The organism is Eubacterium sp. MSJ-33, assembly GCF_022174665.1.
GTDB lineage: Bacteria > Bacillota > Clostridia > Lachnospirales > Lachnospiraceae > Coprococcus_C.
In genome coordinates, this window is sequence record NZ_CP076562.1 from 1,355,343 (window position 1) to 1,467,500 (window position 112,158).

Here is a 112,158-nt window from a genome sequence, read left to right on the forward strand (position 1 = left end):
CTTGTCTATGTAACGTTTATCGGTGGTATCATCTTTAGTCTTTGCGGTATGGCTTTAGTCCGCCCGATTGCCTCTGTGCTCCATGCCGAAGGGGCGTTGTTAGATAACTGTGTATTATACGGAAGAATCTGTTTCATATCCATGCCAGCCTTTATGCTACAGAACGTATTCCAAAGTTTCTTCGTCACCGCAGAAAAACCAAAGCTCGGACTTTGCGTCATCATAGCTGCCGGCGTGACAAATATGATCTTAGATTATCTGTTTATTGCAGTATTCAAATGGGGATTGCCGGGTGCCGCGATTGCTACGGTAACCGGAGAATGCATCGGTGGATTCTTCCCGATCTTCTATTTTGCACGGAAGAATTCCAGCCTGCTGAAACTTGGAAAGACAAAATTCGACGGAGCGGTTTTATGGAAGACATGTACAAACGGTTCTTCAGAACTTATGACAAACCTCTCTTCGTCCCTTGTGAATTCGCTCTATAACATGCAGCTTATGAAATACGCAGGCGAAAATGGTGTCGCTGCCTATGGTGCAATCATGTATGTAAACTTCATATTCATATCAATCTTCCTTGGATATTCGGTCGGCAGTGCACCAATCATCAGCTACCACTACGGTGCCGGAAACCGGGATGAATTAAAGAACATGTTCAAAAAAAGCACAAGCCTGATTGCCTTCTGGGGCATCTTACTAGTCCTGCTGGCACACGTAATTGCCGGACCATTGACGAAGATCTTCGTGGGCTATGACGCGGAACTGTTTGCACTTACAAAGCATGGATTCCTGATCTATTCTTTTACCTATCTGATCAATGGATTCAATATTTACGGTTCGTCGTTCTTTACGGCACTAAACAACGGACTGGTTTCCGCACTGATCTCGTTCCTGCGGACACTCGTCTTCCAGTTAGCCTCTGTTATGCTGCTGCCTCTTTTCTTAGGTATAGACGGTATCTGGGGGGCAATCATTATAGCGGAAGCAATCACACTTTGTGTGACTCTCTTCTTCGTGTTCTCGCAGCAAAAGAAATATGGGTATCTATAATTAACATATAACTACAAGTAATCTGTATAGCTATAACATTCGATCATCGAATACCGATTCTTATTCACACCATAAAAGCCGGTAAGGAACTATCACAGCTAGCTCTCTTACCGGCTTCTTATCCACATACAATGTTATAATTTCAGTCTTATCTGCAAACATTCTACAAAGGAAGTTATGCAACCGCCGCGAATATATCATCAATCTTCGCATAGATTGCGTCTGCAAGCTTCTCATGTCCTTCCTCATTCAAATGTTCCTGATCCGTCTCACTCGGTGCAGCCACATCAGATGCATCCAGGAAATACAGATGTTCATTTCTGGCAATCTCTGCATAGACACCGGCAAGCCCTTTCGATATCTCAACCGATTCTCTGGAAAACTCCGGGTCATAGGATTTCTCCCAGACCTTTTCGCCCAGATGAATCGGCGAAACAAGAAGAATCCTACTGTCCGGTGCAAAGCTTCGGATCTTCGCGATTACTGTCTCCACGCCTTTTCCTATCAGTTCCGGTGTCGTCTTATATGCAGCCTTGCAATCATTGGTTCCAAGCATCAAAATGACAAGATCCGATGCACCATGCGTCTCCAACACGGCATTGACGAATTTTGCACCATTGCGATGATCCCGAAACGGATCATCAAAAACTGTCGTTCGTCCACAAAGTCCTTCTTCAATCACACGATACTGTTGAAGCCCAAGCTTCTCATTTAAACGGCTTGTCCACCGGATTCCCCACGGATACCGTGCATTTTTCTTTGGTATCAGGCCATATGTATTCGAATCTCCATAACATAAAATCTGTCTCATCATTCTCACCTCGATCAATTCTTTCATGCCTCCATTATATAGCTATAAGGCAATTTCGGAAAATACAAGGTTTTTATATCTACTTATAAGCAATGGTTATTACACACTAATTTTTCCGATTTCTCTGTGTTAATTGCTCACCTCTATTGTATTTCTACATTTCGCGCTCATTTTTCATCAGCGCAACACTCACAGTGATCATATGCACAGTCACGAAAATTCCAATGATTGACACAAGCAGACTTGGCAAAAAGCCGATTGCCTGATTAAAATTCGATAGAATCATCGCAAAGGACTGTCCATAAAAACATAACGCAAACACCTGGCCAAATCGCAGGTTCAAGTGGAACTGGCGGTTCATGCTATTCACAAGTATCGAGAAGATCAGCGAAATCACTGCATATTTCACAAAAAAACTGAGCATTGTTCCTAGCAGCGACAAAAACAGCACTGCATAGATAGAAGGAATCATAGCGACGAGCATGTCATTGTTAAAGCCTTCCGGAAGATAATCTGCCAGATAATACACGCCATAATCTGTAACCTTCGACCCAAGCACCATACTGATTCGTACAGTTTTACTTCCAACCGCCAGGAACATCCCCTGTTTATTCAAACTATCATTTTGCACAGTCTCCTGCGTAGTATCCACAAGAAAATTAGCTGCATTAATATGCATATTTAATTCATTGGATACGGACAACGTTCCATCCGTATAATTGACTTCACCAAGGCTCTGAGTAAAAAGTTTTTCGAATCCTCCAAATCCGGAAATAATCGATGCCGATGGCACCACAAAATCAACAATAGAAAGCACCAGCATCATCACAATCACATACGCCACAAACCGTCTGCGTGGTAACTCGATCATATCTTTATATCTGGCCGGACGAAACCATCCATATACGATTTGTTCAGAAAATGTCATCTTTTTACTCCTTTATGATATATCCCTTTTTCGGAACCTTTACTGTCAATATGGTTCCTTTATCCTGTTTGGTACGCACTTCGATCAGCGCACCGGTCATTGTTTTTAAAGTCTTCTGGATTATCCGATAATCCTGCTTTGCACGAAATTTCTTTGTTGGGGCAATGCCGCTTCCATTATCTACAATCTGAATTGCAAAACAGTCCAGACGCTCGTAGCTTCGCACGACTACCTTTCCCGGTCGATTCGTTTCCACCACCGCTTCCACTGCATTTTCCACGAGCGGCTCAATGGTGTTATATGGTACTTTAAAATCCGTGATTTTGTCTTCAATCACAATTTCCAAACCCGGATGAATCCGCTTCTGCATGCCTAGATATGAACGAATATAAGATAATTCCTCTTTAAACGCAACCACACCATTTTTATATACCGCATCCATATTATGCTGCATAAACATGGATGTATCATAGATTAACCGGCTATTTACCTGATCGTGTGTCTTTAAATCCGTGATTGCTGTATTTAATGCCCTGTAAATAAGAGCTGTATTAATCGTCCGTACTGCCCGTGACTTCTCATACCCGACACTGCTTAACGCTGCGTCACGCTCTGCATTCATCTCCTGAATGATTGTCTTCTCGATTGATACCATCAACAACACAGCAAATACAAACAATCCAATTTGCAGTACCAATCCCTGATAACTCTTATAAAACCAGAAAAATCCCAACACAAACTCAACCAGGCAAGACCCTGTTAAAATCACATTTGCCCAGAAATTGCTGTAAATACTTTTATCAGAATATGTATCCGCAGCCAGATACATAATAAAGCACAACATCAGCAGCCCCAGTAAAATCAATATCTTCGTAAAGAATATATAACTTGCAAAATCACAGACGCCTACCAGCTGGAATACTATACCTGTCAGGAAATTTACCGCATAAACATAAATCAATATTTCAAATATCTTCGCATACCGCCGTTTCATGGCAAAACTACGCAGATACATAAAATACAACACCGGCATCAACAGTAGAAAAATCTGGCTTGTCATATAAGTTGCAAACTGATTTCCAGTGAGGAGCTGCATCATTGCATTTCCAAAGAATATCCAGGCTGCAGCAAACAAAATAAATCCGAATCCATACGTAGCCCTCTGTTTGTTGATATTTTCATTTGTCATAAATAACAGGGAAATTCCCAATAACACAGTCAGAATCAACACCATCAATGATACAACAAACGGAATTCCGTTTCTACGTATCATCCACGATACAATATCTCCCCGGGAACCGTAGTACACATGAGGCAGTCTTCCGCTATATCTGCTATACGCAGATGACAACTGTATCGTTATCGTCTGTCCAACATTGGCATCTATATCCACTACATGATACCCCGGAACTGCATTTTTTATCCACGGATTCTCTGACAAAACACCATTTTCATATACACGCTGTCCATCAATAGATACGATGACATTCTGAAATTCTGTATAAAAATATACAGCACTGCCTTCCCCTGCATCTTCGGGAATACGGTGTGTGATCGTAACTATCTCTGATTTTCCGGTTTTCAGCTTTGTTGGCAGATCAACAATCTGTTCTTCGGAAGTGCCTTCCTGATAGACCACCCATGTATCATCCATCTTTTTAGGCGTACGAAAAGATATCTTTCCACTTCCGCCACCGGATGCAGCAAAACTGAAGAACAGCATCAACAAAACACCAACGGATACGGCAATTATCGTCAAAATATTCAGTTGTCTAAAACGACGTTCATTCATAACTTACTCGATTATTCCAAAATGCTGCATAGCCTTCTCGATTCCATCCTGTTCCACTGTATCTGTGCGATACATAGACACGGCAGCTACCTCTTCTGTGCAGACTCCCATCGCTATGCTATTTTGTACATATCGTAACATATCCAGGTCGTTATTACTATCCCCAAACGCATAAATCCGCTCGAGTGGGATATCGTATTTCTGCATCAGAAACTGAATTCCGGTCGCTTTTGAAAATCCGTGCGGCACAACTTCAAGAAAATTTCCTTCTCTCTGTATACATGTGAAATCCTGTGACATATAGTCGATAAATTCCTGTAATTTCGGATTTCCTTCTTCATACCAGCAGGCAAACTTGTCAAAACAGAAATCCGGATCTTCGATATCTGATATCACATTTCTTTCCATAGATTTAAAATAGCTTAATATCTCCCGGTATTCCTCATCTTCTGCTTCCAGCACAGGATCATATGCGGTATGTTCTGTATGCTCAAAAATTGCCATCATACGGCAGTCACGACACTTATATGCAATCTCCCTGCAACGCTCCTGTGATACCCGGTTATGCAGCAATTCCCTGCCTTCCGAAATAATATATGTTCCACATCCGCAAACATATCCATCAAAGCCAACATCTCTTATAAACTCATCCACGTTCGCCATAACACGTCCCGTATTAATATATACCAGATGTCCGCGTTCCCGTGCCGCACGCAATGCACGCTTCGCACTTTCCGGAAATGTCCGTTTACCATCAGTTGTGATCAGTGTCCCATCAATATCAAAAAACAACATACAACGTTCCTTTTTCATATCCGTCTATCCCTATTCTTAACTAAACTTCTATCCTCTATTGTAATGTGTACGGATTAAATCTGCTTCATCAGATTGATCATCTCAATTGCTGACAGAGCGCAATCATATCCCTTGTTTCCTGCCTTTGTTCCTGCACGCTCGATTGCCTGCTCAATATTCTCCGTTGTAACAACTCCGAACAATACCGGAATCTCTGTCTCTAATGATACGGAAGCTACCCCCTTCGATACTTCGTTACATACATAATCATAGTGGCTCGTTGCTCCGCGAATAACAGCACCAAGGCAGATTACCGCATCGTACTTTCCAGACTTCGCCATCTTCTTTGCAACAACCGGAATTTCAAATGCACCCGGTACCCATGCCACCGTGACATCTTCTTCCTTCACATCATGACGGATCAGACCATCCATCGCACCACCAACTAATTTAGATACGATAAATTCATTAAATCTTGCTGCCACGATTCCGATTTTTGCACCATCTGCGACTAATTTTCCTTCTAATTTGTTCATTTTCTTTCTCTCCTTATTCTTTTATTTATAGTTTAAGATATGACCCATTTTCTCCTGCTTGGTACGCAGATAGAATTCGTCATATTTACCCGGTTCCATAATGATTGGCACGCGCTCCACAATCTCCAGGTTGTAACCGGAAAGTCCATATACCTTCAGTGGATTGTTCGTGAGCAGGCGCATCTTGTGTACACCAAGGTCCACGAGAATCTGTGTACCGATTGTGTAGTCTCTGGCATCTTCCGGGAATCCAAGCTTCAGGTTAGCCTCCACCGTGTCAAGTCCCTGATCCTGCAGCTGGTATGCACGGATTTTGTTAATCAGTCCGATTCCTCGACCCTCCTGACGCAGGTAGAGAAGCACACCTCTGCCCTCTTTGGCAATCTGTTTCATAGCCGCATCATACTGCTGACCGCAATCGCAGCGTGCAGAGCCAAGCGCGTCTCCGGTCAGGCATTCCGAATGCACACGGCAGAGTACCGGCTCGCCATCTGTGATATCGCCCTTTACGAGTGCAACATGGTGCTCGCCGTTTAATTTATTTACATAGCCATAAATCATGAACTCACCGTACCGTGTCGGCATCTTCGCCTTTGCCACACACTCGACAAATACTTCATGTTCCTTACGGTACCGAATCAGCTTCTCCACCGTAGAAATCTTGAGATCATGCTGTTTTGCAAACTGTTCTAAGTCATCGCGTCTAGCCATCATGCCATCATCGCGCATGATCTCACAACAAAGGCCGACCGGTTTTAAGCCTGCAATCTTCATCAGATCAACCGTAGCTTCAGTATGTCCCTGCCGCTCAATCACGCCGCCCGGTCTTGCCTCAAGCGGAAACATATGTCCCGGTCTGCGGAAATCCTCCGGCTTCGCATCATCCTCTACAAACTTACGTGCTGTAATGCCTCTCTCATAGGCCGAGATTCCGGTTGTCGTACTTACATGATCGACCGATACTGAAAATGCAGTACAGTGATTATCTGTATTTGTAATACACATCTGTGGCAGATGCAGCTTGTCCGTATATTCCGGTGCCATCGGCATACAGATCAGTCCTTTGGCATAACTCGCCATAAAGTTCACATTCTCTGTTGTTGCAAATTCTGCAGCACAGATGACATCGCCCTCATTCTCACGGTTTTCATCATCCATGATTACGACGCATTTTCCTTTTTTGAGATCTTCCACAACCTCTTCAATGCTGTTTAATTCCATATTGTTCCTCCTGTATATGAATTGTTAATCATTGTATGTTCATAACTCTATTATGTGTAATTACCGCTATCTTTCCCTATAAGAATCCATGCTCTGCAAGAAATCCAATATCGACTTTCGAGCTTTGTTTCTTATTCTCCGGTTCTTTGAAGTTAAGTAAATGCTCCACATATTTCCCGACTACATCATTTTCCAGATTCACGATATCGCCCGGCTTCTTTGTGAGCAATGTCGTCTCCTGTCCGGTGTGCGGAATGATGGATACCTGAAACCGGTCGGTACTGACTGTCGCAACTGTCAGGCTGATACCGTCAATCGCAATTGAACCTTTCTCAATAATATATTTCATGATCTGCGGTGTTGTCTCGATCGTTACCCAGACTGCATTTTCTTCCCGCTCCATGTTCACGATTGTTCCGGTGCCATCGATATGCCCGGATACGATATGTCCGCCAAAGCGTCCGCCTGCCGCCATCGCTCGTTCCAGATTGACTTTACTTCCCGTATGCAGCGTGCCAAGCGATGTCCGCCGCATCGTCTCCGCCATGACATCCGCGGTAAATGTATTTCCCGAAATGGATGTTGCCGTCAGACAGATGCCATTGACCGCGATACTGTCTCCAACCTTCGCATCCTGCAGGACATATGGTGCCTCGATTGTAAGGCTTTCCGATTTCGATGCCTTTCTCGCAGCCAGAAGCGTTCCAACTTCTTCTATGATTCCTGTAAACATATTTCCCGCTTCTCCTTTCGATATTGAAGTAAGATGTCATCTCCTATCCGCTCCATCCGGTCAAATGCAAATCGGTACGCACCATTTGGATCCGGTACGCCCTTGCCTTCCACCGGTGTTTTTGCTTCCGCACCTCCTATGATTTTCGGTGCGATATACACCTGCACCTCCTGCACGATATCCTGTGCAAGCGCCTGCTCATTTAACGTACCACCGCCCTCTAACAAAATGCCGTCGATATCCTGTGCGCCAAGCTTCACCATCAGATCATACAGATCAATGCGTCCATCTTTTTCTTTACATTGTAGTATCTGCACATTTGCCTGCTTCAATTCTTTTGCCTTGTCAGATGCGCCATCGAGTGTTGCCACGATCGTTGGAACATTCTCTGCAGTCCGTACCAACTGACAATCAAGCGGGATTCGCAGATGACTGTCACACACAATCCGGATTGGATTTCTGCCTCCTTCGATCCGGCAGGTCAAAGCCGGGTCATCCTGCAAGACAGTGTTACATCCAACCATAATTCCTTTGAGCCAGTTCCGTGTCACCTGCACATGCTGTCTCGCCGCTTCCCCGGTGATCCATTGACTTTTTCCGGTATACGCCGCAATCTTGCCGTCCATCGACATCGCGTATTTCATAACCACATATGGCAGTTTCGTTGTTATATAATGGAAGAATACCGGATTGATTGCATCACACGCATCCTTCATCACGCCGGTCTCTACCGCAACACCATGCTCCCGCAGGAACGTAATGCCTTTTCCTGCCACCTTGTCGTTTGGATCATCACTACCGACATATACCTTCTTAATTCCGTGTTCCACAATTGCCTGGGTACAAGGCGGTTGTTTGCCATAGTGGCAGCATGGTTCCAATGTTACATACATTTCAGCCCCGACCGCATCCTCGGTAAGACTTGCAAACGCCGCACGTTCTGCATGCAGATCACCATATCTCGCATGATATCCCTGTCCGATAATCCGGTCATCCTTCACAATCACCGCACCGACAAGCGGATTCGGATTAACTGCACCGGTTCCTTTTTTTGCAAGCTCGATTGCAAGCTCCATATATTCCTGTTTGTATGCCACTTTATCACCTTCTTCGTTCTATTCACGGATTAATGCAGATCGCAACAATTGCAGGCAGGCCTTGCATCAACATATGTTTGGCCGGTTATCCCCTAAAAAATTAAAACCCCGGTCACATATCACTATGTACCGGGGCTTCAAAATTCTATCCGCATTCAAATCAAATGGCTTTCATAGTGTTATAAACACTCTGCCATTTTCTCCTGCATTTCTTATCCTTACTCTCTCATCCAGACTATACTGTCGGCTTTGGAATCTCACCAAATCATGCATCACTGCGCGCGGGCTATACCGCCGGTGGGGAATCGCACCCCGCCCCGAGTAAATATTTATTTACTTTTAACACAATTGTACTTTAGCACCAACAATTTATTATGTCAAGGCCTGCATCAAACATCAATCTGCGATAATACCTCGCCGATTTTACCATTGATAACAATATCTGCATAGGAGTCACGCGGCGTCGATGCCATATTGATGACAACAAGATATTTTCCATGGAAATAATCAATCAGCCCTGCTGCCGGATACACCGCCAGCGATGTACCTCCGATAATCAGCATATCTGCCTGCGCAATATGGTTGACGGAACGCGTCAATACGCTCTGATCGAGCCCTTCCTCATACAGGACAACATCCGGTTTGATGATTGCACCACATTCGTCACACGTCGGGATTCCATCAGCTTCCACAATATACGAAAGCGGGAAAAATTTCTTACATTTTGTACAGTAATTCCTGTGTACCGAACCATGCAGTTCCAACACTTCCTTACTGCCCGCCTCTTGATGCAATCCATCGATATTCTGTGTAATTACAGCCTTTAACTTTCCTGCCTGTTCTAATTCAGCTAATTTTTTATGCGCGGCATTTGGCTGCGCCTGTGGAAACAACATTTTATCCTTGTAAAACTCATAGAATTCCTCTGTGTGCTGCATATAAAAACTATGACTGACGATTGTCTCTGGCGGATATTTGTATTTCTGGTTATACAAACCATCCGTGCTTCTAAAGTCCGGAATTCCACTTTCTGTTGACACTCCGGCACCACCAAAGAATACGATTGAATTGCTATTTTCGACCGCCTGTTTCAATACCGCTATTTTATCGTCCATCTTCTCTCACTTCTTTCTATAATACCATGTACAGCCAAGTGATTCACGCTCTTATACTCTGTGTTATTCATCGGCATTTGATACATCGACATTCACAGTACCACTAATCTCATAATTTATACCATCAATCTCCTTGAGAGTTACCTTTACGTTGGAGTGATTTCCTACCGGAAGATTGGAGCAGTCGATTGTCGGCACAATATCCTCCAACTTCAATTTATCAATCACATCTGAAAATCCAGCGGCCGTAATCGAAAAATTGTTCAGCGTGATTTTATATGTGTAATCAGGTGACTGTTTATCTAACTTAAAATTCTCTTCCTTCACGTTCAGCTTTTTCTCTTCCAGCTTTGTAATTGAGATATTGACTGTAATCTCCGGCGGAATTCCAACCACGGAAACTCCATCCGGCAGATAATCACGAACGTCTACATCCGTTTGATAATCTGCTGTCATTCCACTTACAGAAATATCATCAATCTCAAGTGTCTCTACCTTCTCCAGATCATCCTTTGGTCCAACCACCTCAACCATCTGCGGCTGATATAACACATTCTCTACGCCATATGCATCATCCGGAGTGCCGCGCAGCGTAACAGTAACCGGTATCTCTTTTGTTGCATAAATCTCTACTGCCACCTTCGCTTCTGAAACATCAATATGTAGTTTATCATTCTTGATTTCCTCACCGTATGCATCGTAGATTTTAAGTTCTGCCTGCGCTTCAAAGCTTTCATTTCTGGAAGTCACATCCACATTGGCTCTAATCTCCGTTATCTTCTCTACGGCACTCTTTGGTCCTTCTACCTTGACGATATTCGGTGTTGAAGCAGTTGAGCTTACCGCATATCCCGCCTTCGTCGTTCCACTTGTAACAACCTTAACCGGGAATTGCTGGGTAACTTTATCTTCCAAATTAAGTTTCATCGTATTATCAACGCAAGTAATACTGATTTCATCCTTCACAGAATTGCTCTTTGCTTCCACAGAAATCGTCACGGAATTTGTAATTGACATGGTCGACAAATCTGCAATCGCAGTGAAATCTTCTCTTCCAAGCGCACCGACAATCGAACGTCTTCCTTTGACAATAATATCAACCGTATCTCCGCTTGCCACATCATACACCTGATCCAGTTCGTCCAATACATCACCATTGATCTGGGTCACAGGAATTCCCGATATCTCTCTTGTGGTTTGATAATCGGAGATATTCGCAACTGCAAGCCATGCAACAACCGCAAGCAAAACAGCCAGAATCTTGTATCCGATATGTCCGAGTTCCTCTTTATTTTTTTTCATTCTTTTTGCCCCCCTTCCGCAGTCTTGCACGTCTGTGCTCCGGAACTACCGGCTGTAAGGAGGTCAACTTCTTCCGAAGTTCTATCGCATCCAGATTCCGGTATAGGGTTCCACCATATGCAACGGATATCTCTCCTGTCTCCTCAGATACGACAATTGTCATACTGTCTGACACTTCACTGATACCCACCGCAGCACGATGTCTGGTTCCAAGTGCCTTATTTAAATCAATACGGTCTGTCAACGGCAGGTAACATGTCGCTGCCAGAACACGATTATCCCGTATAATCACCGCTCCATCATGCAACGGTGTATTATGCTCAAAAATATTGATCAGAAGCTGTCGTGTCAGCGCTGCGTCCACCAGAATACCGGTATTCTCATACTCGCCAAGTGCGACATCCTGCTCAATGACAATCAATGCCCCCGTCTTTACCTTTCCCATATCAATAGCTGCAGCAACCAGTTCATCAATCGTGTGGTTATTAACACGTTCTAAATGCAGATTCTTATCATCTCTTGTAAGCACATCCGAGAAAATCTTCTTTCGACCCAATTCTTCGAGTGCGCGTCGCAGCTCCGGCTGAAACAAAATTATCACTGCGATAATACCAACGCTGATTGTATTACGGAATATCCATAAAATCGTATTCAAACGAAAAAGAGATGCCAGTCCTACAAAGATAAACAACACAACAATTCCTTTGAATAAGGTCCATGCACGCGTCTTTTTAAACCAGAGCATAACATGGTAAATTACATACGACAAAATAATAATCTCGATAATATCCGTCACATGGATTCTCGGTATGTAAAACCAGTCAAAATATACACTTAATGCTGTGAGTAACTTCTTCAAACTAACACCCCTTAACCATCACTAGTCTATTCTATTATTGTCCATTATTTCGACTCTGCTGCGGGCGCTGCTGTCTTACCTGTCCATTTCCCTGCTGTGGACGTGGTCGTCTCGCCTGACCATCCCCCTGCTGCGGACGCGGCTGTCTCGCTTGACCGTTCCCCTGCTGCGGACGTGGCTGTCTCGCCTGGCCGTTCCCCTGCTGTGGACGCGGCTGTCTCGCCTGACCATCCCCCTGCTGCGGACGCGGTTTTCTTACCTGCTCAACAACTTCATCTTCTGTTATCGTCTTAACATTCTTTTTATTTGCTGTCTCAAATTTCGGAATTGCTTTTACATAGTAATAGTAATCGTCATCCTCAAATTGTACGGATTCTTTTTTGGAGTAATCCACAACACTCTTGCATACCTGCACGACAAAACTTATCACACAGCCAAGAATTGCTCCCAAAATCAAACTTCCTGCCGGCACATTCACATTTACCATCATGCCACATATCATGAACACAAGAATCGTGAAAATACTTCCGACACCGATTGCAACATACCATGCATAGTCATAATGCAGATTATGAAGCAGAGATGTCACCATAACCACAATTGCAAATGCAATAATTGCAAGCAGCATCTCCTTATCTTTCATAAGATTATTGACTACATACGAATACGCTTGAAAATCTGCGTCTTCACCAAGCTTTAATGTCGCATTTGCCTCCTTTACATACTGCGCAAAATAATATACCACAACACCAAAGGACGCCGGAACGGCACCGGAAAAGCCCGCCAAAATAGCTACCAGTACCGGTGCTGCAAACGGAATCTTCATCATATACAGAATCGGCACAAGTGCTAACACATATCCCGTATTCTGGAACATCCTCATGTAAGAACAGTACATAACAACAAACAACAGCAGGCATAACACACCCACATCAACCGACACCGAAAAGCAATGTACTGTAATAACCACACCTGCCAGAAAAACAGTGACCGGGCCGGTTACGAGCGCGCTGATCACAGACAGCAGAAATGTAATAACACCTCTATGTAAAAATTCACTATATCCAAACAAAGAGTTGATGCAGGAAAACATAATGAAGGAGAAAATGAACCGCACAATCGGAGTCGTTACCTCATCATATTTTCTCAAAAAATCACGTATGGCATTTTTTATTGTTATTATTCCAGTCATTCGTTCTCTCCCCTTCCTGCACCGTTTTTCGTATTATAGACATGATCTTCCCGATGCATACGTTGCTGCTGTTCCTGACGGATTTTCTGAAGCTGTTCCTGTTCTAACCGCTCCCTGTGCGCACGAATTCGGCGTCGCTCCTCTTCCATCTCCTGCTGTTTGCGCTGTTCTTCCTGTTGTCTGGCAGAGATGCGCTCATTCCTACGTTTTACGTTCTCAATAATCTCCTGATTCTTGCGCTCCTGCTGTTCCTGAAGCTGTCTTTTAACCATATCCGAACGACTGACACTGGCACGTCTTGCCTGTTCTGTATGACTGTTTCTGGCTGCAGAAACATTGTCCGTCGTACGCTTTCTTTCATCCACCATATGTTCCTTCATCTCCGGTGGATCATCCGCATGGATCAGTTCTTTCAGGTTCACATTATACTGTACCAATCCATCTTTCGCTTTCCGATACCGGTAATTATACAAAATAAATGCAAATACAAAATAGATTGCACAAACAGCCACATAACCGCCCAGCATCTTATATACGATTCCGAAATAATCTAAATCATTCAGCTTCTCCAATATGCTGTCAAATGCCATAAATATATAGCCGGCAATCAGACTCCAGTATAAAACGGTCACAGCGACCCATGTTTTTAACACGTTATAACGCACATAGTCACTTCTATAATATTTACTTACAACCAGGCTTTTGTTCTTTTCATGTTTCTCAAATATCGCAAGCTTCGTCATAAGGATGGTTTTCTTCTCGTCAACCATGTCCATACCTCTCACACTTTATTCGGCAAAGCCGTTCTTTCTTATCATATCGCATCTTGCTTTCAAAATCAATCTTTGATTCTGCGAACAATTTGAAAATACCGTGAATTTTTAACGTTTCGCATATTTTTTTAAACCCATAACCGTATAATGCGCAAACATTCTGCAGGATTTCCAGACAGAGTATCCGGCCAGCCGATATGTCCTATATGTCATCCGTGCGGATTTCAGTTTATTTCTCGATTTTCCATTTTCCGATAACCGATACTCAAGCAATGGTTCATCTATACCTACTGCATATGCATAATCCCGCAGCATCCGCAGCCATGTCAGATAATCCTCATGCACCTCACTGTGTTTCATCGGATACTTCTGCATGATATCTCTGCGCACAACTACAGAAGAACAGTTGATGTAATTCGTCTGCTCCAGATCGGCAAGTGTAATTTTTTCCGGTGTGTGCATAATATTCTGTGTCAACGTTCCATCCGCCTGCATCAGCACGCGTGCAGTGTTACACAGACATGCACCGGTCCGTTCCAGCAGTTCTACCTGTTTTTTCAGTTTTCCGGGTGCAAACCGATCATCGGCATCCAAAAATGCAACATATATTCCTTCCGCTTCCTTTACACCACGATTTCTCGACTCCGCGACTCCCATATTATGCGCATTATACAGCAGGCAAAATCTGATTTTCTCTGTCTGTGCCTCATGTGCATCCAGCCACGCCTGCACTACTTCCATGGAGCCATCGGTCGAACCGTCATCAATCACAATCACTTCCTGCACATATGACTGTTTCACCACAGACGCAAGGGCTTCACAAACATATTTTTTTGCATTGTATACCGGAATAATAACTGATACCATGCTTACTCTCCAAACATCATCTTCATAATCCGTTCCGTTGCATGTCCGTCACAGGCACTCATAAATTTTTGACGGAATTCCTGCACCTGTTTCTTATCAAACCGCTCATCCACATGCCGGATATAATCAATCATTTCCTCTGTCGTCGTATAAATCGGTCCCGGAACAAAATCCTTATAATCATAATAGAATCCACGCCAATCATAATAGTTATCCAAATCAAAGGCAAAGAAGATCATCGGCTTTTCAAAGAGCGAATATTCAAATACAAGCGATGAATAATCCGAGATACAAATATCTGCCACAAACAATAATTCCTCTATACTCATATCATCCGTCAGATCAAACGCAAAATTCTCGTAACCTTCCGGAATCGCAGTCCGCTTCTTTACAAACGGATGCAGCTTAAATAAAAGTATATAATCCTTACCAAGTGCATCTCCAAATGCAGCTATATCCAGCGCATTCGGTGTCTTTGCACGTGCCACTCTTCCACGGAATGTCGGTGCATATAAAATCACTTTCTTCCCCTTTGCCTGCGGTACTACGGAAAGCAGCTTTTCCTGTGCTGCCTTTTTTGCATCTTCATCATAGAAGATATCCGAACGTGAAATCCCTGTTGGCACAACCACGCCCTTTTTATTCTGTAGCGACATTGCCTCTTCATACGCCCAGACAACCTCCGGAGAACTGACGGTTACATAGGTATAATTTCCATGATACGGATACTTCTCCAATGTTTTTTTGTCATCACCAAAGATCAGTTCTGCGGTGCTCATTCCGAACTTCTTAAAAGCGCCGCAGCCATGCCACAGCTGTGTGACAATCGTCTCCTTACGCATCGGAAGTGCCGCAATTACGTCAGAAGATTCATTTAAAAAGATATATTTTGCATCCGCGATATCTGTGATCATTGCCTCACAGGCATGCCGGTAATCTTTACGCTTTGAAAATCCACTGCGCAGGAAATGTGTATGGATCTCATATTTATGTTCCTCCTGTACTTTTTTATACATCAATGAAAAGCTGTCACTGATTTTGCTCTCCCGCACCTCTATAAATACAACCTTTTTTTCATTGACCGGTCTTGCCGCATATTTATTATAAAGTTTCGGGTAATGCTTCCGTAACATCTCGTAACGGTACATCCTGCGAATCTGTTTTCTGCACACACGGTACACCTTCCTCAATGCCCGGTACGGAATCGTCTTCTGAATCGTCTTAAATACAATCGTCTTTTTGAATTTTTTAAATAGGCTTTTCAACATTAGCTCTCTTTGTCTCCTCATGTAAAATATATCGAATCAATCGTTTCGTTACATTTCCGTCACAACGGCTCATATACTGCTCCCGGAACGCGTATCGTTTCTCAGCATACGCATCCGCCTGCAAGGCTTGCGCAACCGCAGTTGTGAGTCTCTCTCCCTCTGTCACAATCACACCCGGCATATCCTCATAGGACAGATACCAGCCCCGGTCCGCCCCATATGTTTTTAAATCCGGTGCGAAAAACAACATCGGTCTGTCAAGCAATAAATATTCAAATAAAACAGATGAGTAATCCGTGATAAGTAAATCCGCCGAAAAAAGCAGTTCGCCTGTCGTAAGCGGCTGTTTCTCTCCCCGTTTCATCATATGCGGATGCAGGCTTTTTATCACCAGATAATCCGGTTTTTTCGCAAGTTCATCAATCCATGCCTCCCCGATTGCCCGCTCTTTTTGATTTTGTTGTCCTGCATTTCCGCGGAAAGTCGGTGCCCACACAATCACAGTTCGTCCGTTCTTTGCGCCATAGATCGTTTCGAACTTCTCCTGCATTGTTTTTCGATAAGCCTCATCAAAATAGCAATCGGTATAACTGCTTCCATATGCCCTCACCGTCTTCGGATACTTAATACGCATCGCTGATGTAAAAAAAGGACGGCAGTACGGGCTGCTCACCGTGACCAGATCATAGTTTTTATAGACATTGCCTTTATAAAACCGCGGGATATCATCTTTTGCATCATAGCCAAACCGTTTAAACGCACCACATCCATGCCAAAGCTGGATCACCTTTGTTTCTTTTCGTTTGCGGCACGAAGAAACCGGAAGAAAATTATCTTGCAGAATAACAAACTCCGCTTGTGCATAAAGCTTCATAAACGCAAGCATCCGCCGCATACCTTCCTGCGCAGACATTGCTTGCAGATCGAAGAAATCATCCTCTACCGTCAATCCTTCCTGAAAAAGCAGTGCATCATGCAACCGCTGCATCGACGGCGGGCATGCGGTCTTGTGTTCATCCGCAAACACAACAAGCCCCTTTCTCACAGGTTTTCTGCAGCAAATAAAATAATAGATTGGAAACAGCACATGCTGTGCCATCATTTTTATAATCTGTTTAATATAAAAACCCATATTACTCAATCATCTCTTCATAGATAGGAGCTATCTCGTCGATATCTCCAAATGCTTTCATCTCACCATGCTCTAAGATCATAGCCTTGTTGCAGATACGCTTCACCTGGTCCAAATTATGCGATACGAAAAGCACCGTCACACCGGTATCCATCATATCGACCAGTTTCTTCTCGCTCTTCTTACGAAATTTCGCATCTCCTACCGACAACACTTCATCAAGGATCAGAATGTCCGGACGAACCACGGTCGCAATCGAAAATCCGAGCCTTGCCTTCATTCCGGAAGAATAATTCTTTAATGGCACATCAATAAATTTCCCAAGTTCAGAAAACTCCACGATTTCATCGAATTTTTCCTCCATGAATTTACGGGAATGACCAAGCACCGCTCCATAGAGGAAAATATTCTCCGCACCGGTATACTGCATATCAAAACCGGCACCAAGCTCAATCATCGGTGCAAGCACACCCGTTTTCTCAATTGTTCCCTCTGTCGGTTTGAACACACCTGCAATCACCTTCATCAAAGTCGATTTGCCCGCACCATTTAAGCCTAAGATTCCAACCCGGTCGCCCTGTTTGACTGTAAATGTCACATCCTTTAACGCCCAGAACTCCGTGTACGCAATATCATGCTTGACAAGCTTGATAAAATATTCCTTCAGGCTGTCAACTTTTTCCTTGTTTAAATGAAATTCCATGCCAACATGGGATAATGTAATTACGTCTTTTCTTGTCTCTTCGCTCACGATATCTCCTCCCATGCCTTACAGATGCAGGATAAACTGGTCCTGTTTCTTATTGAATACTGCCATTCCGATCACGATACAGACGAATGCAAAAGTGAAGGAATAAATCAGCATATGTGTGCTCATCGCCCTGCCGAATACACAGTTACGGAAATTGTTGATAATGCAAAACAGCGGATTGAATTTCAAAATCCAGCTTACATTACTGTTCAAAATCTTCTTTGGATAATAGAAAATCGCGCAGGTATACATAATAAGCATCAACGCAACATTCCACAGATATTCCATATCCCGGAAATACACACCGATCGTTGCAAGTATCATGCCCGCGCCGATAGATAATAAAAACAGATTGATCAGCGGTACGATGGCAAGCAGTGTACGCCACGTTGGGAACACGCCCAACACCAATGCAACAACCGCAAGCACGACAAGCGAAATCAGGAACAAGATGTAATTGAAACAGATATTTGCAAGCGGATACAGATATTTTGGAACATACACCTTCTTGATCATCGCCTCATTTTGCCGGATTGACTTTAAGGCAGAAGTCGTTGACTGTGAAAACAATGTGTACATCAGCCGTCCGGTCAAAATATAGACCGGAAATGATTTTTCCTTGTGTCCCAGCAGCGTACCGAATACCAGTGTCAATACAATCATCGTAAGCAATGGTTCGATCATCGACCAGACAATTCCGAGATAAGATCGTCTGTATTTTAATTTGATTCCTTTTCTGACAAGCTCCGTAAACAAATTGTTATATTGACGAAACTCCTTTATTTTTGTTCCCATATTTTCCTATTTCCTATCTACATGATTTCCCGAAGCACCTGTACGGTGTGGGAAAGTCCGGTCTTCATATCGTACTGTGATTCAAATCCGAGTTCTTTCCGAAGCTTCGTTGTGTCAAGTGTTGCCTTCGTTGCCTTGGAATAGCCCGCCTGCTCCGTTGCATCCGGCAGATCAAACACGACCTGCTTATCTGCGAGATTCGCAAGCTGCTTTGCCACATCGCGCAGCTGCACATCTGAATCCTTCGAACAGATATTGTATGCCTCACCATCTCTGCCATCCATCATAACAGCAAGGATTCCAGCGACACAATCTGCCACATAAGCATATGAAAACTCCTGTGTTCCCTCGCTCTTTAATACGATATCTTCGCGCTTCACACTCTTTAAGATGAACTGGGATAGCGCCTTTGTGTCACTCAGCAGCATCGTTGGACCATACACACGGGACAGACGTGGAATCACAATATCCATCTCCTTCTGCTTGCGGTACGCCTGGCACAATGCCTCACCGGTACGCTTGCTCTCCGGATATCCTGCACGCATCGTGTTGCAGTCAATATAGCCAAGATAATCCTCCGCAAATTTATCGGTATCCCCGCGGTTTTCTCCGTAGATCTCAACCGAAGATAAAAACACGAAGCGCTTACAGCCTGCTGCCTTCGCATAGTCAAGCAGATACTGGGTTCCCAATACATTTGCTGTGATTGTTCCGATTGGATCACTTGCATAGGCAACCGGGTGGGTATTACTCGCAGCATGAATCACATAGTCTATCTTTGCCGGCATTGCCGGATTCCCAACAACTTTCTCATTGATATCCTGCTTGATAAAATGGAACTGTGGACAATCCGCATAATCTGCGAACCTGGCACGTGCTTTGTCCTCATTTCTGCCTAATATATAAATCTCTGTCTGCGCCCCATAATTCTCATTCGCATATAAAAGCGCATCAATCAGGAAGCTGCCGATCATTCCGGTCCCTCCGGAGATCAGCACCGATGCATCTGCAAGCTCCTGTACCTGAATCATACTCGCAACCGCACACACATCCTGCATATAAATTTCACTGTCATATAAATGCATCGTCGTCTCTCCTACTTCAACCATTTATCTTTCTCTGCGGTCAGATATCCCTTGAAAATCTCTAAATCATCCTTTGTTGTAAGCTTGATATTCTTGTCCGAGCCCTTTGCGAAATACAGACGCTCGCCAAGCTCTACCATCATTGTATTTGTATAAGAAGAACCATAGATGCCGATTTCCTCTGCAAATGCCTTCTCATACGCCCACACGAGTTTGTCAAACTTGTATGCCTGTGGCGTTGATACGCGGCGCAATGTCTCACGTGGAATGTATTTTGTTGTGGATACCTCATCATCAATCACAAAAATCTGCTCGTTATAAGGGAGAGAAGTCACACCATTTCCATGCTCATTGCACTTGGCAATGACATCTTCAAGCACCTCATCATCCACCAATGGACGGATACCGTCATGGATGATAATATTATCATCTGCCATGCAGACATCCTTCAGGTTATAAACACCGTTCCGGATAGACTCCTGTGCGCTGTTGCCACCGGAGATTACCCATTTCACCTTTGTGATATTAAACTGCTTGGCATATGCCCATAATACGTTGTGCCATCCATCGATGCAGACAACTTCAATGGCATCGATCAGATCATTTCTCTGAAAACTCTCCAACGTATAGATCAAAACCGGTTTATCGTATACATTGATAAACTGCTTTGGGATATCCTGTCCCATTCTCTGTCCGGATCCTCCGGCAATAATCACTGCTACATTCATGTGCGATACCTTTATCCTTTCTCGTTTTTATCCTTTAACGCGGTCTGCTGGTTTTTATCCACACCTTCCGAGCTTTCCTTGCGGAACACAATACGGAAGGTCAAAAGCAATAATTTCAGATCCAACCGATAAGAATATTCCTGAATATATGTCAGATCCAATTTCAATTTATCAATCGGTGTGGTGTTGTATTTTCCGTACACCTGTGCATACCCGGTCAGTCCCGCCTTTACCTTCAGACGAAAATCAAAATCCGGCACCGATTCCTCGTATTTTTCAAAAATCTCCGGCCGTTCCGGTCTCGGTCCAACCATCGACATATCTCCGACAAACACATTAAAAAGCTGAGGCAGCTCATCCAGATGCAGATTCCGCAGCACTTTTCCAACCGGAGTGATTCGATCATCGTTCTTCTTTGCAAGCTGTGCCCCATTTGCTTCCGCATCAATCCGCATACTTCGGAATTTGTAGATCATGAACGGCTTTCCGCCACGCGTCAGACGTACCTGCCGGTAAAATACCGGCCCGTGGTCATACGCTTTGATGGCAATTGCAATAATCAGCATGATTGGAGATGCAACCAAAATCCCAATACCGGATATAATCAGATCGGTTGCACGCTTAAAAAATCTCTGATCCGCCTGCAAACCGATGTTTCTGGACAAAAATACCGGCGTATCGACCAGGTGCATATCATCGGAGCCTTTCATAATAATATCTGTAATTTTCGGAATTACATACGTTCGAATCGAATGTTTGAAACAATATTTCAGAATTGTGTTTCGATCCTCGGATGGCAGATCATATAATACAACGCCTTCAAAATCCAACACGTCCTGCTGGATTTTCTCCATACCCTGCTGATAGTTTAACACCTCGCAGATCTGGTAACGATCCCGTCTGGCATTGATTTTAAGCAGGAAATTCTCGGGCGGATAGATACCATAGATAACGATTAGTTTCCGTGGCGGGAAAAACAACATATAGATATGCTGAACCAAGATTACCCACAATGTCTCAAACACAATCTGGATAATGACCATGATGATAACCGGAATCACATTCATATAATCACGGGATACCATGCAGATAAAAATATAAGCAACGGCACCGCCAATCACGATAGCAAGTCCATGTGACAGACACAAATCGAGTACACGCATATAACTCAGCTTGTAGCCGTTAAAACTTTTTGTAATCAAAAAGATAAACACCGCATACAAACCAATCACGACATAATTCCCCCGAAAAAATAACGGTTTGTGGTACTCTCCAAACCAGATTACACCAAAAGATACTGCCTCGAACACCCATATGATCAAATTAGCGAGCAGGCTCAATGCTCTTCTACGTTGTTCTTCTATATACATAATTCCTCTTTACGCAAATGAAACCGATTCATCTGCCGCTTTCCAAAAACACGACAGACGCACCGGAAGCATATTTATGTTCCGATGCGACATCGTATTTCATGTTTTTTTAATTAATTGACAATTATTATATATAATTTCTCTGTTCTTGTCACGAACTTTCTAAATTATGCGATTGTCACACGGATTTCCGCAATCTTTCCTTCACGGATTGCAGTCGCAGTATCTCCCGTTACACAGGCAGTTTCGCAGGTTTCTACGTTACCATCTGTACCAACCAGATCATACTTTGTGACTGTATACTGTCCCGGAATCAAATCTTTTCTGCTTCCGCAATCATATACAACCTTAATATTTCCAAATAATGTTGTCTCTACCTTGCCATCTTCCTTTACAAGATATGCAGGGATTGCCGGTGTGAGTTTGAATGTAAGTCTGCCATCTTCTAATGTAAACAATTCGGCACCATTCATCATAAGCTCCCACATCTGAAGGAACTCTGCTGTCGAACCACTCAATCTTGCTACGAAGCCTTTTCCATGAATCTTCTCATTAAAGTTCGCAGAGCTTGCAAGGAAAGATGAGTTTTCCAACGGACTTCTTCCATACATCTCATAAGAAAGGAATGGAATGCCCATCTTCTTTAAATCTGCATAATACTGCTCATAAAGTCCGGACTTCAAAAGCTCCAGGAGATACTTGTATTCCATATGCAGCCAGATAGATTCATTCTCCAGCCATCCTGGTGAGAATGCACGTGCACGTCCAATCTCATACGAGCATTTCGTAAGCGGTGCATTGACCTTGTACATATCGAGTTTCTTATCGTACATGTCAGATGCCTTTACCTTATCGTAAAGTGTAACCTTATCTGCATGTGCCTGTGGCAGCTTCAGATAACGAACCGGTCCCTCTAAGAACAACGGAACATCAACTACCTGAAGATCTTCCGGTGTGATCACGCCATCTTTTTCTGTGTAATCCTTCATGCTGTATGCCATATAAGCAGGAGCAATACCATCCTTCATCTCACAGCCAAGCTTGATTCCTTCATCTACATATGCGATCATACGATCCAGCAGAGAAACCAGCTTTGCTGCTTCCAATGTCTCAAGCGTTCCTTCAATACCAAACACAGTCTTCGCACGATAGCTTTCCTTTGCAATATTTACAGCATTCCATACTGCCAGACGGTCTTTGTTTTCTTCGTAAGATACAAGTGCCTCTTCTGTCTTCTCGATCAGCGCTGCAAGTTCTGTCCATACTTCCACCGGACGATTGAACTTCTTTAACTCACCGCGGAGGAACAAAAGCATTCTCTGCAATTCATATGTCTCACAGACAGAAGAACCAAAGATTCCCGGCAGACCATTCAACGCATCATACCAGCCCGGTTTTCCACCTTCCATCTCAACACCGATACCCTTCATATCCAAAGTGTCGAATTTCAGGACACTCATCATGACAAGCTTCGTTACAAGGTTCGATGTATAAACATCTCCCTTACCATACTGCGTGCGCGCCTGGTTAAATGTAACGCCTTCCTTCTGTTCTTTTTCAATGGAATTGTACTGTCTTACACCCTTTGCAGTCTTTACATAACGCTTTGTACGTGGAAGAATGGTTGCCTTTGATTCATAATATGTATAATCCTTTTCATCGTAAAGCATTGTCTCTTCCTTCTCCGGATATACAGAAAGATATGCATCCACAAGATCCAGATTATAGGTCCAGTGATCACTCCAATATCCCTCACCGAAATCAGCATTCTGATTTTCTACGCTGCGTTCCATCACAATTGCAAAGAATTGGTCTTCATCAACGCTGAGTCCAACCTTCTTGTTGTAAATCTGTGCGTACAGATTACCCGGTGTAAATGGCTTTGCAAAAAGCTTCTCCAATACATCACGGTTATCTGTGACGTAAGCAAATACTTCGTCCTTCTTATCTTCCTGCAATGTATAAGTTATCTGCTTAACCAGCAACGGATTATATCCATCTAACTGAAGAAGATCATAGAACAATTTGACATTATAATCACCAACAAAGTTTGCAAAATAAATATCGCTTCTACGGTTCTGATTTACATCACGGAAATTTCCATTTCCCTGTGAATAATACTCCGGAAGCATAGAGAAGAAATTGTAATCACGCTCTACATCGCCATGCTTTCTGGAATATACATAGAAGATATGTCCACCCGGAAGCTTTACCGGATAACCGCCACGGAGCACATTGTCAATGTATGTCTGCTTGCAGTACTCATCAAATACAGGATCTGCTGTCACTGTTTTGATATTATCTGCAAGTTCATTGATAATCGTATCATTTTCCTCATGTTTCTTTGCAAAATAATCTGCATTCATACCGCAATCTGCGAATGTATGGAACAGCTCCTTCGTTCCAGCCTGTCCAATTACAGAATATAACGTATAGCTGTCAGCAATCTCCTCATGCGCACATGCAAAACCTGCCGGAACCATATTCGCTAAGAGCTGATGTCTGCCGGGAAGTGCAAGCACTTCTGTATTGAAGAAATTAACAGGCTTTGCACAGCTTGTATCATAAGCAAAGATCAGTTCCGGATCCGCAATGATCGGAAGTCTCTCGCCCTTTGCATTCACAGATACCATAAAGTTTCCGGCTTCTACTTCGGAAACCTCTGCCGCATCCACAAGCGCGATACGAACACGATAATAAGGAAGCTTCTGCTCCACATCTTCCACCTGCATCCACGCTTTTGTCGTCTGTGCAGTATCTTTCATATCCTTTAAATGGATACCATATGGCAAAAGTGCCGGCATACCATCCAGGATCTCGACATCTTTCTTGTCAGAAGTCAGATTTGTAATTGTAACTGTACGAACCAGGCCTCCAAGACGCTCATTCGGCATTGTATAATACAGCACATTGACTCTGATTCCAAGTGCTTCGTTTGTCTCTTCAATTTCAAGCTCGTTCATGCCGATATACATCTTATGTGGCATGTCATCATCTACAAATGGCTCATAGAATGTTCCATCTACTTTTAGGAATGTACGGAACCCCATCGTCTTTGTAAACTGGTAAGACTGATGTGCCGGATAAAATTCCATGATGGAATGATCTTTGTTTTCTGAACCGAAGCTGCAGATTGCCTGTCCGCGGTTTACATAGAAGTTCCAGAGGGGCGTTCCGTGGATACCGCTGATGCCCGGCAGAAAGCTTGCAAAGCAGGATTGCTTGTTGTAGTTTTCAATGATAAATCTTTTCTTATTGTCAAACATATCTTTTTCCCTTTCTTATTCGTATAGATTACATTGATTTATTTTGCAACGTTTGCCAATTCCACTAATTGTTCTGAGTCAAGTGGCAGAATCGGGGAGTTATCATCACAGGTGTCACGGTTTTCCACGATCACAACTTCACCATCCGTATCCATGATATGGTTATGCCAGGTGCCTTTCTTGATGTTGTAGATTTTGTGTGGCTCCATGTGTACGGCTGTGATCTTGCCCGGCTTGTCCCCCTCACCTGCCAGGAACAATGTACAATGTCCCTGTACCAGCACGAATACCTCATCTGTATACAAATGCTTCTGCATCGTCTTAACATTCTCGATCAGCAGATCATCACAGAACTTTAAGACTGCAACTCTCCAGCTTTCGTAATCGACAAGTGGTTTGTAGCCTTCTGGCTGAAAATCTATAATTTCAATTCCTTCCATGTTCTTTTCCTTTCTATCTGTTCCGGTGATGAAACCTCTACACTATCTGATAGTTCCATAGAATACGCAATTCAACGCAGACTCGCTCTCGCTCACTTCCACACGCAACAGACACTAAACTCCCTGTGTCTTCATTCTTCAGACACAGCTCGTTAAGTGCTGGCGTGTTCCAATGGTCTGCGTATAAATTGGTATTCTATGAAACTATAATCCACTTATATGTGGTTTCATCACCGCATCTACAAAGTATCAATAACAAATAACACGTGCGTCATTTTTACCTTCTATGCAAGTGTCACCTCGATCGTATGCTGTGCATCCTTGGAGAGTGCCTCGATATCGACGCGCTTAATGACTGGTGTGGCATCGAATGCATATGCAGTGCCATCGATTGTGATTGCACTTACCTTGTAATCGGCAGGTGCCTTCTTCTTAGCATTCTTCATAACGATCTTGACATTTCTGTCTGCAAAGATCATCGAAAGTCCGGCTTCACCATTTGCATCAAACTGCTCCGGAAGAAGCTGTGGTACGAATGCCAGATCTCCCATCTGTCCACGCACACCAAACATCTGTGTGATAACAGTCACTAGCAGCCAGCTTGCAGCACCGGTCAGATAGTGGTACACGCCACGTCCCTTGGCATCCACATACTCCGGCACACCCGGATAGATGCGGCTCTTCTCAACATCGTTGCAGTGCTCAAATAATGTATGAAATACTTTATACGCTTCCTTCGCGAAGCCTCTCGTATAAAGTGCATTTCCAAACATCGTTGCCATGTGACAGAACACGGCACCATTTTCCTTGTGGCCATACGCGAATCCAAACATACGTCCAAGATCCATCTTTACCTCATGGAAATCGGTGTTCAGACGGTAACCTCCAACAGAAGCATCGTACAGATACTTATCTGCGGACTTCACGATCTGGGCCACCTGATCTTCCGTTGCTGTCTTCGACATGATTGTGAATACCTGAGATGTAAGCATCATACGGACACCACCACATACATCGCCCTCAACTGCCTTACCGGAATTATCATAATAGCCATTGAAGAAGCCGTCGCCTTCGGCTGTCTGTACCCACTCCGTCTTGCGGATATGCTCACGCATCCAGTCCGCCTTCTCTTTTAGGTTTGCAGCAAGCTCTGCTACAGGAATCTCTACCTTCTCACCGGAAAGTGTATGTCTGCATGTCTCGCAGTAATTCATCAGAACTTCTCGTTTCTTCGCCACATTCTCATACAAATCTGCACCGGATACGAGAAGCTGCCGCATCTCCTTTGCGATCTTGACAGTCTTTTTACCGGATGCCTCAAACGCTACAAGCAGTCCTGCAATGTGGTCCATATTGTCTGCATACATCGTTGTAAAAGCCACACTCTCGCCACGCTGTGCAGCCATATCAAGAGCGTCGTTCCAGTCCGCACCACGCAGGCGGATCTCGTTATGCTCTCCGACATCATAGAACGAAGACAGATTCTGGATGAGCAGATGCTCTAACAATGTTCCGGAGTATACATTTCCTGCTACATCCTTCTGCTTTTCGCCCTGTGAGATATCCCAGTCTGTATCGCGATCCTCACCACGACAGATCAGAAGATCCTTGAAGTATGTATTTTCTTCTAACAGGATATCCAAATCTCCTGTCTGATTGATATAAAGCTCCGTTGTAAGATATGGCCATACGCCGTGATCCATCCATACACGCGCGATACCATTACGGTCAGCGATAAATTCGCCCTGCTTGCTTCCGATGATGGTTGCATTTGTACCATCGAGACGCACACCACCAAAGTTGTCGATCAACATCTGACGCACGCCATCCGGATTCATAATAAGAAGTGCCAGACAATCCTGCCACAGGTCACGCCATCCACGGCCGCCCTTACCATAATCATGATGTGGAAGGAACGAACATCCATAGATACGACGCAGCATTGGCTGGAAGCTTACCCACTTCATCCACTGGTCGAAATCCTTGTTGCCTGTATGGTAAGAGACATTGACCTTCTCCTGCCAGTATGCGATTGTCTCGTCCCATGCCTTGTCAAATGCCTTGACGCTCAGGAACTTGTTCGCAGCCGTTGTAAGCTCCTCTGCGCTGTCGCCATAGCCCATTGCGATCACATAGGAGATCGTCTCACCGGCAGCAACCTTCTTCTCTGCGAATACAACACCGCCCAATGCTTCGTAGCCGTCGATGCCTTCGCCCTTTGCATATGGGACAAGTGGATTCTTGTAAAGTGCACGTGGGTTCTCCAGATTTCCGCCCTCACCGATGAAATCTTCCACGATTGGGTAGTAACCGATCGGTGTCTCATTCTCATTTCCGCCAAACACACCATAGTTGATCTCGTTGCGCTTATGTCCACGCTCATCAAATGTCATCGTCGGCTTTACAAGGATACCTGTCTCATTCGTTGTGATACGATGAAGCAGAGCCGTTACATGACGATGGTCACGGATATTGTCTGCGGATCTTGCGTAAAGCGGAATCGCAGTTACGACCTGCATTGTCATTTCCTTGTCTGAAATATTCGTAAGTTCTACCTTCAGAAGTTCGAGCTTCTCACCGCTGATCGGGGATACGCTGGAAAGAGATGCCTTCACACCGTTTCTCTCGGACGTGCGTGTGATCTTGTGATGCATAAAGCCTGCCTCCAAATAGGTCGGCTCCTTGTCCTCTGTAAAAAGCTCTGCCTGCTGGGTTGCGGAACGTCCGGTCAATGACCAGAGTGTCTTTCCGTTAATCTTGCACCATACATTTCTGGATGACTTGTCATTGTGCAGATTCTCACAGCTCACCGGTGGCATCAGAAAAGAATTCTGGCTCATCTTTGAGTCACCTGCAAGATCAGGTGCAACCGAACTCATAACCCCTGATTCATTTGCGATTGGAAAATAAAGATAACTAAGCATCTCTGGATTCTCCATAGTAAAGTCGCCCTGATTTCCTACATAATTAATCTTCATTTCAACACTCCTTTTTATAAAAATTCTTATATATTTCTGTTTTTTATAGTTGTCCGACAACCTTTGTCTACAACTGTCTGCGCGCAATCACGCACACTATAATTATATCGTATTTTCCCACATAAGAAAAGAGACATCTATCATTTACGTCTCTTTTTTAGTAAAATTTTACTCACGATTTTATTTTTCATTTGCCTGTGTCAGTTTCCAGATATTCCTACCAAAGAAATCCGCTTCTGCAGCATCATGTGTCACCAGAAATGTCGTCCTACCTGTGGTCTTTTCCTTCACATACTGCATCACGTTCTGCTTTGTCGCGGCGTCTAATCCTTTGAATGGTTCATCTAAGATCACACAGTCCGCATCGTACAATAACGCGCGAAGCAAAGCGATTCGCCGCCGCATGCCACCACTTAATTCCATGACATTCTGTTTTAAGTCTTCCACCGTAATACCAACCTGCGCAGCTTCCTGTTGTATGATATGTTTCTGTGCCTCCTTTTGCGCACGTGTCGTCTTACGTTCCAGCACAAGTGCAATGTTCTCATAAGCAGAAACATCCACGCACAGCCGGTCCTCCTGAAATAATACGGCAGCCTTTTCCGGCATTCCGATGACTTCACCATTATCCGGCATTTCTAATCCGAGCAGAATCCGAAGCAAAGTCGTCTTGCCACAGCCGGACGCTCCCATAATCACGGTTGTTTCTCCCATGGGAAACTCTTTTGAGACACAATTAAGCACATGCTTATCACCATAGTTTTTCGATATGTTTTTTATACTAACGTTCTGCATCCGTATCCTCCATAAAACGCGAGCTCAGCTCAAGCACCCTTGACAGCCCTGCCAAAAACACCTTCTCTGCCACCACACTGATCACGACAATGATCACCGTCCACGCAAGCAGATCGTCGGTATCAAGGTATATTTTTGCTGTATAGAGCATCTTTCCGATTGAGCCATTCGGCACGCCGATGATTTCCGCCGCGATGCCTGCCTTCCATGCCATACCGGTTGTCACACGGCAGGCGGAGAGAAGAAACGGGCGAAGTTTCGGAAGCTCGATATAACGGAAACGTTTGAGCCAAGGTAGATGAAAGACCGTTGCTACCTCCTGCATCTTGCGGTTTTCTGCGCGCAGTCCTTCTAAGACATTCTGGTATATGATCGGAATTACGATCAAAAATGATATAAACACCGACAGATTCCGCGCGGACAGCCAGATCAGGCAGATCACGACGAACGATGCCACCGGTACACTTTTGATTGTCGCCATCCACGGCCACAGCAAGGTCTCTGCAACCGGGTACTTTGCCGCCAGATAAGCAAGCAGACAACCAAGAATCAAGCCAAGCAAAAAACCGCCTGCAATATGGTAGAACGAAAACCATATCGCACGCGCAAAGCCCTCCACCTGCCAGATCGTGCAAAGCCTTTTTGCAACTGCAACCGGGGTTACAAGCAGGATTCGCTGGTGGATGAGAAGTGCTGCAATTTCCCAAAAAGTGAGTGCAAGCAACGCTGCACCCACTTTCTTTAATCCTTCTTTATAGTTCATATTTACAGTCCATAATAAAAATCATCGGTCGGAAGTGTACCGCCAACAGCCTGCGGGTTCTCATCAAACAGAATCTGCAGATATCCGCTGACACTGTCCTTCATTTCCTGCCCTTTCAAAAAGGTGATATGGCATTTCGGAATCGCCTTTTCTGCGAGCGGTGCCTTCGCCACGATGCCATATCCGGCGATCAGCTCTGCCGCATCAGCTACATTGTCATTCGTGTAAGCAACAGAAGCCTCATATTCAGAAAGGAATGTCTCAACCGCCTGTGGATGCTCCTTCACGAAATCCGTCCGGGCAACAACCACACCCGTTACGATATCACAATCCTCAATCTCATCCCATGCATCATTTAAGTCGATTGCGACACGCAATCCGTCAACCTGTCCCATTGCGGCTGTCGCAAATGGCTGTGGCAGCATAGCGATTGCTTCGGAATCCTTTGCAATATAAGACAGTGCTTCGGTTGTATCCGCACACCACTGGATTGTAAGTCCGCTGTCCGGATCAATGCCATTTTCCTTCAGGATATGGCGCAGTGTGTACTCCGGTGTTGCACCCTGTCCGGTTGCATACAGCTTCTTTCCTGCCAGATCCTTGATGCTCTGTACGCTGTCTCCACGCTCCACGATGTTTAAAACACCCAGTGTGTTGACTGCAAGGATCTGTACGCCACCGTTCGTATTGTTATAGATCACAGAAGCCAGATTCGATGGAACCGCAGCAATGTCGATATCTCCCTTTGTGAGCGGTGCCACAAACGTAGATGGATCCGTCGACAAATCTGCAAATTCATATGTGCCCTTCGCAGTTTTCTCTTCAGAGTCCTTCATCAGCTTAACCATACCCATCGCGGTCGGACCGGACATCGCACCGACACGAACTGTCACATTGTCCGTCTCCTCTTTCCTGCCGCACCCTGCCAAAAGCGTGCAGAACATAGAAAGAGCCAGCAACAAAGCAAATACTTTCTTCACTGCCGGTCTCTTCTTTGCATTTCGTCTCATCTCGTTCATAGATTTGCTCTCCTTTAATTAAATATTAGGTAGCACACTGATGCATGCATAGGTCATCACGCTCCGCGTGGTGACATAATATATTAGATCTTAGCTGTATTGCATTTCGCAGTCACACCATCGATCATCCCTAATTTGCCGGAAAGCGCACTGGTACAAGACATCGGCGCATCCATAACGACGGATATGATAGAGACACCCTTCTTCTCATACGGAAGTCCCATACGGCCGATGATATAGTCTGCATATTCGTGCAGAACCGCATTCACCTTCGCCGCCTGTTCTCTCTCATATACGATAATGCTGATTACGGAAATTCGCTTCTCCATAGTACCCTCTTTGATTACTCGCCTTTCCACGCGGGACGAACCCTTGTGCGTCAGAACGAAATGAAACAACTTTAATCTTCTTCGATATGCTCGCACCCCTGTGCGATAATTGTGCGGACATGTTCATCCGCCAGAGAATAGAAAATGGATTTTCCTTCTCTTCGGTTCTTCACCAGTTTATTCTGTTTCAAGATACGAAGCTGATGTGAGATCGCGGACTGTGTCATGCCGAGTGCTTCAGCCAGATCACACACGCACACCTCCGCCTCAAATAATACGAACAAAATCCGTATTCTCGTTGAATCGCCAAACACCTTGAACAGCTCCGCCAAGTCATACAATTCTGTCTCGCTTGGCAGCTTCTCATTCACAATCTTCAGCAGATCCTTGTGTACCTCGTGACTCTCACAACATTCTATCATTTTCTGTGTATGTGCCATAGTATCCTCATTTCACACTAAAGTTTCTTTACAAACAATGTACGAATCGCATTTAACACTGCCAGTATCATAACTCCGACATCTGCAAAAATAGCAAACCACATATTTGCAATACCAAGTGCGCCGAGTACCAGACAGATTACTTTAATACCAATCGCAAAATAAATATTCTCATATACGATACGAAGACATTTTCTCGAGATCCGGATTGCCTTCGAGATCTTCAGCGGATCGTCATCCATCAATACGATGTCTGCAGCTTCAATCGCCGCGTCCGAACCAAGCGCGCCCATCGCAATACCGATATCGGCACGCGAAAGAACCGGTGCATCGTTGATGCCGTCACCCACAAATGCAAGTTTATCCTTTTCCGGCTTTTTCGTCAAGAGTTCTTCAACCTTTTCCACCTTATCGCCCGGAAGCAGTTCACTGCATACTTCGTCGATGCCTAGCTGTGCGGCTACATGCTCTGCCACATTCTTCGCATCGCCGGTCAGCATAACGGTTTTCTCTATACCGGACTTCTTCAGTGCCGCAATTGCTTCTGCCGCATGCTCCTTAATGACATCCGAGATCAGGATATGTCCGGCGTATTGTCCATCAATCGCCACATGTACGATTGTTCCGACATGGCTGCACTCATGATACTCGATACCAAGCTTCTGCATGAGCTTTGCATTTCCGGCTGCAACAACCTTTCCATCCACCTTTGCTGTCAGTCCATGACCACCGATTTCCTCCACATCACTGACACGGTTCTTATCGATCGGCTTGCCATACGCACGCTGTAAGCTTTTGCTGATCGGATGGGTGGAATAACTCTCTGCAAGGGCTGCATATTCAAGCAGCTCTTCATCCTTATATGGACTGTGGTGGATACCATTTACTTCAAATACGCCCTTCGTCATCGTACCGGTCTTATCGAATACGACGATCTTCGTCTGCGACAATGTCTCTAAGAAGCTTGAGCCTTTGACAAGGACACCTTCCCGGCTCGCGCCACCGATACCTGCAAAGAAGCTGAGCGGGATACTGATTACCAGCGCACACGGACAGCTGATTACAAGGAATGTCAGGGCACGGTATACCCAGTCGCCCCATTCCGGCGCAAGCCCCATAAATGCCATCCGCACGATCGGCGGCAGGATAGCAAGCGCCAAAGCACCATAGCAGACTGCAGGTGTATAAACCTTCGCAAATTTCGAGATAAAGTTCTCGGAACGGGATTTTCTTGAACTTGCATTCTCTACTAGTTCCAAAATCTTCGATACCGTCGACTCGCCGAATTCTTTCGTCGTACGGATCTTTAAAAGGCCGGTCATGTTGATGCATCCACTGGTGATCTCATCATCCACGCTGACTTCGCGCGGTACACTCTCACCGGTCAGTGCACTTGTATTTAAGGATGATGTTCCTTCGACAACGACACCATCGATTGGCACCTTCTCACCCGGCTGTACGATGATAACCGTACCGATCTCGATCTCATCCGGATCGACCTGCTCGAGCTCTCCGTCCTTCTCTACATTCGCATAATCCGGGCGGATATCCATCAGTTCACTGATATTCCGGCGGCTCTTGCCAACGGCATAGCTCTGAAACAGCTCTCCGATCTGATAGAAGAGCATAACCGCAGTGCCTTCCTTGTAATCACCAAGCGCAATCGCGCCGATGGTGGCAACTGCCATCAGGAAATTCTCATCAAAAATCTGCCGGTTTAAAATTCCCTTCCCCGCCTTCTTCAGGATATCATATCCGATCACCAGATATGGAATCATATACAGTCCGAACCGCACATATCCTTCTACCGGGACAAACTGCAATGCGATTACCAATACCGCTGCAATAATGATTCGAACCAATACCTTCTTCTGCTTCTTCGTCATAGCCGTCACTTCCTATCTCTGCCTGCCTCTTCTACTTACTTATGCACACATACCGCATCTGTCCGGATCTCTTATAAGAAGATCTCGCAGTCATCCTCAACCTTCTTGCAGTTCTTCAGAACGTCCTTCATAACTGCCTTTGCATCTGCGCCTTCTTCAAACTCTACAATCATCTTGAGTGCCATAAAGTTTACAGTTGCGTCCTTGACACCGGCTGTATTCTTCGCAGCGTCCTCCATCTTATTTGCACAGTTTGCACAATCAACATCAATCTTGTAAGTCTTCTTCATCTTCGTATCTCCTTTTTAATAACTCTTGCTTCATATGAACAATTATTCATATGTTTGCATTTATTATAGCATTCCCTTTTCAGATGTCAACTGTCAATTTACATTTTTTCCTGTTTTTTTATTTCACAAATCATTACAACAAGCAGAATTAAAAATGCCGCCAGACTCCCGGCTGATCCCAGGCTGACTCCATACACGGATAAATCAAACTTCGTACTTATGCCAAGCACGGTCGTTACCGCAAGCAAGATTCCAATTAATCCCTCTCCTGCAATTAATCCGGAAGAAAACAAGATTCCATCCTGCACATATGTCTCATTTTTCTTCCGCTCATAGAACAGACGCAGCAGACCACCAACCATGATGGCTGTCGACAAGTGGATTGGCAGATACAATCCAATAGAAAATGGCAATACCGGGATCCCGACGATTTCCACCGCAACTGCGATAAACACACCAATCAAAATCAGGCTCCATGGAAGATAATCACCCATTACACCTTCTACAACAAGCTTCATCAACGTCGCTTGCGGTGCCGGAAGCTCCGAATCACCGAAACTCCATGCTGCCTGCAAGAGATACAATACACCGCCGATTGCAAGCCCGGATACAGCCGCTCCAATCAGTTCCCCAACCTGCTGTTTCCACGGTGTCGCTCCAACGATAAATCCGGTTTTTAAATCCTGTGACGTATCACCTGCCATCGCCGCAACAATACAGATGACCGTTCCCATCGAAATCGCAACGGTCATCCCCTTTAACCCGTTCTGACCGGTTAGTTTCAGCACGAAGGATGAAAGCAGCAATGTTGCGATTGCCATGCCGGATACCGGATTGTTCGAAGAGCCGACAAGACCGACCATCCGCGCACTGACGGTTGCAAAGAAGAATCCAAACACTGCAATAAAAAGTGCCATCGGTACAGACAGCCGGATCTGCGGCATCACGCACAGGATCAATAAGATTGCCACGATTCCAATAATCACATACCGCATTGGAATATCTCGCTCCGTCCGTTCCTTTCCCGCACTTCCGTAACCACGCACCGCCTTGCGGAAAGTCGTCACGATCAGCGGCAGCGTCTTTACAAGACTGATGATTCCTCCTGCCGCAACTGCTCCGGCTCCAATATAGCGGATATAGTTTCCCCACAACTCCCATGTGGATAATGTCTCTATCGCCTTTGTTGCCGGAAACAGGATATTAGCACCTCCAACCAGTACAAATGCAGGCATCAGCACAAGCCAGCCAAGCACAGCCCCGCTCAAGAGATACGAAGAAACTCGTGCACCGCAGATATATCCTACACCGACCAATGCCGGGAGTACATCAATACCAAAGCCTGCTCCGCGCAGCTTCCGGCTTTTAAAATCCACTTCACTCGGAAACAGCTTCAATCCATCTGCTAAGAATTTATAGATGGTTGCTGCGAGCAATCCTTTTAATACCTTCTTCGCTTTTTCGCCGCCCTCTTCTCCCGCAAGCAATACCTTCGAACAGGCAGTTCCTTCAGGGTATGGCAGACGTCCGTGTTCTTCCACGATTAATGCATGGCGAAGAGGTACCATGAAAAGCACGCCAAGCAAACCGCCACTTATGGCAAGCATCGCAATCGTAAAAAAAGACGGCATTGCCGTGCCATGCTCCTTCGCCCACATAAACAGTGCCGGAAGTGTAAAGATCGCGCCTGCCGCCAGTGATTCTCCTGCGGAACCAATCGTCTGTACCATGTTATTTTCCAGAATCGAATCCCGTTTTAACAGCAAACGCACGATTCCCATCGAGATCACGGCTGCCGGGATGGATGCCGATACTGTCATACCGACACGTAATCCCAGATAAGCATTCGCCCCTCCAAATATAACAGCAAGCAGCACCCCTAAAATAAAGGATGTCGGTGTAAATTCCATTGTTTTCTTCATTGTCTGTTTCTCCCTATTTTTTCTTCTTCACAAATACAGTTTTTCCTATTTTTTCTGCATACATACATTGACTTTTTCCATCCTTCTTATGTATAATTATGGATAGAAAACGCAAAAGACAGACTCATTTCGCGACAGAAGGGAGCGTATATTTATGAACAAACAGGTCATTATTTCAATCGGACGAGAATATGGAAGTGGCGGACATGTGATTGCTGAAATGATTGCCAAGCATTACAACATCCCACTTTATGACAGAAACATTTTAGACGAGCTTTCTAAGGAAACCGGAAATTCTTACGATGTCTATAAAAAGTACGATGAAAAGCCAGCCAATCCATTTATAACAAGAACGGTTCTGGGACAATCGAATTCCGTAGAAAAAATCATAGCAGAAATGCAGTTTAATTTTCTAAAGGAAAAGGCAAAAAGTGGTGAGTCCTATGTTGTGCTCGGTCGTTGTGCAGAAGATATCCTGCAAGACAACAAGGGACTGATTTCCATCTTCCTGGTTGGTGATACCGATGTGAAGCAACAACGAATCATGGAAGTCAATCATGTATCTGCAGAAGAGGCACTCACAAAGATGAAACGCCACGATAAAAGCCGGAAACAGTACCACAATTCCTTCTCTTCCGGCAAATGGGGAGATTCCCGCTACTATGATGTCTGCATCAACACAAGCCGTCTGGGACTGAAAGCTTCTGCGGAAGAACTGATTCGCTATATTGATGCCAGAGTGGCAGCCATGTAATATATCTTACGGCATTCAATCATTTCTATCAACAGAATATAAAAATAAAGAGAAATCCGGACCATGGGCACTCCCCATTGTCCGGATTTTTCTTTTTATCATTCGTTAATTATCTGCGAAGTCTGCGTTTTTGTTTGTATCCTGTGTACCGGCGTTTTCTCTCATAATATGCCCGTAACTTTTCTGCAACCAGAGTAAGATACCGGAATAAGGATTCCGCTGCAAATCCGAACACAACCATCAACAATATACACCGGTTTGACATATCACTTAGTGCAAACAGCTTCTTCAGGAATATCCCGGAGAATACAAGTCCGAATATATTCAGGAAGATCACGCCGTACTTCATCTTATTGAGCGGTTCGCTGATCTTAAATAAAATCATAAATCCAACAACCGACAAAACCAGTGTTGAGGCTGTCGCCACACTCGCATCCGGAAGTCCGAATACCGATCCAAGCATGACAAGGGCTCCGACTGCAATCACATCGGTCAGACCGCCCGGCAGTGCCTTAAGCAGCACATTCGTGATAAACCTGCCTTCAATCCGGTTCTTGTTCGGCTCTAATGCAAGCAGGAATCCCGGTGCGCCGATTGTGAACATACTGATCAAGGATACCTGCGCCGGTTCAAGCGGATATGTGATCATCAAAACCATCGAGAATACTGCCATCAACAGAGAAAATATATTCTTTACAAGGAACAAACTCGCTGACCGCTGTACGTTATTAACGACACGCCTTCCTTCATACACAACATCCGGCATATGTGCAAAATCCGAATCCAGCAATACAACCTGTGCTGCCTGCGCTGCTGCCTCACTTCCCGATGCCATCGCCACGCTACAGTCTGCATCCTTCATCGCTAAAATATCATTGACACCATCCCCGGTCATCGCAACTGTATGTCCTTTGATCTGCAATGCCTTCACAAGCTTCTGTTTCTGCTTCGGTGTCACACGTCCAAAGACCGTGTACTGCTCGACCGCATCCCTAAGCTTCGCCGCTGTATCAAGTGTAGTCGCATCCACGTAATTCTCTGCGCCCAGGATTCCTGCCTGCAGCGCAACCTCAGAAACTGTTCCCGGATTATCACCGGAGATAACCTTGATTGCCACGCCCTGATCGTTAAAATATTCGAATGTCTGCTTCGCATTTGCCCGGATCGGGTTCGCAAGCACGACAAATCCAAGTGGAATCACTTCTTCGGTAAGTCCATGCTTTAAATCGGTTCCTGCATATTTCGCAAAAATCAGGACACGGTCACCGGTTTTTGTGAAGGTTGAAATTTCTTTTTCCACGGTTGCATACGCATCACCCATGACAAATTCCGGCGCCCCTAATATATACGTTCCCTCGGTAAATACGATTGCACCGTATTTCGTCGTCGAAGAAAACGGATACCGTTCCACAACGGTCCGGCTTGGTGCCACACTCTCATTTCCGGCAAATGTCCGAAGCGCCTGCATCGTTGCATTGTTGTCGTTCGATGCAAGGGTATAATCCACAAGTAATTCCTGCAATTCCTCCGGTGTGTGCAGTAAATTTTTTCCATTCTTGCTACATATGATCTGCTTGACATTCATCGTCGGCTCGGTGATCGTACCGGTCTTATCCACGCACAGCACATCGACACGCGCAAGTGCTTCGATGCTCTTCATATCATGCAGCAGCACCTTCCGGCTGGCAAGCTTCATGGTGCTGAGAGCCAGTGCGATTGTCGTAAGTAAATATAATCCCTCCGGGATCATACCGATGATCGCCGCAACCGTTGCTGTCACACTCCGCCGGATCGTCTCGTGGTTGATAAAATGGCTCTGATAAAACAGTAGAAGTCCAATTGGGATGATAACGATACCAACCCATTTGACGATCTGGTTGATTGAGCGGATCATCTCGGACTGCTCGCCGCTTCCCATCGTCTTTGCTTCCTGTGAGAGCTTCGCGATGTAGGATTCATTTCCGACGTGCGTGAGTTCGGCATGGCATTGTCCCGATACGACAAAGCTTCCTGAGAACAGTTCGTCGCCGGGATTTTTCTCTACCTCGTCCGCTTCTCCGGTAAGCAGCGATTCATTGACCTGCACGTTTCCTTCCACAACGACTGCATCTGCGCAGATCTGGTTGCCCGCCTCCAAGATGATCTCATCATCCTGTACGAGCTGTTCGGTTTCAATCTTCTGCTTCACGCCGTCCCGCACGACGATGGCGTGCGGTGCATTCAGCAGGTTCATCTTGTCCAGTGTCCGCTTCGCGCGGATCTCCTGTATAATTCCAATCAATGTATTGCCGATGACGATCGGCAGGAAGGTCAGGTTCCGGAAGGAACCGACCAGACAGAGTAAGACCGTAATGATCAAAAAGATCAGGTTAAAATATGTGAATGTATTGGAGACGATAATCTCCTTCGTTGTTTTATCGGTAGACAGGTCGCTCTCGTTCGTTAGTCCCTGATCGATCCGCTCCTGTACTTGTTGCTGCGTAAGTCCCATAATCTTCTCCTTTTTGAAAATACCCTTGCTGCATCCTGCAATCTGATTCTGTATAGTATATTCCTGCAACTATGTTTGCATATGCATATCCCAAACATAGTTGCAGGAATTACACATACAGAACCAGATTGCAATATACTTTTCGTATTTTCAACTCTTCTTATGCCTTAATTCTATATACTTTCCAAATTATTACATATGATAGCACAGGAGATTTGCTGAAACAACGCAAATTCTATGAACTTTTGGTGAATCTTAGGAAACGGCGGTACAACAAAAATCCGGCAATCGATGTAATAATATCCGTAACCGGAAATGTCAGCCAGAAGAAGTTTAGCCCGATTCTTGAAAATGCATACCCAAGCGGCACAAATAAAAATACCGTTCTTACCACCGTAAGCATACTGCTTGTAAACGCCTTTCCAACCGCCTGAAAGAACACCGGAAATGTCAGCGATGTCACAAGCGGAATAAAGCTCACCGCAATGATACGGAATGCCACCTTCCCGATACGGATCACTTCTGCGTCATGCGAGAATACATGCAGCATCTGTCCCGGTATCAGTTCAAAGCAAAGCACGCCAAGCATCATCAGTGACATTCCATACACAAGTGCCAGCGATAATGTTTTCTTGCAACGGTCGATCTTCATCGTCGCATAGTTGTAACTTAAAATTGGAACGATGCAGGTCTGCATCGCCCCAAGCGGGATGAAGAAAAACGCCTGCCATTTGTAATAAAGTCCAAGTACTGTCACCGCCTGATCAGAGAAGGTTGCAAGTACCATATTGAGACCAAATATATAGAACGTGTACGCAGACTGCATCAGGATATTCGGGATTCCCATCTTATAAATCTTGCGGATATCCGGCAGATATACAGATAACGCCGGCGACCTCCGGAATCCTCTGCGCATGACGATCAGCGCCGCTACGATCTGACCAACGACGGTTGCTGCCGCAGCACCTGCGATTCCCATCTTCGGCAATCCAAACATACCAAAGATCAGAAGCGGATCTAGTACGATGTTTGTAACCGCACCAGCAATCTGCGCGATCATGGGCGTCTTCATATCGCCGTTTGCCTGCAGAATCTTCGTCCAGATACTCTCCAGAAAAAGTCCAAAAGAAAAGACGCATACAATCCGTCCATACATCACAACTTCTTTGATTACTTCTGCGGACTCCGTCGACATCTTCGCGTACGCTGGCATAAAGAAGTAACAGAACACAGCGAATACTGTCCACATAAGCAGAGAAAGCGGCGTTCCGATCCCACCGATCTCGTCCGCCTTTTCATCCTCAGACAAGCCTAAGTAATGCGCCATACACGTATTGATACCAACGCCGGTTCCCACCGCAAATGCGATCATCAGAAGCTGGATTGGATAGATGATGGATAGCGCAGTCAGTCCGCTCTCGGAATACCGCCCGACAAAGAAGCTGTCCACAATGTTATAAAGTGCCTGTATCAGCTGCGCCAGCATCACAGGCGGTGCCATCTTCCATAGTATTTTACTGATTTTCTCTGTACCAAACATCTGGCTGTCTTGTTTCATGTTTTACCATTCCTCGCTGTCCCACAAGATTGTGAATGGTCCATCGTTCTCCAGCTCTACCTTCATGTCGGCGCCAAAGCTTCCACATTCTACTTTTCCAAATGTCTCCACGCACTTCGCCTTGAAATACTCATACATCTCCTCAGCAAAGTCCGGTGCCCCCGCCTTGACAAAGCTTGGTCGGTTTCCTTTCTTGCAGTCCGCATATAATGTGAACTGGGATACGACCAGCACTTCTCCACCTACATCGATAATTGACAGGTTCGTCTTGCCCTCTTCGTCTGCAAAGATCCGGAGGGTTGAAAGCTTCTTCACATAGCGGTCCGCCATCTCCTTTGTATCTCCCTCTGCCACACCGAGCAGAAGCAGATAGCCCTTGCCGATGCTTCCGATTGTCTCTCCATCTACTTTTACGGATGCGTGATTGACACGCTGTATTACAATTCGCATGATTTTTCTCCTGTTGTTCTTGTTTAATTTTTCGACAGAAATCAGATATTCTATTTTGTTGTTATCTGTCTCTGTTTCCGTCAAGTAACCCTATTATACATATGCTTTTTCCTTGTTTCAACCATGTTTTTCTTTCTCTTTTTTTCCCTTGGAGCAATCTTCCGGTTTTGCACACTTCTGCTCCTACCCGCTTGCTTTCCTTTTCCTTCCACTTGGAGTAATCTTCCGGTTTAACCCACTTCTGCTCCTACCCGCTTGCTTTCCTTTTCCTTCCACTTGGAGTAATCTTCCGGTTTAACCCACTTCTGCTCCAACCCGCTTGCTTTCCTATTCTTCCCTCTTGGAGCAATCTTCCGGTTTTGCACACTTTTGCTCCAACCCGCTTGCTTTCCTATTCTTCCCTCTTGGAGCAATCTTCCGATTTTGTACACTTTTGCCCCAATTTACCAGCTCCCGCAACTTCACCCATTGGAGCAAATTTTCTATTTTAGGAAAATTCCCCCAATCCACGCATATACTTTCTCAGGACATAGTATAAATTTCCAAAAAATCCATAAACTATATACATATCTGCATAATCTGATTAAATCAAGAAAGGACAAACCAACATGAAATTCAAAACCAACGCCATCCGCTTTCTCTTTATCTCCATCCTCGGAGTGCTGCTGCATTTCACCTATGAATGGTCGGATCAAAACCGCATCGTCGGGCTGTTCTCTGCCGTCAACGAATCCACATGGGAGCACTTAAAGCTGCTCTTCTTCCCGATGCTTCTGCTCACGCTGGTCGAGCTGTTCTCCTTCCACGAAAAAATGCCGGCAAATTACCTCTGGGCACGCACCATCGGCATCTTGTCCGGCATGATTTTCATCGTCGCAGTCTTCTATACACTGAACGGCATCCTTGGAAAAAACTACGACTGGATCAATATTGCACTATATTTTGCAGGCGTTATCTTCGCCCTCTTTGTCGAAAATGATGTCTACCGAAATGGGAAGGCAGAAAAGCTCATCCTTTCTTCCGCGATTTTGCTCCTCTTAACCGCGGCATTTTTCACCTTTACGGAATATCCGCCACAGCTCGGCATCTTTCAGGAAATGAGCAACTAAAAAGTACCCGGATCACCGAATGGATCACGGGTACGGTCTTGCGAATAAATTCTTAACAGAAAACGATATTTTTAACGTTCCTCCTTAATCATAAGCAGGCATCCGGCAAGCAACAGAACACAGGATATCCAGATTGCATGCACGCCGATCTGCATCGAGCAAATTCCCCCGGCACCGGCACCGACTGCAAAGATCAATATGATTCCATAGTAATGCAGTGCCTTGCGAAGTGCCCCCTTCTGATGCTCCCGGATATAGACGGACAGGCTCTCGGTTCCACTTCTTAGGTTACCGATGCACATGGTGCTCGCATACCCATAGCCATTGACCTTGCGGAACGTCTGTACCTGCATCGCACAGGCAAATGATACGAGCATCGTCGCCGCCATATTGAACTTCTGCGGCATAAACCCAACCGCTAATAAAATCAATATCTCAATCAAAACAACGATCTGCCGCCAGTGGATTTTTCTAGCATTCTTATAGGTATGTCCAATCCGTTCTGCCACAAGTACGCCAAATGCAAACGCAAGCACCGGGAACAAGTAGTGCAGTGCGCGCATCCATTCTCCCTGCATCAGATGCTGGCTCATCAGCACAACATTTCCGGTCTGTGCATTCGAGAATACACCGTTTCGCACATTGTATGTGTACGCATCCTGAAATCCACCCGACAACGCCAAAATCGCACTTAATAAAAATGTCTCTGATGTCTGAATCTTTGCATGTCTTGATAATGTTTCCATCATAGTCACCTCTATATATTTCTCTATTAAAATATGCATGTTGTAAACAAATCTTTTGCAACTTTGTTACATTTACGATACAACTTCGATGCAATTCTACTCTATACTGCAATCAGATTCAAGAGCAGATATCATTTAACATGTATCTTTTACCAAAGGAGCAATTACTATGACAACCTTAAATGTGCGGATTCACGCACTAGAACATAATATCGAAATCATCAAAAAACTGGCTTCAGACTCCCTGATTATCGCTGTATTAAAAGGGAATGCTTACGGACTCGGTCTAAGCAAATTTGCTACCTTTCTGCAAGCTCGGGGAATCAAAAACTTTGCAGTCACAGAATTATCTGATGCTGTAGAACTCCGCAAAAAAGGAATTTGGGGTGAAATTCTGCTTTTGACACCGCTCTATAATTCAGAAGATATCACAAATGCGATCAAATATGATATTACACTCAGTATCACGAGTGTGGAATGTGGAATGATGCTGGAAGAAACTGCTTCTTATATAAATCATTTCTGCGCACATGCACATCTGTGCATCGATACCGGTTTTGGCCGCTACGGCTTCTTATGTGAAAAAACCTCGCAGATTAGCACTATCATTAACACGGTACATGCCATGACACATGTGCAGGTCACAGGAATTTATTCGCATTTTTACGCAGCATGTTGTAAGAATGAACGCTTTGTCAAAAAACAATTTGAAGATTTTAACAACCTTTGTACAACCCTCACGGACGCAGGGATTCCACTTGGGATACGTCATATCTCTTCCTCTTCCTCCCTCGTCCGTTTTCCGTATATGAATCTGGATGCTGTCCGCGTTGGCTCTGCATTTCTCGGTCGCCTCGCTGTTTCAAATCCATATGGCTTTGAAAATGTATGCGACCTGACTGCGCGTGTAGACGACGTGTACCAGTTGCCTGCCGGTCACAACATCGGCTACGGCAAATCCTGCCGTCTGTCGAAAGCGTCTACAACCGCCGTTGTGTCAGCCGGATATTTCCATGGGCTTGGCATGACACGCGAAGTAACCGCAAAACGGCCCTCCCCGCTCCAGTTACTTCACCTCTGCAAACGTGCCTGCTTACAGAAAAAGCAAACGGCAGAGTTTGAAGGCCAAACTCTGCCAGTCCTTGGTCAGATCAGTATGAATTCGTGCATCCTTGATGTATCCAAAACGCCCATTTCCATCGGCGATTTCGTGACCTTTCGAATCAATCCGCTCTTCGTAAATTCCGCGGTTCCACGGGTATACTGTTAGATTATAAAGAGAGATCGATCGGGCCATCAAATTTATTGATCTTCACGCCATTCACAAGTAAATCGTCACTGATTTCAATCACAATACAGTTTTTACCATCGATTTTCCGTACCTCGATAGCATCTGTCTGTTCAACCGGAAGTGAAACCTCCGTCTTACCGGACTTGATCTTCAGCTTATTGCTTCCTTCGAACACATTACTCAAAAGCACCTTTCCATTCTCTTCGGTTGCCTCATCGAACGTCTTCGTAAACGCCTGAATCTCCTCTTCTTCAAACCCGCTTTCCTCTAGGATACGCGCCGTCTCTTTCTTGTCAACGACCACTTCCTCCGGGCTGTCCTTTAACTCCATCTCATGCTCCCGCATGTTGGAGTAGATTGCCTTCGCCTTGTCAAATGTCATCTCTTCTACCGCTTCAATTGCATTGATAAACATCTCATTCTGCTTGCCTGCAGTTGCAGGAATCTCACAGCCAAACACATCCATGAGCAGACTGTCATTTAACTCGGACGGTTTCTTCGTATAGTAAAGTGCTGCGTGCACATCACTCATCCGCTCATTGAATGCCGGGAATAAGAATCCATTCATCGGCATCTCGACCATCATATTCCGCATCGCATTCTCCAGACTATTATCGACCGGATTGTATATCAACCCTGCTTTCGATGGCTTGAGCGGACAAAGCAGAGTCAAATTGAACTTGTACACGACGTCGGATGCATCCTCCATCTCGATTCCGTCCGCGGTCTTTCCCGGTACATCGTAGACTCCATACACCAGCATAATATAATAATTATCCACATATGCATAAGAATCGCGGATCTTCTCAAAATACGCCTGCAACACCTGCGGATCTTTCAGCTCGCTGTTTAACACCTGCATCAGCGTATCCCGGTTTTGCACAGTGATTCCATTCTCTGTGCGAAATGCCAGATTCAACAGATTCTTGCCTATCCGCCCGGACAAGCCCTTCTTAATCAGGTCAAAATACTTGTGCTGTTCTTCCTCCGGCAGGACAAGGAACTTCCCCTGCTCTAAGACATGCATTTCCTTATTCGCATCGACATAACATCCGGCAAGTCCATGAATGCAACAGTCGTTGTTCGTCATTATCTTTTTTATCTCAGTTACTTCGCTCTGTATCATAATTTCTATTTTCTCCTTATAGTTTTCTTACCGATTCTTTCACAATATCTGCATAGCTTACCAATGTAACATTTCCCATTTTCTCCGCCTTTTCCATACATCCTTTTGTAAAACCGGTTTTAGAAAAAAGGAAATAATGTACTTTAGTGTAATGGAACAATTCACTTCGATCAACCAAAGTCTCTAACACTTCCAGGTCAACATTTTCATTTCGCCATTTACATTCTGCAAAAATAGCTGAATTTCTGTCCTGTTCTCCCACTATGTCGATTTCTGTTTGAGTTTTCTTTCTGGGATCATTACCCCACCAACGTCCTAACGACGTAAATTCAATCGGTACTTTCCCTGCAAGAAGCAATTTCCACAAATATTGTTTACTAATTTCTTCAAACACGTTACCCATATAGTCATCAAGCTGTGCTTCAATTTTTCTATAAACCAAATCTGCTGCACCTCTTGCAATAACAGAAACGTTATCTAAGACAAACCGATACCAGAAATAGAACATATTATCCTCAATCGAATAAATTGATTTTCTGGAGACCTTTTCTCCATATGGAGTTTCTTTCTTAATAATCCCAAGTTCAATCAAATTCTTGAGATATCCAGAACATACTGTAGTACTTTCCCCCACCTTTGTTGATATTTCTGACATTCTGGAATGCCCCGTTGCAACAGCCGTAATAATTGCATTATAAATTGCCGGTTCTCTTACCTCTTGTTTCAGAAGGTTCATTGGCTCCTCATAAAGAAATGAGATTGGATTCAAATACGTATTTTTAATATTTTCCTCTACACTTAGCTTATCACTCATCTGAAGAAGATATTGCGGTGTTCCTCCAACAACTCCATAAATATATGCCTTGTCCTGATCTGTTAAGCCACTTAAATACGCACAACACTCATCAAAATCAAACGGCACAATTTTCATCTGCGCTGTCCTTCTTCCATAAAGAGGTGCTTTATATGCAAGAACATGGTCCTCCATATAGGACATAGAAGATCCACACAATATAAGCATTAATTTTGTACTATCTTTATATTTGTCAATCAACATCTGCAATGTTGACGCAAGGCTTTGTGATGTTCTTGCCACATAAGGATATTCATCTATAGCAAGAATAATACGTTCATTTTCCGCCAACTTAAAACCATACTCCAAAGCGGCCTGAAAAGATAAAAAGGACGTCTCGGTTTGAATACCACTACTAGATTCAATAATGCTCTTACTGAAATTCTCCAGATTCTGTTTCTCATTGCTCTCTACGCCCATAAAATAGATTGATTTTTTTCCATCCATAAAATGATTGATTAAGGCAGTCTTTCCTACACGCCGTCGCCCATATATTACTACGAATTCAAACTTATCCGATTTATATAGTTGATCTAAAGCTTCTAACTCTTTTTCTCTTCCAATAAACATCCTTACACCCCCTTTTCATATTTTTATCATAACTCTTATTTTTATTTTAGTCAATCATACTTTACTAAATTATAAATTACTAAAAGTACATTATACAAATTTCTGCATTTTTTTCTGCAAATAAAGTTAAAAAGCAGTTATAGGGAATTAATCTGCTAATATAGATATGCCAAGTAGGTATAATAGGTATGCTAAGGTTTTCAAAACCACATAAAAGAAAAAAGCCCCAAAACCCAGTAAATACAAGGTTTTCAAGGCTTTTTCACAAGCAGGGGATGAGAGAATCGAACTCCCGCCAAAGGTTTTGGAGACAACCTAGACATCCCTCAGAAGCCTTGATTTTACTGGGTCTTTTCACTTTCAAGTTTCAAATTATTCAAAAAATTATTCAGATACAGTGATATCTATAATTATTGAATTTATTTATACCAATTTAATGTAACGTGCATATCTACATTTGTCAAATACTTTGAATAATCTTCTAATGATGAAAGCTCATAAAAAGGGAAATCCACTTTCTGATTTTATAAATATTTATTCACCTATTGCAGAACTATTGTTCTTGCTTTATTATACATATGTACCTATTCTATTTTACACGAGGGGAGAAAACCAATGAGAAAGTTTAAGACAGCAATTTTATGTACATTTATTTCTATCGCTATGTTATCTACATGTGGATGTAGCAATCAGGATTCATCAAATTCTAATGTTGCTTCTTCTACCAATGCAACTGTAACTGATGCCGGAAAAGAATCTGATATCGAAAATGTATCTACAACAGAGTTAGCAGATCTTTCAGATAATCAGGAAGTTTCTGAAGAAACTACGGAAGCTATCACAGAAGAAAACACTACTACCGAATCTGCATCTGACAAAAAACAGGAAACAACTACTTCAAATAAAAAAGATGAAGCTAAGACCGACAACAAGAAAGCAGAGACAACTCAGCAGACAACAACTCAGACTGCAACTACACAAGCACAGTCAACAACTCAGCAAAATACAGAGCATCAGCATGTATGGGTTGATCATAAGAAAACTGTACACCATGACGCTGAGTATGAAGATAGGGTTGTGACTAAGTATAAGGATGAAGTATATAGTGTACTGATTTGCAACCAATGCGGAGCAGATATTACATCTATAGGTTCAACAGCACATTATGCAGCTTCAGGGACCATGATGATAAATTGTGGTACTGATGAAAATCCATGGTGGGTGGAAGTGGAAAAATGTAGTAGTTGTCATTCTGAGTGGAGACATAAAGATGTTCCATATAATGACACTGAAAGAGTCAAAGTTAAGGATGCTTATGATGAAGAAGTGACTGATTATCAGTATTGTAGTGGCTGTGGGCAAAAAAGATAATGCTGTGGAAATTGGAAGTTATAAAAGGCAGAATAGGAGTATTTTTACTCTGACAAGGACTCAGTTGAGAAACTGAGTCCTTTCTGCTTTCAAATGGAACAGAGTTCAATAAAGATCTCTGGGGCTTTGTACCACAGAGCTACATAGAAAATGAGACAGTTAGATGAATCCAACTGTCTCATTTTTACTTGTTGTTAAACCTTCCACTTAAACGGCAGGAACTCTCCGGTTGTTACTTATATAATATACAAATTCTGAAAAAATACAACTGATTTTTGTTTCTATCAGCAACGACTAAGCAACCAATGTGTAATCTCCGCTCAAAATCAAATCATACATCTTTTCAGTGAACTGCACAGAAAGAAGCTCCTGAATATCTCTGCCAAAGGTATAAAAGGAAGCATCCAATGTCTTAATTGGTAAATCTGTTCTTTTCTTTGCATCCTCAAATGAGATTGGAGAATGGAAGCTATGATTTTCAAGCTCGTAAAAAAGCATATACCGCTTCTCTCCATTTTCCAGTTCATGAACATGGATTGCACATGGTTCAAGCAGTCTAAGGAAGCAAGATTTCATATTATAATAATGTTCCTTTTTCTCCCTATACTTACCTTCATTATCATACTTATCATTGTAATATGTTCTCTCATATCGACAGCTTAAACGCCATCTGCGATATTCTTCCTGCTTATCTCTACAGTTTTTTGCCCTCTTATTACAGCTATAAAGAGCATCTTCCAACATTTTTGATGTAATGATTTTTTGTTTTAGATTCTTAATGTACTGTGTCGATGTTGTCATAAATTTTTCCTCCTGTTCTTATCTGTGAATACTATACCTATTATGTATCTGTCCTAACTATCTCATAGACCACTCCCTTTCTGCTTCTATTTTATAGATTGTCGTCGCTGCAACGTTTTTGCAAAAATTTCTCTATTTTCTTCCAATTTTTCGCCTTTTGACTGTCTTTTCTTCCAATGGCAGATAACTTTTTATAATCCACGTCATGCATTGTGCATATTCTTCCATGATTTTTTTGATTGCCTCTGCACAACGGAATGCCTGATCGGTCATTTGCTGATATTCTGCATCTGCCTCCGAACATTGGTTTATAAGCTGTTGCAGATCTTTGATATCTGTCAACCCATGTTGCCGGATTATCCCCTGCATATAGAGGTTTCTGTCTTGGATATTTTTTTCTTCCATTTGAATCTGTTTCTTTGCTGAGATTTTTTCTTGCACATTAAATATGGTATATTTTTTGATTTTCGACTCCAATTTTTCAATTTTTTCTGAAGATTTTTTATTTGCCTCTAAAGTCCGTTCTTTTTGTCTCTCAATCTTCTGTATTGTTTCTTGAAGCATCTGCAGTTTCCCCTGTAATGGTCTCAGCTTTTGATTGATAAGCTCTTGTTCTGCATATTTATGATTTAACTCTCTCTGAAGCTCTTCCAATTTTGCCTCTGCCTGTGCAGATAACTCACGCATACGCTCTGAGATACGGTCAATCTCTTTCTGGAGCATCAAAGCCATATGGTTATATTTTTTAATGTCCTCGTTGATCTGTTTTCTGTCTGACAACATTTTTATATATCTGCTGGATGCTCCCATATGGATGGAAGGTATCTCATTTTGTCTGCCTTGATTTTTATAAGAACGGCTGTCTACTCTTGCCTGATAACCTAGTTGTTCCAAGTGCTGGTTCACTGTTATCTCCCAGTTTTTTCTTCATGTAAGCTCTGCTTCCTGACTGTTCCAGATTTCCACAATGGGGTTTCTCCGTCCATATTTGCTTGTCTTGGGGGTACGTCCCTGTCGTTCCAGTTTTTTCAGAGTTCCTTCTGTGGCTGTCATTCATACAAATTTTCCATTCAGTTTATACTTGTACTGTTTTTCCCAGCCTTCTGTCTTTTTTATCTTGTATTCTTCTGCTGTGAATGCTTTCTGTGTTCCATCTTTGACACACAGATATTCAATTTTTGACTTTGCCTGCCATTTTCCCTTTTCATCCAGAGGGCGCATTGTAAGCATGATATGCGCATGTGGATTTTGAAACTGCATTTGATTTATGTCATGTACTACATTTCCTGCTTCATCCACAGGTTGTCCATATTGATTTCTGACTGGTGGTACATGGATGGAGAAATCTGCACACATTCCCTGATTTACAAAATTCTCCTGTACATAGTCCTGTACAAGTTTAATCTGTTCTGCTTCTGTCATTTCTATGGGAAGTGCAACTTCTATCTCTCTCGAAAGCTGTGCATCTGAGGATTTCTCTGCAAGTTCCACTGCATTTCATAATTTCTCTCTGTCCTTAAAACTTTCTGGAGCCTGTACCGGCAACATTATTTCTGAATAAGCAATCCATTTTTTATTTGTATAATCATGCTCTATCCCATCATATTCATTGACAAGTTTTGTACCGCTTCGATAGGCTGCGGAAGCTACTGCTGATCTGCCAGCTTTTCTTCCTATGATTTTCACACTTAAATGATATATAGCCATAACGTTGATTCCTCCCTTCACTTCCTTGGAAGTGCGCACTTATACATCACGCCATACTGGCATGATGGTGCGCTCTGCCGAGGGCTTTGTGGCATATTTACCTATGCCCTCTCACATGGTGTTTCTCCATGATCTTCTGTTTCTTCTGCTCTTTTTCCGGGTATAATATTGCGTCCATTCTCCTGATGATCTCGGAAGCTGTCTGTTGGATTGTTTTGAGGCTGTCCTTGAACTCTCCCATTTTCTGGCTACTGCTCCACCCTGCAATATATCCAAAAGAGTAATCCGATGTATCTATGCCATAATGCTGGCAGACTGTATATGCAACACTTTCTGCCTGCACCTCTTTTGTCTTTGTATCCAGTTTTCCCTCTGTTCCTGTTTCTTCATCATGTAAAATGGCATGGCTTAGTTCATGAATTGCAGTTTTTATTGTCTGCATTTCTTCCATTCCTTCCTGTACAACAATCTTCTTTAATGTCTGACTGTAATATCCGTTGACACTTTCCTTTGCTATGTTTCTTATCTCGATTGGCACCGGGGAACTGGCTTTGATTGCCTCCATGAAATTTTGATATGCTTCTATATCTCCCTCCAATGGAGTTACTATCTGTGGCAGTTCTTTTCCTGTTGTCTGGGAAATATCAAAGACCGTTGCCACTTTATATGCAGGCACAATTACCTCTTGTCTCTCTATGATCTCTTTCCCTGTTTTTTCATCTATCTTCTTAACATCCTTTTCCACCTTATAAGGAGCAGGAGCAAGGATTCTGATTCCCTGCTCCCCTTTGTTTACCTGTCTTTGAAATTTTGTTTTTCATGCCGCGTATCCTGCCACCATTGTTGCATCTGGATTCTGCATGGCAATCAAAAGTATATTATTGAAACTGTATGGATGAAATCTGGACATGATCTTTAGATAATGCTTATACTTATCACTGTCAAACAGTTCCTTGATTCCTTCTTCCAGTTTTGTTGTGATTTCTTCAATGTTATTATTCTGTACCTGCTTCATGCTCTGCATTCTCCTTTTTTTCAGTTTCTGAAATCTCCAGATATTCCGTTTTCTCAGGAATATCACGGATTCTCATATAGATTCTGTATAACTCAAAATTATCTTCCATATTCTCTTCCCCCTATCTGCCTTTTCCTTTTGTTTTTTTCTCTGTTTTTCCAAGTGTGTTTACCATTTTATCTGCTATACTGATTTTTCGGGTAAGCGAATCATATCTATACACTTCGTTTGACAGCACATCCAGTTTTGAGGACACTTCTTTATTCACACCGTCTACCACTGATTTCAGATATCCTATGTCTGGTGCCTCACTGATTGGGAGTGCAAGTACCTCATGTCTGCTGCTTGGAATAATATAAAAATCTTCCCCTATCCGCTCTCTTACCTGGTCCATTGCTTCTGGGGATGTGAGGATTGCCGCCCCATCATATGCTGCTTCATTTGTAAGCATATATATCGGAGATGATGTCTGCCCCATATACCGTGTTTCATCTATATAGCTCTGTGGCATGTGACGACTTTTCATAATTCCACATACAACCTCTGTCAAATCTCTGCATACGAATTTTTCTTTTGCTGTATTGGCTTTAGCTGTCTGTAAGATTTCCTTCTCTGTCATTCCAACCATTCCACATATTTCTGTTGTTACCAGATAACTTCCGATATTCCCCACCTTCATTCTTGGTATGATGGCAAGATCTTCTATTCTTTCATGTGGAACCGTCTTTAATAATTCCTTATTCATCTCTCCATTTATAACTGCACAATATAAATTTTTCTGTGCATCTTGATAGGTTGGCTCTGGCACAAATGTATCATCTATCTTTTCTTCACGCATACACTCTGTATAGTTGTCTGCAACCTGTCGAGCCAGATCTTCCACGGAATCCCCCTGCATATACTTTTCATATTGATTATCCATATATATGATTGGAACTGTGTTGCAATCTCCTTCCCTGATTGCAAGCGCATCTCTTTTCCCATTTATTTTCTGCAACTGCAGTTTCTCAATGTCTGCATGTTCCAATTCCTGACTTAAATGCTTCTGAAATTCATCCATAAATTCTTCATATGTCATAATCTGTTACCTCCTTTTTTCTATAAGCCGGTTAAATGCATCTTGAAACTCTTCATCGGTCATACTGCCTGCATTTTCTCCAATTGCATTTTCTGCCATGATTCCGCGGATGATCAGACGGTGCGCCCGATTTTTTCTTTCCTGCACCTTGGCTCTGTTCTTCTGCATCTGTTCCCTATGCTTCTTCTGTAACGCTTCTAATTCTTCCTTCGTTTCCATTGTTTCTCCTTGTCGATTACATATTTTCTATGTTCTGATTGAATGTTTCTATGTCTGCTGATCGGTCTCTCAATTGTGGAATTTTATAATAGGGTGCTTTCTTGATTCTGTTATACCCTTTTGGTGTAATCAGTATCAGTTCTCCTGTATCTGGCAGTGTAACCAGATCTTCCGATTCCACAATATTTCTCTTCTCATAGGATATACTTCTATGATTGGATGCTCCCTTTCCCTGATTGTAACTGTTTTTTCTCTCTGTATATTTTCCACTCCAGCTTATGATCTTGTCCTGTGTTTTCTTGGATGTTGCAGAAAGCACAGCTACATATGCACAATTGCTGATTAAATCATCTACCTCACTTTCCCTGTATGCAGAAAGCAGTGCATCTACACTCTGCGTAACCAGTATCAGGCTTACCTTTCTTGACCGTAATGTTCTTGCTCCATCCAGCAGCCTATCCAGTTTTCCCTGTGACAGGATTCTTGGAAGCTCATCTATGATAAACAGAATTGGTTCTTCCTCTTCTTTTCTTCCTTCCAATTCTGATAATGTTTGGTTCAGTATCAACTGCAATACATCATAGTAAGCAGTCAGTTTATTCTCCTGTATGGATAGATAAATGTGCTTGCCATGATTCAGCATATCCGGGTTCATTTTTAATGGATTTTCCTTGAATGCATAATGAATGTTCTGATCTGTTGCAAAGATTGTCAGATGCATGGTTACTTCCGATGCAATACCTGATAATGTTTCTTCCGCAATTTCCAGATAAGAACCAAGAAATAATATTTCTATCTCTTCCTTTCCAAGGTTCTTTTGAATTTCCTCCAATGTTTTCTGCATTGGTTGTTTCAGGATTTCAACACATATGTCTGGAAGATTGTGATATTCTTTCTTATAGTAATAGATAAGGAGACCTGTCAAAAGCTGTCTGGCTGACTGCTTCCAGAAAGTATCACGCAATTCTGCCGGCATTGGTATCAAAGAAACTGCCGTGATCTGCATACATTCCATAATCTCCTGCTCTGTTGAATTTTCATTTAATTTGTAAAATGGATTATACCCATATGTTCTTCTGTCATTGGGATTGAAGATTATGTTCTCTTCTGTTCCAAGCTTTGCTGTCTTTCTGGATAACTCCCCCTTGATATCAATGGCTAGTAAACCAATATTGGGATTGGATAACAAAGTCGGAATGATGAGACAGGAACTTTTTCCAGAACCGGAACCACCGATAATCATGATATGTCCATCTGTCTGTAAATCTTTTCTTACATATTTCCCTTGGTATTTTCCCAATATGATTCCTGTGGGTTCTCCAGACAGGTATCCCTTATCCACAGGTGGATATTTCGCTCTGTCTCTAAGGCTTGTCTGATATGCTGGATCTAATTGATGATTCATGGAATCAAGCATTCCAAACTGCCGTTTTCCGTTTTTCTTTGCCGTTTTATTTTGATTCCATATATAGATTGTAGGCAGAAATGAAAAGAATAAAAACAGCAGTCCTGTCTTTGTATCTTTCTGCAGTTCTGAAAGTGTTTTATTCATGATCTGCATCAATCCATACATGCTAAAAGGCTGCGTCCACAAGCCTGTGTAAAACAGCCAGTTCAGAATCTTCATATCTAAGCCTCCTGCATCTCGTAAAGCTCTTCCATATGCTCTATATACTGACTAAGCTCCAGTGATATTTCTCCTTCTTCCAGAATCTCAGGCGGAAGCATCTGCATATAATCTGTATCTTGTTCTCTTTCCGCAAGTCTCTTGCAAAAAGCAACTGCATATCCGATTGCCATCATTTCAATGCCTCGTTCTGACATAATTCTTATTTCTCTGGTTCTGTGCAGCTGTATATATCCAAGTGCTTCCGCCAGATTGAAGATATAATATTTGTTATTCATCACCTGTACTTCACGCAATGATTTCACATTACATCGGAATCCTTCTATATGTCCATTTGATCTGCCTGTATAGACAACACGAGGAAGCTTATCCATGTCAAAATCTCTTGCAATCTGATTCATCATTTCCTGTGTCTTTTGATATTGCTTGATATCAAAGTTTGATCTTGGAATAAAACCAACCTTTACTCGAATATCTTTCTTGTCTCTTACCTTCATCATTTATATCTCCTTCCTTTTCTTCCTTATTCTTCTTAACAGTTCCGTGCAGGGTTTATACCCGGCATCAAGAAGCCATCCATAATATTTCTCTATCGGAATGTTCAACTGAATCACTGTTTTTCCTGCCATTTTTCGGTCTGCATTTGCGGTTCTGTATGCCTGTGCTTTTGTCATTCCACCATGCCTCAGCTCCCTGCATTCTGCCAGATAAACTTCTTTGTCATACTTATGGATTTCTGTGATTGTCTCTCGAAACCACTTGTCTACATCTGCCAGCTTTGCTTCTATTCCTGCCATGTAGTAATAATTTATCCACCCCCTTGTAAGCTCCATCAGCTTCTGCACAAAGTCCTTATTTGAAACCATCTCATAATATTCCTCAATGATTTTCAACATTCTGTCCTGCAGATCTGTGATTCTTTCATCTGTTACATCAAACACATACCCAAATTCTATTTTTTTGAATGTATATCCTAGAAATTCTATCTTGGATGCATCACATACATTGGACTTCTTATAGTTGATTTCAAGATTCAGATCTTGTTCAATGAATGTGAGTACCTTCTCATACCGACAGCAAGCCTCCCATTCACTTCCACACAGGATGATACAATCATCTGCATATCTGCTGAATGTGATATTCTGGTCCTGCAGAAACTGGTCTAATTCATTCAGAAAGATATTGGATAGCAACGGTGACAAAGGACCACCTTGTGGCACGCCCTTTGTCACTGCTACTGTTCCTTTTTTAGGTATGAGAGCTTTTGTAATCAGATATTTGTATATCAGTTTCAAAAGCTCCTCATCCTGTATTTTCTTCCTCAAAATCTGCATCAATGTATCATGTGGTACATTGTCAAAGAATTTTTTCAGGTCAATTTTGATGATATGAGTTTTCCCTTTGTTTATCTCATTCAAGGCATGCAGAAGTGCTGGATAACAGCCTCTGTCCTTGATAAATCCATAACTGAATTCTGAGAAATCCATCTGGTAGATTGGAGAAAGGACTTGTACAATGGATGCCTGTATCAGCCTGTCTACGGCAGCAGGGATACTGAGCATCCTATACTGTGCATTTCCCTTGGGAATGTAAGTGCGTAGCAATTTGATTGGCTTGTACTTCCCATCCAATATCTGACATTTTAATGTCTCATACATGTCTGGGAACTGTCCTTTCAACCGTTTTACCTTCACCCCATCGATTCCTGCACAGGCATTTTGATTCAATGTCCTTAATGCATGTTCCATATTCTCTTTTTCCACTACCTGATCTAAGAGATTACCCATCTGCTATCCTTCCTCTTCCAAAGGTCTAAATACATTATCTTCTGTTGACTCTTCTGTTTCTTCTGACTCATCCACAATTACATCGAAATCATCTTCTGCACGTGTACGGCCGCCCATTGCTGGTGTCTGTTTTACAAGCTGAATATTTCCAAGCATACATGTAATACCATTGTTTGGTCCTGCCTTATATGGAAGAAATGTCAATGCAATGTTGCATACACAGCCTGAGTAAATCTTCTTTTTGTCAAAGATTGGATGCACCTTCTGGTCTACGACATCTGGAGCAATCTTTGATTTTGAAACAATATACAGGCTGTCCTTAAATGCACTGTCTTTCCCATCTCTTTCATCTCCATCTTTAACTGGGATATAAAGATTTGGTGGCACTTTTCCTTTCCAAAGTTCCCTTTTTCCTTTTTCAATGGCTGCCTGTACTGCCTTCTCCACCTTTGCCTTGGTTTTCTTATCATATTTAGAGTAAATGCAGGTACACATGTACCTTCCATTGCTCCCATCCTTGGCAAAAGAATATGGTTCAAAGCAGTGCAGATACGCAGCAATGGCTTGGATGATAACCTTATTCTCCATAGCTCTGCCTCCTTTCTTACGATATAGTTCTATTAAACTATACCGCCCACATGCATATCTGCCCAACCATGGATCTCGCAATTTTTTTACATATTTACAAATGCAATAATTTGTCAAAGAATCTATCTGGACTGAGTTGATACATAGTACAAAGAACCAATAGATCATCCATGTTGATGTTTCTCTTCACTCCTTTTAATGCTTTTGCATCTAACCCATCCACTGGCTTGGCTGCCTTTTCTCACCTTCTGATTGCAGCATCCATCTCCTTATGCTCCAGATTATTTCTTGACAGTGCTTTTTGTTCTTCTGCTGTGAATTCTTTCATTCTCTCATGCCGAATCTCTGTGATGGCTTGTGCAACCTTCTGATTCGTCATTGGCTGTGCTTCATACTGCCATGTTTTTTCCATACTTCCTTTAATTAAATCCTGTGGCAGGATTTCCAGAGCATGGCATACATTGACAAACCTACAGATTTCCAACTTTCTGCCTCCATTAAACAGCCTATTCAGACTGGTTGGACTTAAATCGAAATGGGATGCCATTGCCCTCTGTGTTCCCCATTCCTTTTCCGCAGCCTTGTACAACATTAAATTGATATCTTGCATATCTACCTCTCCCTTCTCATCAACTCATACACATCTCTAAATGGAAGATGATTCACTCGTTCCATTACAGAAATCTCGTCTTCATCCATATCTGCCACCTTCTCAAGCAGAAAGTTTTTTTGTTCTTTTGTCAGGTTTTTTACCATATAAACTCTCTCCTCCAACCAGTGGTGATATGCTGTCACTGTCTGCTTGTTCTTCTTTGCAAGTGCTTCGATAAATGCTGGATTCAACGCATCAAAGAAACGAAGCAGTACATAGCATTCTGCATATGTCATGTTTTTCCTCCTCCTTATTTTTTTTATTTCTATAAACATGAGAAAAAAAAGAAAGTTCAGATGTGAAAAGATGTGAAATCTTCGTGAAAATTTTCGATTTTCGCAATTTTTTTTGGTTTTTTATCATATTGATTATAAAAATATTACCAAAGGAGGGATGCCATATGGCATATATCACCAAGGACAAGATTGAGGTTGAAGCAGTAAAGATTCCCATTGATTTTCTAAAAGAGGGAAAGTTGAATCTGAAAGAAAAGGGGTTATATATTCATATCTGCTCTCTGCCAGAAAACTGGAATTACTCCATGCTCGGCATGAGCAGAATCTGTGCAGATGGTGTAGATGCTATCAGATCTGCACAGAAGAAACTGATTAAAGAGGGATTCATCAAGATTACACCGCAGGAAATCATAAATGGATATAAACAGTATAAGCATGTAGATGTACTGGCTAATACATATGAGACAGAGAAGAACTATGTGCTGATTCCGTTGTATCTCTGCAAAGGTTTGCCATCTGAAGATATTGGAAAGATAAAGAAGGATAAAAGCAGTCTCACCCTGTCTGAGCTGGCATTATGGGCGATTCTCTGCTGTCTTGCTCCAGGCTGGAAGTACACAGATACAGATGTGGCTAAGATTTTTGGTGGCAATTCAGGACAAATCAGAAATGCAAGAGCTGGTCTCATCAGAAAAGGTTATATCACTGTCACTAAACATTCTCATCTGTCAAATGGTCAATATGTAGCAGATGATTATCATTTGAATGTCACTTCAAGTGTATAAATGAGAGATTTCTTTTTTTAGGGGAATTTGTCACCTATAATATTGTGATATTTTCCCCTAAAAAAAACTACCCCAGGCAGTTTTCCCACGGCAGTTTTCCTATGGCGGTTTTCCCTTTACGGTTTCCCGCAGACAGTTTTCCTTTTCAATCTGTCTATAATCATTCAAATAATCATCCCTTATAAAGTCTATCATTTATGTCTTTCCTACAATCAACTTCTTTCTTCAGTCTACTTCTTTCTGTCAATGTCTGTCCTTCAGTCAAAGTCTGTCTGTAGTCTATACCTTTCTTCAGTTACTGTTTATATTTGTAATATAGTTTATTATTGTATTTTATTTATATAAAATAGAAAATACATTTTATTACATTTTCATCCTTGAGATATGATGATTGGTTTTAATCCTTGTCATATATTTTAACTAAAAATTAAATATGAGATATTTTTAGGAAAAAATAAATGCTATAAATTTGTACAACTTGAGATTCAAAAATAATATTTTTTACTAAAAAAGTGCTACACACTATATACATTTAATGTGTAACACCTCTTTTTCTCCATAATTCATCATTTACAAAACATACCTCTAATAATATATAGACCATTTTGTGTATCTTTTATCGTAATGTAAAATAACATTTTTCTCACATCCAAATACATTGATGGTGCATGCAAATCGCAATATACTCTCCGTAACAACAACTTCATTCGGAAGCATTATTGTGCCTTTACTGATTATCCGAGATGATAATATCGTATATATTTGATACTCTCCATTCTCATCCTGAATTCTGATTTTAATTGGAATAATTGTTCCATCCTTATTATATTGACAAATTGCATCTATATCATTATTGTACACAGCATTACCCTCTTACTTTTTCTCAAGGAAATTATAGAACATACGTTCTTTCTTGTAAAGAGTTATAAGGCAAATCCCTATTAACATATTTTTGTTTTGTATTTTTTGTTATCATATTAAGTTGATGCTTATGTCAATAATTATAGCAAACAAAGGAATTAAATTCCTCTATACAGAGATGATTTTATTATATTTTTATCTACTGCAAATAAAATAGTATATAATAATTCTGATATATGCATATTGCAAAGACAGATAAGGGGGTACAAATGAATACACAAACATATCAAAATCAACTAAATACCATTGCTTCCACACTGAATATAAATATGAGAAATCTCAGCAATCTCAGAGATATTGATAAAGCCATGATTGTATCTGCATGTTTACTTTCTATAAAATTCAAAGAAGATGGTTTATTTGATTTTAGCTGCCTTTCTTCTGATGAAGAAATAACAGATGGTGCAAAGCTTTATTCTTTGCTTGCTGATGAGTTGGCAAACATCATTTCTGACGAAGCCACTCTTACTGTTATTATGAATTGTTTTCTCTGTGTAAAGCAGATTGAAAGTATCAATCATATTCATTCAAAATTAGGAACCACACCTATCAAATATTTTTTGCAATATTTAGATGAGAATCTTGTCAGTTTCTGCAAGGAACATAATTTGAATGATGATTATCTCGGTTTGTTTTACACCCTATTTATGAAATATTCTTCAGATTCAAAGCATTTGGGTGTTGTTGTGACTCCTACATATATCATGGATTTATGTGCTGATCTGATTAACCTTAATGCTTTTGACATTATCATTGATCCGTGCTGTGGTACAGGCAGTTTTCTCATTTCATCTTTTATAAATAAAGAAGTTGGAAAGAGTAACCTGTATGGATATGATATTGAACCACATATGTTTACTATCACCATTACAAATTTGATTTTAAGAGGTTGCAGACCAGATCATATAACATGTAGAGATTTTCTTGAAACTCCAAGTTCTCTGATAAAAGACACAGTGAAGGCAACTGTTGGATTTATGAATCCTCCATATGCCCAAGGGAAAACAGATGCTTCACTCAGTGAGATATTTTTTGTGAAGCATTTTCTTGATTCGCTGTCAGATGGAGCAAGATGTGCAGTCATTGTTCCTGCAGCCACCTTTGTAGATTCCAAACAGACAAACTGCTATAAATTTGACATCCACAAGCACCATACATTAGAAGGAATTATCACATTAAATCCAAATACTTTCTATGGTGTTGCTACCAATTCTGTCATTGCCATCTTTACAGCACACCAACCACACCCTACAGACAAGCTCTGTAAATTTATAGATTTTAAGGATGATGGCTATATCAATCATCCACATACCCAAAGGATTTACACACCAGAGGCAGATATAAAAAAAGAATATCTATTAAAAGTTTGGAACAATGAGATAAAATCAGATGCCAACTTCTGCATACAAACTACTGTACAAAAAGATGATGAATGGCTATTTAATTTTTATCATGCCAACTTAAATATACCAAGTGAAAAAGTGTTTGAGGAAAAAGTGAATAACTATCTCACATTCCACTTCAACATGATATTAAATGGCAGATCTGAGTTATTCCAAAATGGACCTGAAAAAGGTACTTATATTCCACTTGAAGAACTTCAAAATAAAAAGTGGGGTGTATTTCAGCTTGGAGAGGATTTCATTATCTCCGGTGCTAAAATTACAAATGAAAAAAAATTGATGGAAGGAAATGATATTCCAAGAATAACCACTTCCAAATTTGACAATGGTTATGAAGATTTTTATTCCAAGATTTTATCCAATGGAAAAATGGCAAAGCTTAATGCAAGGCAAGTAGTTACCATAGAAACAGCATCCAAAGGAACAACCTTTTATCAACCGAGTGATTTTATCTCCAATCCTCATTTAATTACTATCAAATTCAAGGAAAGAGAAATGAACCAATATACAGGACTTTTCCTATGTGCCTGCATCTCAAATGCCATTGATGGAAAATATTTTTACGGCTATAAATTCAGTTTGTTTCGAATTCTAAAAGAAAAAATCATTCTTCCTGTCACCAAGAATGGTGAGATTGACTATGATTATATGGAGCAGTATTGCAAAAATCTTTTCATTAAAAAAAATAATATAGTTCATGAATATGGATTTTAATTTATTCTCTCCCTCTCAATTCTTAGGAATTAAATTCCTCAGTTTCGAGAGGGATTTTTATAGAAAATAATTTTTCTAAATTTTCTTTTTGATTATTTTTTTTCAGAAAATATCTCATATTTAATTCAAATAAATAAAAAAGGAAGGATTGAGTAAATATGAGACACATCGATGCAATGTATCTTGATTCAATATGTATTCGTGGACCGTGAAATCCAAATCGGCATTACTATGTAACCAATGTCTGACATATATAAGGAGGACTTTATATGGCAAAAAGGATGAAAGAAGTTCATTTAGATGAGCACAAAAAAGAAGCCTATCTAAAGAAACTTGATAACAATATAAATCAGGACGAGATTCGAATCACAAGGCTTGATGATTTGGAGATGACTCAGGAAGCAATCGAGATTGCCCAGGATGTGGTGATACATCCGAGGGGGAAATATAGAATCAATGGTGCAACATATACCATTGATGAGGTGATGGAAAGATTAAGTAAGCTCACAACAGATCACATTAAATGTGTGGCATTTAAGCTGAACCATTATAAAGGTATCATCCAAAATCGATATGGATATGTCTTGTCTACTTTGTTCAACATCACTAGACAGACACAAAAGCAGGCAAAAGAGCTGCTTGAATATCTGATTGAAGAAGACAAAGAAAAAGATGAATACGAAGACGATTGATTTTATCATCCCATGCTGGGCAGAAGATTATGCTCAGCATGGATATAATCAGAACAGGAGATGATTATCTATGCAGGAAGAATATTACACAGTTGCAGAAATCCAAAAGATTCTCCGAATTGGAAGAACAAATGTGTATGATCTGATTCGACAGCCAGATTTTCCCAAAACACAACTTGGGAATAAATACCTTATTCCCAAGTCTCAATTTGAAAATTTCATGAAGCACATTATGTATAAGCAGTATAAATATTGATGTGTTCATTGTAGAAAAGCAGGATTCAAAATCCTGCTTTTTTTTTATTCCATTATCCAAAACCTTATAAGCAATATTTTTTATCTATCTCATCTAATGCAATATCAAAATCAATAACATCTCCATGCTCATAGTTGCTTCAATAGAAAAAGCAGTCTGAAATCAGACTGCCTTTCTATGTAGCTCTGTGGTACAAAGCCCCAGAGATCTTTATTGAACTCTGTAACTGTATTATATAAAAATATATCTATTTCTCCAACCATGGATCCTGCAATTTGAATATAAATTTCAGGGAGAATTTCACTCAATATTCAAATGAAGATCAAGACCGGGAAGATTGATTTTTGCTGCCGCCTCTCTTTTATTTTTTTCAATAATATGTACATATGTTTTTTCACATACCTCACGGCTGTTCCCAAGAATTGCACATATAACCTCAATTGGAATATCATTGGCAAAATAAAAGGATGCACATGTATGTCTTAATTCATGCGTTCCTGTAATTTTGTTTTCAATGCCTGCCCTTTTCTGTATATAGGCTAATGTCTTGGCTATCCCTGAGACATTTGTTGTATTTCCATTTCTGGTTTGCAATACATAATTCTCCGGACTGTATTCTTCCAAACTCTTTCTATAATATAAGATAAGTTCTCTGGCACTGCTATTGATTGCCACATATCTTGTCTTTTTATTTTTTGTAAAATGCTGTATTACTTCTATATTTTTATAGATTTTATTTCTTTTCATTTTTTCAGGTTGTGTAGAATCATATGCCGGATTATCCATGGTGATAAGTGTTTTATTGATTGTAATATAATTCTCCTCAAGATTAATGTCTTTCCATTGCAAAGCAAGTAACTCTGATATTCTAAGTCCAAGGAAAAGATTTGCAGCAATCATAGGTCCATATTTATAAATTAAATCACCATCACTATAGGTACTCAGAGCTGCCATTATAAATTTCTTTGTATCTTCTTCTGACAGATAATGAATCTCTTTTGTTGGTTTGATAATATTGGTTTCAGATGGTTTAACAACTAATTCCATTGGATTGTCAAATTTGTGTACCGTTGATGTATAACGGTAGAAAGCATTCAAAGCATCATATGTTTTCTTGATGGTGGATTTAGAATAATGATCTACCAGATTCAGTTTGTTTATCAAACTCTGTAATTCTTCTGTGGTGACAGACTGATAGCGCATATGTCCAATGTCAGATGGCTCAATCTGATTTTTAATGGTTTTATTCAGACTCTTAATAGATTGCGGTACAAGGGTAGGAGCTTTTACATTTTGTACCCACATATACATAGCATCTGCTAATGGAGTATTTACTTTATAATCCTTTTTCTGATCTATCTTTTTCTCTTTAATTGACATCTTCTTTATACATTCAGGAATAGATGAACAGGTAACACATATACAGGTTCTTTTTCCTCTATCTGTAATAATCATTTTTGAATATCGATACTTTCCATTTTCAAGCTGAGTAATGGCACCTTTATTCTTACCTAAATTCAATGTTTTGTTTTCTGTTTTCTCCATAGTGATTCCTCCTCTAAAATTTTTAGTTAAGATATCACTGTAAATATGATAAAAATGAACAACATTTTGATTGCAGAACAGATTTTTATGCAAATTCATTACTCAGGATTCAAGGAACTCAGCATTTATCAGGTTTTCCGAGAAAAAAATTATTCAAAAAATTATTCAAACGACCTTGAAAAAGCATAATTTAGGGGTTTTTTATGAAAAAAAATGATATAGAATAACACAAAATAACACGAAATAAAGAAAAAGAAAAAAGCCCCTAAACCCAGTAAATACAAGGTTTTCAAGGCTTTTTCACAAGCAGGGGATGAGAGAATCGAACTCCCGCCAAAGGTTTTGGAGACCCCTATCATACCATTTGACCAATCCCCTATAATTGGTTGTGTCCGCAAGACACATGTTCCATTATACAGATTAATCGATATTTGTCAAGATAAATTTTAACCTTTCAGATTCTTCTTCCCTCATCCATCTGACGCACATGGATTTTCCCATATATCCTGCATGCTACTGCATATCATAAAACTTCATCGTCTCCCGGTCACGGTATTCATGCTTCTCATAATACCCAATGAGTTTTTGATTACTGTCCCGCAAAGCTACCATATATATATCCTTGTTCTGCTTTGCATTGTAACCGGTATATACAAGATTGTGGCTTACATCCGCTGCAAACCAGTCAATCACCTGCCGGATCTTCTTGTTTGATTCCGGATTGTGACAGTTAAGCAGACTTTTTCCGATCAGTGCTTCGCCACCACGCTTCGCATAGTTTTTTATTGCTGCCGGGTTCATGTAAATAATTTCATGTTGCAGATTACAAATCACAACCGATGCCCGCTCCTGATCTACAATACTTCTGAAATATTCATTCATACGTTGTATGCCTCCATCTCTGCCTGAATCTCATCCTCGGTTGCCGCCATCGCCTGTAACGTCATCGTCAGAAGCTTTTCTAACTCCCAGCCAAGCTGCTCTGCCCCGCGCTCGATTACCTCACGCGAACATCCTGCTGCAAATCCCTTACTCTTATATTTCTTCTTCAGAGATTTCAATTCCATATCCTTTGTGCTCTTCGACGGACGCATCAGCGCGGCCGCCCAAATCAGTCCGGTCAACTCATCGGCTGCAAAAAGCACTTTTTCCATCTCATGTTCCGGCTTCACATCAATCGTCTCACCACATTCAACCGTAATTCCATAACCATGCGAACATACACCATGAATGATATCCTCGGACACACCACCTTCGCGCAGCAACTCCGGTGCCTTCAGGCAATGTTCTGCCGGATACAATTCAAAATCAATATCATGTAACAATCCAACGATGCTCCAATACTCGGCATCATCGCCATAGCCAAGCTCATTTGCATACCATTTCATAACCGCTTCCACTGTCAATGCATGCTGGATGTGAAATGGATCCTTGTTGTACTTCTTCAATAATTCAAATGCATCATCTCTTGCAATGTAATTCATGTCTGTTCCTCTTTTCTGTCGTTTATAATCTAATGAACCATGCCGAAATTACTTGTATAAGATCCGTTTAATCCAAAGATTCTCCTTTCAACACCAGCTTCTCGAATGATTCTGCAAATCTTATATCATCTTCCTCGGTTCTTTTTCTAGGACCTTTCAAATGATTCTTCCCCGAACTACGCCGTGCTTTCTTGTTCAAATGCCGTTCCATCAGCATCTGGTCAATGTTCGCATCTGTATACCATTTCCCGGACTGATGGATTGCATATGCGCCTTTCCCAAGTGCCATCGCCGCGACTCCATAATCCTGCGACACAACGATATCTCCCTTATGGCAGAGACTAATCAGCTTGTAATCCACTGCATCCGCTCCGGCACCAACCACGATCACTTCGCTGTAATCAGAGTTCAAGACATGATTCGTGTCGCAAAGCAGTGTCGTTTGGATATGATATTTTTCTGCGATTTCCTCCACGATACGCACGACCGGGCAGGCATCGGCATCTACAAATATTTGCATGATCTACTTCCTCTTACTATGCAACCGTTGCCCCAAATGGCATCAGCGATAATTTCGCGAGCTTGAAAAATTGCTTTCCGAACGGAATACCTATAATCGTAATGCACAGGATACATCCCCAGACTGCATCTGCAATCGCCATCGGAATCCCCGTCAAAAGCAGCCAGAATATATTCGCGATAAGACTCATCGCCCCGCCACCATATGTAACTTCCTTGCCAAACGGGAAGAATGCAAGCCCGGCGAACTTAAAGCACTGCAAGCCAATTGGAATTCCTATGATTGTAATGCACCATCCGATTCCCGCGATCACCCACGAAAGCCCGGCTGCAAAACCGCCAAATATAAACCATAAAATATTTCCAAGTATACCCATCTCTTTATTTTCTCCCCTAGTATTTTTATTCTTTGTTCTTGTTCTATTCGAATCGTTCGCGCACTATGTGAATTGTACTCACACTATTCGAATTGTTCGCACACCATGCAGATTATTCTCACACTATTCGAATTGTTCGCGCGGTTCGTTTCCAGACTATAGTGGCTTACCACGGCGCGTTCATACAATAAAACAGCACCACTATCTGTGTCACGACCATCATCGGAAGTCCAACCGCAAAATAATTCTTCTGTGTCTTGTGATGAAATAAGTACATCGCAATTATACCACCAATCGCACCGCCCGCAAATGAAAATCCTAACAATGTTGCCACCGGGATTCTCCATTTCCCCTTAATTGCCGCATATTTGTCAATGCCAAATAAAACGAACGTTACAAGATTAATGATGCCAAGATATAATAACAGGATTTTTCTCTGGCTCATGTATCTTACAATATTACATGTCAGCTTGTCTGCCACATAGCCTTTTACGAATAAGAATATCACAATGGCAATCACCAAGGCACAGGCGAGCGTGACATGCAGCATCGCATTTGATTTGGTTGTTTTTTCATGTAGTTTCATATTATGACCACGTCTTCCATATTTCCGGATGATATCCAAGTGTCGACTGCTTTCCATTCCGCACAACCGGTGTCTTGATCACCTGTGGATTCTCCAGTATCTTGTCCAGCTTATCCTCCGGGGCAATATACTGAATCAACGCCAGCAGTTCTTTATCCTTAAAATCCGGATTGATCATATTCTCCATGCCACCATTGACGGATGCCACAGCATGGAACTCGCCTTTGCTCATGCCCTTTTCTTTCATGTCGATAAACTGATATTTAATTCCGCGTTCCTTGAAGAACCGCTCTGCTTTCTTTGTATCGTTGCACTTTTTTGTGCCGAAGATTTGGATGTTCATTTTTATTTTTCCTCATTTTCTTTACTTTGGATTATCTCTTGTATGATACTTATGTAATCTTCATACATATCTTTATCCTCACTTTTGCAAATCATATTATTAAATATATTCATGGAAATACTGCAAAGTGGGAAAACAATAACCATTATAGTTACGATTGCAATTGTAACTACACTAATTATAGAAAAACCCATTTTTTCAAATTCCCCTCTTAATGCAACAATTACATTAATAAGACTGGATATCAATACACCAAAAACCGCTGCACATACCATATCACTAAACTTTTGTGTTGGGTTGATTGTGCGCAACTGCATTTTTAAATAATGCAGAAAATTATTTAACTGCTGACAATTATACGTTTCATATTTTGACCATACATAATTTTTCCATTCAGAATAAGAATTAAACTTAAAGCACTCAGGCAAATCCCCCTTTTTCCTCTTACTTTTACCACAAATTATTTTATATATTTTCTTTTCTTCAGCATATTGAAATCCATAAATATCACCCAATTTCAATTTTTTCATGAAGTACTCCTTCGTCCCTTTGATCGCTTAAATTAAAACATTACCCAATTCATTAAACTTCTCGCACATCTGAACTTCTTCTGTGTCTAAATATACAATGTTTTCCTTTTTTATATCAAATAATTGAATTGACTTTTCGTTTGACAGCACTTGATCTAGCAAAAACCAAAGTTTCCCCTTCAAATTCGCATGCATAAGACACATATCTTTTGTGCTATTTGGCACAGCGGAATATGATTTTTGTTTCAAAGTGCTAATATATTTCATTAAATCACTTCCAAACGCAATAACCAAATCTGTATATTCTGTATGATCAATTTGAGGTATCCATTCCAACGATTCATATCTTTTTAAGTTTGATCCGTTATCCATTTTTTCATTTATTTTATATTTCATCAATCCCCATATAAACTCAAACAACAATACCTCGCCTGGTTGTTTTTTATGTTTTCCATTGCACAGGCCATGTATCATATCTATTTTTTCAATCAATTTATCTATATTTCTAATGTCTATTCTCGATAATTCAATTAATTTTAACACAATTGGACAACATTCTGCTAAATTCTCAAAATCATAAAAATAGTATCCATAATTATTCAATATTTGATTCTGAACTTTACCACTGTCTAGCTTTATACGAAAGGCAATAAATTTTCTAAGATATCGTTCAGTATCAACTTTCTCACCATAAATTTCTTTCACTGAATGTTCCAACTGTATACTATCAATTGCCAACAGAACAATCACATTATTCAATCCCTCAAACATATGATGTAAACGTTCTAACACCTTAATTGCATATTCTGGCATACATCGATCCAATTCATCAACCACTAATAATACAGTCTTGTCTTTAGCTAATTCGCTAATTTTATTTCTCGTATAATCAAGGGTTGTCTTAAATCCAAACATCTCATCAAATTGAAATTGTTCTTTTTTCGATATGTTATCATGTGTTTCTACTAAATCTATACCTATTTTATTTTTAACTATCTGACCTGCAATCTCTTTAATAACTTTTTGAGCTTTCTCTTTCTCAGATTTTCCTCCACATTTGTCCAACATCGCTGACACAATTGCAACCGCTGGTTCCTCATAATAATCATACTGCCAGCAATTATAATGGAACACATAAAAACGATCATCATTTGTTCCTTCTTTTTGAAGTCCCACTAACTTCTTTTCTAACTGTTCCAGTATATATGTTTTACCATACCCCCACTTACCATCAAGCGCAAATACTCGCCCCTGTTTTTGTTCAGATAAGAGCACTAAAATTTGCTCTATATCGCTCATAATCTTTGCCCTGTCCAAAATATCAATTTTTTCTGTCTGTGACATATTCTCCTCCTTATAACTAACTTTTCTATTTCTAATATCATGGATTAAGTAACAGAAACTAAGACATATGCCAGAAAAACTATATAACACAAATCCCCATTTAGTTATATATCCCCATTAACCAAAATCCATATATTTATATTACAATATTCTACAAAAAATACAAGATTAAACTCCGATACGACACGATTTAATTTAATACATTCATACAGCGACGTGCACCACTATCAAAAAGGAGGTTTTACAAATGAACACACCAACATCCAGAAATCCAATGCTGTTTTGTGATTACTACAAGCAATGGATCAACGTATACAAAGAAGGAGCGATCCGTCCGGTCACCATGAGCAAATACAACATGGCGCATCAATGGCTGTTAAAGCTGGCTCCCGATCTGTCGATTTCCGAACTGGATCGGATTTCTTATCAGAAAATATTAAATGAATATGCAGAAGAACATGAGCATCAGACAACGATGGATTTTCACCACCATGTGAAATGTGCCATTTTAGATGCCGTAGATGAGGGGCTGATTCCGCGAGATCCAACCCGGAAAGCGATCATCAAAGGCAAAAAGCCACGTGAGAAAAAGCAGAAATTTCTCAATCAGTTTGAGCTTCACAAACTAATCGAAGACCTTGATCTAGGGCCGGAAGTATCATGGGATTGGTTCATCCTTCTGGTTGCCAAAACCGGAATGCGGTTTTCCGAAGCGCTTGCATTGACGCCGAGGGATTTTGATTTTTCACGGCAAATACTGACGATTTCCAAGACATGGGATTACAAAGGAAATGGCGGTTTCCTGCCAACCAAGAATCAATCGTCTGTCCGAAAGATACAGATTGACTGGTTAACCGTTATGCAATTTGCCGGACTGGTGAAAAAACTCCCGGAAGATGAACCGATCTTCGCAAAAGGGAAAATATATAATTCCACCTTGAACGGAATATTGGAACGACATTGCAAAAATGCCAGAATCCCCGTCATCTCTATCCACGGTTTACGTCATACCCATGCCTCGCTCATGCTTTTCGCCGGCGTTTCCATCGCCAGTGTGGCAAGGCGCCTCGGACATGCCAGCATGACGACCACTCAGAAAACCTATTTGCACATTATTCAGGAATTGGAAAGCAAGGACATTGACATCATCATGCGATCCCTTGCGAACCTGAATTAAACTACTTCGCATCCAAATACGCACGTCGATTTATAATAAAACTGGGAATACCATCCATAGATATTCCCAGTCTATTCCAGCCTATCAATTTCTCATTCGTCGTTTGCAGAAAGCGTCCTATATATCCGCATCCCGACATTTCATCAATCGCGCAGTGGCAATACATTCTCCATCAGATCATGCTTGAATTTCTCCACTATGATCTTACGGAACTTGAATTTCGGCATAGGTTCCTCGACGCATTCCTTATAGGATGCATACGCACGATCCTTGAAAGTGTTTTCATTTGCCATCTCGCCATCCCGGTAATTATACACTTCATAACGCACATCGTCCTCATTCAGATTCCACAGCTTCGCAAATGTCTTGATTTCCGTATCAATCGCATCATAGCGCATCTGGTTGACAACCACTGCGATATCCTGACCTTTGTACCGATCTTTGTCCTGTTCGATATTATCAATCACCTGCTCCAACAGTTCACCGAGCTTCTGATTATCCTCGGCAAATTCCTTCGAAATCTCGCGCAGCGCCAGGATGTTCTTCGCAAATATCGCATCCTGAAAATCGTTGTTCGACTGATCCAGATAATTCACCAATCCCTGCAACAGCTCGACAATATACTCAAAATCCACCCGCATCTTGCTGTACGCAATCAGATCATAGTCGTCCATAACCGGATCATCTGTTTCCGTTTCATCCTTCGGTTTCTTCAACTCTTCCATAACATTTTTATACATTGCCGCATAATTTTCATATTCCTCCTGCGAGAAATCATAGTCTGCAAGCAACTCTTCCCGATATCTGGAAAATGCTTTCAAATGCGCAAAATTCTTATCCAAACCACGGAATACGTAAATAAACGATTTCTGTTGCTCTGGCGATAACTGGTTAATCTCTTCCTGAGTTCGTCCCAGTGCATGAATCGTCTTTACAGCAATCGAAAACGCCTCGCGCACACTCTCCCAATCTTCGGAAATTGCAACACTTTCTCCACCTCTGGAATATAATTCCAACGCCCGATCGATTTCCTTCTTAAATTCCTTTGGTGATTGAAATGTTACAACCTGTCCATATGTCTTATTCGCATCAAACAAACGATTCGTTCTTGAAAAAGCCTGTATGATATCCTGTGGGCTCATCGGCGATCTATCCATATACAAGGTGGACAGACATGGAGCATCAAATCCCGTCAACAAACGATTGACAACGATAACCAGATCCAACTGCTGACTCCGCTCCATATAACGTTTTTCCTTTCGAGCCAGACGATCATTCAGATTACTATTATACGCGTTGATATTCTCCACGTCATAATGTGTGCCAAACATCTCATTGTAATCTTGCAGGGACTCGCGCATTTTATCCTGATTCACCGTTGATGCCTCATCATTTTCCGTCACGGAATATGTAATTGCAAATTTCGGAAAATCAGGAACTACCTTGCAAATCTCCTCATTTATCTTTAATGCATCTTTGCCCGCTTTGATCCGTTTCAACAACTCATAATAACGCTGTGCTTTCGCGATGGATCCAACTGTCAGGATACCTTCGTAGGTTCTTCCCTTGCCGTTCTGCATGCCTAATTTCGTATAAGACTGATTGAGCACCACATCCAGAACCTGTCGCATATGCTCTTCTGTCTCAAATACCGCATCATCCACATCTTCTTTTTTCGGTCCGAGATTCTCAACCATGAATCCGAGAACTGCTTCGTCATGAATGGCATTCTTGATTGTGTAGCTATGCAGGCATGCTCCGTAAAGCTCATCGGTTGTCTGCGGAAGATCACCCTTCTGCTCATACCGGTTCTCCTCAAAGATTGGCGTACCTGTGAATCCATACCACAGAGAATGTGCAAAAAATCGTTCAATCTTACGTTTTGTCTCCGGCGTGACTGCTCTGTGACATTCATCTACCACAAATGCAACCCGAAGGTTACGGATTTTGTCATATTCCTTTGTCCCCTCCTGCAGTCTCTTGGCAATCATCGTCTGTAGCTTCTGCCGCGTCGTGACAATCATCTGTCGGTTGCCATCTGTCAGACGCCGAATCAGGGCATCCACATTTTCTGTGTCATCCACATCAATCGTATCGTTATCTGCATAGGATTGGAACGCCATCTTCGTCTGCATATCCAGATCTTTCCGGTCAATCAGGAATATTGTCTTTTCTATGGACGGAATATCCATCAACAGATTCCGTGTCGCCTTATAAGATGTCATCGTCTTTCCAGAGCCCGTTGTATGCCAGATATAGCCTGATATACTCCGCTTGGACGCTGCGCGCATCGCTTCAATCGCATGAATCTGATATGGTCGCAAAATCAATAATTTCTTCTTCTCATTATCAAGCACCGTATACTTCGCAATCATCTCATGTGCCTGTGGAATCCGCAAAACAGCCTTCGCGAAATCCAGATAATCACAAACCGGATAGTTCTCGTTGTCCACCCATCCGGTTATAAATTTCTTACCTTCCGCTAATTCTGCTGCCCTTGCCGCTGCAAAATATTTCGTGTCAACAGCATTACTCACGACAAACATCTGTATATTCGAAAAAAGTCCGCGGAATTTTCCCTCAGAAATATACTTCTCTATCTGCCGATACCCATCCATATAGGAATGATCCTTGTTCTTCAACTCAATATGTATCATTGGGATTCCATTGATCAACAGCGTCACATCAAATCTTCGGTCCCGCTTGTCATCCACCTCATCTGTCTTGAATGCCTGATACTGATTGATTACCTCGTAGACGCTCGTTCCCCCGGCAATATGCTCGTTGTTCATCACAACCAAATGCAATGTCTCATTGCCTCTTTGTACATGCACATAGACTTTTCCGTTCTCACCGACCTGCCATTTGCCTGCATCATAAAAAGAAGCGTGCGATACATCATTTTTAATCTTTGCAAATTCACTCTCACTGAGTGGCATATCGTTCAGCTTTGCCTTGTTGTTCTGCTCCAATATGTATTTGAAGTTATCCCACAACTGCTCCTCCGTCCGAATATCCTTCCGATATGTCCACTGTGAATCCCCACCGCATAATTGGTCAATTAATCTCTGCTCAATTACTGATTCTAATTCTCCCATTTCTTTCGTCCTTTCTTGTAATTTTTTATGATTTGTTGCGATATTCCTATCGCATTTTGTACTTTGGTTGACAAACATGTGATTTGCCATATATTGTTTCAAGTTTTTCAGTTCGTTACACTTACGCTGATGAAGAGTGATAAGCTTGTCAAGGTTCCTAAAATACTCTCCTATTTCCTTTTGTTCTGCTAATGCTGGAACCAAGACAAATTCTTTTAAAAAATCATTAGCAACAAGATTAGTCATCATTGTAGATGATTTTGTACAACGAGCCATAATTCTACCCATAATTCCTTCGTTGTTGATGAAATACTTCCAATAACTCAAATCATAATCAACAATTGGTCTAAAGACGTCAAAAACATGGGAGACTATGCCATCTCCAATGGTATTCTCAACAAATCTTCCGTGAGCATAATTTTTACTTTTATTTCCTTCAAATGCAATATCACCCAATCGCATAACATTATAGGTTCTCATGTAGTCATCGCCGGATTCTTTTATATCTTGTTTGAAATACATATTTGCCACAGAAATAATTTTATCTGCTCCAAAACTCAAATCATTTTTTTCCGATACTTTAACATATAAATCTGAAAACTTACGCTGTTCCCAAGCGTAAGTAAATTTTTCATATCAGACGATATATTTGTCGCATCTTTCACAAAAGTCCCTTTTTTGATAACATTTTTTTATCAAAATAACATTTATAATGTTACTATTCATTGTTTATGTTATCTTAATTTCTCTCTTACCAGCATCAATGCATATCCCATCAGATTTTGTCCTTTCCATTCGCTTGGATCTACTCTTTTGGGATCACTCATAGACAATCCGATGCCCCAAATCTTATCATTTACTGCTGCCTCTGCAAGAACTGCATTGCCTGTATCAAGTAACACTCTTTTTAACTCTGAGTTCTGCGTGAATTTCGCCACTAACCCTTCATAGACGATAATCTGTCTCATACCATTCCAGACATGATTATCAAAGCCAGATACCTTACGTCCTAGCTCTTTGATATAAGCTACATCATCCGTTGCAAGTATCTGTGCCGCAATATTTTCATCGTGAAACCGTAAAGCTTTTTGATGCATCATATATTGTTCCAACGAAGTATATTTCACATCACCAATTGTAAAATCAGACAGATACCAATTACTGAAACATCCATTTTCTTCGTCTGGATTGTGAAATGTTATTACTCTCACCCTGGTTCACCCACCTTTTGTACCGCTAAATCCAGTTCTAAATCATGCAATCCCGGATATGCTTTCTTCAAGAAACTAAGCGGGATTTTCTTCACAACCTCCCGGCTTGGAATATTATAAAACCACTGATAATATGCATAAAATTCACCTACCCAATCCGGAAGGAATCCAGCAAGTGCTTTTCCATCTTTCAATGCATATTCTTCGGTTTTGCAGAAATACTCCCACAAAGTTTTTGCATCCATCGTGTTCACATATGCCTGTGATTCATCGATGCTTTTCCGTGTGTTACTCTGCATATAGAAATTGATAAAATCCTCTGTGTCCTTATCCGGGAATGTTTCCGCAACATAATCGAATAACTTTCCCTGATTCTCAACTACATCACTTAAATATGCTTCTGCGTATGCTCCCATACCCTATCACCTCTACAATAATGTACTAAATACCTTCGTTACCTTATTTGCTTCTGAATCAACCAGTTTTCTCATATTATCTCTGGCTTCTATATCCCGTTGATTGTATTGTTCATTAAATTCACTATATGGAACTGAGATCATATCTTCCTCGATTTCATGCAATTGTGCATATGCCCGTTCTGATTTGATACAATACTGGATTCCTAAACCGCCCAATGATAACAGTTCCTCCAATATATCCATATCTATGTTGTCGCGCACAAATTCTTTTGCAATATAAAAGTACGATGCGTCGGCTCTCCACCCCTTTATCACATCATAGTCACTTGTATCAATTCCGTATTTATCAATGAACTTCGCCGCTAACATTCTATATCTTTTTGAATCTGCCGCATCCCGATGCTTCATAAGCTCCGCTAACCAGTTCAATACATCTTTTTCTTGAAAATCGAGAATCTTCAATCCAGTACAATCTAATTCATATTTATGTACCCATCCATTTTCGCTATTCGGTACACAAACCGCCCACTCCTTGGCTAGATTCAATACTTCCGTCAGATAAAATCCACGACCATAATCATGTTTATCATTTCCACCACCAAAGACAGGCGTCACTATTTTATTTTGTGTTCCATGATATAAAATAATTTTACCCATTCCGAAATCCCTCCATGAACCGCTCAATCCTTTTACATTTCTGCTTTAATTATACTATCTAAAGAAAAAATGTATATACATTACAAATTTGCAAGGAATCGCTTCTAAAAACCAGCGTTTGCATATTAAACAAACATATTCTGCAACATGAATTTCTTCAGTTCTTTTAGTTTTTCACACTTACGTTGATGAAGAGTGATAAGCTTGTCAAGGTTCCTAAAATACTCTCCTATTTCCTTTTGTTCTGCTAATGCTGGAACCAAGACAAATTCTTTTAAAAAATCATTAGCAACAAGATTAGTCATCATTGTAGATGATTTTGTACAACGAGCCATAATTCTACCCATAATTCCTTCGTTGTTGATGAAATACTTCCAATAACTCAAATCATAATCAACAATTGGTCTAAAGACGTCAAAAACATGGGAGACTATGCCATCTCCAATGGTATTCTCAACAAATCTTCCGTGAGCATAATTTTTACTTTTATTTCCTTCAAATGCAATATCACCCAATCGCATAACATTATAGGTTCTCATGTAGTCATCGCCGGATTCTTTTATATCTTGTTTGAAATACATATTTGCCACAGAAATAATTTTATCTGCTCCAAAACTCAAATCATTTTTTTCCGATACTTTAACATATAAATCTGAAAACTTACGCTGTTCCCAATCGTCCGTAAATCCTTCAAATCGAATTTCTGGATTTTTCTCACCATTTTTCGGAAACATTTTTTGCAACATAAATTTTTTGAGTTGTTTTGTTTCGTCACACTTACGCTGATGAAGAGTGATAAGCTTGTCAAGGTTCCTAAAATACTCTCCTATTTCCTTTTGTTCTGCTAATGCTGGAACCAAGACAAATTCTTTTAAAAAATCATTAGCAACAAGATTAGTCATCATTGTAGATGATTTTGTACAACGAGCCATAATTCTACCCATAATTCCTTCGTTGTTGATGAAATACTTCCAATAACTCAAATCATAATCAACAATTGGTCTAAAGACGTCAAAAACATGGGAGACTATGCCATCTCCAATGGTATTCTCAACAAATCTTCCGTGAGCATAATTTTTACTTTTATTTCCTTCAAATGCAATATCACCCAATCGCATAACATTATAGGTTCTCATGTAGTCATCGCCGGATTCTTTTATATCTTGTTTGAAATACATATTTGCCACAGAAATAATTTTATCTGCTCCAAAACTCAAATCATTTTTTTCCGATACTTTAACATATAAATCTGAAAACTTACGCTGTTCCCAAGCGTCTGTGAATCCCTTAAATCGAATCTTCGGTGTATTCATATTTTACACCTCCTCAAGCACACGAATAAACGCCTCGACAGCCTCTTTCGTCGCATCATCCTGGAAGATCAGTTCTTTCATCATTTCGACTAACGCTGCATTTTCCTCTTTAATCTGCTTGTCTGTCTCACACATACTCTGTGTCAATGCCTTTAAGTCGATTTCTTCCTCTTCTTCCGTTGTATCCACATATCTTGGGATATTCAAATTGAAATCATTTGCCACGATGTCATCATAAGACGCAAGATATGCTTCTTTCTCTACCGTCTTACGATTATTATATAATTCCAGAACATAATCGATATGTTCCTCTTTCATCACATTTTGCTTTTTCTCTTTTTCGAACAATTTAGATGCATCGATAAATAACACATCACGTCCTTCCCTATGCTTCTTCAACACGATAATACAGGTAGGAATCGACGTGTTGTAGAACATATTCGATGGCAGACCAATCACGGCATAGATCGAACCATTTTCCAGCAAGGTCTTCCTTATGCTCCCCTCCGCTGCTCCACGGAACAACACACCATGCGGCAACACAATTGCCATAGTTCCTGTCTGTTTCAGATGATAGAAACCATGTAACAAAAATGCATAATCCGCCTTTGATTTCGGTGCCAGCTTTCCACCATAATCCATAAATCGCTCATCCTGTTTGAATCCCTCTGCCGCCGACCAATTTGCAGAATACGGCGGATTCATCGTAACTGCATCAAACTCGGTTTCTTCATCGGTTGGCCAGTCTGCATCCAAGGTATCTCCATTTCGCAGATGCTGATTCTCCGGCAGTACGCCATGCAGAAACATATTCATACGAGCAAGGTTGTAAGTGGATGGCATCAGTTCCTGTCCGTAATATTTGATAAAGTCTGGCTCTGTGGAATAATTTCTACAGCTAAGCATCAACGAACCGGAACCCATACACGGATCATATACCTGCAATCCTTTTTTATTTTCCTGTCCGTTCATCGCGATCCGACATAAGATCTGTGCCGGTCCATGTGGTGTATAGAATTCTCCTGCTTTCTTTCCCGTTTCCGAAGCAAACTGACCGATCAGATATTCATATGCATTTCCCAGTACATCGCCCTCGGTATGAATCAGATCTGCATCGTCCAACACCTTAATTACTTCTGCGATCGTTGCACTCTGCTTCTGATCTCCGGTTCCCAATCGATTTGAATACAAATCTACATCCGCAAAAAGTCCATGAAACAATTCATCAGACTCTTCAATCCGATTAAATGCTGCCTGCAATTTCTCTCGATTGAATGCGTTGTTTTTCGCATCCTTTAAGATGCTGACATAAGTCATGTCCGGATCTAATGTATAATGCAAAGATTCTTTCAATTCCTCCAGCAGCTCCTCTGCATCTTCACTCTCCATAATTTCTTCGTAAGCTGTCTGTGCCTCTTCCAGACTATCCGGCTTTGCATCATTCAGCAGATCATACACTTTTGATAGATACGAATCTGATAAGTATTTATAGAAAACCAATCCAAGCAAGTATGTCTTGTACTCATTGGCGTCCATCTTTCCACGCAGTACATCTGCCCCACTCCATAGTACCTGCAATAAATCTTTTCCTTCTGCCATTTTTATATCCTCCCTCATTCGTCTTTTCTGTTACAATTCACTTACGCTTAATTCTATCATAATTGTACGGATGATAAAAATAAAATTTTTGATTATAGCAACAAAAAGGTCAACCGACATCATATCAGTTGACCTTTTCCTCATATATTGATTTTAAGCCTTTTTATTTTTCTTTGTTTGCACGCACTTCCAGCACTTCTGCAGTAATTGCATCCACATCATATACGGGCGCATATTTCTTCACAATATTATAGATTGGCTGGATATCTTCGAGAGCTTCTTCAAGTTCCCCCTTGCATTTCCCTGCCTCCTGTGCTATAAAGTAAACAGTGTTTACCAAAAGGAGTACAATTATGCGAGAGAGCACAAAAGCGACCAGAGCGACAATTTTACAAAGTGCGAAAGAGATCTTCTTAGAATGCGGCTATCAGGAAGCATCCATGCGAAAGATTGCTGCGCGGGCAGGTATTACGCCCGGTGCGATATACAAGCATTTTTCAGGGAAAGAAGAAATGTTCGGTGAGATATTCGCAGAAAGCGGAAATAAGTTGATGGCACTGAGTGAGTCCATGCTGGATATTGACTTTTCGGCGATGTCCGATGAGCAGCTTATGCAGGTATTTTATTCCCGCATATCCATCCGGACTTTCGAGCTGTTAGAAGATGATATACAGCTCTTCCACATGCTGTTAAAGAACGATTCCGGCACCTATATCCGGAACTTCCGCAAAGTTTATATCGCGCGATGCAACGAATTTGCAACGCGCTTTTATCATGAATTATATGTGCGTGGACTTGCAAAGAATCAGCTATCCGAGAAAACATGTTACATGCTGTCGTTGGCTGAGTTCTCGATGATCTGTGAGATGATCGCCGATGATACCTGCAAGGATGGCTTCACCGTGGAGATGAAGCAGGCATTTTTAGAGGCGATGGATGTGCTGATGCACGGCATCGAAGCGACACTTGGATTACAAATCCAAGATGTGCCAAGTTATTGAGATAGATTTTGCCAAGAAAGGATGATTTAGTTGAAGTACGGATTCTCACAGAAATTATTTGGATATTTTTATCACAGTTCATGCATGAAGCAGGCAAAAAGACAGCATTTGCAGATTGACAGCAAGGCGATCAAACAGGAATACCGTGCCATCCTGACGCGCGCTAAGGATATCGGCAAATCCCGGCTGATGAGTTCCTACTGCATGGGCGCATATTTCATCGCATTAAACCGGAACACAACCTTATCTCCGGAGGAATGCTATGCCCTGTATAAGGACGGGCTCTCCGCCAATCAATTGTTCCACAAGGTCGTGGGAAATGCAGACAGCTATCTCGATGCGAAGAAGCTTCCAGCCCGGAAAAAATGGTCTGCCGATTCCCATAAACGGAAATACGAAAATGACTGGGTCGTTGACATCTTAGAGGGCGGTGCGAATGATGATTTTGAGCTTGGCTACGATTATCATACATGCGGTGTCTGCAGCCTGTGCCGGGATGAAGGCTGTTTCGAACTTGCCAAATATCTCTGCCGCATGGACTATGTGCTTGCCGACATGATGCACATGCGCTTAGTCCGGACACAGACGATTGCCGAAGGTGCAGCCTACTGCGACTTCCGTTACAGCCGGCCGGAGTCCGCTTCCGGAAAGAAATCTTAACAAAAGTCTTCCCGCTTCATGCTTGCCCGCCGCTTCCGGTCCACTTCGATCCATTCATCGAGCGTGAGCGGGACATAATCAGAAAACATGCAGAAACAGTTGATCATCTGACACGGAATTGTGAGTTCCTCTTCCTGCCCGTCCTTACTAAGCACCGAACGTCTGCAGGCTCGTGTCTGATTCTGGAACTCATTGAGCAGATATTCGTCATATGTATTATGCACATGCCCATACAACATATATGTCTTCGGCTCGCCCTTTGCATTCCGGCGGTACTGTCCGTTGTAACACATAACCGGGTAATGACACAAAATGATCTTACGGTTATTATCATTGAGTTCCCTGTAATGTGTAATCCATTCAAAATGGGATCCATCAAACCCAGGCTTTGAAATAAAATGATCGTGATTGCCAATGATCAAACACTTTTTCCCATGCAAACGCTCCAGAATGGCATTTGCTACATCGACTTTTTTTGACATGCAAAAATCACCCAATATCACAACCTCATCCTGTTTCCGCACGCGCGAATTCCACTGTGCAATCATATATTCATTCATAGCCTCACCGCTCTCAAAGCCACGGCAATCCATACGGTCATTCAATTTATCATGACAAAAATGTAAATCCGCAATGTAATAACGCATATATAACTCCTTTTCCCGGTTTCTGTCTTTTCATTTCCTATTTTTCTTTCCATCCACCATGACACTTCGGACATACTCGATTCCACTTATTACCTGCCATTCCATAATAATTGATGATATGTTTACCGATTGGTCTCCCATCATGAGTGCAGAAATTTCGCACCCATACCGTACCACAATCCGGACAACTCACCACATAATGCTCAGTGTTCTTATAAGCGATATTCCCTATTTTTACTCTATGTCCACAATCCCAGCACATAGCATCATAGACTCCAAAATAATGTTCCATGATCATAGTGATCCACACACGCAGATAAATATCCTTCCCCGGAAGAAGATAATATGAGCCAATCCGGTTATCATTGATATATTGACGTGTATCAACAACAGGCCCATCTTCCTCCTCATAGAAATCTCCCTGTGCATTTTCCGTAAAAAATCTGCGCGCCTGCTCCGAAATCAGCATATCTCTGGCATCTGATGGCACTGCAAGATACTTATTGTACTCCGCCCACAGGGACTCCAGCCTCTGCCCGCAATAAGCATGCGGATTACGATCCTGATATACCCATTTCCCAACACAACTATACGCATTGCTATGAAGAATAAATGATCCATCGATCGGCTGTACCTGCGACAATTCCACTATATATTTCTGTAAAGCAACCGTCATAAGATCAGAATACCAGCGTCTGCTTCCATTCTCTCCGGTTAAGTTATTTCGCGTACGGTACTTTGCGTCCAGGCAGAAATGCTTCGTCTGTCCACCATAAGTCATCTGCACATAAAAATCCGGAATCAGCTTCTGCTTCGGTCTGCCACCTTCCGGAAGTATATCCGGCTGCCAATCAACGGTATCCCCAAGAATAAATTCATGATTATAGTAAATATCCACCTGCATCTCATCATCTTCCATTTTTCTGGATACATCATACAACCGTCCTTTCAGTCGAAATACAGAGTCCTTGAAAGTACCATTTTTTAACAGTTGGCTAATATACTTATACAATTGTTTTTTGGAAGAATTTCTATTTCCTTTTCCTGTTTCATCCAAAAACTCAAACCCATAATCCGACACAAATATATGCAACAGCTTCACGAGACACCAACGCTCATACAACTGCTCTAATTTGAGAATTGGAATATCATCCGTCTCGTCATAATAAATCTCCTGAGCAAATTCACTTGCCTGTCTCATCAACTGATACATAGCATGATATTTCGAATTCGAAGCAAATATATTTGTACACCGCAGGTTTTCCCTGCTTAAAGGGATATGAGAAAGCTCTTTCGAATCTCCAAGCTTCTCCATCCTTTTAATAAGTGCATCCCACTTCTGGCTCTGCTGTTTCACAAATTCTTCCGCATGTTCCTGCTGCCACTGTTTCTTCCCACTTTCATCTATGACATGCACCAATTGTCCGATGGAGATAGCGTTCAGACCACCCGCACACTTTACAAAATCCCGAAGCAACATCTTGGTAACCGCCGATCCGTATTCAAGATAATCTTTCTTCTCTGAATAGGTAAATGTCATCGTATCATTTACCCCCTTCTCCCTGACTGTAACTGTGTTTATTTTGGAAATATATATAAGCAGATCATGTGTATTATTCCTATACTCATATCGAACAGTATCTACCAGCTCCACACTTCCATTTATATCGAAGCACACACAGTCATTGCCTTTACACAGGTTTCTGTTCGCCGCATACCGTTGCGCCTCGGAGGCTACATAGTATAAAAAACGGATCAGTTTATAGTTCTTCATACCCACACGAATCCATGTAGTCCCGAACTCGTCCCGCTTCCTTGACATCGCTCCATATACACCTCTCTGCACTCTGTCATCATCCTTATTGAAAGACATAGGATACAGATTTATATATTGCCAGTCTAAGTCTATACCATTTTCAGCAGTTACATCTTTCGGCCTCTTCTGACCGACATCCCATTCCGGTCTCGCAAGAGGAATCCAATTCTCAAGAGGCAGCAAGAAATTGTCTTTTTCAACAACTTCGGTGTCCCCCTGTTGTATCTGATACCGTTCAGCGTGATCAACAGTATTTGTTAGAATCTCATTCTTTACCGTATCAAAATGCCACAACTGCAAGCGTTCTCTGATTTTCTTCAGCTTCTCTCTATCTCTGTCACTACCCGCCTCCTGAAAATCATCCAGATAACCGGATTCCTCATGCGTAATACTCTGCAACGCACTTGCTTTCTGCCGTTTCAAATATGCCTCCATCCGGTTAAAAAACTGCAGGATCATCCGGTTTTCGTAGATATTCCGTGTCTCCTTATACTTGACGGCATGTACATTCGGATTCCCGGTAAACCGGTATTCGAGCAGACTCTTGATCGTCATATTCTTAATCCGATCGACCGGCATCTTCACATATTCTGGTGTCAGCTCCTGCTCCATATTTCCACGCAGCCGTATCCAGGCGTTCTCAATCCGTGATACAAGCTTTTGCATATTCTGAAGCTGATTGTGCTGGGCATTTCCGATAGAAACCTTGGTGTGTGCATTGGTATCCATCAGCAATTCACTTGATATTGCATACAGATCATTGATCATCTCCTGATAATCCTGTGCCTCAATCGACGGTTTACTGGTAACAGAGATCACGTCCTTCGTTCCGTCTGTATAATGAACATAGACCTTCTCCGTTCCAGCGACTGTATAATGGCTACTCTCTGCATCCTGATACTTTCCCTGCACAGCTTTCCAATGCCTTGGCGGCACATAGCCATCTGCTTTTTTTCCAACAAACTTCTGATACGCCGTTTCCTCGCCAAGTGTCACACCGGACACACGCTTCCGGTCATCATCACTTACACGTATCAGCAGATCGGCATTTTGATAAAACCATTCCGAATCCCCACTATCACGCACCTTCGCACGCAGATGGGAATACAAAACAACTTTTGTCTCCCCACCCGGCTGAAATGGTCCAAGCTGTACGCCCAGCTCTTGTAATCGACTTTCCTGCTGCGCATTAAAGCCAGAAGCCCACACATTTCGAATCGGGGCTATACCGTTTTCATCCATCGCACTGAAATCATATTGTGCAGTTCCTAGTTTTATCTCTATCATGCTTTATCTCCAATAATAACTTTCCCCAATTGCCTGCTCACCATTTACATCTGCAATCATCTCGTTCAATTTCTTCTGGGTAAACGGATAATCGTTCTGCTTCAGAGCCTCTGCCACCTGCTCCGCCTCTTCCAGGTTACTCTCGTCAATCCGGACCTCCGATAAAATCTTGTCGTAGATCAGCCAGTCAGCATCCACATCCTGATTCCATAGAAGAATCTGATTGATATAATGGTAAAACCGATTTGATACGCCACTGATCTTCCGAAACAGGTCTGCATTTCTCTGAATTTCTTCCATTTTTTTCTCGAATTTCTCTGTCATTTCACCATTCAAAGAATCCATCTCTTTCGGTAAGAAACTATCTGCAGAGATGATACATCTCTCATACGCCGGAAGATCATCTACTATAGCCTGCAATTTTTCTTTTTCCTGACTTTGCAACACTCCGACACGGATTGGATAACTTCGATCTACCACCTTCGGACTTAAATTCTTAGTTGTCTCATCCATATTGATCGTTCCGATAAAACGCACATTATCCGGAATGCGGAACTTGCCCGGATACAACTGTTTCATACAAATATCCTTCGCCTCTTTACAGTTTTCCTCTGTAATTCCCTGTTTGTCGAGTTCTAATAATCGCATCAGATTCACATTCTGCGTCTGTCCATACAGCGTCAATGTCCGGTCATCCCGCGTCATCGCACTCAGCACCTCTGAGAAATAATATTCCACATGCGCAAGATTCATCTCATCTAAGATAACAAGGTACAACTTGTCCGAATGCTGATTTGCCTCAACCAGACTTTCCAGAAATGGTGTCGAAATATACCGATCCTCAAGTGCATTATAATATCCTAACAGATCATGGTTATCCGACCAGCTAGGTTGAACCGCAACCGGTCTGCATTCCGCTCCGATTGCCTCCGCAACCGCCTGTGGAAGTGATGTCTTTCCGGAGCCGGGTTCTCCCCACAAGATTGTAAGCTGTTCCGTATGCAGGCTATCAAGAAACCGCGTTATTACGGAGCGGTCATACCATAAGTTTTTCTTCTCCCATAAATAGCTCCAGACATAATCTGTAAGTGAAACTGCGTCCATCACAGGAACCGCTTCCGCTATTTCATTTTGTTCTGTTCTCTTAATGATATCCTCCATTGGCAGACCATATTTTTCTGCCACCGCACATAATTCCTGTATTGGTGCCTTATATTTCTTATCAAAGTTCTTTTTCCATTTATCGTATTCTTTCTCAACCGTCTTTTTATTCTTCTCGCATTCTTTTTCTAATTCTTTTTGCTTCTTCTCGTATTCTTTCTGTAATTCTTTTTGTTTCCTCTCGTATTCTTTCTCCAGCTCCTTTTGCTTTACACCGTATTCTTTCTCCAATTCCTTTGGTTTTCTCTCGTATTCCTTCTCCATAATCCTAAGCTCTTCCTTTTTTTTCTTTACTTTGTCATTACATCTATCATACATTTTTTCTAGTTTTCGGCAATCAGTCCGCAGTGTCTTACACTTGTCTTTCCATGTATCTATAATCCGTACATCATCATAATACCTGCAAGCAATCGGCCACCTTTTCGACCATGGCTCAACCTCTTCCAATATAATTTCAAATATATAAATCTTAGAGTCTTCCAATAGAATCTCTGAATCATTGATAATCGAGATTCCACGCATATATCGCAATAGAGGATTTGAGAGAACGTTTTTCTGCCACAAATTATACGGCTCAACTCTCAATGCTGTATATGTCTCCCCTGTCTTCCCTAACTTATCTTTAAATAAAAAACTGTGTACCTTACCCCAAAAAAGAATACCATGTTCTCCTTTCTTTTCATTCTTGTAGATATTCTCCCGCCCAAGCATCTCCTTGATATACGCAATCTGCACATCCTTTTCCCAGACATTAAATTCCTTTTTTGTAGCAATATCCCTCATCTGCTTTCCCTCTCAATTATTCCACAACCACATCATATTTCTGAACATTTATAACCGCCACGCCATCACTTTCAAAACGGATTTCGTCTGCTGTGAGCGGGGTATAAAATGTTGTACTGATTACCTGTTCTCCATCATTCACAAAGATTTCTGCCGAATATTTGTCCATGATAAACCGCAGTTTCAGGCGTTCCTTCGGCGTTTTCAGTTTGATCTTCCGGCTTGCAATCGTATCCCGTGTCATCCCGGAATATGTCCGGTCAATCTCCAGTGTCTGCTTTTCCCTGCGATATTCCAGACTTGTATAATGCTCTTCATTTTTTGCAAATGCAATCGTAAATGCGCGATAATCTCCGCCTGTAACCTCTACCGTCATATCCAGCATACGTCCGGAAACCCCTGGTAATTCGCAACTTCCATTCACTTCTTTGTTCTCATAACAAACCGGCTTTTGACGGTACGTTTCTATCTCCCTTACCGGTCTTTGTACAAGCCGTCCGTCTGTGATTTCTAATTCGCGTGGGATTGTCATCATGCCTGCCCATCCCATAGCGTCTGGCCGGATGTTGGAATGCCATGACTGCATCCAGCCAATCAAAATCCGTCTTCCATCCGGCGTCTCCATCGTCTGCGCCGCATAATAATCAAGCCCATCATCCAGCGTATGTGCACTTGCCCCGTCAAAACAAAAACAGCCATTTTCTTTATCAAATTTACCAAGCACATACACGGTATTATGACCGTTATGAAACTCGCCGGACGCGCACATATCCGTCGGCGAAAATACCAGCACATCCTGTCCATCCATATGAAAGAAATCCGGACATTCCCACATAATTCCAAGCTGTGCATCTGCATTGCTTGCAAACACGGATTCGTATTTCCAATCCAATCCATTTTCAGAAGAAAAGAGTACGATCTGCGGCACATTCTGTTCTGTCCGATTGCCTGCGATCATGTAATAGATGTCGCCCTCTTTCCAGACTTTCGGATCTCGAAAATCCGCTTTACTGAAGCCTTCCGGAAGCATCGCTCCGGTTACGACCGGATTGGATCTTAGCTTTGTATAGTTTTTTCCATCGCCGATTGCAACGCATTGATCCTGATAAGAAAACTTCTTGCCGTCAATTTCTTTTTCCGTTACTCCTGTATAATAAAGCACATGCCCCGCGTCTGACTCCATCCCGGTTCCGGAAAAACATCCGGCATGGTCAAACACATCCTCCGGTGCCAGTGCATCCGGCAGGCAATCCCACTTTATAAAATCTTCACTCACACAATGACCCCAGTGCATCGGTCCCCACTCTGTACTGTAAGGATGATGCTGATAGAATAAATGCACCTTTCCCTGATACATGGAAAATCCATTCGGATCATTCATCCAACCACAGACCGGCGCTACATGAAATGCCGGAAGTTCATCTGTTTTGACTCTGTGCATCTGTACATATTCATTTGCCTTTTGTAAAGTATTCTGCATATTTCTTTTCCTCCCAAAATACGATTTCTTCTCACGAAATAAAACATATTTTTATCTTACCATTTTTCATCTGGTTTTGCTATTTGAATTTTGGTAAACCAGGCATGATCCAATCAGATCCCTTGCATCAAAAAATCTCCCGGATATCGCTACCCGGAAGATTCTTTCTCAAAGCACTCAATTAATTATTATATTTCCACTGTTCGCTCTCTAACTGCACATCAACCATATGCTTATAGAGGCCGTTCTTCTCCTTCAAGACGTCCGGTGTTCCCTGTTCGGCTACCACGCCATCCTTTAATACGATGATCCGATTTACTCCATCGACCGTACGCATACGATGTGCGATGATCAAAACGGTTTTGTTCCGGATCAGCTTGGAGATAGACTCCTGAATCACAGACTCATTATCCACATCCAGTGAAGCCGTTGCCTCATCCATCAGGATGATTGGTGCATCCTTTAAGAATGCACGTGCGATGGAGATTCTCTGACGCTCACCACCGGATAATTCGGAACCATTTTCCCCGATCATGGTATTCCATTTATCCGGTAATTTCTCGATAAAATCCGTACAGTTTGCAAGCCTGGCTGCCGCCATGACTTCTTCGTCCGTTGCCTCCTTACGACCGATCCGGATGTTCTCCATAACCGTGTTGTTAAAGAGTGTCACATCCTGGAACACGATGGAATACAGGGAAAGTAATATCTCCGGCTCGATCTTCGATACATCCATGCCGCCGACTGTGACAGTACCTTTCCGGACATCCCAGAATCTTGCTGCCAGTCTCGATACCGTTGTCTTACCGCCACCAGATGGTCCGATCAAGGCTGTTACCTGCCCCTGCTTTGCCGTAAAACTGACATCGGAGAGCACCTGTTCGCCACTGTCATAAGCAAATGCCACGTGGTCAAATACGATATCATAACCCTTGTTCGTCAGTGTCTCTGCACCGGTCTGCTCTTCATGTGACAAAATCTCATCCATACGCTCACAGCTTGGCTCGAGACTGATCAAGGCTGACAGGTTCTGCAATGCAATCTGCAATGGCTCATACATTCTTGTTACAACAAGCAGGAACACGAACAAGGTCAGTACATTAATCTCGCCTTTTACAAGCAGGATACTTCCGACCAGCGCAACCGTACCGATACCAAGCTTCAGTATCATTTGTGCCGAACATACATAAGCTGCATTCTTAAATTCCAGCACAATTGCATTTTTCTCTACGGCTTTGATCTTCTTATCAAGTCCTTCCATGTACGTCTCTGTCATGTTGTTGGAACGCAGGTCACGGATCGTCTCCAATCCCTCCTGAATTCCATCGAGACAGGAAAGCTTGTATGTCATCGTCTTCTTCTGTACAGACTTCAAGCCCTTTCTCGAAGTCAGTACAATGATAAATGCAATTGGCATCACCCACACAGCGGCAAGCGCCATCTTCCAGTTGAAGAACAACAGACCGATCACAATGATCGTTGTAGAGATCATCGAACCGATCAGCTCCGGAATCCAATGGGAGCTTCCTGTCTCGAGCAATGCACAATCTGACATGATCGTGTTCGTCAGATCGGACAGATCCTTCTTACCGAAGAAGGAAAGCGGCAGGCGGCGGAGTTTCTCGGCAAGCGCACGTCTACGAACACCACTTTCGACATAAGTTGAAAAGAAGGTTGCGTTATATTGGAAATAAGTTGTAACTGCTACAAGTAAAAATACTACAACGATTCCACCGATGAAGAATCCAAGCTTATCCTTTGGCACCTTTCCATCGAGCAGATACGAAGTGAGCTGATACAGAAGACCAACCGGCAGCATCAGCACAAGGTTCGCAATTGTGACTGCCACAAATGCTTTTATCATATTCTTTGCACCGTTTTCGGACAGTGCGTATTTATGTTTCAATTTCTCGATCATGCGGATGCACCTTCCTTTCCTACCTGCCAGTTCACAGCCTTATTATATTCATTCCACATGTGCGTATAGATACCATTCTTTGCCACCAGCGCATCATGTGTACCGGACTCTGCAATCTTTCCGTCCTTCAATACATAGATCTGGTCTGCATTCGTTACAGTTGACAGACGATGTGCAATCATAATCACCGTCTTATCCTTGGACAGATTCTCAAATGCACGCTGTACCTGTCTCTCATTGTCCGGATCTGCAAATGCGGTCGCCTCATCTAAGATTAGGATCGGTGCATTCTTAAGAAATGCACGCGCGATCGACAGACGCTGCATCTCACCACCGGATACGTATGTTCCCTTTGAACCAATCACCGTGTTTACACCCTCCGGAAGCTTCTCGATGATATCGCTGCACTGTGCCTTCTCCAACGCGTCCATTACCTCGGCGTCCGTTGCATCCGGTCTTCCCATACGGACATTTTCCAGAATCGAGGTCTTCAGCAGCTTACTATCCTGGAATACATACGACACCTGGTTCATCAATTCCTTACTGTCAATGTTCTTCACATCCACACCGCCGATCTCGATGCTTCCACTCTTGACATCCCAGAATCTTGCAATAAGCGATGCCAGTGTCGTCTTACCACCACCGGAAGGACCAACAAATGCAATGTGGGAACCCGCCTTAACAGAAAGCGTGATGCCGTCGATGGCATTTGCCTTCGCCGCATCGTAAGCAAATGTCACATCCTTCAACGCGATTGACGCATCCTTCGGTGTCTGCTTATTTGCTGCCTCCGGGAGTTCCTTGGCATTTAATACCTCGTCCATCCGGTTCAATGCATCCTCGACAAGCATCTGTGATTCGCCTGCATACGCAACCTTCATCAGCGTCGTAGTAAGTACCGAAGTCACCAATATGTAGAAGATCAGGTTCAATACGAATTTGTCTGTAACTGCATTTCCTCCTAATGTATACGCGGCTACGATCAACGCAGCGAAAATACCATTACAAAATACTGTAAATCCGATCATCGGAATCATCATGGATTTCGTATAGTCAATCGTCCATTTCTCATATTCATCGATAGCTGCCTTAAACCGCTTGAATGAGAATATCGTCTGGCCAAATGTCTTTAAAACAGGAACGCCTCGCACATACTCCACCGCCTCGGAGGACATCGTCTCTAACGAGTTCTGATACTGCTTCATATCCTCCGCCATCTTCGGTCCCATCATCATCGTACCCATGATAAGAAATGCGAATACAGCAGGAATCAGGCTGATCAGACCAAGGCGCCAGTCAAAGCTTGCCATCAGTACGAGCAGACCGATCGGCGTTGCTCTTGATACGACCTTATCCGGCAGGTTGTGCGCCAGAAATATCTCTGTCGCCGCGGAGGAATCCATAACGATCTTCCGGATCTTTCCGGTTCCTTCTGCCTCCACGTAACCAAGCGGAAGCTTCATGATGTGATTCATCATCGCGGTACGCATATTTGTCTGCACGCGGAATGCTGCCTTATGGGAGCACATCAAAGCTCCGATATAAAGCACCATTGCAAACAGGGCGAATCCGACCGCCTGCCATCCATAGGATGTGATGTGCGTTGCTTTGGAATAATCTGGTCTTACTTCTAAGACCTCCTTTATGATGCGCCACACATCATAAAACGGAATCAGCGCAACCCAGGCACTGATTGCTGCCAAGACGCAGGATGCATAAAAAAAATACTTATGCGTTCCGGCAATTTTCATAAGTCTTGACAATGCACTTTGCTTTTTTGCCTTCATGACAAAACCTCCTTGAACGTTTATTTTAAGTTAGTTTTCACTAACTTGTATTTTATTTTTTTGGCAGTGCACATCGCTATGCACTGCCTGTTATCATATGTCACCAATCCGTAGGATTGATGACCTGCGCACGCATCCGCGTGCTTCATTTTATTTACAATCCAAAAACTGCTTTCCAGCCTGCGAAATTGAAGATTTGTACATTCTTCATAAAGGCTGCTGCCTCATCGTATGGCTTGTCGTGTGTCAGCACCTCGTAGATATACTGCCAGCCGGTTCTGCAGAATACATGGATGAAAAAATCATCGACTGCCGCCTGTTTCTTTGCATACTGCTTTGCAAATATACTGTAATACCTCTCCTCGATTGCCGCGAGTTTGTCAAAATAATCTTCATATTCTGTTCCCTCCGAATGGCAGAACAGAAGCTGAAATTCTTCTTTATACTGATAAATATACGCTAATACCTGATTGGTTCCCTCGTTGCCTTCCTGCATGACCTGATTCATATCCGGGCACTCGGCCGCCTTCTGTATGCTCTGCATATACATCTCCATCAGACCATCCGCCGCTTCCTGCACAAGCGCGGTAAAAAGTCCGCTTTTATCACCGAACCGGGTATATATGGAATTGGTACTGACTCCGCATGCCGCCGATATCCGCCGCATACTGGCATCGTGGAATCCATAGGTAAGGAATTCTTCCTTCGCTGCCTGAAGCAGGGATTCCGTCACACCGACTGTCTCACGTCGCATGAGTTGCTCCTTCTCTTCGTCCGTTTATTGTCGTTATTTATATTGTTTTATTTTTAATAACATCGTTATTATAACAGTGTTATTTTATTTGTCAATAGGGTTGGGATAAAAAAGCAGGTTATTTTTCAAACCTGCTTTTGCCAAAACTATCTTATTGTATTTGAATTATCCTACCATCACTTTCAACACGATCATCCCCGCCAGATACACGATTGCCAGCGCATACACAACGCCATCCGCACGTGCATATCGAAGTGGGTGCATCTTCGTTCTCGGCCTGCCTGCCTGATAACAGCGTGCTTCCATCGCGAGTGCCAAATCACCTGCCCGTCCAACTGCGGACGCAAAAAGCGGCATCAGAATCCGTCCGGTACGTTTCAACTTCTGGAATACATTTCCTGCCTCGAAATCCACGCCTCGTGCCGTCTGTGCCTTCATGATCCGGTCTAACTCTTCGATCAGAATCGGAATGAAGCGAAGCGTAATCGACATCATGAGCGCAATCTCATGCACTGGCACATGAATCTTCGTAAGCGGATGAAATGCTTTCTCCAAGCCGTCCGTCAGCTCGGTTGGAGTTGTTGTGTATGTCATAAGCGACGAACCCAAAATCAGCTCCATTAACCGCACGACACGGACAACCGCCTGCATGATTCCTTCCCGGTAGATGTGAATAAACTTCCACTGAAAATACAGCACTTCTCCTTTTCCGAAGAACACATTTACAATACAGATAAATACCAGTAATATCCACACCGGCTTTAGCCCCTTGATCATATACCGAAACGGCACCTTAGATATCACGATACACATAATCACTACTACGCCTGCCACCGCAAATACGATCAGGCTTTTGCTAAGAAACAGCCCAATGATATAGAGCAGCGTCGCGAATAGCTTCACGCGTGGGTCCAGATGATGAACCGGGGAATCCGAAGGATAATATTGTCCAATTGTAATGTCTCGAATCATAGCGTATCTCCTCGTTGCATGTCAGAATTTCTTTCTTCCGATACTTCCTGCATATCCGCCCTGTCCAGTGACTTCTTTTCCATTGATTCCTGCATACTGTCACCCACACAAGCACGCAGGGTTTCCAGCAATTCCTCTTCCCGTATCACAGTCTGTGGTATCGCATACCCCTCCGCACGCAGTCGATTGGCAAACTTCACTGCTTCCGGCACATCCAGCCCGCAGGTTTCCAGCATTTCCCTCTCGGCAAATACCTGTACCGGGCTTCCGTCAAGTATCTTCTTTCCGTCATCAAGCACGATGATCCGGTCTGTATATTCCGCCAGATCCTCCATACTATGTGAGATAAGCAGAACGCCGATTCCCTGTTCCCGGCTCATCCGCCGGATCCGGTCGAATATTTCCCGTTTTCCTTCTGCGTCCAGTCCTGCTGCCGGCTCGTCCAATATGATATATTCCGGCTGCATCGCAAGCACACCTGCAATCGCCACACGCCGCTTCTGTCCACCTGATAGCTGCAACGGATTCGCCTCATAATACTTCTCCGGCAAACCTACAAATGCAAGAGCTTCCTGTATGCGTGTCTGACATTCCGCCTCGGATAGCCCCTGCCGCTTCGGTCCGAACGCGACATCCTCCCACACCGTATCGCAGATCATCTGATACTCCGGATATTGGAATACCATGCCAACCCGGCTTCTCAGATAACTTCCAGAATATCCCTTTGCATGAATATCCTTTCCCTCAAATGTAACCGTTCCTCTGGTCGGTTTCAAAAGTCCATTTAAAAGCTGGATCATGGTGGATTTACCGGAACCGGTATGTCCGGCAAGCCCAACAATCTCCCCTTTGCCAAGCGACAGACTCACATCGTCTAAAGCAACCTTCTCGTACGCGGTTCCCGGACTGTAAATATAGCTTACATGTTGCAGGGAGAGGAGAGCTTGGTCTTTTGGTACATCCGTCAGATGACCTGTCTTTTTTTCTGTGTTTTCACATTCCTTACACTCTACTATTTTTCGCACCCGATAAGAAAGCGGTGCTTCCATGCCCATCTCTACAAGCAGCGTATCCCTTCCGAAGAATTCCTCTGGTGTTCCATCAAATCGCACCTGTCCGTCCGCAAGCAGGACCACCCGGCTCGCAAGTGCCGCCTCTTCCATATCATGCGTAATCAGAATCACAGTCATTTTCTGTTCCTGATTCAACTGCTGTAACGCTTCCATCACTTCTTTCCGCCCTTTCGGATCAAGCATCGCAGTCGGCTCGTCTAAGACGATATAATCCGGATGCATCGCAAGGATTCCTGCAATCGCAATCCGCTGTTTCTGTCCACCCGACAGATGATTTGGTGCCGTCTTTCTCCGCTTCCACATCCGCACCTGTTCGAGTGCCTGCTTCACACGTGCCACGATGGTCTCTGACTCCATACCCAGATTCTCCGGGCCGAATGCAACCTCTTCTTCCACATTTGCCGCCACCATCTGATTGTCCGGATTCTGGAACACCATGCCGACGCGCTGACGGATCTCGTACAGCTTATCCGCATCCTTGGTTCCCATCTCATCTACCGTCACCGTGCCTTCCGATGGGCGTAAGATTGCATTTAACTGCTTCGAGAAGGTCGTCTTGCCGGAACCATTTCTGCCTAGCAACGCGATGAACTCACCCTTTTTAATTGTAAGATCTACTCCCTTTAAGATTTCCTCCATCGCAATTACGTTTCCATCTACATCGCGCTTTTTATATTGAAATCTTACCTGTTCTGCCCGTATCACCGTCCGGTCCTCCATTTTTTGCTGTTTTACTCTTACTATAATTCACTCGCTTTTTCTCGACTGGAGCAATCTCCCTTATTCTTCCTGTTTTACTCCAACTTAAGCTTGCTCTCTTTTTCCGACTTGGAGCAATCGACCACTTTCTTCAAAAAGTCTCCGAATCCAGCCACCACTGTCTAAGCCGCGCCTTATCCACTTTCCCGCTTGTGTTCTTCGGCAACGCCTCCAAGACAATCATTCGCTTTGGAATCTCAAAATCTGCAAGCCGTGTCTTCAACTGCTGACGCAGATTCTCCGGCACATCCATACCTTCCACTGTCACAAATGCACTCACGACCTCCGCCGGCATATCTGCCTCCTTCTCCTTCGGAAGCAGAACGACCGCCGCCTCTGTGATGCCTACGACTTCTTCCAATGCATTTTCTATCTTCATCATCGACACCTTGCGCCCGCGCACACCGACGATATCATCCGTCCGTCCAAGGAAATAAAAGTTTCCCTGCGTATCCATCCGCCCGCTGTCTTTAAGCGAATACGGTACCGTAATATTCTCCACATGAAATGCGTTGTCCACGTACATTTCATCATCCTGTATGAACACTCTCACACCCGGAAATGGCTTGCCAATCAGGTTCCGTTCTTCCGTCATGTCCGCCGACTTCACATATGTGATATAATTCAGCTCGCTTGCGCCATAATATAATGTAATCTCCGTATTCGGAAATATCTTCTTCAACACTTCCGCATCATTTCTTCCAAGGCTCTGCGACCCCGAAATGATCGTGCGGATATTCGCATTTACGCCCTTGAATACACGAGGCAGCATAAGTAACTTGGACGGAATCAGGTAAATGCCATTTGCCCTTTCGCGTGCCATCACCTGCTCCCATTTACCCGGCAGAAATACATCCTCCGCAATCAACGTGCCACCCGCCGCAAGCTGTGCCATATACAGGTTCAGATTTCCGGTAAATGCAAGGCTTCCCTGCACGAACAGGCGGCTGTCCGCATCCACACCAAACACTTCATTCTGAACCGGGAAGAAATCCGCCCAACTTTCAAAGCTCCGGAACAAAATCTTCGGAATCCCGGTTGTTCCGGATGTCATCACTGCCATCACCGCGCGCTCCGGCACGGGCATATCAAACAACGGATCTGTCACTTCCAGCTTGCTGTCCGCCGGCACGATGACCGGTATCTGATTTGTTCCGGCGCATGCCAGAAATAAGATCAACTGTTTCAGGATTTCTGTCACACGGATCGGATACAGATGTTTTTCTGTGATCCTTGGCAGATGCTCCCGTGCATCCTTCACAAGCGCATAGAGCTTTCCATATGTGTAACAATCACCGTTGATGATGATTGCGTCTTTGTCCGATGGTTGTTTTGTCAGATAATCAATATACTGCATGTCTTATTCCTCCCGACCGCAGCAACAGCGCATGTCCGATTCCACCCGCTGCCGCAATGCTGCATACCGCATAGCCCGGTGTCTCCTGCAACGCCCGGCATGCATGTATCGTGATAATACCGCCTGAGGCGCCATATGGATGTCCATATGCGAGTGCCCCACCATATCGGTTGTAACGGTCAACTGCTTCCGGATAGGCACGTGCAAAAAGCTCATCAATCACTGCAAACGCCTCATTACACTCAAATACTGCGATATCCTCTGCCGTGTATCCCGTCTTGGCAAGTAATTTCTGAATCGCAAATATTGCTGTCTCCGGGCTTTTGTCCGGATTCCCGCCAACCGTTACAGAATCGATGATTTCTGCAAGCGGTATCAGATTATGCTCCTTCACATACCGCTTTGATGCCACCAGCAAAAATGCCGCACCATCATGCATCAAGCATGTATTTCCGGCTGTCAGTATCGCTCCGCCCGGCAGAAGCGGCGGTAATTTGTCTAAGAACCGTTCACTCATGCGATCCCGAATACCGGCATCCGCAACAGCCCCCTGCACGCCAACCAGATATGGTTCGAGCACGCCGGCTTCTCTTGTCTGTTTAGCGAGAGAATGCGAACGCAATACCCATTTATTTAATTCCTGTCTGGTCATCTGCCCATCCACTGCCACGTTTTCTGCTCCACGGATCATCGCATACGGATCATGCTCTCCCGGTGCAAATTTTGCGACGGAATAAAATGACTCCACGCCTCCATAGCGTTCATAGTCCGGATGATTCCGATTGTACGCCCGGCGTGGTGCAGTCGACGAACTATCCACGCCACCTGCCACGATCAAATCTGCCTGTCCGCTTTTTATCTTCGCCGCGGCAATCGTCAGTGCTTCCAATCCCGATCCGCACTGCATATCCACCGTATATGCAGGAACTTCTTTCGGAAAATGTGCTGTAAGCGTTGCCAATCTGCCAACATTTCCACTGGCTCCGACACCATTTCCGACAATCACTTCATCGACCGACTGTCGTACATCTTCCGGCACAAGTGCACAGAGTACCTCCGCCGCAAGCACCTCGACTGGCAGATGTTTATACATTCCATTTTCGACACCGATATAGCTGCGGCGTCCGTCTATAATATACGCATGTTCCATACGATTTCCTTATCCTCTCGTTTACATTCATAGACCTGCTTTCCCCGCGTGTTTCTTGCCTCCACGTGCAGTCTCTCATCAACATATACCGGTTTTTCAAAACGGAATCTGCAAATAAACGTTTTGCTATCCGGCATTCCCTCCTGCCTCTCTATATCTGACTTTGTTTCTATCTGTTTTTTTATCCACATGTCAAGCATCCACTCCACCATCAATAGTCCCGGCACAACTGCATGCACCGACCGATGAATTGAATTTGTATCGCCTACCGCATCCACAAACCGAAGGATATCGGGATGCGCAAATGAAATCGATTTTCCAACGCCTGTGTCTGTGTTTTCTTCCGTTTTGACCAAGCTGTGTGTATCCATCTGCGGTTCTTCCGGTTTCGATTTCTCTATATTCATGCCCATATTTTCTTCAATCACAACTTGTCTGCTTATATTTGCTCTCTGCATTTCCGTTTTCTCTTTTATGCCCGCATTTTCTTCAATCACAACCTGTCTGCTTATATCTGCCCCCTGCACTTCCGGCTTCACCACATGCAATTCCAGTTGATAGTGCATCCCTTCCAACTCCAATTGATTCCGCATAACCGCAAAGCTTGCATTTTTCTTCACGATTTCAGGATTGCAGTCTTGATTTTCTGCTTCCCGCTGTTCATACACACATGCCCCGATCATCCAGCCATCATATCCGGCAAGCGTATGAAAATCCGCCAATTGTTCAAAAATTTTTTCAAACTTGTTCTTCATTTTTTCCTGATATCTTTCTTTATCATTAAATATATCGAAACATCTCATTTTCTCACTCAATGTTTCTTATTATATTTCCCAAAGTTTACAATGTCAACTTTTCCGTTTTGTTTTGGTTGACATTCTTGCATTCATCTGCTATTCTACATCATGTACCTGCTATGGAAAATCCCATGCGTTCATTCATGTACTTACCAGGGAAACACAGCAATCCAGAATGCAAGGATGTTTTTCATAGCCATGTATAAATACAATGATAGCATGGCTATTATAACAGAAACTATGGAGAAAAAGAAATGGACACAAACGCAAAAAGCAAATTTTCAACCTACTCAATTGTCATGATGGCACTTTTCGCAGCCATCCTGTGTGTATCTGCCTATATCAGCATCCCGCTGCCAAACGGAACACACATCACACTTTTAAATTTTGTAATCACTCTGATTGCACTTGTATTTCCACTTGCGGAATCGTTCTTTATCGGTCTGATCTGGATGTTGCTCGGATTGGTCGGTGTTCCTGTTTTCGTTGGTGGACAGGCAGGTCCGGGATATCTATTTGGCACATACGGCGGTTTTTCTTTCGCCTTTATCTTCATTTCCATTTTGATTCCGATCTTCCGTGGAAAGAAGTACAATCGTATTCGTTATACTATCGTTGCTATGTTATCCGCTGTTCTCGTTGACGCAGTTGGTTCTCTCTGGATTATGATTGCATCAGGTTGCAGTATCAAGGCTGCTTTTGTAGCCGGCTTTCTTCCTTTTATTGCACTTGATCTTGTAAAGGCTGTTGTTGCCGCACAGATCGTACCGGCATTCCGAAAACTGATTTACCTGCGTAGAGATGTCGAGGACGAGGATTAACATAAACTGAAACCCCCTCCCCTAAAAGAACTTGAGCCGCTGCAATTGCAACGGCTCTTTTTCATGTATTCTTTTTATTTTCCCCTTGTCCATCTGTTTTCTCTACTCTTGTACCTCTTCCGTACTTACCATATCTGTCCCCGCATTCTCTGCTACCACAAATCTCACCTCATACGTTTTTCCCATTGCATCGCCGACATTCTTCACATACTGCTCTAACAGCTCCTGTGCACGCTGCTGCGCCTGTTTCAACAGGGATTCATCCGACTGAACACTCTCCAGCATATTTTCCTGTGCAGTCTTAATTGCTTCTGTCTGATCATCCGCATTGATTTTCTCTGCGCCAAGTCCTTCGCGGGTTGTATAATAGGAGTCTTCATTTAATGATGTCTGATCCACCTGACAGCTAAGTACCTCTGCTTTCGGCATCGTGATTGTCACCTGGTTTCCGTCCACCTGCATATCCAGATTTGCGATGTTCACACCCAGCTTTACGATACCGGAATACTCAATCCAAAGCTCTGCTGATGTGTCCCACCACAAAACTTCCTTTTCCTTCGTCAGCTTTGCGACATTATGATAATAGCATTTAAGCGTTGCCAGCTCGCAGATCGTCTGCATCTGTGTAATGCTCAATTCTTTCGTTACGTCTTCACCTTTTTTTCCACACGCAGTTAAAAGCATGGTAACAGCAAGACAAAGGACTACGAACTTTTTCAATTTCTTCATATTTTTCTCCTCCTTCGTCTCCTACTGAATCACCAGATTATACAGTTCATCCTGATTCTCGATAATCGGCATAAGCAGCGCCCGGACTGTGTTCTCACAATTTTCTTTCGCCATCTGCAGGAACACATCATTTCCCCGGCATTCTGAACCCGCATCTGCGATACATGCCGCATACGCTTCCTCAGATACATCCGCGGTGTTCGCGCTCTTTTTGACAAACATGTAGTCAAGTGAAGCCATATCTACATTAATCTGCTTGACCTGTAGCTGTGGCAGCGTCACAATAACCTTCTTCGCCTGCCCTTCGCCGACATTATCATCGATCTGAACATCAATATCTGCCATATTGATGCTTGCCTTCACCTCTGCTTCATAGGAAACATAGTATGCAACCTTCGTCGGATGATTTTCCTGTGGCACCTCCGCCACACCATTATATGTAATCGCGCAAACGGACAAATCTTCAATCTGCAATACTTCTTCTAGCTGACTGCTCGTAAGGATTGTCGTCTCTACCTTTGGTTTCAATCCAAACCACCCTAACTGACATGCCAGTTTATATCCCACGATGACAACTATCACAACAACTGCCAGCATGATGACCCACTTAACGAGTTTCACCACATCGCGAGCAGTACGCTTATCTCTACGCCCTTTATGCCTCTTATCTTTCTCTTCCATCGCATCCTCGCCGATTTCGTTCATTCCGGATTTACCCATATTTCTTCTCCTTATGTGTATTCCTGTTTTTCATTTGCAATGCATTCTTCACATTCCGTGCAGCTCACTACTGCAATGATACTTTATCTCCCTCGATTTTGAAGCAGCCAAAGCTTTTCAAGAAGCTGGAAAATTTACTATAGCCATACTTCTTGATACTAAAATTCCGATTCTCATTTTTTAATGTGCTGTTTAATAGTCCCATATTACTGTTTCTCTGTGGATTCTTCTTTAAGATCTGAATAATCTGCTCCTCAATATCCTTTTTCGGTACCACATCATCAATAATCTTCACATAGCTCTGACGATTTTGAGTGATTACCTCAAAATTCTCAAATGCTTCATTGATAAATGTAGTCAATTTCGAATATCCATAATTCCGCACATCGAAATCAGAGAAACGCGCCTGTAATTTGCTTCCGATCTCCCCGACATGCGTTAATTTGTTGCTATCTGCATTGCCATCAATAATATCATAGATTACTTTCTGAATCGCCTTAATACTCGTAATATTGGAACTGCTTTCCATCTTTTCCACCGGTATTTTTACAACATTCTTATCATCTGTCGTCTGCGAAATATCTTCACGGATAAGCGCATCCAACATCTTGAAGCTTGTGCATGCTTTTACAAAAGCTTCCGGTGTTTTATTTTCGCCCATGCCGACCACTTCTTTACCGGCCTCACGCAAACGCTCCGCCAGTCTTGTAAAATCACTGTCACTTGAAACAAGACAGAATCCATCCAGATTACCGGTATATAACAAATCCATTGCATCAATGATCATTGCCGAATCTGTAGCATTTTTTCCCTGCGTATATGCAAATTGTTGAATTGGAACAATCGAATTTCGAAGCAGAGTTGCGCGATTCCATCCGTTGACACTCCTTGCCCAATCTCCATAGATTCTTCGAACCGTAACCATACCGCGATCCGCCAGTTCGTCAAAAATCGTATCAATATATTTTGCTGACACATTATCTGAATCAATCAACAACGCATATCTTTTTTCTTCACTACTCATACATTACTCCCCATCCTTATATCCCTGTTCCAGACGCACTGCAAACTCCTCCTCGGGCATTGGTTTATCAAATACATACCCCTGCACAATGTCACAGCCAACCTCTTTTAGATACTGTAATTGTTCCTTTGTCTCTACGCCTTCTGCAATTGTCTTCTTTCCCAGCTTTCGTACAAGATTCACAATACTTACAAACATCGTCATATCCGTCTCTTTTCCCGGATACTCTGTCTCAAGCGGAATAAAGGACTTGTCTATCTTGATTACATTCAAATCAACCTTCTTAATCATATTCAGTGACGAATATCCAGTTCCAAAATCATCGATGGATGTGGAGATTCCCTCCCGTCGAAGTCCGTTTACGATTTCAGACATAATCTCATAATTCTGGAAATCCTCACTCTCCGTCAGCTCAATCTCAATATAGCGATGATCAATATCATACTTATCAATTATATTTACAATCTTTCTTACAAGATAATCTTCCTCCAGATGTTTTCTGGAAAAATTCACAGAGATACAAGGAACTATTCTCCCTTCATCCAATCTTTTCCGAATAAACCGACAAGACTCCTCAAGCACATAATAATCCAGCTTGCACACACTGCCTTCCCGCTCAAGCTGTGGAATAAACCGCATTGGTGGAATGAGCTGTCCTTCATGCAGCCAGCGTACCAACGCCTCTGCGCCACAAATCTTATGTGTATTCACATCGACCTTTGGCTGATAATATACGATAAACTCATGTGCTTCAAGTGCCGGTATAAATCCTGAGATAATGCTTTGCGTCTCCATCAGTTTATTTTTTATTTCCTGCGAATACTTTGCCACGCTTCCGCTGCCATGCTGTCTTGCCGCCTGATAAGCAATGCTTGCGCGCGCCATGACATCCCGCGGAGTCTGAATATCATACAGCTCGCTATATCCAATCGTTGCCCCAAATATAAATTCCTTTTCCTTCTGTTCAGTCTTGTGATACAAGCGAATATTCTGCAACTTCGTCAGAATAATTCCCTGTCTGTTATTCTTTACCAAAGCAACAAAATTATCTCCGCCAAGCCGGGCAACAATTTCATCGTCAAGTATCAGTTTATCTATCATACCTGCATAATTCCGTAAAATAACATCACCTTCGGAATAAGGAAAAATCTTATTGACATATTTAAAATTATGCACATTGAAAAATAGCGCCGTATAATTCTGAATCTGCCCCTGCGCAAGCTGCTTGCCGATAAACTGCATAAATGCAGCCTGATTGGCAACACCGGTCATCATATCGGTCTGCAGAACACCCTGCAGTAATTCCTGCATCATTACATGGCTGAACTGAAGATAGATTTCTTCATACACCAGTTTCTGTGTCTCAAGCGCTTCCTTCGTGTATGTTACGTCTACGCGTGGATAAACTGTAATCGTAAACGTTCCACCATCTGGCAATGTAAATACATGATACTGCTGCCTTCCATACGCATCTTTTTTGCTGTCAAATAATGTTCCTACAATATGCTGTCCCCGTGGGCGAATCCTGGATGCCGGTGCATCCAGTTCGTACTTTACTTTTCCAAGCTGAAAATCCTCCGCTATAATCGCAAGTGCCTGTGCTACATTCTTCTCGCACTGTTCCAGCTTCCCTACACTTCGATGCAATACTTCAAAAAAATTTTTGTATTTTTCACTAAAACGTAACTCTTCACCCATTTTTCTTCCTCTCTATCTCCGTCAAGAGAACAATGTCTCCACACTCTCCACATCAAAAGTTACATGTTCTGCATGCTCCACCTCAATCTGATATAACGCATTTGCAGCCAGATGCTCTGCCGCCTGCTCAATATCACGAATACCTGTTGTATTCTCGAACTGACGAATAACTGCATCAAGTCCTTCATCCGTTACCACACACTCATCATCACGTAATCCAATCCGTTTCAATACTTTCGGCATCGCAAACTTTGTGAATATGATTTTCTTCTCTTCAAATGTATAATCCGGAATATCTATCACAGCAAATCTCGACATAATAGGCGCACTGATATCTTCTTTGTTATTCGCTGTCGCAATCGGATAGACACCTGTCGTCGGTACCATACACTCCATATAGTTATCCGTAAATCCCAGGTTATCTAAAAGCGTAAGCAGCACATCTGCCGGATTTCCATTTCCCTTTCCAGATGCTGCCTTATCCAACTCGTTGATGATAAATACCAGATTTGACTCCCCCGCATTCGAGAATGCCTCCATGATAATTCCCGGTTTTGCATTTGCATAAATACGTGAACTTCCAGTTAGCTGTTCCGGATCTTTGATGGAACTCATATCCAGAGTTGTCCATGGCAGTTTCAAAATACGCGCAACTGCATATGCAATCTGCGATTTACCCGTACCTGCAGGTCCAACCAGGAGTAATCCATACGCCGGTAATGTATGTGTACGGTTAATCTGGATAATCGTCTCCATAATTCTCTGCTTCACACGCTCAAGCCCATATAATTCTTCATCCAATATTTTCCGCGCCCATACCGGATCGATTGCTTCGAAATAATTGCTCTTCCACTGTACATTTAACATAATAGAAAGCGCGCGCTGTGCATGTCGCCGCTCCTCCTGAGACACCTCGCTTGACCGTGCCACAGCAAGATTCCGGCGTGCCCAGAGACGAATATTATCCGGCATCGTCTTTCCCGCACACATCATAAAATCTGAAATACTCTGCAGGCTTGTCAGCTTCATCTCATCTCCGGCTTCCTCTGCATCCTCGTCTTCTTCAACTTCCTCTGCAGCATCACTGGCAAGCAGACGCTCGATCATAAACTGTAAGAATCCATCTTCTGCTGAAAGCTTGGCTGCCCCGCCATACGCAGTTTCACGGATTTTATAAACCGCATAGCCGTCGTCCAGATTCTGTCCTGACAGGCGGATTGGTATCCGGTTATCCCCCAGCCATTTAATCAGGCTGATAAACCGCGCATCCACACGCAGAATATCCGCAGACCATGTTCCATCTGTATCATTGAATTCGAACGCTGTACGTTTGCTCTGATTCGCAAACATGCCGGACGCATGATGCGCCCATTTACGGCTTGTATTATCTAAAACTAATATTGGTTCCTCTGGTGTTTTTTCTTTTGCATCCGAAAGAAAAGATGTGTATGTACAAACAGGTTTCGCCTGTTCCTTTGATGAACTCGATGAACTTGAAAAATCAAAAACTGGCATATGAAAATGTCCTCTCCGCATTCGTTTATTTTTATTATTGCCCCTCTTCAATCATCCGTCACAGATAATTGAAACGCTCGTCTATAATCAGAGCGCATACATATTCTATGAAACCACATTTTTACTAATTTTACAATATATAGATTGGGAATTTGTCAGTATTTTACAAGCAAAAAATACACCTCTAAATATTATTTATAACATCTAAAAGTGTATTTTTATTTCTGAGCATCTGCTCCTATGCAATTCTGTCTATTCTTTTTTCCGCAACATCCTTCGCCCGCGTGTTTTTCTTTTTGATTCGCGCCTGTCCATCCTTGTCCAGCACAATGATATTTGTTTTTTTGCTGACATTCTTCATATACAGTTCTGCCAGAATCTGCATCGTGCTATCAACCAGCATATTCTCCAGCATACGACATCCGTACTTTCCGTTTGCCTCCTTCAAAAGCTGCTCCCGAAATGCTTCTGTGATCTGGATTGAATATCCGATTGATCCTGAGATTTTATCCACATGCTCATCGATGATCTCATTCACCATCTTTCTTGGCAGACGGTAATAATTCGCAATGACCTGAAACCGGCCAAGCAACTCGTAAGACGCTCCCAGATCAATCATCTCCTGTCGGCTGATCGGATGATAGTGATCTGCCTGTTCGACTTTGGCTGTCGCTCCAAATCCAAGACCACCGTGCTTTGTCTCGCGTTTTGCTCTGCATGCATCAAAAGATCCAAGTCCGATAAACAACGTGTTGTTCGTGTCAATCACATGGCCCTGATTTTCGACCTTGCGTCCCTCGATCAATGTCAAAATCTGCGCCTGCACAGCCGAGTTCACATTGTTTCCTCCACTTGTAAAAGAAGGAGACAATTTCTTATCAAACTCATCCATGAAGACGATTCCGATTCCATCCGGTTCTTTCACATTGAGCAATGGCTTGACGATATCCACCGTATCCGGTCCTTTGAAGCCCTCTTCTGTGATAGATGTCATATCACACTGTACCACTGGCAATCCGGGAATCTTCTCTTCAAAGAAATCACGTAACGCCCGATAGGTCTCTGTCTTCCCACAACCGGAAGGTGCGGCAAGAAGAATGTTACTGTGAAATGGCCGTCTCTCTGCGATGCACTGCATGTAATAATACACGCCTGCCAAAACCTTCGACAGCTCCGGCTGTCCTTTGACACGTGCCTCCACATACGAAAGCATCTCCGAAAAAGGTGTTTTCTCCAGAAAAGTCTTCACACTTTTCCGCATCATGGTCCATCCATTTGCTGGTACCTCTGATGTTTCAAGTTCCATCTCCTCGTCCGGTTCGTCATCGTAGATGTCATATTCATCGAACAAATCAGGCTCCAACTCATTCTCTGATGGTTCTGTCTCTTTTGCTTCTGCTTTATCCCATGGATACTTTGTCTCTCCCGATTTCACCTCATCCCATGGATACTTTTTTTCTTCAGTACGTTTCAGTCTTGACACACGCATCTTTAAAAACTGCCCATATGTACATGCAAGACGCGTGCCTTTGATATCCGAATTGATGATATCCGTGTCAGATTTCTGCGTGGAATATCCCAGATAAGAAACCTCTTTTGTCTTCTCATTCAAAATATAGAATAAGTAAATAAGATTCTGCGGAATCTGCATTACACGCTGCACTCTCTCACACTGCTCCCGAATCACGCCATCTTTATCCAACCAGAAGTCCGTTAGATTTCCCTTCCAAAAAGTAGGACCCTTCATCCGAAGTCGTGTCGGTGTCACCTCGCTCAGCTTCATGACCTGAAGATTCTCCATGACAATGCTGCGAAACCGTTTATGCACAATCTTCAAGTAGGCATCGATGTTTTCCTTCGTTTCTTCTCTATCCAAAACCGCATAGATATTCGCATATCCGGGTCTATTTCCGGGATATTCATACAGAATAACCGCGCCTTTTGGAAATCCATATTTCAAATCATCGTACTTCAACTCATTCGGTGTTTCAAAAACTTTTCTTTCATCTGTCATCCGTACCACGCTCCGTTTCTCTAATACCTGTCTCGTTTCTACGTTGTCTAGTATATCGGACCGCACTACGTTTGTCATTGAACGCCTGGTTTAATCTTTCTTATATTGTAATCCTAACCGTGCAGCTTCTTCCCGGACAGTATCAGCTGCCATACCGAAACAATCCTTTTCTGGTTGTTTCGGCAGCCGGTCAGTTATTCTATATCCTCCAGTTCCTCTAGGGCGTCCCAGTAATTCTCCATCCAAGCCGCCTGCTTCTCAAAATCAACAGATGCCTTCAAGACCTCTTCCAAAACCACAGACGTACCCGGTGCACGCAACAAGCCATCTGCTCCGACAACTGCCAATCCCCCAACATCAAGCTTCCTCGCATACATCAAAGAGTCTTCCATCATCACGATCGTTGTCTCCCCTGTTTCCGCTTCCAGTACCACCCGTACCATCGGTTCCTGTCCTTCCGGTCTGCCCTCGCAGCCAAAATCTTCCTCATCAATTCGAATTATCTTGTATACCTGTTCTTCCATATTAATCTACCCGTTTCTTGCCCCAGAAGAACAATGCAACAGTTCCCGGTCCTGTATGACTTCCAATCGTCGTTCCAATATGATTGATCTCAACCTTCCCATTTAACTTCGGGAACTTCGCTTCTATCAGATCTGCAACCGCACGTGCATCCTCATAACAGGCCGACTGCGAAATATAACATTTACCTGAATAATCAAGTCCATCCTCGGCGCATTCCACCATCCGGTCCACGATTGCCTGAATAACCTTCTTCTTTGTACGAATCTTATATCTTGGAATCAGTTTTCCCTCATAATCCACATTCAAAAGTGGGCAGATGTTGAGCACAGATCCTATAAATCCAGCCGTCTTTGTCACACGGCCCCCTTTAATAAAAAACGTCAGATCCGAGGTAAAGAACCAATGATTCAGATTCAATTTATGCTCTTCCACAAAATCGCGTACTTCATCAATCGTCTTCCCCTGCGCCCGGAGTTCTGAAAGCTTATCCATCAACAGACCATAGCCCGATGAAGCGGCCAGAGAATCCACAACATAGATCTTACGATCCGGGAACTCCTCCTGCAATGTCTCTTTTGCAATATTAGCTGAATTGATAACACCACTGATTCCGGAAGAAAGACTCACATGCAAAATATCAAGTCCCTTCTCCAGAAAAGATCGGAAATACTCTTCAAACTCCTCTGCATTCACCTGCGATGTTTTCGTATCCGCACCATTTGCCATACGTGAATAGAACTCATCGAACGGAATGCTGACACCAAGATTATCTTCATATTGCTTCCCATCTAACTCAAAATGAAAGCATATATATTTTACATCAATTGCATCAAAATGTTCCTTTGAAAGATCGGCGGTTGAACAACAGCTAATTACATAATTACCCATAAACAAGTTCTCCTTATCTGTATTCATTATGTTGCCAATACTGGCACATCTGCTTCTATCATAGCCAATTTTCCATTAAAAATCAATCTTCATTCCAGCCTTCTGTTCTTAATTCTGCCCGAAATTGAATCCGTCTAAACGAAGATAACCGTCTAAACTGAATCTCACAGACCTGTGCATCCAAAGTGATTTTCAAAGTCCGCATACTTCCGACAGTCTATTTCTTATGCTGCTGTGTTTACATGTTTGCTATTACAAGATACTGCTTCTTTATTTTTTTCCATTGTCTTGGTGTTTGCATGTATCTTACAGGCAGTCACCTTATTTACCACAGGTGCACTTACATGTTCGTCCTCCATATTTGCCTGTTTCACAAGACGTCCTGCTAAAAATGCAATAACTAACAGCATCGCTCCAAATAACGGCATAGAGATAACAATCATCCCCCCCATCACCGCACTGCACACATAGATTCCTTCTATAAATTTGTTACTATTTACATATTTTCTCATCTTCATGTACTTCCTTTCTTTCAATCGAATCTTATTATTTTCGTTTTCTTGTACCTATCTTACCTTTTTATGTGTACAAAAAAACTCCCTCGCAAAAAATAAATGTAAATACTAATAAATTTATATTCATCTCTATAATTTTCTTTTATATATGGTACAATAACTCTAATTAATTTTATGAAAGAAACCATAAAGGGGGAATTTCATGAGTAATATCATTGATTATATAAAATGGCGCGGAGATCTAACCTTCGCTCAGGATCCATTTAATGAGATTGATAACCTGATCTTATCGCAATTAGTGTATATAGAATTAGACAGCATCGTATCATCTGACATAGGGTGCCCCATCTGTCTGCTTGATGCTGCCCAAAAATTTTTCAAGCAAAATAGCGAACAGAAATTACTCAATCATGTTTCTATGACTAAAAATGCCGTTTTTGTCTTCAAAGAAATGGCAAAAAGCAACCGCTTTAAAAATTTAAAATTATCCCGCTATGTCAATGATATCAATGAACAGGAACAATCACAGTTTTCCGCTATCACCATCCAGCTTGATGATACCAGCATGTATGTTGCCTTTTCCGGCACAGATGCAACGCTCATCGGCTGGCACGAAGATTTTAATATGCTCTATCTAAAGCAGACACCCGGACAGGAAAAAGCTCTCGCCTATCTAAATGCATTAACCGGTTCTGATTCCAAGCTTCGATTAGGCGGCCACTCAAAAGGAGGCAACTTTGCAATCTACGCAGGTATGTATTGCAAATCTTCTATTCGTGATCGAATCACCTTCATATACAATAACGATGGACCTGGATTTTCAAAGGATGTTGTTGAAAGTAGTGCCTATCAAAATCTGTTACCTGTTATTATGACAATTGTCCCGGAATCTTCTGTTGTTGGTCGGTTGTTTGAACACCAAGAGGACTATATTGTTGTCAAAAGTGAAAATAAAGGATTAAAACAGCACGATGCCATGTCATGGGAAGTTCTCGGAAATCATTTTGTTCACGCAGTCACCCCGGCCAATCAAAGTCTGCTTGCTAATCAGGCAATCCATGAGTGGATCGCACTGATTCCCAGAGAAAAAAGAAAAGAAATCGTAGAAGCTGTTTTTCAGATATTAGATGCTGCCGGAATCCAAACCGTGGATGACTTTCTTACATTGAAATTAAAAGATATCCGCACGATTATTCAGACTAAAAAGAAATTGCCGCGCGAGACAAGTGATTCCATCTCTGACGCAGCCTTTCTGTTAATTAAAATTATGATCAAAACATTCTCCGCATCTTAGTATACTCTTCCAAGCCACTGTCAGCTTCTCCAGATTCCAGCTTGCATTTGCCGGACTGGTAGAAGGGAGACAAGTGGCATTTCTTTTTGTATGAGGATAAATATACCGCCTATATAGTTGTTCTGCTTTTTTCCCATTCACAAATATCTGTTCTATCTTTGTATCATCCAGAATTTTCTGAATTGGATTCGGAACCACATTGCGAATGGAACTATCAGAAGACCCTGCTATCTCACATTGTCCAATTACATCCCATACTGCAATTTTATGTTCCAATAAGAATGCTTTTTTCTCCTCAATCGTAACCGGCACATCTGTCTGAAATACTTGTGCAAGTACTTTCCAGAAACGATTCTGCGGATGTCCATAGAAGAAACCTGCTTCTCTTGATTTCACAGACGGAAAACTTCCTAATATTAAAATACGAGACTCTTCATTATATACCGGGGCAATTGTGTGTACCTGATGCTGCTGTTCCATGCTACTCCTTTGGGAACGCTTCTTTTGTCACAAAGAGTGTCCCTCTGTCACATAAAAATATAAAAAAAAGACCATATCGGTCTTTTCTTTTCTGTACCTTCAGAACTTCATACAAAGATCTTATATCTAGCCCTTAACAAATCATCTTTCCGTTCTCTAAACCTCTAAGGATAAGCCCTCGACCTATTAGTACTTGTCAGCTGAACGTGTTGCCACGATTACACTCCAAGCCTATCAACCTTGTAGTCTTCAAGGGGTCTTACTCTTAATGATGGGATATCTTATCTTGAGGGGGGCTTCACGCTTAGATGCCTTCAGCGTTTATCCCTGCCGGACTTGGCTACTCTGCCATGCTGTTGGTACAACAACAGATACACCAGCGGTCCGTCCATCCCGGTCCTCTCGTACTAAGGACAGCTCCTCTCAAATATCCTACGCCCACGCCGGATAGGGACCGAACTGTCTCACGACGTTCTGAACCCAGCTCGCGTACCGCTTTAATGGGCGAACAGCCCAACCCTTGGAACCTGCTACAGCTCCAGGATGCGATGAGCCGACATCGAGGTGCCAAACCACTCCGTCGATGTGAACTCTTGGGAGTGATAAGCCTGTTATCCCCAGGGTAGCTTTTATCCGTTGAGCGATGGCAATCCCACTTTATACCACCGGATCACTAAGTCCTACTTTCGTACCTGCTCCACCCGTCGGTGTCGCAGTCAAGCTCCCTTCTGCCTTTGCACTCTTCGAATGGTTTCCAACCATTCTGAGGGAACCTTTGAGCGCCTCCGATACCCTTTCGGAGGCGACCGCCCCAGTCAAACTCCCCGCCAGACATTGTCCCCCAGCCGGGTCACGGCTGCAGGTTAGGAATCCAGTACTACAAGGGTGGTATCCCAACAGCGGCTCACACGAAACTGGCGTCCCGTGATCGTAGCCTCCCACCTATCCTGTACAGGTAGTACCGAATCCCAGTATCAAGCTGGAGTAAAGCTCCATGGGGTCTTTCCGTCCTGGCGCAGGTAACCAGCATCTTCACTGGTATTTCAATTTCACCGGGTGTGTTGTTGAGACAGTGCCCAAATCATTACGCCTTTCGTGCGGGTCGGAACTTACCCGACAAGGAATTTCGCTACCTTAGGACCGTTATAGTTACGGCCGCCGTTTACTGGGGCTTAAATTCAAACCTTCGCTTGCGCTAAGCTC

The 112,158-nt window shown here is 42.6% G+C and carries 107 protein-coding genes, 1 tRNA gene, 1 rRNA gene, 1 pseudogene and 1 riboswitch (2 of these 111 running past the window's edge); of the genes and pseudogenes, 14 read left to right on the plus strand and 96 right to left on the minus strand.

Features of this window, described 5'->3' with window-relative positions:
- Window positions 1-1,050, plus strand: the 3' portion of a protein-coding gene (locus KP625_RS06305; protein WP_238299809.1) for an MATE family efflux transporter. It extends 282 nt beyond the left edge of the window; 1,050 of the gene's 1,332 nt are visible here — the last part of the coding sequence; the start codon falls outside the window, past its left edge; the stop codon is at window positions 1,048-1,050.
- 175 nt (window positions 1,051-1,225) lie between these two features.
- Here KP625_RS06305 and KP625_RS06310 read toward each other — a convergent pair whose 3' ends face one another.
- From KP625_RS06310 to KP625_RS06465, 32 genes are all read right to left on the minus strand, one after another.
- Window positions 1,226-1,888 carry a GDSL-type esterase/lipase family protein gene (locus KP625_RS06310; protein ID WP_370641429.1) on the minus strand — a complete coding sequence of 221 codons (663 nt, stop codon included), beginning with the start codon at window positions 1,886-1,888 and terminating at the stop codon, window positions 1,226-1,228.
- A gap of 127 nt (window positions 1,889-2,015) precedes the next feature.
- A complete protein-coding gene (locus tag KP625_RS06315) occupies window positions 2,016-2,789 on the minus strand; it encodes a DUF1189 family protein (protein ID WP_238299810.1) in 774 nt (257 codons plus the stop codon).
- A 4-nt stretch (window positions 2,790-2,793) separates the two neighbouring features.
- Entirely contained in the window at window positions 2,794-4,581 is a 1,788-nt protein-coding gene (locus KP625_RS06320) for a sensor histidine kinase (RefSeq protein WP_238299811.1), read from the minus strand.
- 3 nt (window positions 4,582-4,584) lie between these two features.
- Window positions 4,585-5,394 carry a Cof-type HAD-IIB family hydrolase gene (locus tag KP625_RS06325; protein WP_238299812.1) on the minus strand — a complete coding sequence of 270 codons (810 nt, stop codon included), beginning with the start codon at window positions 5,392-5,394 and terminating at the stop codon, window positions 4,585-4,587.
- A 56-nt stretch (window positions 5,395-5,450) separates the two neighbouring features.
- A complete protein-coding gene (ribH, locus tag KP625_RS06330; protein ID WP_021985734.1) occupies window positions 5,451-5,912 on the minus strand; it encodes a 6,7-dimethyl-8-ribityllumazine synthase in 462 nt (153 codons plus the stop codon).
- Between the two features lie 21 nt (window positions 5,913-5,933).
- On the minus strand, window positions 5,934-7,133 hold the full coding sequence (locus KP625_RS06335) for a bifunctional 3,4-dihydroxy-2-butanone-4-phosphate synthase/GTP cyclohydrolase II (protein WP_238299813.1): 1,200 nt from the start codon (window positions 7,131-7,133) through the stop codon (window positions 5,934-5,936).
- A gap of 76 nt (window positions 7,134-7,209) precedes the next feature.
- A complete protein-coding gene (ribE, locus tag KP625_RS06340) occupies window positions 7,210-7,866 on the minus strand; it encodes a riboflavin synthase (RefSeq protein ID WP_238299814.1) in 657 nt (218 codons plus the stop codon).
- Window positions 7,848-8,942 carry a bifunctional diaminohydroxyphosphoribosylaminopyrimidine deaminase/5-amino-6-(5-phosphoribosylamino)uracil reductase RibD gene (gene ribD, locus KP625_RS06345; protein ID WP_238299915.1) on the minus strand — a complete coding sequence of 365 codons (1,095 nt, stop codon included), beginning with the start codon at window positions 8,940-8,942 and terminating at the stop codon, window positions 7,848-7,850. The genes ribE and ribD overlap by 19 nt, the downstream gene beginning before the upstream one ends.
- Before the next feature lie 235 nt (window positions 8,943-9,177).
- Window positions 9,178-9,292, minus strand: a riboswitch (FMN riboswitch).
- Window positions 9,293-9,352: 60 nt separating this feature from the next.
- Window positions 9,353-10,078: an NAD-dependent protein deacylase gene (locus KP625_RS06350; protein ID WP_238299815.1), complete on the minus strand. Its 726-nt coding sequence runs from the start codon at window positions 10,076-10,078 to the stop codon at window positions 9,353-9,355.
- A gap of 63 nt (window positions 10,079-10,141) precedes the next feature.
- Window positions 10,142-11,380: a CdaR family protein gene (locus KP625_RS06355; RefSeq protein ID WP_238299816.1), complete on the minus strand. Its 1,239-nt coding sequence runs from the start codon at window positions 11,378-11,380 to the stop codon at window positions 10,142-10,144.
- Window positions 11,367-12,239: a diadenylate cyclase CdaA gene (gene cdaA / locus KP625_RS06360; RefSeq protein ID WP_177969234.1), complete on the minus strand. Its 873-nt coding sequence runs from the start codon at window positions 12,237-12,239 to the stop codon at window positions 11,367-11,369. The genes KP625_RS06355 and cdaA overlap by 14 nt, the downstream gene beginning before the upstream one ends.
- 34 nt (window positions 12,240-12,273) lie before the next feature.
- Entirely contained in the window at window positions 12,274-13,431 is a 1,158-nt protein-coding gene (locus KP625_RS06365) for a proline-rich domain-containing protein (RefSeq protein ID WP_238299817.1), read from the minus strand.
- Window positions 13,428-14,207, minus strand: a complete 780-nt coding sequence (locus tag KP625_RS06370) for a hypothetical protein (protein WP_238299818.1) — start codon at window positions 14,205-14,207, stop codon at window positions 13,428-13,430. The genes KP625_RS06365 and KP625_RS06370 overlap by 4 nt, the downstream gene beginning before the upstream one ends.
- A gap of 105 nt (window positions 14,208-14,312) precedes the next feature.
- Complete coding sequence (locus KP625_RS06375) at window positions 14,313-15,071, minus strand: glycosyltransferase family 2 protein (protein ID WP_238299819.1); 759 nt, start codon at window positions 15,069-15,071, stop codon at window positions 14,313-14,315.
- A gap of 2 nt (window positions 15,072-15,073) precedes the next feature.
- Complete coding sequence (locus KP625_RS06380) at window positions 15,074-16,339, minus strand: CDP-glycerol glycerophosphotransferase family protein (RefSeq protein ID WP_238299820.1); 1,266 nt, start codon at window positions 16,337-16,339, stop codon at window positions 15,074-15,076.
- Window positions 16,320-17,471, minus strand: coding sequence for a CDP-glycerol glycerophosphotransferase family protein (locus KP625_RS06385; RefSeq protein ID WP_238299821.1), 1,152 nt, complete (start codon window positions 17,469-17,471; stop codon window positions 16,320-16,322). Before KP625_RS06385 ends, KP625_RS06380 begins: the two co-directional genes overlap by 20 nt.
- Before the next feature lies 1 nt (window position 17,472).
- Entirely contained in the window at window positions 17,473-18,174 is a 702-nt protein-coding gene (locus KP625_RS06390) for an ABC transporter ATP-binding protein (RefSeq protein ID WP_238299916.1), read from the minus strand.
- A 66-nt stretch (window positions 18,175-18,240) separates the two neighbouring features.
- The gene (locus tag KP625_RS06395) at window positions 18,241-19,017 is read right to left on the minus strand and encodes an ABC transporter permease (RefSeq protein ID WP_238299822.1); all 777 of its coding nucleotides are present in this window, start codon (window positions 19,015-19,017) and stop codon (window positions 18,241-18,243) included.
- A 17-nt stretch (window positions 19,018-19,034) separates the two neighbouring features.
- Window positions 19,035-20,126 (minus strand): NAD-dependent epimerase/dehydratase family protein, encoded by a 1,092-nt coding sequence (locus tag KP625_RS06400; RefSeq protein WP_238299823.1) that lies wholly within the window; start codon window positions 20,124-20,126, stop codon window positions 19,035-19,037.
- Window positions 20,114-20,830 carry an IspD/TarI family cytidylyltransferase gene (locus KP625_RS06405; RefSeq protein ID WP_177970578.1) on the minus strand — a complete coding sequence of 239 codons (717 nt, stop codon included), beginning with the start codon at window positions 20,828-20,830 and terminating at the stop codon, window positions 20,114-20,116. The genes KP625_RS06400 and KP625_RS06405 overlap by 13 nt, the downstream gene beginning before the upstream one ends.
- A gap of 11 nt (window positions 20,831-20,841) precedes the next feature.
- Window positions 20,842-22,200 carry an exopolysaccharide biosynthesis polyprenyl glycosylphosphotransferase gene (locus KP625_RS06410; RefSeq protein WP_238299824.1) on the minus strand — a complete coding sequence of 453 codons (1,359 nt, stop codon included), beginning with the start codon at window positions 22,198-22,200 and terminating at the stop codon, window positions 20,842-20,844.
- Between the two features lie 167 nt (window positions 22,201-22,367).
- Window positions 22,368-25,466 carry a hypothetical protein gene (locus KP625_RS06415; RefSeq protein ID WP_238299825.1) on the minus strand — a complete coding sequence of 1,033 codons (3,099 nt, stop codon included), beginning with the start codon at window positions 25,464-25,466 and terminating at the stop codon, window positions 22,368-22,370.
- A gap of 38 nt (window positions 25,467-25,504) precedes the next feature.
- Entirely contained in the window at window positions 25,505-25,906 is a 402-nt protein-coding gene (locus KP625_RS06420) for a hypothetical protein (RefSeq protein WP_238299826.1), read from the minus strand.
- A gap of 284 nt (window positions 25,907-26,190) precedes the next feature.
- Window positions 26,191-28,884 (minus strand): GH36-type glycosyl hydrolase domain-containing protein, encoded by a 2,694-nt coding sequence (locus KP625_RS06425; protein ID WP_238299827.1) that lies wholly within the window; start codon window positions 28,882-28,884, stop codon window positions 26,191-26,193.
- Window positions 28,885-29,064: 180 nt separating this feature from the next.
- Window positions 29,065-29,679, minus strand: a complete 615-nt coding sequence (locus KP625_RS06430) for an ATP-binding cassette domain-containing protein (protein ID WP_238299828.1) — start codon at window positions 29,677-29,679, stop codon at window positions 29,065-29,067.
- The gene (locus tag KP625_RS06435) at window positions 29,666-30,442 is read right to left on the minus strand and encodes an ABC transporter permease (RefSeq protein ID WP_177970048.1); all 777 of its coding nucleotides are present in this window, start codon (window positions 30,440-30,442) and stop codon (window positions 29,666-29,668) included. The genes KP625_RS06430 and KP625_RS06435 overlap by 14 nt, the downstream gene beginning before the upstream one ends.
- A 2-nt stretch (window positions 30,443-30,444) precedes the next feature.
- Window positions 30,445-31,461 carry an ABC transporter substrate-binding protein gene (locus KP625_RS06440; protein ID WP_238299829.1) on the minus strand — a complete coding sequence of 339 codons (1,017 nt, stop codon included), beginning with the start codon at window positions 31,459-31,461 and terminating at the stop codon, window positions 30,445-30,447.
- An 83-nt stretch (window positions 31,462-31,544) separates the two neighbouring features.
- The gene (locus KP625_RS06445) at window positions 31,545-31,790 is read right to left on the minus strand and encodes a TM1266 family iron-only hydrogenase system putative regulator (protein ID WP_177981561.1); all 246 of its coding nucleotides are present in this window, start codon (window positions 31,788-31,790) and stop codon (window positions 31,545-31,547) included.
- 71 nt (window positions 31,791-31,861) lie between these two features.
- Window positions 31,862-32,230: an ArsR/SmtB family transcription factor gene (locus KP625_RS06450; protein WP_177970046.1), complete on the minus strand. Its 369-nt coding sequence runs from the start codon at window positions 32,228-32,230 to the stop codon at window positions 31,862-31,864.
- A 17-nt stretch (window positions 32,231-32,247) separates the two neighbouring features.
- Window positions 32,248-34,116, minus strand: a complete 1,869-nt coding sequence (locus KP625_RS06455; RefSeq protein WP_238299830.1) for a heavy metal translocating P-type ATPase — start codon at window positions 34,114-34,116, stop codon at window positions 32,248-32,250.
- A 71-nt stretch (window positions 34,117-34,187) separates the two neighbouring features.
- Window positions 34,188-34,406 (minus strand): cation transporter, encoded by a 219-nt coding sequence (locus KP625_RS06460; RefSeq protein ID WP_117780764.1) that lies wholly within the window; start codon window positions 34,404-34,406, stop codon window positions 34,188-34,190.
- Window positions 34,407-34,504: 98 nt separating this feature from the next.
- A complete protein-coding gene (locus KP625_RS06465; protein ID WP_238299831.1) occupies window positions 34,505-36,328 on the minus strand; it encodes an OPT family oligopeptide transporter in 1,824 nt (607 codons plus the stop codon).
- 154 nt (window positions 36,329-36,482) lie between these two features.
- Here KP625_RS06465 and KP625_RS06470 point away from each other — a divergent pair, with 154 nt between their 5' ends.
- On the plus strand, window positions 36,483-37,082 hold the full coding sequence (locus KP625_RS06470) for an AAA family ATPase (protein WP_238299832.1): 600 nt from the start codon (window positions 36,483-36,485) through the stop codon (window positions 37,080-37,082).
- 109 nt (window positions 37,083-37,191) lie between these two features.
- On the opposite strand, the gene KP625_RS06475 is transcribed toward KP625_RS06470, so the two are convergent.
- From KP625_RS06475 to KP625_RS13560, 4 genes are all read right to left on the minus strand, one after another.
- On the minus strand, window positions 37,192-39,642 hold the full coding sequence (locus tag KP625_RS06475) for a cation-translocating P-type ATPase (RefSeq protein WP_370641430.1): 2,451 nt from the start codon (window positions 39,640-39,642) through the stop codon (window positions 37,192-37,194).
- 166 nt (window positions 39,643-39,808) lie between these two features.
- Window positions 39,809-41,131, minus strand: a complete 1,323-nt coding sequence (locus tag KP625_RS06480) for an MATE family efflux transporter (protein WP_238299833.1) — start codon at window positions 41,129-41,131, stop codon at window positions 39,809-39,811.
- Window positions 41,132-41,134: 3 nt separating this feature from the next.
- The gene (gene dtd / locus KP625_RS06485) at window positions 41,135-41,581 is read right to left on the minus strand and encodes a D-aminoacyl-tRNA deacylase (protein ID WP_238299834.1); all 447 of its coding nucleotides are present in this window, start codon (window positions 41,579-41,581) and stop codon (window positions 41,135-41,137) included.
- Between the two features lie 230 nt (window positions 41,582-41,811).
- A complete protein-coding gene (locus KP625_RS13560) occupies window positions 41,812-41,946 on the minus strand; it encodes a hypothetical protein (protein ID WP_255731694.1) in 135 nt (44 codons plus the stop codon).
- A gap of 243 nt (window positions 41,947-42,189) precedes the next feature.
- Between KP625_RS13560 and KP625_RS06490 the strand changes: the two genes are divergently transcribed.
- Window positions 42,190-42,690: a DUF6512 family protein gene (locus KP625_RS06490; RefSeq protein ID WP_238299835.1), complete on the plus strand. Its 501-nt coding sequence runs from the start codon at window positions 42,190-42,192 to the stop codon at window positions 42,688-42,690.
- A 71-nt stretch (window positions 42,691-42,761) separates the two neighbouring features.
- On the opposite strand, the gene KP625_RS06495 is transcribed toward KP625_RS06490, so the two are convergent.
- Window positions 42,762-43,439, minus strand: coding sequence for a YoaK family protein (locus KP625_RS06495; protein WP_238299836.1), 678 nt, complete (start codon window positions 43,437-43,439; stop codon window positions 42,762-42,764).
- A gap of 166 nt (window positions 43,440-43,605) precedes the next feature.
- Here KP625_RS06495 and alr point away from each other — a divergent pair, with 166 nt between their 5' ends.
- Window positions 43,606-44,706, plus strand: a complete 1,101-nt coding sequence (gene alr / locus KP625_RS06500; RefSeq protein WP_238299837.1) for an alanine racemase — start codon at window positions 43,606-43,608, stop codon at window positions 44,704-44,706.
- A 1-nt stretch (window position 44,707) separates the two neighbouring features.
- Here the strand turns inward: alr and KP625_RS06505 are convergent, their stop codons facing one another.
- Together KP625_RS06505 and KP625_RS06510 are read right to left on the minus strand one after the other, a co-directional pair.
- Complete coding sequence (locus KP625_RS06505) at window positions 44,708-45,853, minus strand: DUF4317 domain-containing protein (protein ID WP_238299838.1); 1,146 nt, start codon at window positions 45,851-45,853, stop codon at window positions 44,708-44,710.
- 16 nt (window positions 45,854-45,869) lie between these two features.
- On the minus strand, window positions 45,870-47,276 hold the full coding sequence (locus KP625_RS06510) for an ATP-binding protein (RefSeq protein ID WP_238299839.1): 1,407 nt from the start codon (window positions 47,274-47,276) through the stop codon (window positions 45,870-45,872).
- 615 nt (window positions 47,277-47,891) lie between these two features.
- Between KP625_RS06510 and KP625_RS06515 the strand changes: the two genes are divergently transcribed.
- On the plus strand, window positions 47,892-48,647 hold the full coding sequence (locus KP625_RS06515) for a hypothetical protein (protein WP_238299840.1): 756 nt from the start codon (window positions 47,892-47,894) through the stop codon (window positions 48,645-48,647).
- Between the two features lie 294 nt (window positions 48,648-48,941).
- On the opposite strand, the gene KP625_RS06520 is transcribed toward KP625_RS06515, so the two are convergent.
- The 15 genes and pseudogenes from KP625_RS06520 to KP625_RS06580 all read right to left on the minus strand — a co-directional run bounded on the left by KP625_RS06520 (window position 48,942) and on the right by KP625_RS06580 (window position 58,357).
- Complete coding sequence (locus KP625_RS06520) at window positions 48,942-49,448, minus strand: hypothetical protein (protein ID WP_238299841.1); 507 nt, start codon at window positions 49,446-49,448, stop codon at window positions 48,942-48,944.
- 132 nt (window positions 49,449-49,580) lie between these two features.
- Entirely contained in the window at window positions 49,581-50,354 is a 774-nt protein-coding gene (locus KP625_RS06525; RefSeq protein ID WP_238299842.1) for a MobA/MobL family protein, read from the minus strand.
- A gap of 21 nt (window positions 50,355-50,375) precedes the next feature.
- Complete coding sequence (locus KP625_RS13565) at window positions 50,376-50,501, minus strand: hypothetical protein (RefSeq protein ID WP_255731695.1); 126 nt, start codon at window positions 50,499-50,501, stop codon at window positions 50,376-50,378.
- A pseudogene (mobQ, locus tag KP625_RS06530) lies at window positions 50,502-51,155 on the minus strand (MobQ family relaxase). It abuts the gene before it with no gap.
- 97 nt (window positions 51,156-51,252) lie between these two features.
- A complete protein-coding gene (locus KP625_RS06535; RefSeq protein ID WP_238299843.1) occupies window positions 51,253-51,900 on the minus strand; it encodes an ImmA/IrrE family metallo-endopeptidase in 648 nt (215 codons plus the stop codon).
- Window positions 51,901-51,972: 72 nt separating this feature from the next.
- A complete protein-coding gene (locus tag KP625_RS06540) occupies window positions 51,973-52,170 on the minus strand; it encodes a hypothetical protein (RefSeq protein WP_238299844.1) in 198 nt (65 codons plus the stop codon).
- The gene (locus KP625_RS13570) at window positions 52,151-52,279 is read right to left on the minus strand and encodes a hypothetical protein (protein ID WP_255731696.1); all 129 of its coding nucleotides are present in this window, start codon (window positions 52,277-52,279) and stop codon (window positions 52,151-52,153) included. Before KP625_RS13570 ends, KP625_RS06540 begins: the two co-directional genes overlap by 20 nt.
- A gap of 12 nt (window positions 52,280-52,291) precedes the next feature.
- The gene (locus KP625_RS06545) at window positions 52,292-53,248 is read right to left on the minus strand and encodes a DUF5688 family protein (RefSeq protein ID WP_238299845.1); all 957 of its coding nucleotides are present in this window, start codon (window positions 53,246-53,248) and stop codon (window positions 52,292-52,294) included.
- Window positions 53,249-53,254: 6 nt separating this feature from the next.
- Window positions 53,255-53,467 (minus strand): DUF3847 domain-containing protein, encoded by a 213-nt coding sequence (locus tag KP625_RS06550; protein WP_238299846.1) that lies wholly within the window; start codon window positions 53,465-53,467, stop codon window positions 53,255-53,257.
- 16 nt (window positions 53,468-53,483) lie between these two features.
- Window positions 53,484-55,094 (minus strand): type IV secretory system conjugative DNA transfer family protein, encoded by a 1,611-nt coding sequence (locus KP625_RS06555; RefSeq protein WP_238299847.1) that lies wholly within the window; start codon window positions 55,092-55,094, stop codon window positions 53,484-53,486.
- 2 nt (window positions 55,095-55,096) lie between these two features.
- The gene (locus KP625_RS06560; RefSeq protein ID WP_238299848.1) at window positions 55,097-55,594 is read right to left on the minus strand and encodes a hypothetical protein; all 498 of its coding nucleotides are present in this window, start codon (window positions 55,592-55,594) and stop codon (window positions 55,097-55,099) included.
- On the minus strand, window positions 55,595-56,881 hold the full coding sequence (locus tag KP625_RS06565; protein WP_238299849.1) for a reverse transcriptase domain-containing protein: 1,287 nt from the start codon (window positions 56,879-56,881) through the stop codon (window positions 55,595-55,597).
- Between the two features lie 3 nt (window positions 56,882-56,884).
- The gene (locus KP625_RS06570; protein ID WP_238299850.1) at window positions 56,885-57,469 is read right to left on the minus strand and encodes a DUF2815 family protein; all 585 of its coding nucleotides are present in this window, start codon (window positions 57,467-57,469) and stop codon (window positions 56,885-56,887) included.
- A 241-nt stretch (window positions 57,470-57,710) separates the two neighbouring features.
- Entirely contained in the window at window positions 57,711-58,079 is a 369-nt protein-coding gene (locus KP625_RS06575; RefSeq protein ID WP_238299851.1) for a helix-turn-helix domain-containing protein, read from the minus strand.
- Between the two features lie 2 nt (window positions 58,080-58,081).
- Window positions 58,082-58,357, minus strand: a complete 276-nt coding sequence (locus KP625_RS06580) for a hypothetical protein (protein WP_238299852.1) — start codon at window positions 58,355-58,357, stop codon at window positions 58,082-58,084.
- Window positions 58,358-58,521: 164 nt separating this feature from the next.
- Between KP625_RS06580 and KP625_RS06585 the strand changes: the two genes are divergently transcribed.
- Window positions 58,522-59,142 (plus strand): helix-turn-helix domain-containing protein, encoded by a 621-nt coding sequence (locus tag KP625_RS06585; RefSeq protein ID WP_238299853.1) that lies wholly within the window; start codon window positions 58,522-58,524, stop codon window positions 59,140-59,142.
- 585 nt (window positions 59,143-59,727) lie between these two features.
- On the opposite strand, the gene KP625_RS06590 is transcribed toward KP625_RS06585, so the two are convergent.
- Window positions 59,728-60,003: a hypothetical protein gene (locus KP625_RS06590; protein WP_238299854.1), complete on the minus strand. Its 276-nt coding sequence runs from the start codon at window positions 60,001-60,003 to the stop codon at window positions 59,728-59,730.
- 269 nt (window positions 60,004-60,272) lie between these two features.
- On the opposite strand from KP625_RS06590, the gene KP625_RS06595 reads away from it, so the two are divergent.
- From KP625_RS06595 to KP625_RS13665, 3 genes are all read left to right on the plus strand, one after another.
- The gene (locus KP625_RS06595; RefSeq protein ID WP_238299855.1) at window positions 60,273-62,180 is read left to right on the plus strand and encodes an N-6 DNA methylase; all 1,908 of its coding nucleotides are present in this window, start codon (window positions 60,273-60,275) and stop codon (window positions 62,178-62,180) included.
- A 269-nt stretch (window positions 62,181-62,449) separates the two neighbouring features.
- Window positions 62,450-62,872: a DUF6017 domain-containing protein gene (locus tag KP625_RS06600; protein ID WP_238299856.1), complete on the plus strand. Its 423-nt coding sequence runs from the start codon at window positions 62,450-62,452 to the stop codon at window positions 62,870-62,872.
- Window positions 62,873-62,942: 70 nt separating this feature from the next.
- Complete coding sequence (locus tag KP625_RS13665; RefSeq protein ID WP_370641431.1) at window positions 62,943-63,128, plus strand: helix-turn-helix domain-containing protein; 186 nt, start codon at window positions 62,943-62,945, stop codon at window positions 63,126-63,128.
- Between the two features lie 300 nt (window positions 63,129-63,428).
- On the opposite strand, the gene KP625_RS06605 is transcribed toward KP625_RS13665, so the two are convergent.
- The 10 genes from KP625_RS06605 to KP625_RS06650 all read right to left on the minus strand — a co-directional run bounded on the left by KP625_RS06605 (window position 63,429) and on the right by KP625_RS06650 (window position 69,856).
- Window positions 63,429-64,673: a tyrosine-type recombinase/integrase gene (locus KP625_RS06605; protein WP_238299857.1), complete on the minus strand. Its 1,245-nt coding sequence runs from the start codon at window positions 64,671-64,673 to the stop codon at window positions 63,429-63,431.
- A gap of 307 nt (window positions 64,674-64,980) precedes the next feature.
- A tRNA-Trp gene (locus tag KP625_RS06610) sits at window positions 64,981-65,051 on the minus strand.
- Window positions 65,052-65,186: 135 nt separating this feature from the next.
- Window positions 65,187-65,555 (minus strand): PAS domain-containing protein, encoded by a 369-nt coding sequence (locus KP625_RS06615; protein ID WP_238299858.1) that lies wholly within the window; start codon window positions 65,553-65,555, stop codon window positions 65,187-65,189.
- A complete protein-coding gene (locus KP625_RS06620; RefSeq protein WP_238299859.1) occupies window positions 65,552-66,157 on the minus strand; it encodes an HD domain-containing protein in 606 nt (201 codons plus the stop codon). The genes KP625_RS06615 and KP625_RS06620 overlap by 4 nt, the downstream gene beginning before the upstream one ends.
- A 67-nt stretch (window positions 66,158-66,224) precedes the next feature.
- Window positions 66,225-66,677: a YaiI/YqxD family protein gene (locus tag KP625_RS06625; protein ID WP_238299860.1), complete on the minus strand. Its 453-nt coding sequence runs from the start codon at window positions 66,675-66,677 to the stop codon at window positions 66,225-66,227.
- Between the two features lie 16 nt (window positions 66,678-66,693).
- Complete coding sequence (locus KP625_RS06630) at window positions 66,694-67,053, minus strand: YccF domain-containing protein (protein ID WP_238299861.1); 360 nt, start codon at window positions 67,051-67,053, stop codon at window positions 66,694-66,696.
- A 166-nt stretch (window positions 67,054-67,219) separates the two neighbouring features.
- Complete coding sequence (locus tag KP625_RS06635; protein WP_238299862.1) at window positions 67,220-67,639, minus strand: DUF1294 domain-containing protein; 420 nt, start codon at window positions 67,637-67,639, stop codon at window positions 67,220-67,222.
- 1 nt (window position 67,640) lies between these two features.
- A complete protein-coding gene (locus KP625_RS06640) occupies window positions 67,641-67,982 on the minus strand; it encodes an arsenate reductase family protein (protein ID WP_238299863.1) in 342 nt (113 codons plus the stop codon).
- A gap of 2 nt (window positions 67,983-67,984) precedes the next feature.
- Window positions 67,985-68,512: a hypothetical protein gene (locus KP625_RS06645; protein WP_238299864.1), complete on the minus strand. Its 528-nt coding sequence runs from the start codon at window positions 68,510-68,512 to the stop codon at window positions 67,985-67,987.
- Window positions 68,513-68,539: 27 nt separating this feature from the next.
- Window positions 68,540-69,856 (minus strand): KAP family P-loop NTPase fold protein, encoded by a 1,317-nt coding sequence (locus KP625_RS06650; RefSeq protein WP_238299865.1) that lies wholly within the window; start codon window positions 69,854-69,856, stop codon window positions 68,540-68,542.
- 247 nt (window positions 69,857-70,103) lie between these two features.
- On the opposite strand from KP625_RS06650, the gene KP625_RS06655 reads away from it, so the two are divergent.
- Window positions 70,104-71,033 (plus strand): site-specific integrase, encoded by a 930-nt coding sequence (locus KP625_RS06655; RefSeq protein WP_238299866.1) that lies wholly within the window; start codon window positions 70,104-70,106, stop codon window positions 71,031-71,033.
- 143 nt (window positions 71,034-71,176) lie between these two features.
- Here KP625_RS06655 and KP625_RS06660 read toward each other — a convergent pair whose 3' ends face one another.
- The 7 genes from KP625_RS06660 to KP625_RS06690 all read right to left on the minus strand — a co-directional run bounded on the left by KP625_RS06660 (window position 71,177) and on the right by KP625_RS06690 (window position 79,670).
- The gene (locus tag KP625_RS06660) at window positions 71,177-74,692 is read right to left on the minus strand and encodes a type I restriction endonuclease subunit R, EcoR124 family (RefSeq protein ID WP_238299867.1); all 3,516 of its coding nucleotides are present in this window, start codon (window positions 74,690-74,692) and stop codon (window positions 71,177-71,179) included.
- 173 nt (window positions 74,693-74,865) lie between these two features.
- The gene (locus KP625_RS06665; RefSeq protein WP_238299868.1) at window positions 74,866-75,342 is read right to left on the minus strand and encodes an NADAR family protein; all 477 of its coding nucleotides are present in this window, start codon (window positions 75,340-75,342) and stop codon (window positions 74,866-74,868) included.
- Window positions 75,339-75,758, minus strand: coding sequence for a hypothetical protein (locus tag KP625_RS06670; RefSeq protein WP_118735135.1), 420 nt, complete (start codon window positions 75,756-75,758; stop codon window positions 75,339-75,341). The genes KP625_RS06665 and KP625_RS06670 overlap by 4 nt, the downstream gene beginning before the upstream one ends.
- Window positions 75,759-75,770: 12 nt before the next feature.
- Window positions 75,771-76,418 carry a DUF3990 domain-containing protein gene (locus tag KP625_RS06675; RefSeq protein WP_118735134.1) on the minus strand — a complete coding sequence of 216 codons (648 nt, stop codon included), beginning with the start codon at window positions 76,416-76,418 and terminating at the stop codon, window positions 75,771-75,773.
- A gap of 125 nt (window positions 76,419-76,543) precedes the next feature.
- Entirely contained in the window at window positions 76,544-77,731 is a 1,188-nt protein-coding gene (locus tag KP625_RS06680) for a restriction endonuclease subunit S (protein WP_238299869.1), read from the minus strand.
- 3 nt (window positions 77,732-77,734) lie between these two features.
- On the minus strand, window positions 77,735-79,330 hold the full coding sequence (locus KP625_RS06685; protein WP_238299870.1) for a type I restriction-modification system subunit M: 1,596 nt from the start codon (window positions 79,328-79,330) through the stop codon (window positions 77,735-77,737).
- A 163-nt stretch (window positions 79,331-79,493) separates the two neighbouring features.
- Window positions 79,494-79,670: a hypothetical protein gene (locus KP625_RS06690; RefSeq protein ID WP_238299871.1), complete on the minus strand. Its 177-nt coding sequence runs from the start codon at window positions 79,668-79,670 to the stop codon at window positions 79,494-79,496.
- 13 nt (window positions 79,671-79,683) lie between these two features.
- Here KP625_RS06690 and KP625_RS06695 point away from each other — a divergent pair, with 13 nt between their 5' ends.
- Window positions 79,684-80,331, plus strand: coding sequence for a TetR/AcrR family transcriptional regulator (locus KP625_RS06695; RefSeq protein ID WP_238299872.1), 648 nt, complete (start codon window positions 79,684-79,686; stop codon window positions 80,329-80,331).
- Between the two features lie 84 nt (window positions 80,332-80,415).
- Window positions 80,416-80,991: an L-2-amino-thiazoline-4-carboxylic acid hydrolase gene (locus tag KP625_RS06700; RefSeq protein ID WP_238299873.1), complete on the plus strand. Its 576-nt coding sequence runs from the start codon at window positions 80,416-80,418 to the stop codon at window positions 80,989-80,991.
- Here the strand turns inward: KP625_RS06700 and KP625_RS06705 are convergent.
- From KP625_RS06705 to KP625_RS06760, 12 genes are all read right to left on the minus strand, one after another.
- Window positions 80,988-81,638: a metallophosphoesterase family protein gene (locus KP625_RS06705; RefSeq protein WP_238299874.1), complete on the minus strand. Its 651-nt coding sequence runs from the start codon at window positions 81,636-81,638 to the stop codon at window positions 80,988-80,990. The two genes, KP625_RS06700 and KP625_RS06705, sit on opposite strands and share 4 nt — an antisense overlap.
- Before the next feature lie 37 nt (window positions 81,639-81,675).
- Complete coding sequence (locus KP625_RS06710) at window positions 81,676-84,741, minus strand: hypothetical protein (RefSeq protein WP_238299875.1); 3,066 nt, start codon at window positions 84,739-84,741, stop codon at window positions 81,676-81,678.
- 3 nt (window positions 84,742-84,744) lie between these two features.
- Complete coding sequence (locus KP625_RS06715; protein ID WP_238299876.1) at window positions 84,745-86,685, minus strand: McrB family protein; 1,941 nt, start codon at window positions 86,683-86,685, stop codon at window positions 84,745-84,747.
- Between the two features lie 16 nt (window positions 86,686-86,701).
- Window positions 86,702-88,165 carry a glycoside hydrolase family 32 protein gene (locus KP625_RS06720; protein ID WP_238299877.1) on the minus strand — a complete coding sequence of 488 codons (1,464 nt, stop codon included), beginning with the start codon at window positions 88,163-88,165 and terminating at the stop codon, window positions 86,702-86,704.
- A gap of 181 nt (window positions 88,166-88,346) precedes the next feature.
- Window positions 88,347-90,083 (minus strand): ABC transporter ATP-binding protein, encoded by a 1,737-nt coding sequence (locus KP625_RS06725; RefSeq protein WP_238299878.1) that lies wholly within the window; start codon window positions 90,081-90,083, stop codon window positions 88,347-88,349.
- On the minus strand, window positions 90,080-91,870 hold the full coding sequence (locus KP625_RS06730; RefSeq protein WP_238299879.1) for an ABC transporter ATP-binding protein: 1,791 nt from the start codon (window positions 91,868-91,870) through the stop codon (window positions 90,080-90,082). Before KP625_RS06730 ends, KP625_RS06725 begins: the two co-directional genes overlap by 4 nt.
- A 154-nt stretch (window positions 91,871-92,024) precedes the next feature.
- Window positions 92,025-92,624: a TetR/AcrR family transcriptional regulator gene (locus KP625_RS06735; RefSeq protein WP_238299880.1), complete on the minus strand. Its 600-nt coding sequence runs from the start codon at window positions 92,622-92,624 to the stop codon at window positions 92,025-92,027.
- Between the two features lie 165 nt (window positions 92,625-92,789).
- Complete coding sequence (locus KP625_RS06740; protein WP_238299881.1) at window positions 92,790-93,596, minus strand: energy-coupling factor transporter transmembrane component T family protein; 807 nt, start codon at window positions 93,594-93,596, stop codon at window positions 92,790-92,792.
- Window positions 93,593-95,374 carry an energy-coupling factor transporter ATPase gene (locus KP625_RS06745; RefSeq protein ID WP_238299882.1) on the minus strand — a complete coding sequence of 594 codons (1,782 nt, stop codon included), beginning with the start codon at window positions 95,372-95,374 and terminating at the stop codon, window positions 93,593-93,595. Before KP625_RS06745 ends, KP625_RS06740 begins: the two co-directional genes overlap by 4 nt.
- 145 nt (window positions 95,375-95,519) lie before the next feature.
- Window positions 95,520-96,785, minus strand: coding sequence for an AMP-binding protein (locus KP625_RS06750; RefSeq protein ID WP_238299883.1), 1,266 nt, complete (start codon window positions 96,783-96,785; stop codon window positions 95,520-95,522).
- Window positions 96,772-97,935, minus strand: coding sequence for a thiolase family protein (locus KP625_RS06755; RefSeq protein ID WP_238299884.1), 1,164 nt, complete (start codon window positions 97,933-97,935; stop codon window positions 96,772-96,774). The genes KP625_RS06750 and KP625_RS06755 overlap by 14 nt, the downstream gene beginning before the upstream one ends.
- Window positions 97,914-98,690 (minus strand): hypothetical protein, encoded by a 777-nt coding sequence (locus KP625_RS06760; protein ID WP_238299885.1) that lies wholly within the window; start codon window positions 98,688-98,690, stop codon window positions 97,914-97,916. Before KP625_RS06760 ends, KP625_RS06755 begins: the two co-directional genes overlap by 22 nt.
- Before the next feature lie 296 nt (window positions 98,691-98,986).
- On the opposite strand from KP625_RS06760, the gene KP625_RS06765 reads away from it, so the two are divergent.
- Entirely contained in the window at window positions 98,987-99,553 is a 567-nt protein-coding gene (locus tag KP625_RS06765) for a biotin transporter BioY (protein ID WP_238296864.1), read from the plus strand.
- A gap of 102 nt (window positions 99,554-99,655) precedes the next feature.
- Here the strand turns inward: KP625_RS06765 and KP625_RS06770 are convergent, their stop codons facing one another.
- The 10 genes from KP625_RS06770 to KP625_RS06810 all read right to left on the minus strand — a co-directional run bounded on the left by KP625_RS06770 (window position 99,656) and on the right by KP625_RS06810 (window position 109,178).
- On the minus strand, window positions 99,656-100,282 hold the full coding sequence (locus KP625_RS06770) for a DUF4230 domain-containing protein (protein WP_238296865.1): 627 nt from the start codon (window positions 100,280-100,282) through the stop codon (window positions 99,656-99,658).
- Between the two features lie 21 nt (window positions 100,283-100,303).
- Window positions 100,304-101,002 carry a DUF4230 domain-containing protein gene (locus KP625_RS06775; RefSeq protein WP_238296866.1) on the minus strand — a complete coding sequence of 233 codons (699 nt, stop codon included), beginning with the start codon at window positions 101,000-101,002 and terminating at the stop codon, window positions 100,304-100,306.
- A gap of 67 nt (window positions 101,003-101,069) precedes the next feature.
- Window positions 101,070-102,026: an NYN domain-containing protein gene (locus KP625_RS06780; protein ID WP_238296868.1), complete on the minus strand. Its 957-nt coding sequence runs from the start codon at window positions 102,024-102,026 to the stop codon at window positions 101,070-101,072.
- Window positions 102,027-102,029: 3 nt separating this feature from the next.
- Window positions 102,030-103,724 carry a putative bifunctional diguanylate cyclase/phosphodiesterase gene (locus KP625_RS06785; protein WP_238296870.1) on the minus strand — a complete coding sequence of 565 codons (1,695 nt, stop codon included), beginning with the start codon at window positions 103,722-103,724 and terminating at the stop codon, window positions 102,030-102,032.
- A 21-nt stretch (window positions 103,725-103,745) separates the two neighbouring features.
- The gene (locus KP625_RS06790; protein ID WP_238296872.1) at window positions 103,746-105,239 is read right to left on the minus strand and encodes an AAA family ATPase; all 1,494 of its coding nucleotides are present in this window, start codon (window positions 105,237-105,239) and stop codon (window positions 103,746-103,748) included.
- Between the two features lie 238 nt (window positions 105,240-105,477).
- Window positions 105,478-107,331, minus strand: coding sequence for an AAA family ATPase (locus KP625_RS06795; protein WP_238296874.1), 1,854 nt, complete (start codon window positions 107,329-107,331; stop codon window positions 105,478-105,480).
- A gap of 116 nt (window positions 107,332-107,447) precedes the next feature.
- Window positions 107,448-107,777 carry a hypothetical protein gene (locus KP625_RS06800; RefSeq protein ID WP_238296876.1) on the minus strand — a complete coding sequence of 110 codons (330 nt, stop codon included), beginning with the start codon at window positions 107,775-107,777 and terminating at the stop codon, window positions 107,448-107,450.
- A 1-nt stretch (window position 107,778) separates the two neighbouring features.
- Entirely contained in the window at window positions 107,779-108,666 is an 888-nt protein-coding gene (locus KP625_RS06805; protein ID WP_238296877.1) for a DegV family protein, read from the minus strand.
- Between the two features lie 82 nt (window positions 108,667-108,748).
- Entirely contained in the window at window positions 108,749-108,871 is a 123-nt protein-coding gene (locus KP625_RS13575) for a hypothetical protein (RefSeq protein ID WP_255731488.1), read from the minus strand.
- A gap of 19 nt (window positions 108,872-108,890) precedes the next feature.
- Entirely contained in the window at window positions 108,891-109,178 is a 288-nt protein-coding gene (locus tag KP625_RS06810) for a hypothetical protein (RefSeq protein WP_238296878.1), read from the minus strand.
- Between the two features lie 205 nt (window positions 109,179-109,383).
- Between KP625_RS06810 and KP625_RS06815 the strand changes: the two genes are divergently transcribed.
- Window positions 109,384-110,475 carry an Mbeg1-like protein gene (locus tag KP625_RS06815; RefSeq protein WP_238296880.1) on the plus strand — a complete coding sequence of 364 codons (1,092 nt, stop codon included), beginning with the start codon at window positions 109,384-109,386 and terminating at the stop codon, window positions 110,473-110,475.
- Here KP625_RS06815 and KP625_RS06820 read toward each other — a convergent pair.
- Window positions 110,437-110,955, minus strand: coding sequence for a DNA-deoxyinosine glycosylase (locus KP625_RS06820; RefSeq protein WP_238296882.1), 519 nt, complete (start codon window positions 110,953-110,955; stop codon window positions 110,437-110,439). The genes KP625_RS06815 and KP625_RS06820 overlap by 39 nt on opposite strands.
- 166 nt (window positions 110,956-111,121) lie before the next feature.
- Window positions 111,122-112,158, minus strand: a 23S ribosomal RNA gene (locus KP625_RS06825) (it continues 1,843 nt past the right edge of the window).

What these genes read in the sequence shown, in the direction of transcription:
- KP625_RS06310 (WP_370641429.1), bottom strand. Translation starts at nt 1,888, where the DNA reads ATGAAAGAATTGATCGAGGTGAGAATGATGAGACAGATTTTATGTTAT.
- KP625_RS06315 (WP_238299810.1), bottom strand. Translation starts at nt 2,789, where the DNA reads ATGACATTTTCTGAACAAATCGTATATGGATGGTTTCGTCCGGCCAGA.
- KP625_RS06320 (WP_238299811.1), bottom strand. Translation starts at nt 4,581, where the DNA reads ATGAATGAACGTCGTTTTAGACAACTGAATATTTTGACGATAATTGCC.
- KP625_RS06325 (WP_238299812.1), bottom strand. Translation starts at nt 5,394, where the DNA reads ATGAAAAAGGAACGTTGTATGTTGTTTTTTGATATTGATGGGACACTG.
- ribH (WP_021985734.1), bottom strand. Translation starts at nt 5,912, where the DNA reads ATGAACAAATTAGAAGGAAAATTAGTCGCAGATGGTGCAAAAATCGGA.
- KP625_RS06335 (WP_238299813.1), bottom strand. Translation starts at nt 7,133, where the DNA reads ATGGAATTAAACAGCATTGAAGAGGTTGTGGAAGATCTCAAAAAAGGA.
- ribE (WP_238299814.1), bottom strand. Translation starts at nt 7,866, where the DNA reads ATGTTTACAGGAATCATAGAAGAAGTTGGAACGCTTCTGGCTGCGAGA.
- ribD (WP_238299915.1), bottom strand. Translation starts at nt 8,942, where the DNA reads ATGGAGCTTGCAATCGAGCTTGCAAAAAAAGGAACCGGTGCAGTTAAT.
- KP625_RS06350 (WP_238299815.1), bottom strand. Translation starts at nt 10,078, where the DNA reads ATGGACGATAAAATAGCGGTATTGAAACAGGCGGTCGAAAATAGCAAT.
- KP625_RS06355 (WP_238299816.1), bottom strand. Translation starts at nt 11,380, where the DNA reads ATGAAAAAAAATAAAGAGGAACTCGGACATATCGGATACAAGATTCTG.
- KP625_RS06365 (WP_238299817.1), bottom strand. Translation starts at nt 13,431, where the DNA reads ATGACTGGAATAATAACAATAAAAAATGCCATACGTGATTTTTTGAGA.
- KP625_RS06370 (WP_238299818.1), bottom strand. Translation starts at nt 14,207, where the DNA reads ATGGACATGGTTGACGAGAAGAAAACCATCCTTATGACGAAGCTTGCG.
- KP625_RS06375 (WP_238299819.1), bottom strand. Translation starts at nt 15,071, where the DNA reads ATGGTATCAGTTATTATTCCGGTATACAATGCAAAAAAATATGTTTGT.
- KP625_RS06380 (WP_238299820.1), bottom strand. Translation starts at nt 16,339, where the DNA reads ATGTTGAAAAGCCTATTTAAAAAATTCAAAAAGACGATTGTATTTAAG.
- KP625_RS06385 (WP_238299821.1), bottom strand. Translation starts at nt 17,471, where the DNA reads ATGGGTTTTTATATTAAACAGATTATAAAAATGATGGCACAGCATGTG.
- KP625_RS06390 (WP_238299916.1), bottom strand. Translation starts at nt 18,174, where the DNA reads ATGGAATTTCATTTAAACAAGGAAAAAGTTGACAGCCTGAAGGAATAT.
- KP625_RS06395 (WP_238299822.1), bottom strand. Translation starts at nt 19,017, where the DNA reads ATGGGAACAAAAATAAAGGAGTTTCGTCAATATAACAATTTGTTTACG.
- KP625_RS06400 (WP_238299823.1), bottom strand. Translation starts at nt 20,126, where the DNA reads ATGGTTGAAGTAGGAGAGACGACGATGCATTTATATGACAGTGAAATT.
- KP625_RS06405 (WP_177970578.1), bottom strand. Translation starts at nt 20,830, where the DNA reads ATGAATGTAGCAGTGATTATTGCCGGAGGATCCGGACAGAGAATGGGA.
- KP625_RS06410 (WP_238299824.1), bottom strand. Translation starts at nt 22,200, where the DNA reads ATGTATATAGAAGAACAACGTAGAAGAGCATTGAGCCTGCTCGCTAAT.
- KP625_RS06415 (WP_238299825.1), bottom strand. Translation starts at nt 25,466, where the DNA reads ATGTTTGACAATAAGAAAAGATTTATCATTGAAAACTACAACAAGCAA.
- KP625_RS06420 (WP_238299826.1), bottom strand. Translation starts at nt 25,906, where the DNA reads ATGGAAGGAATTGAAATTATAGATTTTCAGCCAGAAGGCTACAAACCA.
- KP625_RS06425 (WP_238299827.1), bottom strand. Translation starts at nt 28,884, where the DNA reads ATGAAGATTAATTATGTAGGAAATCAGGGCGACTTTACTATGGAGAAT.
- KP625_RS06430 (WP_238299828.1), bottom strand. Translation starts at nt 29,679, where the DNA reads ATGCAGAACGTTAGTATAAAAAACATATCGAAAAACTATGGTGATAAG.
- KP625_RS06435 (WP_177970048.1), bottom strand. Translation starts at nt 30,442, where the DNA reads ATGAACTATAAAGAAGGATTAAAGAAAGTGGGTGCAGCGTTGCTTGCA.
- KP625_RS06440 (WP_238299829.1), bottom strand. Translation starts at nt 31,461, where the DNA reads ATGAACGAGATGAGACGAAATGCAAAGAAGAGACCGGCAGTGAAGAAA.
- KP625_RS06445 (WP_177981561.1), bottom strand. Translation starts at nt 31,790, where the DNA reads ATGGAGAAGCGAATTTCCGTAATCAGCATTATCGTATATGAGAGAGAA.
- KP625_RS06450 (WP_177970046.1), bottom strand. Translation starts at nt 32,230, where the DNA reads ATGGCACATACACAGAAAATGATAGAATGTTGTGAGAGTCACGAGGTA.
- KP625_RS06455 (WP_238299830.1), bottom strand. Translation starts at nt 34,116, where the DNA reads ATGACGAAGAAGCAGAAGAAGGTATTGGTTCGAATCATTATTGCAGCG.
- KP625_RS06460 (WP_117780764.1), bottom strand. Translation starts at nt 34,406, where the DNA reads ATGAAGAAGACTTACAAGATTGATGTTGATTGTGCAAACTGTGCAAAT.
- KP625_RS06465 (WP_238299831.1), bottom strand. Translation starts at nt 36,328, where the DNA reads ATGAAGAAAACAATGGAATTTACACCGACATCCTTTATTTTAGGGGTG.
- KP625_RS06470 (WP_238299832.1), top strand. Translation starts at nt 36,483, where the DNA reads ATGAACAAACAGGTCATTATTTCAATCGGACGAGAATATGGAAGTGGC.
- KP625_RS06480 (WP_238299833.1), bottom strand. Translation starts at nt 41,131, where the DNA reads ATGAAACAAGACAGCCAGATGTTTGGTACAGAGAAAATCAGTAAAATA.
- dtd (WP_238299834.1), bottom strand. Translation starts at nt 41,581, where the DNA reads ATGCGAATTGTAATACAGCGTGTCAATCACGCATCCGTAAAAGTAGAT.
- KP625_RS06490 (WP_238299835.1), top strand. Translation starts at nt 42,190, where the DNA reads ATGAAATTCAAAACCAACGCCATCCGCTTTCTCTTTATCTCCATCCTC.
- KP625_RS06495 (WP_238299836.1), bottom strand. Translation starts at nt 43,439, where the DNA reads ATGATGGAAACATTATCAAGACATGCAAAGATTCAGACATCAGAGACA.
- alr (WP_238299837.1), top strand. Translation starts at nt 43,606, where the DNA reads ATGACAACCTTAAATGTGCGGATTCACGCACTAGAACATAATATCGAA.
- KP625_RS06505 (WP_238299838.1), bottom strand. Translation starts at nt 45,853, where the DNA reads ATGATACAGAGCGAAGTAACTGAGATAAAAAAGATAATGACGAACAAC.
- KP625_RS06510 (WP_238299839.1), bottom strand. Translation starts at nt 47,276, where the DNA reads ATGTTTATTGGAAGAGAAAAAGAGTTAGAAGCTTTAGATCAACTATAT.
- KP625_RS06515 (WP_238299840.1), top strand. Translation starts at nt 47,892, where the DNA reads ATGAGAAAGTTTAAGACAGCAATTTTATGTACATTTATTTCTATCGCT.
- KP625_RS06520 (WP_238299841.1), bottom strand. Translation starts at nt 49,448, where the DNA reads ATGACAACATCGACACAGTACATTAAGAATCTAAAACAAAAAATCATT.
- KP625_RS13565 (WP_255731695.1), bottom strand. Translation starts at nt 50,501, where the DNA reads ATGACAGCCACAGAAGGAACTCTGAAAAAACTGGAACGACAGGGACGT.
- KP625_RS06540 (WP_238299844.1), bottom strand. Translation starts at nt 52,170, where the DNA reads ATGAAGCAGGTACAGAATAATAACATTGAAGAAATCACAACAAAACTG.
- KP625_RS13570 (WP_255731696.1), bottom strand. Translation starts at nt 52,279, where the DNA reads ATGGAAGATAATTTTGAGTTATACAGAATCTATATGAGAATCCGTGAT.
- KP625_RS06545 (WP_238299845.1), bottom strand. Translation starts at nt 53,248, where the DNA reads ATGACATATGAAGAATTTATGGATGAATTTCAGAAGCATTTAAGTCAG.
- KP625_RS06550 (WP_238299846.1), bottom strand. Translation starts at nt 53,467, where the DNA reads ATGGAAACGAAGGAAGAATTAGAAGCGTTACAGAAGAAGCATAGGGAA.
- KP625_RS06555 (WP_238299847.1), bottom strand. Translation starts at nt 55,094, where the DNA reads ATGAAGATTCTGAACTGGCTGTTTTACACAGGCTTGTGGACGCAGCCT.
- KP625_RS06560 (WP_238299848.1), bottom strand. Translation starts at nt 55,594, where the DNA reads ATGATGAAGGTAAGAGACAAGAAAGATATTCGAGTAAAGGTTGGTTTT.
- KP625_RS06565 (WP_238299849.1), bottom strand. Translation starts at nt 56,881, where the DNA reads ATGGGTAATCTCTTAGATCAGGTAGTGGAAAAAGAGAATATGGAACAT.
- KP625_RS06570 (WP_238299850.1), bottom strand. Translation starts at nt 57,469, where the DNA reads ATGGAGAATAAGGTTATCATCCAAGCCATTGCTGCGTATCTGCACTGC.
- KP625_RS06575 (WP_238299851.1), bottom strand. Translation starts at nt 58,079, where the DNA reads ATGCAAGATATCAATTTAATGTTGTACAAGGCTGCGGAAAAGGAATGG.
- KP625_RS06580 (WP_238299852.1), bottom strand. Translation starts at nt 58,357, where the DNA reads ATGACATATGCAGAATGCTATGTACTGCTTCGTTTCTTTGATGCGTTG.
- KP625_RS06585 (WP_238299853.1), top strand. Translation starts at nt 58,522, where the DNA reads ATGGCATATATCACCAAGGACAAGATTGAGGTTGAAGCAGTAAAGATT.
- KP625_RS06595 (WP_238299855.1), top strand. Translation starts at nt 60,273, where the DNA reads ATGAATACACAAACATATCAAAATCAACTAAATACCATTGCTTCCACA.
- KP625_RS06600 (WP_238299856.1), top strand. Translation starts at nt 62,450, where the DNA reads ATGGCAAAAAGGATGAAAGAAGTTCATTTAGATGAGCACAAAAAAGAA.
- KP625_RS13665 (WP_370641431.1), top strand. Translation starts at nt 62,943, where the DNA reads ATGCAGGAAGAATATTACACAGTTGCAGAAATCCAAAAGATTCTCCGA.
- KP625_RS06605 (WP_238299857.1), bottom strand. Translation starts at nt 64,673, where the DNA reads ATGGAGAAAACAGAAAACAAAACATTGAATTTAGGTAAGAATAAAGGT.
- KP625_RS06615 (WP_238299858.1), bottom strand. Translation starts at nt 65,555, where the DNA reads ATGAATGAATATTTCAGAAGTATTGTAGATCAGGAGCGGGCATCGGTT.
- KP625_RS06620 (WP_238299859.1), bottom strand. Translation starts at nt 66,157, where the DNA reads ATGAATTACATTGCAAGAGATGATGCATTTGAATTATTGAAGAAGTAC.
- KP625_RS06625 (WP_238299860.1), bottom strand. Translation starts at nt 66,677, where the DNA reads ATGCAAATATTTGTAGATGCCGATGCCTGCCCGGTCGTGCGTATCGTG.
- KP625_RS06630 (WP_238299861.1), bottom strand. Translation starts at nt 67,053, where the DNA reads ATGGGTATACTTGGAAATATTTTATGGTTTATATTTGGCGGTTTTGCA.
- KP625_RS06635 (WP_238299862.1), bottom strand. Translation starts at nt 67,639, where the DNA reads ATGAAACTACATGAAAAAACAACCAAATCAAATGCGATGCTGCATGTC.
- KP625_RS06640 (WP_238299863.1), bottom strand. Translation starts at nt 67,982, where the DNA reads ATGAACATCCAAATCTTCGGCACAAAAAAGTGCAACGATACAAAGAAA.
- KP625_RS06645 (WP_238299864.1), bottom strand. Translation starts at nt 68,512, where the DNA reads ATGAAAAAATTGAAATTGGGTGATATTTATGGATTTCAATATGCTGAA.
- KP625_RS06650 (WP_238299865.1), bottom strand. Translation starts at nt 69,856, where the DNA reads ATGTCACAGACAGAAAAAATTGATATTTTGGACAGGGCAAAGATTATG.
- KP625_RS06655 (WP_238299866.1), top strand. Translation starts at nt 70,104, where the DNA reads ATGAACACACCAACATCCAGAAATCCAATGCTGTTTTGTGATTACTAC.
- KP625_RS06670 (WP_118735135.1), bottom strand. Translation starts at nt 75,758, where the DNA reads ATGGGAGCATACGCAGAAGCATATTTAAGTGATGTAGTTGAGAATCAG.
- KP625_RS06675 (WP_118735134.1), bottom strand. Translation starts at nt 76,418, where the DNA reads ATGGGTAAAATTATTTTATATCATGGAACACAAAATAAAATAGTGACG.
- KP625_RS06680 (WP_238299869.1), bottom strand. Translation starts at nt 77,731, where the DNA reads ATGAATACACCGAAGATTCGATTTAAGGGATTCACAGACGCTTGGGAA.
- KP625_RS06685 (WP_238299870.1), bottom strand. Translation starts at nt 79,330, where the DNA reads ATGGCAGAAGGAAAAGATTTATTGCAGGTACTATGGAGTGGGGCAGAT.
- KP625_RS06695 (WP_238299872.1), top strand. Translation starts at nt 79,684, where the DNA reads ATGCGAGAGAGCACAAAAGCGACCAGAGCGACAATTTTACAAAGTGCG.
- KP625_RS06700 (WP_238299873.1), top strand. Translation starts at nt 80,416, where the DNA reads ATGAAGCAGGCAAAAAGACAGCATTTGCAGATTGACAGCAAGGCGATC.
- KP625_RS06705 (WP_238299874.1), bottom strand. Translation starts at nt 81,638, where the DNA reads ATGCGTTATTACATTGCGGATTTACATTTTTGTCATGATAAATTGAAT.
- KP625_RS06710 (WP_238299875.1), bottom strand. Translation starts at nt 84,741, where the DNA reads ATGATAGAGATAAAACTAGGAACTGCACAATATGATTTCAGTGCGATG.
- KP625_RS06715 (WP_238299876.1), bottom strand. Translation starts at nt 86,685, where the DNA reads ATGAGGGATATTGCTACAAAAAAGGAATTTAATGTCTGGGAAAAGGAT.
- KP625_RS06720 (WP_238299877.1), bottom strand. Translation starts at nt 88,165, where the DNA reads ATGCAGAATACTTTACAAAAGGCAAATGAATATGTACAGATGCACAGA.
- KP625_RS06725 (WP_238299878.1), bottom strand. Translation starts at nt 90,083, where the DNA reads ATGATCGAGAAATTGAAACATAAATACGCACTGTCCGAAAACGGTGCA.
- KP625_RS06730 (WP_238299879.1), bottom strand. Translation starts at nt 91,870, where the DNA reads ATGAAGGCAAAAAAGCAAAGTGCATTGTCAAGACTTATGAAAATTGCC.
- KP625_RS06735 (WP_238299880.1), bottom strand. Translation starts at nt 92,624, where the DNA reads ATGCGACGTGAGACAGTCGGTGTGACGGAATCCCTGCTTCAGGCAGCG.
- KP625_RS06740 (WP_238299881.1), bottom strand. Translation starts at nt 93,596, where the DNA reads ATGATTCGAGACATTACAATTGGACAATATTATCCTTCGGATTCCCCG.
- KP625_RS06750 (WP_238299883.1), bottom strand. Translation starts at nt 96,785, where the DNA reads ATGCAGTATATTGATTATCTGACAAAACAACCATCGGACAAAGACGCA.
- KP625_RS06755 (WP_238299884.1), bottom strand. Translation starts at nt 97,935, where the DNA reads ATGGAACATGCGTATATTATAGACGGACGCCGCAGCTATATCGGTGTC.
- KP625_RS06760 (WP_238299885.1), bottom strand. Translation starts at nt 98,690, where the DNA reads ATGAAGAACAAGTTTGAAAAAATTTTTGAACAATTGGCGGATTTTCAT.
- KP625_RS06765 (WP_238296864.1), top strand. Translation starts at nt 98,987, where the DNA reads ATGGACACAAACGCAAAAAGCAAATTTTCAACCTACTCAATTGTCATG.
- KP625_RS06770 (WP_238296865.1), bottom strand. Translation starts at nt 100,282, where the DNA reads ATGAAGAAATTGAAAAAGTTCGTAGTCCTTTGTCTTGCTGTTACCATG.
- KP625_RS06775 (WP_238296866.1), bottom strand. Translation starts at nt 101,002, where the DNA reads ATGGGTAAATCCGGAATGAACGAAATCGGCGAGGATGCGATGGAAGAG.
- KP625_RS06780 (WP_238296868.1), bottom strand. Translation starts at nt 102,026, where the DNA reads ATGAGTAGTGAAGAAAAAAGATATGCGTTGTTGATTGATTCAGATAAT.
- KP625_RS06785 (WP_238296870.1), bottom strand. Translation starts at nt 103,724, where the DNA reads ATGGGTGAAGAGTTACGTTTTAGTGAAAAATACAAAAATTTTTTTGAA.
- KP625_RS06790 (WP_238296872.1), bottom strand. Translation starts at nt 105,239, where the DNA reads ATGCCAGTTTTTGATTTTTCAAGTTCATCGAGTTCATCAAAGGAACAG.
- KP625_RS06795 (WP_238296874.1), bottom strand. Translation starts at nt 107,331, where the DNA reads ATGACAAACGTAGTGCGGTCCGATATACTAGACAACGTAGAAACGAGA.
- KP625_RS06800 (WP_238296876.1), bottom strand. Translation starts at nt 107,777, where the DNA reads ATGGAAGAACAGGTATACAAGATAATTCGAATTGATGAGGAAGATTTT.
- KP625_RS06805 (WP_238296877.1), bottom strand. Translation starts at nt 108,666, where the DNA reads ATGGGTAATTATGTAATTAGCTGTTGTTCAACCGCCGATCTTTCAAAG.
- KP625_RS13575 (WP_255731488.1), bottom strand. Translation starts at nt 108,871, where the DNA reads ATGCGGACTTTGAAAATCACTTTGGATGCACAGGTCTGTGAGATTCAG.
- KP625_RS06810 (WP_238296878.1), bottom strand. Translation starts at nt 109,178, where the DNA reads ATGAGAAAATATGTAAATAGTAACAAATTTATAGAAGGAATCTATGTG.
- KP625_RS06815 (WP_238296880.1), top strand. Translation starts at nt 109,384, where the DNA reads ATGAGTAATATCATTGATTATATAAAATGGCGCGGAGATCTAACCTTC.
- KP625_RS06820 (WP_238296882.1), bottom strand. Translation starts at nt 110,955, where the DNA reads ATGGAACAGCAGCATCAGGTACACACAATTGCCCCGGTATATAATGAA.